This is a genomic window from Microbacterium murale (genome assembly GCF_014635185.1).
In the GTDB taxonomy this organism is placed as follows: Bacteria; Actinomycetota; Actinomycetes; order Actinomycetales; family Microbacteriaceae; genus Microbacterium; species Microbacterium murale.
Window position 1 is genome coordinate 512,552 of sequence record NZ_BMCM01000002.1, and the last position, 114,481, is coordinate 627,032.

Annotated in this window: 106 protein-coding genes (2 of these 106 cut by a window edge); 56 read left to right on the forward strand and 50 right to left on the reverse strand. The window is 66.0% G+C overall.

The window, feature by feature from the left end; genetic code table 11:
- The 22 genes from IEV67_RS08805 to csrA form a co-directional block, all read left to right on the forward strand.
- Positions 1-10, forward strand: partial view of a flagellar basal body rod protein FlgC gene (locus tag IEV67_RS08805; protein ID WP_188436191.1) — the end only. It extends 383 nt beyond the left edge of the window; only the last 10 of its 393 coding nucleotides appear in the window; the start codon falls outside the window, past its left edge; the stop codon is at positions 8-10.
- Positions 10-315, forward strand: coding sequence for a flagellar hook-basal body complex protein FliE (gene fliE, locus IEV67_RS08810; protein WP_188436192.1), 306 nt, complete (start codon positions 10-12; stop codon positions 313-315). Before IEV67_RS08805 ends, fliE begins: the two co-directional genes overlap by 1 nt.
- Positions 315-1,946 carry a flagellar basal-body MS-ring/collar protein FliF gene (gene fliF / locus IEV67_RS08815; protein ID WP_188436193.1) on the forward strand — a complete coding sequence of 544 codons (1,632 nt, stop codon included), beginning with the start codon at positions 315-317 and terminating at the stop codon, positions 1,944-1,946. The genes fliE and fliF overlap by 1 nt, the downstream gene beginning before the upstream one ends.
- Positions 1,943-2,947: a flagellar motor switch protein FliG gene (gene fliG / locus IEV67_RS08820; RefSeq protein WP_188436194.1), complete on the forward strand. Its 1,005-nt coding sequence runs from the start codon at positions 1,943-1,945 to the stop codon at positions 2,945-2,947. The genes fliF and fliG overlap by 4 nt, the downstream gene beginning before the upstream one ends.
- Positions 2,937-3,542, forward strand: a complete 606-nt coding sequence (locus tag IEV67_RS08825; protein WP_188436195.1) for a FliH/SctL family protein — start codon at positions 2,937-2,939, stop codon at positions 3,540-3,542. Before fliG ends, IEV67_RS08825 begins: the two co-directional genes overlap by 11 nt.
- Positions 3,539-4,834, forward strand: coding sequence for a FliI/YscN family ATPase (locus IEV67_RS08830; RefSeq protein ID WP_188436196.1), 1,296 nt, complete (start codon positions 3,539-3,541; stop codon positions 4,832-4,834). Before IEV67_RS08825 ends, IEV67_RS08830 begins: the two co-directional genes overlap by 4 nt.
- On the forward strand, positions 4,831-5,253 hold the full coding sequence (locus tag IEV67_RS08835) for a flagellar FliJ family protein (RefSeq protein WP_188436197.1): 423 nt from the start codon (positions 4,831-4,833) through the stop codon (positions 5,251-5,253). Before IEV67_RS08830 ends, IEV67_RS08835 begins: the two co-directional genes overlap by 4 nt.
- 2 nt (positions 5,254-5,255) lie before the next feature.
- Complete coding sequence (locus IEV67_RS08840) at positions 5,256-6,581, forward strand: flagellar hook-length control protein FliK (RefSeq protein ID WP_229702975.1); 1,326 nt, start codon at positions 5,256-5,258, stop codon at positions 6,579-6,581.
- Positions 6,582-6,596: 15 nt separating this feature from the next.
- Positions 6,597-7,034, forward strand: coding sequence for a flagellar hook assembly protein FlgD (locus tag IEV67_RS08845; RefSeq protein WP_188436199.1), 438 nt, complete (start codon positions 6,597-6,599; stop codon positions 7,032-7,034).
- Positions 7,035-7,067: 33 nt separating this feature from the next.
- Positions 7,068-8,228 (forward strand): flagellar hook protein FlgE, encoded by a 1,161-nt coding sequence (locus IEV67_RS08850; protein ID WP_188436200.1) that lies wholly within the window; start codon positions 7,068-7,070, stop codon positions 8,226-8,228.
- Positions 8,229-8,354: 126 nt separating this feature from the next.
- Complete coding sequence (locus IEV67_RS08855; protein ID WP_188436201.1) at positions 8,355-8,618, forward strand: flagellar FlbD family protein; 264 nt, start codon at positions 8,355-8,357, stop codon at positions 8,616-8,618.
- On the forward strand, positions 8,618-9,424 hold the full coding sequence (locus IEV67_RS08860; protein WP_188436202.1) for a motility protein A: 807 nt from the start codon (positions 8,618-8,620) through the stop codon (positions 9,422-9,424). Before IEV67_RS08855 ends, IEV67_RS08860 begins: the two co-directional genes overlap by 1 nt.
- Positions 9,421-10,239, forward strand: a complete 819-nt coding sequence (locus IEV67_RS08865; RefSeq protein WP_188436203.1) for an OmpA/MotB family protein — start codon at positions 9,421-9,423, stop codon at positions 10,237-10,239. The genes IEV67_RS08860 and IEV67_RS08865 overlap by 4 nt, the downstream gene beginning before the upstream one ends.
- Before the next feature lie 47 nt (positions 10,240-10,286).
- Positions 10,287-11,228 carry a flagellar motor switch protein FliM gene (locus tag IEV67_RS08870; RefSeq protein ID WP_188436204.1) on the forward strand — a complete coding sequence of 314 codons (942 nt, stop codon included), beginning with the start codon at positions 10,287-10,289 and terminating at the stop codon, positions 11,226-11,228.
- Positions 11,225-11,884, forward strand: a complete 660-nt coding sequence (gene fliN, locus IEV67_RS08875) for a flagellar motor switch protein FliN (protein ID WP_188436205.1) — start codon at positions 11,225-11,227, stop codon at positions 11,882-11,884. Before IEV67_RS08870 ends, fliN begins: the two co-directional genes overlap by 4 nt.
- A gap of 50 nt (positions 11,885-11,934) precedes the next feature.
- Positions 11,935-12,435 carry a flagellar biosynthetic protein FliO gene (locus IEV67_RS08880; RefSeq protein ID WP_188436206.1) on the forward strand — a complete coding sequence of 167 codons (501 nt, stop codon included), beginning with the start codon at positions 11,935-11,937 and terminating at the stop codon, positions 12,433-12,435.
- Entirely contained in the window at positions 12,375-13,115 is a 741-nt protein-coding gene (fliP, locus tag IEV67_RS08885) for a flagellar type III secretion system pore protein FliP (RefSeq protein WP_505712049.1), read from the forward strand. The genes IEV67_RS08880 and fliP overlap by 61 nt, the downstream gene beginning before the upstream one ends.
- Positions 13,112-13,387 carry a flagellar biosynthesis protein FliQ gene (gene fliQ, locus IEV67_RS08890; protein WP_188436208.1) on the forward strand — a complete coding sequence of 92 codons (276 nt, stop codon included), beginning with the start codon at positions 13,112-13,114 and terminating at the stop codon, positions 13,385-13,387. The genes fliP and fliQ overlap by 4 nt, the downstream gene beginning before the upstream one ends.
- A gap of 1 nt (position 13,388) precedes the next feature.
- Positions 13,389-14,147, forward strand: a complete 759-nt coding sequence (locus IEV67_RS08895) for a flagellar biosynthetic protein FliR (protein ID WP_188436209.1) — start codon at positions 13,389-13,391, stop codon at positions 14,145-14,147.
- Positions 14,144-15,235: an EscU/YscU/HrcU family type III secretion system export apparatus switch protein gene (locus tag IEV67_RS08900; protein WP_188436353.1), complete on the forward strand. Its 1,092-nt coding sequence runs from the start codon at positions 14,144-14,146 to the stop codon at positions 15,233-15,235. Before IEV67_RS08895 ends, IEV67_RS08900 begins: the two co-directional genes overlap by 4 nt.
- The gene (locus IEV67_RS08905) at positions 15,232-17,301 is read left to right on the forward strand and encodes a flagellar biosynthesis protein FlhA (RefSeq protein WP_188436210.1); all 2,070 of its coding nucleotides are present in this window, start codon (positions 15,232-15,234) and stop codon (positions 17,299-17,301) included. Before IEV67_RS08900 ends, IEV67_RS08905 begins: the two co-directional genes overlap by 4 nt.
- Before the next feature lie 9 nt (positions 17,302-17,310).
- Positions 17,311-17,592: a carbon storage regulator CsrA gene (gene csrA / locus IEV67_RS19085; RefSeq protein ID WP_188436211.1), complete on the forward strand. Its 282-nt coding sequence runs from the start codon at positions 17,311-17,313 to the stop codon at positions 17,590-17,592.
- 225 nt (positions 17,593-17,817) lie between these two features.
- On the opposite strand, the gene tsaE is transcribed toward csrA, so the two are convergent.
- Genes tsaE through IEV67_RS08925 form a run of 3 tightly spaced genes read right to left on the reverse strand, consistent with a single transcriptional unit; the run spans position 17,818 to position 19,786 of the window.
- Complete coding sequence (tsaE, locus tag IEV67_RS08915) at positions 17,818-18,318, reverse strand: tRNA (adenosine(37)-N6)-threonylcarbamoyltransferase complex ATPase subunit type 1 TsaE (protein ID WP_188436212.1); 501 nt, start codon at positions 18,316-18,318, stop codon at positions 17,818-17,820.
- Positions 18,315-19,388 (reverse strand): alanine racemase, encoded by a 1,074-nt coding sequence (alr, locus tag IEV67_RS08920; protein WP_188436354.1) that lies wholly within the window; start codon positions 19,386-19,388, stop codon positions 18,315-18,317. The genes tsaE and alr overlap by 4 nt, the downstream gene beginning before the upstream one ends.
- A gap of 38 nt (positions 19,389-19,426) precedes the next feature.
- On the reverse strand, positions 19,427-19,786 hold the full coding sequence (locus IEV67_RS08925) for a holo-ACP synthase (RefSeq protein ID WP_188436213.1): 360 nt from the start codon (positions 19,784-19,786) through the stop codon (positions 19,427-19,429).
- Positions 19,787-19,994: 208 nt separating this feature from the next.
- On the opposite strand from IEV67_RS08925, the gene IEV67_RS08930 reads away from it, so the two are divergent.
- Positions 19,995-20,825 carry an endonuclease domain-containing protein gene (locus IEV67_RS08930; RefSeq protein ID WP_188436214.1) on the forward strand — a complete coding sequence of 277 codons (831 nt, stop codon included), beginning with the start codon at positions 19,995-19,997 and terminating at the stop codon, positions 20,823-20,825.
- Between the two features lie 158 nt (positions 20,826-20,983).
- Here IEV67_RS08930 and glmS read toward each other — a convergent pair whose 3' ends face one another.
- The 4 genes from glmS to IEV67_RS08950 all read right to left on the reverse strand — a co-directional run bounded on the left by glmS (position 20,984) and on the right by IEV67_RS08950 (position 26,460).
- A complete protein-coding gene (gene glmS, locus IEV67_RS08935) occupies positions 20,984-22,825 on the reverse strand; it encodes a glutamine--fructose-6-phosphate transaminase (isomerizing) (RefSeq protein ID WP_188436215.1) in 1,842 nt (613 codons plus the stop codon).
- Between the two features lie 231 nt (positions 22,826-23,056).
- Positions 23,057-24,241 (reverse strand): L-2-hydroxyglutarate dehydrogenase, encoded by a 1,185-nt coding sequence (gene lhgD, locus IEV67_RS08940; protein WP_188436216.1) that lies wholly within the window; start codon positions 24,239-24,241, stop codon positions 23,057-23,059.
- Between the two features lie 169 nt (positions 24,242-24,410).
- Positions 24,411-25,355 carry a type I pantothenate kinase gene (coaA, locus tag IEV67_RS08945; protein WP_188436217.1) on the reverse strand — a complete coding sequence of 315 codons (945 nt, stop codon included), beginning with the start codon at positions 25,353-25,355 and terminating at the stop codon, positions 24,411-24,413.
- A 49-nt stretch (positions 25,356-25,404) separates the two neighbouring features.
- On the reverse strand, positions 25,405-26,460 hold the full coding sequence (locus IEV67_RS08950; protein ID WP_188436218.1) for a hypothetical protein: 1,056 nt from the start codon (positions 26,458-26,460) through the stop codon (positions 25,405-25,407).
- 103 nt (positions 26,461-26,563) lie between these two features.
- Between IEV67_RS08950 and IEV67_RS08955 the strand changes: the two genes are divergently transcribed.
- Positions 26,564-27,505, forward strand: coding sequence for a Ppx/GppA phosphatase family protein (locus IEV67_RS08955; protein WP_188436219.1), 942 nt, complete (start codon positions 26,564-26,566; stop codon positions 27,503-27,505).
- Here the strand turns inward: IEV67_RS08955 and IEV67_RS08960 are convergent, their stop codons facing one another.
- Positions 27,506-27,850, reverse strand: coding sequence for a type II toxin-antitoxin system PemK/MazF family toxin (locus IEV67_RS08960; RefSeq protein ID WP_033104994.1), 345 nt, complete (start codon positions 27,848-27,850; stop codon positions 27,506-27,508). It abuts the gene before it with no gap.
- Positions 27,847-28,092, reverse strand: a complete 246-nt coding sequence (locus tag IEV67_RS08965; RefSeq protein WP_188436220.1) for a CopG family transcriptional regulator — start codon at positions 28,090-28,092, stop codon at positions 27,847-27,849. The genes IEV67_RS08960 and IEV67_RS08965 overlap by 4 nt, the downstream gene beginning before the upstream one ends.
- Before the next feature lie 101 nt (positions 28,093-28,193).
- Between IEV67_RS08965 and IEV67_RS08970 the strand changes: the two genes are divergently transcribed.
- The 11 genes from IEV67_RS08970 (at position 28,194) to IEV67_RS09020 (ending at position 39,085) form a co-directional block, all read left to right on the forward strand.
- Entirely contained in the window at positions 28,194-29,876 is a 1,683-nt protein-coding gene (locus IEV67_RS08970) for a sensor histidine kinase (RefSeq protein WP_188436221.1), read from the forward strand.
- Positions 29,873-30,997 (forward strand): hypothetical protein, encoded by a 1,125-nt coding sequence (locus IEV67_RS08975; RefSeq protein WP_188436222.1) that lies wholly within the window; start codon positions 29,873-29,875, stop codon positions 30,995-30,997. The genes IEV67_RS08970 and IEV67_RS08975 overlap by 4 nt, the downstream gene beginning before the upstream one ends.
- 74 nt (positions 30,998-31,071) lie before the next feature.
- Positions 31,072-31,959: a response regulator transcription factor gene (locus tag IEV67_RS08980; protein WP_188436223.1), complete on the forward strand. Its 888-nt coding sequence runs from the start codon at positions 31,072-31,074 to the stop codon at positions 31,957-31,959.
- A gap of 407 nt (positions 31,960-32,366) precedes the next feature.
- Entirely contained in the window at positions 32,367-32,930 is a 564-nt protein-coding gene (locus IEV67_RS08985) for a hypothetical protein (protein WP_188436224.1), read from the forward strand.
- 46 nt (positions 32,931-32,976) lie between these two features.
- Positions 32,977-33,501, forward strand: a complete 525-nt coding sequence (locus IEV67_RS08990; protein ID WP_052166712.1) for a signal peptidase I — start codon at positions 32,977-32,979, stop codon at positions 33,499-33,501.
- A complete protein-coding gene (locus IEV67_RS08995) occupies positions 33,498-34,028 on the forward strand; it encodes a hypothetical protein (RefSeq protein ID WP_188436225.1) in 531 nt (176 codons plus the stop codon). Before IEV67_RS08990 ends, IEV67_RS08995 begins: the two co-directional genes overlap by 4 nt.
- A complete protein-coding gene (locus IEV67_RS09000; RefSeq protein ID WP_188436226.1) occupies positions 34,028-34,411 on the forward strand; it encodes a response regulator transcription factor in 384 nt (127 codons plus the stop codon). Before IEV67_RS08995 ends, IEV67_RS09000 begins: the two co-directional genes overlap by 1 nt.
- Positions 34,412-34,465: 54 nt before the next feature.
- Positions 34,466-34,930 carry a VanZ family protein gene (locus tag IEV67_RS09005; RefSeq protein WP_188436227.1) on the forward strand — a complete coding sequence of 155 codons (465 nt, stop codon included), beginning with the start codon at positions 34,466-34,468 and terminating at the stop codon, positions 34,928-34,930.
- Positions 34,927-35,706, forward strand: coding sequence for an arsenate reductase/protein-tyrosine-phosphatase family protein (locus tag IEV67_RS09010; RefSeq protein ID WP_188436228.1), 780 nt, complete (start codon positions 34,927-34,929; stop codon positions 35,704-35,706). Before IEV67_RS09005 ends, IEV67_RS09010 begins: the two co-directional genes overlap by 4 nt.
- Positions 35,707-35,773: 67 nt before the next feature.
- Complete coding sequence (locus tag IEV67_RS09015; protein ID WP_188436229.1) at positions 35,774-37,561, forward strand: DUF4012 domain-containing protein; 1,788 nt, start codon at positions 35,774-35,776, stop codon at positions 37,559-37,561.
- A 303-nt stretch (positions 37,562-37,864) separates the two neighbouring features.
- Positions 37,865-39,085 (forward strand): glycosyltransferase family 4 protein, encoded by a 1,221-nt coding sequence (locus IEV67_RS09020; protein ID WP_188436230.1) that lies wholly within the window; start codon positions 37,865-37,867, stop codon positions 39,083-39,085.
- Positions 39,086-40,743: 1,658 nt separating this feature from the next.
- On the opposite strand, the gene IEV67_RS09025 is transcribed toward IEV67_RS09020, so the two are convergent.
- The 12 genes from IEV67_RS09025 to IEV67_RS09075 all read right to left on the reverse strand — a co-directional run bounded on the left by IEV67_RS09025 (position 40,744) and on the right by IEV67_RS09075 (position 54,518).
- Positions 40,744-41,622 carry a lipopolysaccharide biosynthesis protein gene (locus IEV67_RS09025; protein WP_188436231.1) on the reverse strand — a complete coding sequence of 293 codons (879 nt, stop codon included), beginning with the start codon at positions 41,620-41,622 and terminating at the stop codon, positions 40,744-40,746.
- A 435-nt stretch (positions 41,623-42,057) separates the two neighbouring features.
- Positions 42,058-43,191: a non-hydrolyzing UDP-N-acetylglucosamine 2-epimerase gene (gene wecB / locus IEV67_RS09030; protein WP_188436232.1), complete on the reverse strand. Its 1,134-nt coding sequence runs from the start codon at positions 43,189-43,191 to the stop codon at positions 42,058-42,060.
- A gap of 1 nt (position 43,192) precedes the next feature.
- Entirely contained in the window at positions 43,193-44,272 is a 1,080-nt protein-coding gene (locus IEV67_RS09035; RefSeq protein ID WP_229702930.1) for a polysaccharide biosynthesis C-terminal domain-containing protein, read from the reverse strand.
- 11 nt (positions 44,273-44,283) lie between these two features.
- Positions 44,284-45,330, reverse strand: a complete 1,047-nt coding sequence (locus IEV67_RS09040) for a polysaccharide biosynthesis protein (protein WP_188436234.1) — start codon at positions 45,328-45,330, stop codon at positions 44,284-44,286.
- Positions 45,331-45,390: 60 nt separating this feature from the next.
- Complete coding sequence (locus IEV67_RS09045; protein ID WP_188436235.1) at positions 45,391-46,614, reverse strand: glycosyltransferase family 4 protein; 1,224 nt, start codon at positions 46,612-46,614, stop codon at positions 45,391-45,393.
- Complete coding sequence (locus tag IEV67_RS09050) at positions 46,611-47,273, reverse strand: sugar transferase (RefSeq protein WP_188436236.1); 663 nt, start codon at positions 47,271-47,273, stop codon at positions 46,611-46,613. The genes IEV67_RS09045 and IEV67_RS09050 overlap by 4 nt, the downstream gene beginning before the upstream one ends.
- A 22-nt stretch (positions 47,274-47,295) precedes the next feature.
- Entirely contained in the window at positions 47,296-48,507 is a 1,212-nt protein-coding gene (locus tag IEV67_RS09055; protein ID WP_268238582.1) for a polysaccharide pyruvyl transferase family protein, read from the reverse strand.
- A complete protein-coding gene (locus IEV67_RS18975; protein WP_229702932.1) occupies positions 48,504-49,199 on the reverse strand; it encodes an HAD family hydrolase in 696 nt (231 codons plus the stop codon). Before IEV67_RS18975 ends, IEV67_RS09055 begins: the two co-directional genes overlap by 4 nt.
- Entirely contained in the window at positions 49,192-50,190 is a 999-nt protein-coding gene (locus IEV67_RS09060) for an ATP-grasp domain-containing protein (RefSeq protein ID WP_373284461.1), read from the reverse strand. The genes IEV67_RS18975 and IEV67_RS09060 overlap by 8 nt, the downstream gene beginning before the upstream one ends.
- Complete coding sequence (locus IEV67_RS09065) at positions 50,187-51,320, reverse strand: DegT/DnrJ/EryC1/StrS family aminotransferase (RefSeq protein WP_188436239.1); 1,134 nt, start codon at positions 51,318-51,320, stop codon at positions 50,187-50,189. The genes IEV67_RS09060 and IEV67_RS09065 overlap by 4 nt, the downstream gene beginning before the upstream one ends.
- A complete protein-coding gene (locus IEV67_RS09070) occupies positions 51,317-53,107 on the reverse strand; it encodes a polysaccharide biosynthesis protein (RefSeq protein WP_188436240.1) in 1,791 nt (596 codons plus the stop codon). The genes IEV67_RS09065 and IEV67_RS09070 overlap by 4 nt, the downstream gene beginning before the upstream one ends.
- Positions 53,108-53,348: 241 nt before the next feature.
- On the reverse strand, positions 53,349-54,518 hold the full coding sequence (locus IEV67_RS09075; protein WP_188436361.1) for a hypothetical protein: 1,170 nt from the start codon (positions 54,516-54,518) through the stop codon (positions 53,349-53,351).
- Positions 54,519-54,620: 102 nt separating this feature from the next.
- On the opposite strand from IEV67_RS09075, the gene IEV67_RS09080 reads away from it, so the two are divergent.
- Together IEV67_RS09080 and IEV67_RS09085 are read left to right on the forward strand one after the other, a co-directional pair.
- On the forward strand, positions 54,621-55,976 hold the full coding sequence (locus tag IEV67_RS09080) for a tyrosine-protein kinase domain-containing protein (protein ID WP_188436241.1): 1,356 nt from the start codon (positions 54,621-54,623) through the stop codon (positions 55,974-55,976).
- Between the two features lie 116 nt (positions 55,977-56,092).
- A complete protein-coding gene (locus IEV67_RS09085; RefSeq protein ID WP_188436242.1) occupies positions 56,093-57,538 on the forward strand; it encodes a tyrosine-protein kinase domain-containing protein in 1,446 nt (481 codons plus the stop codon).
- 99 nt (positions 57,539-57,637) lie between these two features.
- On the opposite strand, the gene IEV67_RS09090 is transcribed toward IEV67_RS09085, so the two are convergent.
- The gene (locus tag IEV67_RS09090; RefSeq protein WP_188436243.1) at positions 57,638-58,924 is read right to left on the reverse strand and encodes a type II toxin-antitoxin system HipA family toxin; all 1,287 of its coding nucleotides are present in this window, start codon (positions 58,922-58,924) and stop codon (positions 57,638-57,640) included.
- Entirely contained in the window at positions 58,921-59,217 is a 297-nt protein-coding gene (locus IEV67_RS09095; RefSeq protein WP_033105015.1) for a helix-turn-helix domain-containing protein, read from the reverse strand. Before IEV67_RS09095 ends, IEV67_RS09090 begins: the two co-directional genes overlap by 4 nt.
- A gap of 334 nt (positions 59,218-59,551) precedes the next feature.
- Here IEV67_RS09095 and IEV67_RS09100 point away from each other — a divergent pair, with 334 nt between their 5' ends.
- Together IEV67_RS09100 and IEV67_RS09105 are read left to right on the forward strand one after the other, a co-directional pair.
- Positions 59,552-61,015 (forward strand): outer membrane protein assembly factor BamB family protein, encoded by a 1,464-nt coding sequence (locus IEV67_RS09100; RefSeq protein WP_188436244.1) that lies wholly within the window; start codon positions 59,552-59,554, stop codon positions 61,013-61,015.
- A gap of 74 nt (positions 61,016-61,089) precedes the next feature.
- Positions 61,090-61,647 (forward strand): DUF1643 domain-containing protein, encoded by a 558-nt coding sequence (locus IEV67_RS09105; RefSeq protein WP_188436245.1) that lies wholly within the window; start codon positions 61,090-61,092, stop codon positions 61,645-61,647.
- A 197-nt stretch (positions 61,648-61,844) separates the two neighbouring features.
- Here IEV67_RS09105 and IEV67_RS09110 read toward each other — a convergent pair whose 3' ends face one another.
- Positions 61,845-62,288, reverse strand: a complete 444-nt coding sequence (locus IEV67_RS09110; protein WP_188436246.1) for a GtrA family protein — start codon at positions 62,286-62,288, stop codon at positions 61,845-61,847.
- A gap of 57 nt (positions 62,289-62,345) precedes the next feature.
- On the opposite strand from IEV67_RS09110, the gene IEV67_RS09115 reads away from it, so the two are divergent.
- Both IEV67_RS09115 and IEV67_RS09120 read left to right on the forward strand, forming a co-directional pair.
- Positions 62,346-63,128, forward strand: coding sequence for a glycosyltransferase family 2 protein (locus IEV67_RS09115; protein ID WP_188436247.1), 783 nt, complete (start codon positions 62,346-62,348; stop codon positions 63,126-63,128).
- A gap of 1 nt (position 63,129) precedes the next feature.
- On the forward strand, positions 63,130-64,572 hold the full coding sequence (locus IEV67_RS09120) for a glycosyltransferase family protein (RefSeq protein ID WP_188436248.1): 1,443 nt from the start codon (positions 63,130-63,132) through the stop codon (positions 64,570-64,572).
- A 92-nt stretch (positions 64,573-64,664) separates the two neighbouring features.
- On the opposite strand, the gene IEV67_RS09125 is transcribed toward IEV67_RS09120, so the two are convergent.
- Positions 64,665-65,180, reverse strand: coding sequence for a hypothetical protein (locus IEV67_RS09125; RefSeq protein WP_188436249.1), 516 nt, complete (start codon positions 65,178-65,180; stop codon positions 64,665-64,667).
- Between the two features lie 146 nt (positions 65,181-65,326).
- On the opposite strand from IEV67_RS09125, the gene IEV67_RS09130 reads away from it, so the two are divergent.
- From IEV67_RS09130 to IEV67_RS09155, 6 genes are all read left to right on the forward strand, one after another.
- Positions 65,327-67,198, forward strand: coding sequence for an HNH endonuclease signature motif containing protein (locus IEV67_RS09130; protein ID WP_188436250.1), 1,872 nt, complete (start codon positions 65,327-65,329; stop codon positions 67,196-67,198).
- Positions 67,199-67,569: 371 nt separating this feature from the next.
- Entirely contained in the window at positions 67,570-69,099 is a 1,530-nt protein-coding gene (locus IEV67_RS09135) for a sugar transferase (protein WP_188436251.1), read from the forward strand.
- 78 nt (positions 69,100-69,177) lie between these two features.
- Positions 69,178-69,795, forward strand: a complete 618-nt coding sequence (locus IEV67_RS09140; RefSeq protein WP_188436252.1) for a hypothetical protein — start codon at positions 69,178-69,180, stop codon at positions 69,793-69,795.
- A 2-nt stretch (positions 69,796-69,797) separates the two neighbouring features.
- Positions 69,798-71,123, forward strand: coding sequence for an MFS transporter (locus IEV67_RS09145; RefSeq protein WP_229702934.1), 1,326 nt, complete (start codon positions 69,798-69,800; stop codon positions 71,121-71,123).
- Positions 71,120-72,151, forward strand: coding sequence for a TolB-like translocation protein (locus IEV67_RS09150; protein WP_229702936.1), 1,032 nt, complete (start codon positions 71,120-71,122; stop codon positions 72,149-72,151). Before IEV67_RS09145 ends, IEV67_RS09150 begins: the two co-directional genes overlap by 4 nt.
- A 5-nt stretch (positions 72,152-72,156) precedes the next feature.
- The gene (locus IEV67_RS09155; RefSeq protein WP_188436254.1) at positions 72,157-73,014 is read left to right on the forward strand and encodes a glycosyltransferase; all 858 of its coding nucleotides are present in this window, start codon (positions 72,157-72,159) and stop codon (positions 73,012-73,014) included.
- 13 nt (positions 73,015-73,027) lie between these two features.
- Here the strand turns inward: IEV67_RS09155 and IEV67_RS09160 are convergent, their stop codons facing one another.
- Complete coding sequence (locus tag IEV67_RS09160) at positions 73,028-73,447, reverse strand: VanZ family protein (RefSeq protein ID WP_188436255.1); 420 nt, start codon at positions 73,445-73,447, stop codon at positions 73,028-73,030.
- Positions 73,448-73,593: 146 nt separating this feature from the next.
- Between IEV67_RS09160 and IEV67_RS09165 the strand changes: the two genes are divergently transcribed.
- Positions 73,594-75,198 carry a DUF4082 domain-containing protein gene (locus tag IEV67_RS09165; RefSeq protein WP_188436256.1) on the forward strand — a complete coding sequence of 535 codons (1,605 nt, stop codon included), beginning with the start codon at positions 73,594-73,596 and terminating at the stop codon, positions 75,196-75,198.
- 103 nt (positions 75,199-75,301) lie between these two features.
- Positions 75,302-76,228 (forward strand): glycosyltransferase family 2 protein, encoded by a 927-nt coding sequence (locus IEV67_RS09170; protein WP_188436257.1) that lies wholly within the window; start codon positions 75,302-75,304, stop codon positions 76,226-76,228.
- Positions 76,229-76,239: 11 nt separating this feature from the next.
- On the opposite strand, the gene IEV67_RS09175 is transcribed toward IEV67_RS09170, so the two are convergent.
- On the reverse strand, positions 76,240-77,571 hold the full coding sequence (locus tag IEV67_RS09175) for an O-antigen ligase family protein (RefSeq protein WP_188436258.1): 1,332 nt from the start codon (positions 77,569-77,571) through the stop codon (positions 76,240-76,242).
- The gene (locus IEV67_RS09180) at positions 77,568-78,434 is read right to left on the reverse strand and encodes a YveK family protein (protein ID WP_188436259.1); all 867 of its coding nucleotides are present in this window, start codon (positions 78,432-78,434) and stop codon (positions 77,568-77,570) included. The genes IEV67_RS09175 and IEV67_RS09180 overlap by 4 nt, the downstream gene beginning before the upstream one ends.
- 137 nt (positions 78,435-78,571) lie before the next feature.
- Here IEV67_RS09180 and IEV67_RS09185 point away from each other — a divergent pair, with 137 nt between their 5' ends.
- Positions 78,572-79,258, forward strand: coding sequence for a YveK family protein (locus tag IEV67_RS09185; protein ID WP_188436260.1), 687 nt, complete (start codon positions 78,572-78,574; stop codon positions 79,256-79,258).
- Positions 79,242-79,778, forward strand: coding sequence for an acyltransferase (locus IEV67_RS09190; protein ID WP_188436261.1), 537 nt, complete (start codon positions 79,242-79,244; stop codon positions 79,776-79,778). Before IEV67_RS09185 ends, IEV67_RS09190 begins: the two co-directional genes overlap by 17 nt.
- Before the next feature lie 6 nt (positions 79,779-79,784).
- On the opposite strand, the gene IEV67_RS09195 is transcribed toward IEV67_RS09190, so the two are convergent.
- The 15 genes from IEV67_RS09195 to IEV67_RS09265 form a co-directional block, all read right to left on the reverse strand.
- Positions 79,785-81,545 carry an asparagine synthase-related protein gene (locus IEV67_RS09195; RefSeq protein ID WP_188436262.1) on the reverse strand — a complete coding sequence of 587 codons (1,761 nt, stop codon included), beginning with the start codon at positions 81,543-81,545 and terminating at the stop codon, positions 79,785-79,787.
- Positions 81,546-81,550: 5 nt separating this feature from the next.
- Positions 81,551-81,808 carry an acyl carrier protein gene (locus IEV67_RS09200; RefSeq protein ID WP_188436263.1) on the reverse strand — a complete coding sequence of 86 codons (258 nt, stop codon included), beginning with the start codon at positions 81,806-81,808 and terminating at the stop codon, positions 81,551-81,553.
- 22 nt (positions 81,809-81,830) lie between these two features.
- Positions 81,831-83,057 carry a pyridoxal-dependent decarboxylase, exosortase A system-associated gene (locus tag IEV67_RS09205; RefSeq protein WP_188436264.1) on the reverse strand — a complete coding sequence of 409 codons (1,227 nt, stop codon included), beginning with the start codon at positions 83,055-83,057 and terminating at the stop codon, positions 81,831-81,833.
- Positions 83,054-84,616 (reverse strand): acyl-CoA ligase (AMP-forming), exosortase A system-associated, encoded by a 1,563-nt coding sequence (locus IEV67_RS09210; RefSeq protein ID WP_188436265.1) that lies wholly within the window; start codon positions 84,614-84,616, stop codon positions 83,054-83,056. The genes IEV67_RS09205 and IEV67_RS09210 overlap by 4 nt, the downstream gene beginning before the upstream one ends.
- Positions 84,613-85,932 carry a glycosyltransferase family 4 protein gene (locus IEV67_RS09215; protein ID WP_188436266.1) on the reverse strand — a complete coding sequence of 440 codons (1,320 nt, stop codon included), beginning with the start codon at positions 85,930-85,932 and terminating at the stop codon, positions 84,613-84,615. The genes IEV67_RS09210 and IEV67_RS09215 overlap by 4 nt, the downstream gene beginning before the upstream one ends.
- Complete coding sequence (locus IEV67_RS09220; RefSeq protein ID WP_229702937.1) at positions 85,929-87,131, reverse strand: rhamnosyltransferase WsaF family glycosyltransferase; 1,203 nt, start codon at positions 87,129-87,131, stop codon at positions 85,929-85,931. Before IEV67_RS09220 ends, IEV67_RS09215 begins: the two co-directional genes overlap by 4 nt.
- 5 nt (positions 87,132-87,136) lie before the next feature.
- Positions 87,137-88,564, reverse strand: coding sequence for a glycosyltransferase (locus IEV67_RS09225; RefSeq protein ID WP_188436268.1), 1,428 nt, complete (start codon positions 88,562-88,564; stop codon positions 87,137-87,139).
- Positions 88,561-90,087 carry a lipopolysaccharide biosynthesis protein gene (locus IEV67_RS09230; RefSeq protein WP_229702939.1) on the reverse strand — a complete coding sequence of 509 codons (1,527 nt, stop codon included), beginning with the start codon at positions 90,085-90,087 and terminating at the stop codon, positions 88,561-88,563. Before IEV67_RS09230 ends, IEV67_RS09225 begins: the two co-directional genes overlap by 4 nt.
- On the reverse strand, positions 90,084-91,313 hold the full coding sequence (locus tag IEV67_RS09235; protein ID WP_188436269.1) for a glycosyltransferase: 1,230 nt from the start codon (positions 91,311-91,313) through the stop codon (positions 90,084-90,086). The genes IEV67_RS09230 and IEV67_RS09235 overlap by 4 nt, the downstream gene beginning before the upstream one ends.
- Positions 91,310-92,419, reverse strand: a complete 1,110-nt coding sequence (locus IEV67_RS09240) for a DegT/DnrJ/EryC1/StrS family aminotransferase (protein ID WP_188436270.1) — start codon at positions 92,417-92,419, stop codon at positions 91,310-91,312. The genes IEV67_RS09235 and IEV67_RS09240 overlap by 4 nt, the downstream gene beginning before the upstream one ends.
- A complete protein-coding gene (locus IEV67_RS09245; protein ID WP_188436271.1) occupies positions 92,416-93,048 on the reverse strand; it encodes a NeuD/PglB/VioB family sugar acetyltransferase in 633 nt (210 codons plus the stop codon). The genes IEV67_RS09240 and IEV67_RS09245 overlap by 4 nt, the downstream gene beginning before the upstream one ends.
- Entirely contained in the window at positions 93,045-94,190 is a 1,146-nt protein-coding gene (locus IEV67_RS09250; protein ID WP_229702941.1) for a DegT/DnrJ/EryC1/StrS family aminotransferase, read from the reverse strand. The genes IEV67_RS09245 and IEV67_RS09250 overlap by 4 nt, the downstream gene beginning before the upstream one ends.
- Positions 94,187-95,182 (reverse strand): NAD-dependent epimerase/dehydratase family protein, encoded by a 996-nt coding sequence (locus IEV67_RS09255; protein ID WP_188436272.1) that lies wholly within the window; start codon positions 95,180-95,182, stop codon positions 94,187-94,189. The genes IEV67_RS09250 and IEV67_RS09255 overlap by 4 nt, the downstream gene beginning before the upstream one ends.
- Positions 95,179-96,243: a Gfo/Idh/MocA family protein gene (locus IEV67_RS09260; protein WP_188436273.1), complete on the reverse strand. Its 1,065-nt coding sequence runs from the start codon at positions 96,241-96,243 to the stop codon at positions 95,179-95,181. Before IEV67_RS09260 ends, IEV67_RS09255 begins: the two co-directional genes overlap by 4 nt.
- Positions 96,244-96,313: 70 nt before the next feature.
- Positions 96,314-101,896, reverse strand: a complete 5,583-nt coding sequence (locus IEV67_RS09265) for a DUF4082 domain-containing protein (protein ID WP_229702944.1) — start codon at positions 101,894-101,896, stop codon at positions 96,314-96,316.
- 335 nt (positions 101,897-102,231) lie between these two features.
- On the opposite strand from IEV67_RS09265, the gene IEV67_RS09270 reads away from it, so the two are divergent.
- Positions 102,232-103,542: a UDP-glucose dehydrogenase family protein gene (locus IEV67_RS09270; RefSeq protein WP_188436275.1), complete on the forward strand. Its 1,311-nt coding sequence runs from the start codon at positions 102,232-102,234 to the stop codon at positions 103,540-103,542.
- On the forward strand, positions 103,512-104,135 hold the full coding sequence (locus IEV67_RS09275; protein WP_188436276.1) for an acyltransferase: 624 nt from the start codon (positions 103,512-103,514) through the stop codon (positions 104,133-104,135). The genes IEV67_RS09270 and IEV67_RS09275 overlap by 31 nt, the downstream gene beginning before the upstream one ends.
- 152 nt (positions 104,136-104,287) lie before the next feature.
- Here IEV67_RS09275 and glmM read toward each other — a convergent pair whose 3' ends face one another.
- From glmM to rplM, 3 genes are read right to left on the reverse strand one after another with little or no spacing between them, the layout of a single operon-like run.
- Positions 104,288-105,646 carry a phosphoglucosamine mutase gene (gene glmM / locus IEV67_RS09280; RefSeq protein ID WP_188436277.1) on the reverse strand — a complete coding sequence of 453 codons (1,359 nt, stop codon included), beginning with the start codon at positions 105,644-105,646 and terminating at the stop codon, positions 104,288-104,290.
- 14 nt (positions 105,647-105,660) lie between these two features.
- A complete protein-coding gene (rpsI, locus tag IEV67_RS09285) occupies positions 105,661-106,158 on the reverse strand; it encodes a 30S ribosomal protein S9 (RefSeq protein WP_188436278.1) in 498 nt (165 codons plus the stop codon).
- 29 nt (positions 106,159-106,187) lie between these two features.
- Positions 106,188-106,634 carry a 50S ribosomal protein L13 gene (gene rplM / locus IEV67_RS09290; RefSeq protein ID WP_188436279.1) on the reverse strand — a complete coding sequence of 149 codons (447 nt, stop codon included), beginning with the start codon at positions 106,632-106,634 and terminating at the stop codon, positions 106,188-106,190.
- A gap of 469 nt (positions 106,635-107,103) precedes the next feature.
- Here rplM and IEV67_RS09295 point away from each other — a divergent pair, with 469 nt between their 5' ends.
- A complete protein-coding gene (locus IEV67_RS09295) occupies positions 107,104-108,102 on the forward strand; it encodes a putative endonuclease domain-containing protein (protein ID WP_188436280.1) in 999 nt (332 codons plus the stop codon).
- 99 nt (positions 108,103-108,201) lie between these two features.
- On the opposite strand, the gene IEV67_RS09300 is transcribed toward IEV67_RS09295, so the two are convergent.
- Positions 108,202-110,079, reverse strand: coding sequence for an acyltransferase family protein (locus IEV67_RS09300; protein ID WP_188436281.1), 1,878 nt, complete (start codon positions 110,077-110,079; stop codon positions 108,202-108,204).
- Between the two features lie 53 nt (positions 110,080-110,132).
- Between IEV67_RS09300 and truA the strand changes: the two genes are divergently transcribed.
- Both truA and IEV67_RS09310 read left to right on the forward strand, forming a co-directional pair.
- Positions 110,133-110,984, forward strand: coding sequence for a tRNA pseudouridine(38-40) synthase TruA (gene truA, locus IEV67_RS09305; RefSeq protein WP_188436282.1), 852 nt, complete (start codon positions 110,133-110,135; stop codon positions 110,982-110,984).
- Positions 110,985-111,027: 43 nt separating this feature from the next.
- Positions 111,028-111,696, forward strand: coding sequence for an endonuclease/exonuclease/phosphatase family protein (locus IEV67_RS09310; RefSeq protein WP_188436283.1), 669 nt, complete (start codon positions 111,028-111,030; stop codon positions 111,694-111,696).
- Between the two features lie 187 nt (positions 111,697-111,883).
- Here IEV67_RS09310 and IEV67_RS09315 read toward each other — a convergent pair whose 3' ends face one another.
- The 3 genes in view from IEV67_RS09315 to IEV67_RS09325 are tightly spaced (at most 3 nt apart) and all read right to left on the reverse strand, a layout consistent with a single transcriptional unit that may run on beyond the window.
- Positions 111,884-112,561: a methionine ABC transporter permease gene (locus IEV67_RS09315; protein ID WP_188436284.1), complete on the reverse strand. Its 678-nt coding sequence runs from the start codon at positions 112,559-112,561 to the stop codon at positions 111,884-111,886.
- Entirely contained in the window at positions 112,558-113,622 is a 1,065-nt protein-coding gene (locus IEV67_RS09320; protein ID WP_188436285.1) for a methionine ABC transporter ATP-binding protein, read from the reverse strand. The genes IEV67_RS09315 and IEV67_RS09320 overlap by 4 nt, the downstream gene beginning before the upstream one ends.
- Before the next feature lie 3 nt (positions 113,623-113,625).
- Positions 113,626-114,481: the 3' portion of a MetQ/NlpA family ABC transporter substrate-binding protein gene (locus IEV67_RS09325; RefSeq protein WP_229702948.1), read on the reverse strand. Its footprint extends 65 nt past the window's final position; the window shows 856 of its 921 coding nt (coding positions 66-921); its start codon lies beyond the right edge, outside the window; the stop codon is at positions 113,626-113,628.

Consider the following 114,481-nt stretch of genomic DNA (forward strand, 5'->3'; position numbering starts at 1 on the left):
ACGCAACTGATGGCATCCATCCCCGGCATCGAGGGCATCTCCTCGGCCCTCTCGCTCCCCTCCACCTCGGTGGCGCAGCCGGCCGCCGGCGACGATTCGGCCTTCGCGACGAGCGTCACGGGCGCGATCGACGAACTGCGTGCCCTGCAGTCCGAATCCGACACGCTCAAAGTCGCGGCCGTCACAGGCGACCTCGACGACATCCACTCGGCCATGATCGCGTCATCGCGCGCCGCCGTCACGCTTGAACTCGTCGCCGCGGTGCGCAACAAGGGCGTCGATGCATTCAACGAGATCATGAGGATGCAAGCCTGATGCCCCAAGCCGTCACGAACGTGTTTCAGCGGATCGGGCGCGCGATCGCGGGCTTCTCGCTCGCGCAGCGCACGATCGCGATCATCGGCGTCGCCGTGCTGGCGCTGGGTATCTTCGCGCTGTCCAGCTGGCTCGCCCGCCCGACTCTCACTCCGCTGTTCTCGGGCCTGAGCGCCTCCGACGCGAACGCGGTCGTCGAGCAGCTGCGTTCGGCCTCGGTGCCGTACGAGCTCGGCGGCGGCGGCTCGACCGTGCTCGTTCCGGAAGAAGACGTCTACGATCAGCGGCTCGCAGCAGCGGCAGCCGGACTGCCCACCTCGAGCTCTGGCGGCTACTCGCTGCTGGACGACATGGGCGTCACCACCTCGGAGTTCCAGCAGTCCGTCACCTACAAGCGCGCGATCGAGGGCGAACTGGCGGCGACGATCTCGGCGCTCGACGGCGTGAGCGCGGCATCCGTTCAGCTCGCCATCCCCGAGGAGAGCGTGTTCGTCTCGGAGACGATCGATCCGACCGCGTCCGTGTTCATCGAGACCGGCGACAGCACCACGCTCTCGACCAAGCAGGTCGAGGCGATCGTGCATCTGACCTCGGCCGCCGTCAGCGGCATGAAACCCGAGAACGTCGCAGTGGTCGATCAGACCGGGCAGACGCTGTCGGCCGTCGGCATCGGGTCGACCGGCGGCGTCGACCAGCAGGCAGGCGACTACGAGGCGCGGGTGACGCAAAGCGTCCAGCAGATGCTCGACACCGTGCTCGGAGTCGGCAACGCGACCGTCACGGTCGTCGCCGACATCGACCGATCCGCGAACGAGCGTCTCGAGGAGACCTACACCCCCGCCGAGGGCACCCCGCCGCTGACCGAGCAGATTCGCAGCGAGACTCAGAACGGCACGTCGAGTGAGGCCGGCGTTCTCGGCCCAGACAACATCGCCGTGCCGAGCGAGGCCGCGGACGGCACCTCGGAGTCGACCGATGAGACCCGCACCAACGCGGTCAACAAGGCGACCCAGACCACGAGCACCCCGGCCGGGACGCTCCGGCGCCAGTCGGTGTCGGTCGCCGTGGATCTCGGCGCCGCTGCCGACATGAGCGCGGAGAAGCTGAACGATCTCGTCTCGGCCGCCGCCGGCATCGACCCGGAGCGCGGCGACACGCTCAGCGTCGAGATGGTGGTCTTCAGCGAGACTTCCGCAGAGGCCGCCCAGGCGGCTCTGCAGGCGGCCAAGGATGCCGAGAGCACCGCGCAGCAGGCCGCGCTGCTCAACACGATCGTCATCGCCGCAGCGATCGGGCTGCCCCTGCTCGCGCTCGTGCTCGCGCTGATCATCCGCGCGCGGCGTCGCTCCAGTGCCGCCGCCGAGTTCGATCAGCTGTTCGGGGAGCGCCCTCCCGCTCTGCCGTCGCTCTCGACCACCGCGCCGACCGCCTTGCTCGAATCTCCGACTGTGCCCCTGTCCATCGCGGAGCCCGAGCCGCAGCTGCCGCCTGCTGAACTCGAGATCGAGTCCGAACCCGCGCAGGTGAGCCTGGAGCGGCGCAGGTCGGAGCTCGATGCGCTCACCCGTCAGGACCCCAAGCGCACAGCTGAGCTGCTGCGCACCCTGATCGACGACAGGCAACCGGTGTGAATGCCCTGAACGACCGCCAGACGGCGGCAGTGGTACTGATGAACCTCGACCGCACGCACGCGATCGAGGTGATGAAGCACCTCACGGAATCCGAGGCGGAGGCCGTGGCATCCGAGATCATCGGCCTGCATAACCTCGATGCCGAGACGACCGCGAAGGCGCTCGGACAGTTCCATCGGATCGCGACCGGCCACCTGCCGCCCGCTCGCGGCGGTCGCGACATCGCCGCCGGCCTGCTGGAGGCGTCGTTCGGCGCCGAGCGCGCGGCCGCGGTCCTCGGTCGTGTGACCTCGACGATGGCGAACTCATCGTTCGACTTCCTCCTCGCGGCCGATCCGTCGCAGCTCGCGACCCTTCTGGACGGCGAGCTGCCGCAGACGGTCGCGCTGGTGCTCGCGCATCTGCCCACCGACCAGGCTGCGGCCGTGCTCGCCGTGCTGCCCGACCCCGCACGCACCGATGTGGCGCATGCGATCGCGACGATGGGCACCGCGACGCAGGAGGCGATCTCGATCGTCGCCGACACGCTGAAGACCCGCACCGGAATGCTCGCGACCCGCGAGGCGCCTGAGACGCTGGGCGGTGTCGAGCCGCTCGTGGAGATCATCAACCGCTCCGACGCGACCATCGAGAAGGCACTGCTGGCGAGCATCGAAGACCGAGACAGCGCTCTCGCCGAAGACATCCGCTCGCGGATGTTCACGTTCGCCGACATCGTCAAGCTCGAAGACCGTGATGCGCAGAGCGTGCTGCGCGGAATCGGTCTGCGTTCGCTCGCGCTCGCCCTCAAGGGAGCGAATCAGGCGATCGCCGACGTCATCCGTCGCAATGTCTCCGAACGCAATCGCGAGAACCTCGAGGAGGAGGCTCGCGCCATCGGACCGGTGCGCATGTCGCAGGTCGAAGAGGCGCGTGCAGAGATCGTGCGCACGATCCGCGCCCTCGAGGCCGCCGGCGACATCACGGTGCAGCGCGCCGACGAGGACGAGTATGTCTATTGACGCGTTCTCGCCGGCGGTGTTCCCGCGCCTGCACGGTTCGGGCATGAACGCCGAGCGGGAGCGTGCGCGCTTACGCGGCTACGCCGATGGGCACGCCGAGGGATTCAGGGCAGGATCCGCCGTAGCGGCCCTCGCTCACGAGCAGGCCCTGGCGGAGCGCGTCGCCCGCGACGCCGAGGACGCCCGCACCCTGGAGCGCGCGGTCGCCGTGCTGCACGCCGCCGCCCGCTCATTGAGCGACCGGGAGCGCTCGCTGACGGCGCCGACGCGGACGCAGGTCCTCGAACGCGCCGTCGAGCTCGCCGAGATCATCCTCGCGGGCGAGCTGGCGGATGCTGAAGCCTCTGCCTCTGCATCCATCCGCCGTGCCGTCTCGGCGGTCGAGTCCGAGCAGGTGCGCGAACTGCGCCTGAATCCCGACGATCTGCGCACGCTGGAGCGCCTGGGCGCCCTGCCAACAGGATTCGTCCTCACCGGTGACGAGACGCTCTCCAGAGGCGACGCCGTCGCCATGCTCGAGAGCGGGCACATCGATGCCCGCGTCGGGGCCGCGCTCGAGCGCGCCCGCCGTGCCGTGACGGAGCACCCGGTATGAGCACCTGGGACGCGGTGCGCACCGCCGTACTGCCGGAGCGGGTCGGCGAGGTCTCCCAGCTGCGCGGACTCAGCGTGCACGTGCGGGGGCTCGACGGCGCGATCGGAGATATGCTCACGCTCGGCGCCGGTGTGGATGCCGAGGTCGTCGCCAGCGGCGACGATGGCCTGCGGTGCATGCCGCTGGCTTCGATATCCGGCCTCACGGTGGGTGCGGCGGTTCGGGCCAGAGGAGGCGCGCTGCGGGTGCCGACCGGCCGAGGGCTGCTCGGCCGCGTGCTCGACGGTCTCGGCCGCCCGATCGACGGCAAGGGCCCGGTCATCGGCCCGCAGGTGGGCCTCGCTCACGATCCGCCGTCCATCATGGGACGCGACCGCATCGATGCCCCGCTTCCGCTCGGCGTGCGTGCGCTCGACACGCTCGCCAGCGTCGGACGCGGCCAGCGCGTCGGGCTGTTCGCAGGATCCGGCGTCGGCAAGTCATCACTGCTGTCGATGGTCGCTCGCGGCACCGAGGCGGAGGTCACGGTGATCGCCCTCGTCGGCGAGCGCGGGCGCGAGGTGCGCGAGTTCATCGAGGACGACCTCGGAGAAGAGGGCCTGGCCCGCTCGGTGGTGATCGTTTCGACCTCCGATCAGCCGGCGATGGCGCGCATCCGCGCCGCGTTCACCGCCACCCGCATCGCCGAGGCGTTCCGCGACGAGGGCGCGCACGCGATCCTCATGATGGATTCACTGACCCGGGTGGCGATGGCGCAGCGCGAGATCGGGCTCTCTGCAGGCGAACCGCCGGCGACCCGCGGCTATCCGCCGTCGACGTTCTCGATGCTCGCGGGGCTGCTGGAGCGCGCGGGCACCGACCGTGGCGGCTCGGTGACGGGTATCTACACGGTGCTCGTCGACGGTGACGATCACAATGAGCCGATCGCGGATGCGGTGCGCTCGATCCTGGACGGCCACATCGTGCTCGATCGCGCCCTCGCGCTCTCCGGCCATCATCCGGCGATCGACGTTCTCGCATCCGTGTCGCGTGTGGCCGGAAAGGTCACATCGTCGCAGCAGCGCACCACCGCGACGACTCTGCGCGCCGTGCTCGCCGCACGACGACGCGCCAACGACCTGATCGACATCGGCGCGTACCAGTCCGGTGCGGATGCGAAGATCGACGCCGCCATCGCGAACGAGCGGGCCATCTCCGCGTTCCTCACCCAGTCGCTCGACGAGACGAGTCCGATCGAGGAGTCCTGGCGTCGCCTCGACGAACTCGTCTCGGCATTCGGAGGTATCTCATGACCCGGGACTTCTCACTCGCTGGTCTGCTGCGCGTGCGCGAGATTCAGGAACGTGCGGCCGCGCAGCGGCTGTCACGAGCGGTGATCGATGCGCGTCACACCGAAGCGCGTGACCGGCGCCTGCGCACGGCACTCGCCGGCGAGGGGACGGAAGCTGTCGACGTGCGCTCGCTCGCCGCGCTCGCTGCTGCGCGAGGAGCGGGTCGAAGCCTGCTGGCGGACCTCTCCTCACTCGACGCGATTCAGCAGGAAGAGCTCGCGCAGGCGCGTTCGGAGCATGCAGACGCACGCTGCGCGATGCGCGGACTCGATCGCCTCGCCGACGCTCACGCCGTGCGCGAGCGCACCGAAGAGCTGCGCTCAGAGCAGGCAGAACTCGACGAGATCGCATCCAGAGCAAGGGCGGAGGGCGAGAGGTGAGCATGGTGGGTGTGGCCGGCGGGTTCATCGCGAACGCACCGCGCGGCGCACTGTCGTCGAGTGCGGGCTCGCCCTCCAGCGCTGGTGCGATCGCCTTCGCGGATGCTGTCGCCACGATCCCGACCGCGGAGGAGAGCACGACCGGCTCTGACGCGATGCCCGCGGTCGGCGACCCTCTCGTCGACAGCGCACCGGTCGCGACCCTGCCCGTTGCGAACCAGCCCGTTACGAACCAGCCCGTTACGCCCCTGCCCGTCGGGGGTCTGCCGGTCGGGACTGTGCCGCTCGGAACTCTGCCGCGGGACGCGCTGCCCGGGGATGCTCATACCGGGGACGTGCTTCCTGCGGATGCCGTTCCTGTGGATGGGCTTCCAGTGGGCGGACTTCCTGCGGATGCTGTTCCCGGGGATGCACCGTCTGCAGACGATCCGTCCCCCGACACCCTGCCTGCCGACACCCTGCGTGCCGATGCGCTTCCTGCCGGCGTGCCGACCGCTACTCCGCCAGTGTCTCCCCCAGCATCCACTCTCCGGCCTGATGGCGCGGCACGAACCGCGCCAGCGGCATCCGCTTCTCCGCTCACCGCCGACAACTTGACCGCCAGCACCGCAACCCCCGCCTCCACAACGCCTGGCACCGCAACCCCCACCACCGCGACCCCCAGCACCGCGACACCCGACGCTCCCGGCCCGGCCGCGAGCGTCGCGCCGCCATCCGTCAGCCCGCAGCCGGCGGAAGCAGACCAGGCGACGTCGCCCGAGATCGCGCCGGCGCCCGCAGGTCCGGCGCCACTCGCACCGGCATCGACCTCTTCCGCCGCCCCAGCGGCCGCTGTCGCCGCCGCTCGTCCCCCGCTGCTGCCGCAGATCGCCGCACCGGTGATGTCGCTGGCTCAGGCCGCCGACGGCGAACACCACATGACTCTCACCGTGTCGCCGGAGAATCTCGGGCCGGTCACCGTCCGCGCGCATATCGCCGGAGGCAGCATCCGAATCGAACTCCAGGCACCGAACGACATCGGCCGAGACGTACTGCGCGCGATCCTGGTCGATCTTCGACGCGACCTCGCTGCCGCGGCGCCGCACGCGACGCTCGCCGTCTCGACGCATGATGGTGCCTCCGCCGGTCAGCAGCAGGGCCAGAACGGCAGCGGCCAGCAGAGCACGGGCGCTCAGGGCGCCTCGGCCGGCCACGGCGGTTCGTCCCAGGCCGACAAGGGGCAGACACGCGACGGCACCGCACCCTCCGCCTCCGCGCCCACGCCGCAGGCCGACCCCGCCCCCATCACCTTCACGACGCCGCACGGCGGCATCGACGTCTACGCCTGATCGAGAGGAACCCCCATGACCACCGTCGACGCGATCAACGCGGCCTCGACCGTCCCCACGAGCGGTCTGCAGACCGGCACGACGACACCGGCGACCGAGCGCAAGCAGACGCTGGATTCCGAGGTCTTCCTGAAGCTGTTGGTGACGCAGCTCACCAACCAGGATCCGAGCTCGCCGATGAACACCAACGAGATGATCTCGCAGACCACCGAGCTCGCGTCGATGGAGCAGCTCACGGCCCTCGCCACGACGACGACCGAGAACTTCGCTCTCAGCATGCGACAGACCGCCGCCGCCCTCATCGGGCAGGAGGCGCAGTACACAGACGCCAAGGGTGTCGAGAAATCCGGCATCGTCACCGCCGTCTCATTCGCCGGCGGCGTTCCCCTCGTCACGATCGGCGACACCGCCGTTCCGCTCGACTCCGTCTCCGGACTCAAGCTCATCCCCTGACCCTCAGACCCACCCCTTCAGAAAGGCACCATCATGCTTCGTTCCCTGTTCGCCGGCATCTCGGGTCTGCGCTCGCACCAGACCATGCTCGACGTCACCGGCAACAACATCGCCAACGTCAACACCACCGGCTTCAAGGCGTCCGCCGTGCAGTTCCAGGACTCCCTCTCGCAACTGCTGCAGAACTCGATGATGCCGCAGCAGGGCGCAGGCGGTCAGAACCCCGCCCAGGTCGGTCTCGGCGTGCAGGTCGCCGGCATCAGCACCAACTTCGCCGCCGGCGCTCCGCAGCCCACCGGCGTTCCCACCGACCTCATGATCGTCGGAGACGGCTTCTTCGTCGTGCAGTCCGGTGGTGAGACGCTGTACACCCGCAACGGCGGCTTCTCGTTCGACGCCAGCGGCAAGCTCGTGTCCGCAGACGGCGCACAGGTGCAGGGCTGGACGGCGCAGAACGGCGCGATCGTGCCCGGCCAGGGCGTCGGCAGCATCACCCTCCCGGTCGGAGCCCTGAGCCCCGCCACGGCGACGACGAGCGCGGCCGTCACCGGCAACCTCCCCTCCGAGGCGGCCGTCGGAGACGTGCTCGTGCGTGACGTGCAGGTGTATGACGCCACAGGCGCAGAGAGCTCGCTGCGACTGACGTTCACGCGCACAGCCACCGGCTGGGGCGTCACGGACGGCGCCGGCGCGAACACGTCGCTCGCCTTCGCCGACGGCGTGCAGACCGGAGCCGGATCGCTGGTGTCCGGCGGCATCACCGTCGACCTGTCGAAGGTCACCGGCTTCGCCGACGTCAGCGACATCGCGATCACAGAGCAGAACGGCAAGGCGGCCGGCACGCTCAGTTCCTACGCGCTGACGAACGACGGCAGCCTCGTCGGCACGTTCAGCAACGGCGAGACCGAGGTGCTCGCCCGCCTCGCGCTGGCCGGCTTCGTGAACCCCGGCGGCCTCGAGAAGGCCGGCTCGTCGCAGTTCCGGCCGAGCGGCAACTCCGGTCAGGCGACGATCGGCTTCGCCGGTTCCGACGGATTGGGCGGCATCATCAGCGGCGCGCTCGAGATGTCGAACGTCGACCTCTCGCAGGAGTTCACCAACCTCATCGTGGCGCAGCGCGGATTCCAGGCGAATGCGCGCATCATCACCACGAGCGACGAGGTGCTTCAGGAGCTGACGAACCTGAAGCGCTGATCGTGTGTCGCCGGTCGTCGAGCTAACGCGCGGCGACCGGTGACCGACAGTGACCCACGACGGCCCAGGACGGGCTGTCGAGTTCTCGCACCTCGGTGTGAGGACAGAACTTCCAGGATGGAGCCCATGATCGTCGTCACGCGCCTGAACCGTTCCCGGTTCGCGCTGAACCCTGACCTGATCGAGCGGATCCAAGCCTCGCCCGACACCACGATCATGATGGTCGATGCCGCGACCTTCGTCGTCACCGAGACGATGGACGAAGTGATCGAGAAGATCATCCATTACCGCGCCAGCGTGCTGGCCGCTGCCTCGAACTGGATCTATCCCACCCCTTCCTCCCCCGAGACGCCACCTGAGACGTCGCCCGAGACGGAGGCGGTGCTCTGATGGATCCGTCACTCATCATCGGGCTCGTCCTCGCCTTCGGCGCACTGCTGGCCATGATCGGCATCGAGGGCGCCTCTGTCACGGCTCTCCTGCTGCCGGCGCCCATGATCCTCGTCTTCGGCGGAACCATCGCCGTGGGAATCGCGACGGGAACCATCCGCGACTTCGTGCACGCGATCAAGTCCCTGCCGCGCGCGTTCCGCGGTGATCGCCGAACCGCTGCCAGCATGATCGACCAGATCGTCGGCTACGCCGACACGGCACGCTCCCAGGGCCTCCTCGCCCTCGAGCAGGCACTGGTCGACGAGAAGGATCCGTTCCTGCGCCAGTCGCTGCAGAGCATCGCCGACGGTGTGGACGCCGAAGACCTGCGCACGCTGATGGAGGATGAGATCACCTCTGCGGCGGCGCGCAACCGCACGGCATCCAAGTTCTACATGACCCTCGGCGGATTCGCGCCGACGGTCGGCATCGTCGGCACCGTCGTCTCGCTGACGCACGTGCTCGAGAACCTCAACAAGCCAGACGAGCTGGGGCACATGATCGCCGCCGCGTTCGTCGCGACGCTGTGGGGCCTGCTGTCGGCGAACTTCATCTGGCTCCCGATCGGTGGCCGGCTCCAGCGGCTGGGTGAGTTGGAGGTCGAGCGGATGACCCTGGTCATGGAGGGCATGCTGGCCGTTCAGGCAGGGTCGCCGCCGCAGTTCGTGGGCGAGCGCCTCCGAGCACTCGTCGCGCAGCCGCAGACGAAATCCAACCGCAGGGGTGCGGACCGAGGGGCAGCGGATCCGGCACCGACGCCATGAGCGTCCGGGCGCGGCGACAGGTGCCGCACGAAGAGCACAGCGGGCCAGACGAGCGCTGGATGGCGTCGTACCTCGACATGATCACGGTGCTCATGTGCCTGTTCATCGTGCTGTTCGCGATGTCCACCGTCGATCAGCAGAAGTTCGCGGCCCTCAGCGCATCGCTTGCCACCGGATTCGGACAGGACCCCACGGAGTTCGCCGACGTGGCCGAGGGCGTGGTCGTCCCCCCGGAGTTCATCGATGAGAAGGGCGAACCCGCCGACCCCGACCTGAACGCCGCCGTCGTCGAGTTCGAAGAGCTCTCCGCGCTGCGCGACAAGCTGCGCGACGTGCTCGCCCAGAACGACCTGGAAGCCGACGTCACCTTCACCATCGACGACCGTGGTCTCACGATCGGCCTCGTCAGCGCCGAGACCTTCTTCGAGACCAACAGCACCAACCTCAGCGGCAAGGCCGTCTCGGTGCTCGACGCGCTCGGCACCGTGCTGGTCACCGTCCCGAACGACATCTCGGTCGAAGGTCACGCCGATCACCGCGTCGCCGTCGCCCCGTTCGCGACGAACTGGGAGCTGTCATCCGGCCGCTCGACGCAGGTGCTCCGGCATCTCGTCGAGTCCGGCGGCCTCCCACCCGACCACGTGAAATCCGTCGGCTACGCCGACACCCGACCGATCGCGGACGGGTCCAGCGCCGACGCTCTGGCGAAGAATCGACGAGTCGACATCGTCGTCCTCTCTCAGGTGAAAGAGGAGGTGCGCTCGCTCATCCCGTCGGTCCAGTCTTCGGCGGGAGGCTCCAAGCCGAGACCCTGACGACTCGTCTCCTAACGCGCAAGCGTCGCCGCCCGATAGTGGGGTTCGTGGTGATCGACGACAGCGCGCGATCCGGCGTGTCAGCGGAAACGGCTTCCGGTGCGCCATCGGCGACCATCGAGATCGAGGCCTACGACTTCGGCAGATCGGCGACGCTGTCGCGCGAGCACGCCCGCGCATTGGAGCTCGCGTTCGAGACGTTCTCGCGCCAGTGGGCGGCTGACCTCTCAGCCAAGATCCGCGTGCGTGCCACCGTCACCGTCGAAAACGTGGCCATGCAGGCGTACGGCGAGTACGCCCAGTCGCTGCCCACCACGACGACCCTGGTCGTGTGCGCCTTTCCCGACTCCGCCGAACGGATGATCGTGCAGTTCCCGTCATCGGCGGCGACCGCGTGGATCGTGCAGATGGTCGGCGGGCGGGCGACCGGCGCGAATGAGGAACGCACGTTCACCCCGATCGAGCAGGCGCTGGTCGGCTCGCTGATGACAGATGCCATCGCTCTGCTCACCGGCACCATGGGCGGGCTGCTTCCGCAGAGGATCACGATCGCCGGCATCCAGTACAGCTCGCAGTTCGCGCAGGTGGCGGCCGCGAACGAGCCGGTCATCGTCGCGCAGCTCTCCATGCGGCTCGGCGGACGCACCGTGCCCACGAGCATCATGCTTCCGGCATCCATCCTCTCCGGGATCACCAGCCGCGTCTCCGAGGCCGACCGATCCGCCACACCTGGGCTCGTCCGTCGTCAGGTCGAGCAGTCGCCGGTGGAGCTGTCTCTGCGGCTCGCGTCGCGCAGCGTGGTCCCTCGCGACGTGCTCGGGCTGTCCGTCGGCGACATCCTGCCGCTGCCGCACGCGGCCGATCGTCCGCTGCTCCTCCTCGTCGGCGAGCAGCAGGTGGCCACGGCCGCCGTCGGCACCGCCGGCGCACGCCTCGCCTGCGTCGTGACCTCGACCGTCCCTGATCCCGCCCCTGAGGAGTCCGCGTGACCAGCACCACCGCCTACGAATCCGCCGTCGCCGCTGCCTTCGCGGCCCGACTGCCGACCGCGGCCCCCACCACCGTGCGCCCCTCGCAGGCTTCTGGAGACACCGGTGACGCCGTCGTCGTCAACTATGTCGGCGAGGCGAGCGCGGAACTCGCCGTGCAGATCCTCGATCCTTCGGTGCTCATCGACGGCGTGCCGAACGCATCGCTCGCCGACCGGCTGCACGACGCTCTGGAGGCATCCGCGAGCGCCCTCGGCCCCGGCGCCATCGGCGACTCGCGCATCGGCGACGCATCGCCGATCTTCTCGCACCCGTCGACGCAGCTGTTCGATCTTCAGGACGAGACCGACCGCACGATCGGACGTCTGGCGGTGCGCATCACCCGCAGTCCTCAGAGCGCCGCGACGTCGTCCAGGCGGCTGCACCGCATCGCGGGTGTGGAGATGGAGCTCACGGTCGAGATCGGCCGCACCCGCATGGCGGTGCGCGACGTGCTCGACCTGGAACCCGGTCGTGTCGTCGAGCTCGACCGCTCGGCCGGCGCACCCGCCGACGTGAAGCTCAACGGACGCATCATCGCGCACGGCGAAGTCGTCGTCGTCGATCAGGACTACGCGGTGCGCATCACCCGGATTCTCGAGAACGTCGAGGCCTGATCCTGGACGAGCTGCTCATAGCGCTGCGCGTCGCCCTCTCGCTGGCGGCGGTGCTCGGGCTGCTCTGGTACCTGCAGCGGCGCTTCTCGCGCACCTCGACGCGTCGACGCGAGGCCGAGACGATCACTGTTCTGGGGCGGCAGGGCCTCGGCGCGAAAGCGCAGCTCGTCATGGTGCAGACCGCCGATGCCCGCTACGTGCTCGGCGTCACCGAGCACGGCGTGAGCGTCGTGGATCGCCTGCCGGTCGCCGCCGAGGAAGGCACGGATGCCGTCGGCATCGCCGACTCGGGCGGCAGTGTGTCGCGGCATCCGATCATCGAAGGCTCCTCGAAGCCCGCCGTCTCGGGCGTCGAGGCGTTCGACAGCATCCTGGCCGGTGAGGCGTCGGCGTCGGCGTCGTCGCAGACGTCGCGGTCGTCGCGGTCGTCGGCTGATCACGACTCGGGGGCGCGCCTGCGCGTGCGCCATCGCAACGATCCGCTTCGGGGATCCATCATCTCCCCCGAGACGTGGCGGCAGACCGCCGAGGCCATCCGGCGCTCCCGATGAGCGTGCTGCCTCTGCTCACGGTCGACATCAACGGCGTCGACGGCTCACCATCCGGATCGATCCTCACGCTGCTGGGCATCACCCTGCTGTCCGTCGCACCCGCGCTGCTGCTGATGATGACGTCGTTCACGAAGATCTTCGTCGTGCTGGCGATGACCCGCAACGCGCTCTCGCTGCCCAGCATCCCGCCGAACCAGGTTCTGGCAGGTCTCGCCCTGTTCCTGTCGCTGTTCATCATGTGGCCGGTGCTCGGCGAGATCAACACCGTCGCAGTGCAGCCGTACATCGACGGCTCGCTCACGTTCACGCAGGCGTTCGATGTCGGACAGGCTCCACTGCAGGAATGGATGCTGGGGTACACCCGCGAAGAGGACCTCGCGCTGATGTCGCGGATGGCCGGCCAGGACAATCCGGCGGATGCGCAGAGCGTTCCGCTGTACACGCTGATCCCCGCGTTCATGATCTCCGAGCTGCGCGCGGCGTTCATCATCGGCTTCGTGATCTTCGTGCCGTTCCTCGTGATCGACATCGTCGTGGCCGCGGCGCTGATGTCGATGGGCATGATGATGCTGCCGCCGGTGATGATCTCGCTGCCGTTCAAGATCCTGCTGTTCATCCTCGTCGACGGGTGGGGTCTGATAATCCGAGCCCTCCTGGAGAGTTACGGAGGAGTCGGATGACCCCCGAAGCGGTACTCGACATCGGCACGCAGGGGCTGATCATCGCCGCCAAGCTCGCCGCCCCCCTGCTCATCACCGCGCTGGTCGTCGGCTTCGCCATCTCGCTGCTGCAGTCGATCACCCAGGTGCAGGAGGTGACGCTGTCGTTCGTGCCGAAGATCGTCGCAGTCGGCATCGCGCTGCTGATCGCGGGCAACTGGATGATCGCGGAGATGATCGCATTCACGAACGACATGTTCGAGCGCATTCCGATGCTGCTGAGCGGCGGATGACATGTTCATCCCGATCGACTTCGCCTGGCTGGAGGCGACCATGCTCGCCGCCGTGCGCATCACGGCATTCATCGTGATCGCCCCGCCGTTCTCCTACGGCGCGATTCCGATGCGCATCAAGGCGATGCTGGCGATCGGCCTCTCCCTCGCCATGGGCGGCGCGGTCGCACCCGGCTACGAGAACCTCGCGACCGGCGCCTTCTTCGGCGCTCTGACCGTGCAGGTGCTCACGGGTGCGCTGCTGGGATTCCTGGTCATGGTGTGCTTCTCCGCGTTGCAGGCGGCGGGAAACCTGATCGACGTGTTCGGCGGCTTCCAGCTCGCGCAGGCCTTCGATCCGTTCTCGCTGGTCAACGGCGCGCAGTTCACGAGGCTGTTCCATCTGTCGGCCCTGGCGCTGCTCTTCTCGTCCGGCGGGTACCAGATCATCCTCGCCGGGCTCGCACGCAGCTTCGATGCGGTGCCGGTGGACGGCGTCTTCGAGGTATCAGGGCCGGCGCAGCTTCTCGTCGACGGCGTCTCGCAGATGGTGCTCGCAGCCGTGCAGATCGCGGGCCCGCTGGTGCTCGTGCTGTTCCTCGCAGACGTCGGACTCGGGCTGATCACCCGTGTCGCGCCGGCGCTCAACGCGTTCGCGATGGGCTTCCCGGTGAAGATCCTGCTCACGCTGCTGCTCGCCGGCGTGGTGTTCATCGCGCTGCCGGGCCTCGTCGATGCGCTGACGTCAGAGGCGCTGCGGATGATTCGCGGAGTGCACTGATGAGCAACGACAGCGGCGAGCGCAGCGAGAAGGCCACCGACAAGCACCTCCGGGAGGCGAGGCAGAAGGGTCGGATCTCCCGCAGCCAGGACCTCACGGCATGGCTCGGCATCGGCGCGGCCGCCATCGCCTTGCCCTCGGCAATCGGGCTGGGGGCGTCGGCGGGCACCGAGCAGCTGATCTCGCTGACCTCGATCGTGCACGCTCCCTCACCGGCCGCCGCGCTGGGGGCGCTCGGGCTCGGGCTCGGCTCGGTGCTTCCGACACTCGGGGTGATGCTCGCCGTCGTCGCAATCGTCACTCTGCTGGGCGCTGCGGCGCAGGGCGGCGTGCATGTCCGTCGCTTCACCGGACGGTTCGAGCAGTTCAACATCGTGTCCGGCGTCAAGCGCGTGTTCGGGATGCAGGCTCTCTGGGAGGGCGCGAAGGCCCTGCTGAAGACCGCCGCGATCGGCATCGCGCTGTGGATCGTCATCGCGGGACTCATGCCGGTGCTGTCGGCCAGCGGTGCGCACTCGCTCACCCGACTGCTCGGCACCGCGAGCGAGGGCGGCGCCGCGCTGCTGCAGACCGCGATCGCCGTCGGGCTCGCGCTGGCGGCGATCGACGTGTTCGTCGTGATGCGCCGCAACACCAAGCACACGCGCATGACCAAGCGCGAGGTGCGCGACGAGAACAAGAACAGCGAGGGCGACCCGCTCATCCGTCAGCAGCGTCGTTCACGCCAGCTCGCGATCAGCCGCAACCGCATGATCGCCGCGGTAGCCGGATCCGACGTCGTGCTCGTCAACCCGACCCATGTGGCCATCGCCCTGCGCTACGAGGTGGGCCGGTCTGCGCCGAAGGTCGTCGCGAAGGGCACCGGTGTGATCGCCGACCGCATCCGCGAGCGGGCGACGGCGGCCGGCGTCCCGATGGTGCGCGAGGTGCTGCTCGCCCGAGCCCTGTTCGCCGCGTGCGATCTCGGGCAGGAGATCCCTGCCGACCTGTACACCTCGGTGGCACGCGTGCTCGTGTTCGTCGACAGTCTGCGAAAGCGCGGTGCCGCCCGCGGCATCCATTCCCTTCCCCATCGGAGGACCGTATGAATCAACTGGTGAACAAGCTCGCCGTGCCGGTCGGCGTGGTCGGCATCATCATGCTGCTGGTCGTGCCGATCCCGCCGTTCCTGCTCGACACGCTGATCATCCTGAACATCATGTTCGCGCTCGTGATCCTGCTCACATCGATGTTCGTGCGCAAACCCCTCGACTTCTCGGTGTTCCCGTCGCTGCTGCTGGTGGCGACGCTGTTCCGGCTCGGGCTGAACGTCGCGTCGACGCGGCTCGTGCTCGGCGAGGCGTACGCGGGACAGGTGATCGAGGCGTTCGGGGCCATCGCCGTCGGCGGATCGCTCATCATCGGCGCCGTGGTGTTCCTGATCCTCGTCGTCATCCAGTTCGTCGTGGTCACCAAGGGCGCCGAGCGCGTCGCCGAGGTCGGTGCGCGCTTCACTCTGGACGCCATGCCCGGCAAGCAGATGGCGATCGACGCCGACCTGAACGCGGGGCTCATCACCGATGTGCAGGCGCGCGAACGCCGCGCGGAGGTCGCCGCGGAGGCCGACTTCTACGGTGCGATGGACGGTGCCTCGAAGTTCGTCAAGGGCGACGCGATCGCCGGCCTCGTCATCATCATCATCAACCTCGTCGGCGGCATCGCGATCGGGCTCGTCCAGCACGGCATGGACGTCGAGGAAGCCGTGAGCACCTACAGCCTCCTGACGATCGGCGACGGCCTCGTCACCCAGATCCCCGCGTTGCTGATGGCGGTGTCGACGGGCATGATCGTGACCCGATCGAACGCCGAGACGGAGATGGGTCAGGCGGCGACGGCGCAGCTCGGCCAGTCCCGCAACGCGCTCATCATCGCCGGATGCGCGGCGATCGTGATGGCGCTGATCCCCGGGATGCCGATTCTGCCGTTCGTGACGATCGGAGCTCTGCTGCTGCTGGCCGCCCAGCGTGCCAAAGCCACCGAGGCCCGGGCTGATGCCGCCGCTGCGGCTTCGGCGAGCGCGGCCGGCGCTCCCTCTGCCGATCAGCCGGAGGAGCTGATCGAGAAGATGCGTGTGCATGCCCTCGAGATCCAGCTCGCTGCGAACATCGTCGACCTGGTGACTGGTGGTCCGGACGACCTGCTCGCCAGGGTCAAGGCGCTGCGTCGGCGCATCGCACTCGATCTGGGACTCGTGGTGCCGCCGGTGCGCACCCGCGACAGCATCGAGTTGCCGCTGTCGACCTACGCCATCCGCATCGCCGGCGTCGAGACGGGGCGCGGCACGGCCCCGCCAGGATCAGTGCTCGCCCTGGGGCAGGGACTGGATGCTCTGCCCGGTGCCGCCGCGGTCGACCCGGTGTTCGGTCTGGAGGGCAAGTGGATCCCGATGGAGATGCGCCACAGCGCGGAGTTCGCCGGTGCGACGGTCATCGACCGCGCCAGCGTGATCATCACGCACCTGTCGAGCGTGATCCAGTCCAACGCCGCGCGTCTGCTCAGCCGTGAGGATGTGCGCCAGCTCACCGATGCGCTCAAGCAGGTCTCTCCTGCCGCGGTCGAGGAGCTCACGCCGGCGCTGCTGTCGCTCGCCGAAGTGCAGCGGGTGCTGCAGGGGCTGCTCTCCGAGCGTGTGCCGATCAACGACCTCAGCCGCATCTACGAGGCGCTGGCGCTGCGCGCCAAGGTGTCCAGCGACCCGGAAGGACTGATCGAGGCGGCGCGCACGGCGCTCGGTCCTGCGATCGCCGCGCGATTCGCGGATGCCGGCACTCTGCGCGTCATCATGATCAATCCGCTGCTGGAGCAGTCGATGCTCGAGAGCCTGCGCCCCGGCGACGACGGTACGCAGATCGTCTTCGACCCGCAGCGGCTGGAGGCCGTGATCGGCTCGGTGAAACAGGCGGCAGCCGGCGTGACCGAAGGTGAGCCTGTGCTGGTGTGCGCTCCGACGCTGCGCGCCGCAGTCCGGCGCCTGGTGTCGGCGCAGACGGACGGGCTTCCGGTACTCTCGTACAACGAGGCGACGGCGGCGGCGCTGACGATCGAGACGGTCGGGGTCGTTCGCGACAGCCCGGCGATTCAACCGGCGGTCGGTTCAGTGCCGTCACCCCAGTAGGCTGATCTGATGCTGGTGTTGACGAGGCGGATCGGTGAGAGCATACGCATCGACGGCGAGATCGAGGTCACGCTGCTCGACATCAAGGGCGACAGCGTGCGCATCGGCGTGAACGCGCCGCGCGAGACGCGGATCCAGCGCTCCGAGATCGTGGATGCCGTCGTCGCAGAGAACGTCTCAGCCGCAGCCGACTCCGGCGCGGAAGCGGAACGGGCGATCTTCGACGCGCTCGCGCGCCGCCGCTCGTCCGGGACCACCGAGCCGCAGGAGCCGTGGCCGCAGGAGTCGTAGCCTCACGGGGAAACCACCCACTCCGAGGTGTCGCAAATGGCCGCCTAGCCGCGCCCGAAGCGACACAACGCACCACCTCCCGGCGCGGCCGATGCCCACACCCATCCCCAGGTGTCGCAAAAGGCCGCCTCCGCGCGCCCGAAGCGACACAACGCACCACCTCCCGGCTCCGCTCCCCGCGGGGCGTTGAGCGAGCGGAGCGAGACGAAACGCGTTGAGCGAGCGTCAGCGAGTCGAAACGTCCCCCGAGGTGATGCGCTCGATCGTCACGACGCGAGGGGCGTCAGCATCCAGATCCTCGTCGGCCACATCATCTCCGGCGATGCCGACGGGCCGCTCGAGCTCGATGTCCCACCAGGCATCCGCTATCGACGAGGCCATCTCGCGCCCCCACTCGATCACGACCACAGACCGTGCGAAGTCGATGTCGAGGTCGTCCAGCTCGGCGGCCGATCCCAGCCGGTACGCGTCGACATGCACGAGCGGCGCGCGGCCGACAAGCGACGGATGCGTGCGTGCGATCACGAACGTCGGACTCTGCACCGGGCCGCGCACGCCCAGCCCCGACGCGAGGCCGCGGGTGAACGTCGTCTTCCCCGCGCCGAGCGGTCCGGTCAGCACGAGCAAGTCGCCCGGCTGCAGCTGCTCGCCGATGACGAGGCCGAGGTGCTCCATGGCATCCGATGTCGCGATCTCGCGGCGTCCGAGAAAGGCCGGATCGATCATGCGCCCCGCCGGGGTACGCGGTTGCCGATGCGCGTGACGATCTCGTAGTTGATGGTGCTCGCGGCGTTCGCCCACTCCGTCGCGGAGGGCGCACCGAGCGTCGGATCGCCGAACACCACGGCTTCGTCGCCGACCGCCACATGGGCGTCGCCGACGTCGACGACGAACTGGTCCATCGCGACGCGTCCGGCCACGGTGAATCTGCGGCCGTTGATCATGACGGGGCCGCGACCGGATGCCTGGCGCGGGATGCCGTCGGCATAACCGAGCGGAATCAGGGCCAGCGTCGTGTCGTGGTTCGTGCGGTGGTCGTAGCCGTATGAGACACCGGCGCCGGCCGGCACGCGGCGCACGGCGGCGACGGCTGCGCGCAGGGTCATCGCCGGACGCAGCCCGAGGTCGGCGGACGAGCGGTCGTCGAACGGCGAGAGCCCGTAGAGGCCGATTCCGATGCGCACGGCATCCAGTCGCGTCTCGGGGTGGTCGATCGCCGCGGCTGTGGCGGCGATGTGCCGGATCTCGGGGCGGATGCCGGCGGATGCTGCGGCAGCGGTGCCCGCATCGAACCTGGCGAGCGCTTCGAGGTCGTCGGCGCGCGACGCGTTGGAGAGGTGGCTGAAGAGGCCGATGATGCGGAGGCGTCCGATCCTCTCGAGACGGGCGGCTTCGGCGAAGACACGGTTCCAGTCGCTGGGCGCGACGCCGTTGCGGGAGAGCCCGGTCTCGAGCTTCAGGTGCACGCCGACGGGTCCGTTGCTGCCTGCCGCAGCTCCCGCCGCCTCGAGCTGGTCGAAGGACGAGATGCCGACCTCGATGCCGTTCGCGGCTGCCGTCTCGAAGCGCTCTCCCGGCTCGTGCAGCCAGGCGATGATCGGGGCGTTGATGCCCTGTCGGCGCAGGTCGATGGCCTCGGCGATCTCGGCGACGCCGAGCCTGGTCGCACCGCCGGAGAGCGCGGCGACGGCCGCCGATGCGGCCCCGTGTCCGTAGGCGTTGGCCTTGACGACGGCGATGACGTCGACCCCCGTCAGGCGCCGGAAGTGCCGGGTGTTGTCGGCGATCGCGGCCATCTCGACGGTGGCTTCACGGAACGGGACGGCATGTGCGGTCACAGCGGCTCTCCCTCAGCGACGACGAAGGCAGTGGCGAGGCCCGCATCGTGCGACATGGTCAGGTGGAGTTTCAGGATGCCCTTGCCCGTGACCGCGTCGGCCGTGGTGCCGGTGAGCAGGAAATGCGGGCGGCCGGATGGCTCTGAGGCGATCTCGATCTCGGTCCAGTGCACGCCGTCCGACCCGCCCAGCGCCTTGATCAGCGCCTCTTTCGCGGCGTAGCGCGCAGCGAGCGACGGGAGCCTCAGCGTGCGCTCGGACGGAGCGAAGAGTCGCTCCATGAGCCGCGGCGTTCGGGACATGGTGCGCTCGAACCGCGGGATGTCGACGAGGTCGATGCCGGTCCCGATGATCACCGCTCCAGCCTACCGGCCGGGTCACCCCATCCCCGGGTACGGATGCATGCCCAAAACCACGGATGCCGGGTCATCCCACCGATCCCGGCATATATCCGTAGATTCTGACCTGCAGACGTACCCGAGGACTCGTTCTGCACAGGCGCGAGTCGTGCCCAGCGCCTGGGGACGACTCTCCTCGGCTCGGACCCACCACCAGAATCGGAGGATGTTTCAGCCCGCAGACCTCCTCGAGCGCTTCGGCGGCATCGCACGCGGCACCTTTCTGCAACGCTTCCAATGCACCCGCAAACAACTGGCCGAACACACGAACAACGGCAGCATCATCCGCGTGCGCCCCGGCGTCTTCGCGGTTCCGTGGCTCGATCCGCGTGTGGTCGCGGCAGCCGCGCACGGCGGCGAACTCACATGCGCGGCCGCACTCCGCGCGCACGGTGTCTGGATGCTCCCGAATCCGGACGCCGAGATCCACGTGTGGCTGGGAGGCAGCGGCCGCCGGCATCCGCATGAGCCCTGCGAGTGCATCACCCACTATTCGGCCGGCCGCGCAGGCCTCGGTATCGCCTCAGCAGTCACCGCACTGATCCATGCATTCCGCTGTCTCAGCCGCGAAGCATTCTTCGCCGCATACGAATCAGCGTGGAACCAGCGCCTGATCTCAGCATCCGATCGCGCACGCATCCGCCACGAATTGCCGAAGTCTGTCGAGTGGCTGCTCGACCTCGCACGATCTGACGCCCAGAGCGGACTGGAGTCGCTGCTCCGTCTCCGACTGCATCTGCTGGGCATCCGACTCGACTGCCAAGTCGTCATAGACGGCGTCGGCCGCGTCGATTTCGTCATCGGCGGACGGATCATCCTCGAGGCGGATGGCAAAGACAACCACACCGGAGACAAGCGTCATGCCGACCTGATGCGGGATGCCGCGGCATCCACCCTCGGCTACGAGACCCTGCGATTCGACTACGCGATGATCGTGCACCACTGGGACGTCGTCGTCGCCGCCATCCTGCCGGCGCTCGCCCGCGCCCGGGCATGAGTCGTCCCGGCGGCACGTCGATCAACGGGCGGAGCGGCCGGGTACGGATGCATGCCCAAAACCACGGATGCCGGGGCATCCCCCGTATCTCGGCATACATCCGTGCATCTCGACCTACAAGTGTGCCGAGGCAGCCGAGACTGCAGCAGCGCCGGCCCCTACTCGACGGTGACGGACTTCGCGAGGTTGCGCGGCTGGTCCACGTCCAGGCCCTTGGCGGTGGCCAGGGCCATCGCGAAGATCTGCAGCGGCACGACGGCGAGCACCGGCTCGAACATGGGCCCGGCGAGCGGGATGTGGATGACCTCGTCGGCGAACGGGAGCACGGCGGCATCGCCCTCTTCGGCGATCACGATGACACGGGCACCGCGGGCGCGGATCTCCTGGATGTTCGAGACGACCTTGGAGTGGATCAGCGCGGAGTGGCGCGGCGACGGCACGATGACGAACACCGGTTGACCGGGCTCGATCAGGGCGATCGGGCCGTGCTTGAGCTCACCGGCGGCGAAGCCTTCGGCGTGGATGTACGAGATCTCCTTGAGCTTGAGCGCACCCTCGAGGGCGATCGGGTATCCGACGTGACGGCCGAGGAAGAGCACAGAGCGGGTGTCGGCCATCCAGCCGGCGAGCTGCGCGACGTGGTCGTTCTCCTTCTCGAGGACGCTGGCGATCTTGTCGGGCAGGTCGGCGAGCTCCGCAACCGCCGAATCGTCGGTCAGCGTCTGGCGCACGCGCCCCATGTGCAGACCGAGCAGCAGCAGCGCGGTGATCTGCGCCGAGAACGCCTTGGTCGATGCGACGGCGACCTCGGGGCCCGCGTGGGTGTAGACGACGGCATCCGACTCGCGAGGGATCGTTGCGCCCTGCGTGTTGCAGATCGACAGGGTGCGCGCACCGCGCTCGCGGGCGTACTTGACGGCCATGAGCGTGTCCATGGTCTCGCCGGACTGGCTGATCGAGATGACGAGCGTGTCGTCGCCGATCACCGGGTCGCGGTAGCGGAACTCGTGCGCGAGTTCGACGTCGGTCGCGACGCGGGCCCACTGCTCGATCGCGTATTTTCCGACGAGGGCTGCATAGGATGCTGTGCCGCAGGCCGTGATGATCACACGGTTGATGCCGATGAAGAGCTCGTCGAGCCCGTCGAGTTCGGGGATGACGACCTGTCCGTCGTGCACGCGGCCGAGGATCGTGTTCGCGACGGCCTGGGGCTGCTCGGCGACCTCCTTGGCCATGAAGGATGACCATCCGCCCTTCTCGGCGGCGGCGGCATCCCACGACACGTCGAACGGCTCTGCCTCGACCGGCGAACCGGAGAAGTCGGTGACGGTGACCTCGGAAGGCGTGATCGAGACGATCTGGTCCTGGCCGATCGCGAGCGCCTTGCGGGTGTGCTCGACGAAGGCTGCGACGTCGGATCCGAGGAAGTTCTCGCCCTCGCCGAGTCCGATCACGAGCGGAGAGTTGCGGCGAGCGCCGACGACCAGACCCGGGTGGTCCTCGTGCATCGCGAGCAGCGTGAACGCGCCCTCGAGGCGGTTGACGACGTTCTGGAACGCGTCCTGCAGGTTGCCGCTCTTGGCGTATTCGCGGCCGAGCAGGGCGGCGGCGACCTCGGTGTCGGTCTCGCTGCGGAACTCGACACCGGAAGCGAGCAGCTCTTCGCGCAGGGCCGAGAAGTTCTCGATGATGCCGTTGTGGATCACGGCGAGCTTGTCGTCATCGGCGAGATGCGGGTGCGCGTTGACGTCGGTCGGACCGCCGTGCGTCGCCCACCGGGTGTGACCGATGCCGGTCGTGCCGTCGCCGAGCGGCGCGTCGGCGAGCGAGTCGCGCAACATGCTGAGCTTGCCGGCCTTCTTGCGCATCCCGAGGTCGCCATTGCCATCGATGACCGCGATACCGGCGGAGTCATAGCCGCGATACTCCAGTCGGGCGAGGCCGGCGATAAGGATGTCCTGGCTGGGGCGCGGGCCCACGTATCCGACGATTCCACACATGGTCTCAAGAATAAGCGCCAAGTTTTGCGAGTCGTCCGAACGAACTTCGGATGCCGTCGCGTGCCCTCCGGAGGTGTCGCTTGCTGCCGCCTGAACCGCCGAGAAGCGGCACAACCAACCACCTCCCGCGAGTGCGACTCCGCGTCATCCCCCGGAGGTGTCGCTTGCTGCCGCCTGAACCGCCGAGAAGCGGCACAACCAACCACCTCCCGCGAGTGCGCACCAACCTCTCTACAACAGCGCGAGCAAGTGGTCGGCGATCGCCATCGAGCTGGTGGCCGCGGGCGACGGTGCGTTGCGCACGAGCGTCACGGCATCCACCTGATCGATGGCGAAGTCGTCGAGCAGCTCGCCCGCCCTCCCCCATGCCTGGGCTCGCACGCCTGCCGCATCCGTTCGGCGCAGGTCCGACATGCGCAACTCGGGGATGAAGCGCTGCGCCTTGCGGAAGTACCGCGGCTTCAGGATCGACGCGCTGACCTCGTCGATCCCCATCCGCCAATGCTGCCGGGCCAGCGGCAGCGCACCGGGCCATCGCAGCGATTCCCAGGTGTCCTTGACCGACAGACGCCGCCAGCTGTAGCCCTCACGGGCGAGCGCGGGAACGGCATTCGGGCCGACATGCACGTCGTCGTAGACGCCACGGGTGAAGTGCACGCCGAGGAACGGAAACCGCGGATCCGGCACCGGATAGATCATGCCGCGTACCAGCCCGGTGCGCTCGGGTCGCAGCGCCCAGTACTCGCCGCGGAACGGCAGGATCTTCGGCGAAGGATCCGCGCCGACGAATCGCGCGACGACGTCGGAGTGCAGCCCAGCGCAGACGACGAGGCGGTCGAACACGTGATCGGAGACGGCGGTGCGCACGCTCACGCGGCCACGTTCGGCGACGATCTCGGTCACCTCATGACCGAGAAGGATGCTGCCGCCCGCTGCGCGCACGTCCTGTGCCATGGCCTCGGTGATCGAGGTGTAGTCCACCACTGCCGTGTGTGGCGAGTGCACCGCGGCGACGCCGCTCGCATGCGGCTCGAGCTCTGCGATACGCGCGGGTGCATCGATGCGTTCCAGGTCGGGTACGCCGTTCGCGCGCGATCGCCGTTCGATCTCATCCAGGGCGCCGAGTTCGCTCGGGTCGACGGCGACAACGAGCTTGCCGACCTCGCGGTACGGCAGGCGCTTCTCCTCGCAGAACTCGCGCAGCTGTTCGCGCCCCACAGCGCAGAGCGTGGCTTTCAGCGACCCCGGTGCGTAGTACAGCCCGGCGTGTACGACACCAGAGTTGTGCCCGGTCTGATGCGCGGCGAGCCGCGCCTCCTTCTCGAGCACGGTGACCTCGTCGCCGCGCCTGCTGAGAGCGCGCGCGAGCGCCACGCCCACGATTCCGCCCCCGATGACCCCAGTTCGATTCCCCATGCGGTGAGCATACCGATGCGGATGCTGCGCCGTGAGCTGGTGCGGCCCGGCGGTGGCACCCGGAGGTGGTCCGAACGGCCGCATCAGGCGCCGCCACACGACACGAAGCGACACCTCCCCCGCCAGCCCGCGGCGACACCACACCGGCTCACACTCCACCGGGCGCGCCTCAGAGCTTGCGCAGCAACACGCTCTCGACGTTGTGGTCGGCTCCCTTGTTCAGCACCAGGCTCGCGCGGTGCCGGGTGGGCATCACGTTCTCGACGAGGTTCGGCATGTTGATGTCGTTCCAGTAGCCGAGGGCTGTGGTGACGGCCTCTTCATCGGTGAGGTGCGCAAACACGTTGAAGTATGACGACGGGTTGCTGAACGCGCCCTTGCGCAGTGCGAGGAACCGGTCGACGTACCACTTCTCGATGTAGGAGCTGTCGGCATCGACGAAGACCGAGAAGTCGAACAGGTCGCTCACGGCGACGTCGTTGGGCGCGGGCGGGGGCTGCAGCACGTTCAGCCCCTCGACGATCACGACATCCGGGCGCCGGACGACCACGTGCGCATCCGGGACGATGTCGTACCGCATGTGCGAGTAGAACGGAGCGCGCACCTCGGCCGCCCCCGACTTCACCTCGGTGAGGAACGACAGCAGTGCCCGGCGATCGTACGACTCGGGGAAGCCCTTGCGCTCCATGAGTCCGCGGCGCTCGAGCTCTGCGTTCGGGTAGAGGAATCCGTCTGTGGTGACGAGTTCGACCCGCGGCGTGCCCGGCCAGCGGCTCATCAGCTCGCGCAGCAAGCGGGCGATCGTCGACTTGCCGACGGCGACGGATCCTGCCACGCCGACCACGAATGGCGTCGTGGTGTCGGACTCCTGCAGGAACGAGCTGGTCGCCGCTCCGAGCTGCTTGGTCGCGGTCGCATAGAGACTGAGCAGGCGGCTCAGCGGCATGTAGACCTCGCGCACCTCATCCAGGCTCAGCCGATCGCCCAGGCCGCGGATCTCGACGACCTCGGTCTCGCTCAACGGCTGATCCAGGCCCGATGCCAACCGCGCCCATTCCGCACGCCCGATCTCTCGATACGGCGACAGGGGCAGCGTGGGGTCGGCGGTGGTCACGCGTTACATCGTATCGAAGCGGATGCTACGGCTCGCCCGCACCGGCCGTTCACTGAATCGAGCGTTGCTCTGCAGCTTTCATCGCCTGTCGATGTCGCCGGTCTCGGGGCCCTCTTCCGAGCAGACGAACGGATGCCGTCGGCACCAGTGCTCCCCGCCACCGCCGCTGCGGCTTCGCCTGCATCGACAGCCGCCCCTCGGCATCCGCCGTGATCACTCCGCTGGCGACGACCGCATCTCCGACACTGAGCAGCCGAGTGCGGATGTAGATCAACCCGAGGCGCTTCGCATGTTCGGCGAGGGTCCTGTCGGCGAAGCGCAGGCTCTCGATCGTCGCGCGCACACCGATCCGTCCTGACATCTCCACACCGGCTGGGCGCACGTACACGTAGGTGTTCCCGACGAGAACGTAGAACGCGGATGCCGCTGAATCGAAGTTCGTGCTCTCTTTGCGCTGTCGGAACGTCTGCACCCAGTTGTCCTTGACCTCGTGCGTGGCCTCGTCCCACTTGCCGACGTTCTCCTCCCACACGTCCTCACTGGTGCCGTCCGCGCTCCACGACACGCACGCGCCGCCGTACAGCGGGTCACGCTGCAGCGGCTCTCCCGGCGCCGCGACGATCTCACCCGCGAAGCTGCGCGGCCCAGGTACCGTGAAGTCGCGCCGCTGCACCGCGGTCTCGACACGCCAACGGCGGTGACTCCAGACGAGCCAGGCCCACCAGACGACGGTGCCGACGAACCAGATCGCTGCCACCCACAGCGCGAACTGCGACGGTTCCACGACGCGGACGCGGAACAGATTGACGATCCACAGCGCGAACGTCGCCCACATACCGAAAGACGCGAGCAGCGTGAGAACGCCGGCGGAGAGTCCGATCCAGGCCGGACGAAGCGCGTCCATCTCGCTGCGCCACGGTATCGAGAGCACGAAGACGCCGATGCCCGCGATGATCGCGACGATCAGCGGCAGATTGACGGTGAAATCGCCCCAGTCCGTGACGGCGGTCCACGCCAACGCGCTTCGCACGTCCTCGGCGGTGATCACCAGCACCACTGCCCCGATGAGCCCCAGAAGAATCGTCATCCCGATGAGTACGGGCATCGCTTCGCTCCCCAGCATCGATTGCGGATCCACCCCAGCGTCGATCCTGACGCCATCATGGCACCGCAACGGCGAGAAGACCACACACCGGTACTCTTCTTGCGTGCGCCTCGGAATCCTCGACATCGGTTCGAACACCGTCCACCTCCTCGCCGCGGATGCCCGACCAGGTGGCCGCCCGCTGGCGACGACGAGCGATCGCACGGTGGTGCGCCTGATGCGCTATCTCACGCCCGAGGGCGCGATCAGTGAAGAGGGCGTACAGGCGCTGGAAGCCGCGGTCACCAGGGCCCGCGAGATCGCCGTCACCGAACGCGTCGAGACCCTGCTGGCGACCGCGACCAGTGCCGTGCGCGAGGCGCTCAACGGCGAAGAGGTCATCGCCCGCATCGAGGCCGCTCTCGGCCAGCCGCTGCAGGTGCTCACCGGCGTGGAAGAGGCGGGGCTGACCTTCCTCGCCGTGCGGCGCTGGTTCGGATGGGATGCCGGACGCATCCTGCTGCTCGACATCGGCGGCGGGTCGTTCGAGTTCGCGGCCGGTGGCGACGAGGTGCCGGAGGTCGCGGCATCCGTTCCCCTCGGCGCCGGGCGCATGACCGTCCAGTTCCTGCCCGAGGACCCGCCGGGTGAGGATGCTGTCGAGCAGCTGCGTGCGCACGCCGCCGAACTGCTCGCGCCCGTGGCCGAGAATCTCAACGCCCTCCCCGCCCCGGATCACATGGTGGGCTCGTCGAAGGCGATCCGCTCCCTCGCGAACCTCGCAGGGCGAGAGGTGTCGGGTCTCGGCTTCGACCGCACGGTGCTCTCGCGTTCGTCATTGAAGGCATGGATCCCGCGGCTCGCCCGCATTCCGGCGATCGCTCGCCAGGAGCTGCCGGGGATCACACCGGACCGCACGTTCCAGATCGTCGCGGCCGCCGTCGTGCTGCACACCGCGATGAAGATGCTCGACATCGACGAACTCGAAGTGTCGCCGTGGGCGCTACGCGAGGGCGTGCTGCTGCGCTACACGGAGTCACTCAGCTGGGGCGGCGTCGGGATCTGATCAGATCCCTAAGACCAATCGAATCCCGTCGGTGATCTTCGAGAGCACGTAGGTCGGGACGTGTCCGACCGGATACGGTTCAACGTATTCGCGGCTGACCGGACCGATCTGTGAAACCACGGCGACGGAGTCTCGCCCGAGCCCGGATGCATCGATCGGAACGAGCACGTTGCCTGGAAAAGCCTCGAGCGCGATGTTCGACGTGAGTGGAACCACGAGCACAGTCGCGATATCTGATGCGAGGAGCCAGTCTTCTTGCAGAACGACAGCCGGCCGACGCTTGGCGGGCTCCGATCCCCGCGGTGAACCGAAATCAACCCAGACGACGTCGCCGTGCGAGATCACCAGCTCGTGCCTTCACCCACGATGTGTTCCGATTCGCGGAGGAACGGGGTGTCCGCAGAGGGTTGGCCGACTCGGGTGATGACCGAGTTCGCCAGCGCAGTCAATTCCGCTTCCCCTTCCAGCTCTTCTGCGAGACGTCGCCCGGCAAGACGATAGAACTCCGACCGGTTCATGCCGTGCCGGGCGGCCACGCGTTCGAATCGTTCGAAGTCGCCGTTCGGTATCGAGATCGCAGTCTTCATGATTAAAGTATAACTCGTTATACCGAACGGGCAAGGGTTGCGCGGCGTCGACGGAGGAGAGTGTCCAGGAGCCGACCCGCCGCACAGATACACTGACGCTCATGTGGAGGGATGGCGCAGCGCGCGCGACGGCGCCACCCGCGGCCGACCCCACGCACTTCGCCGGCGACCGGCGTTCGCGCTCGATCTGGCAGTGGCAGCTCATCCTCGGCTTCACCGTCGTGATGATCGCGCTCGGTGTGGCCCTGCTCACTCCCACGATGTTCACGGTCTGGGCGTTCGGTCTGGGCCTGATCTTCATCATCGCGATAACGATCGCCACCTTGGCCGTGCCGTGGCATCGGGTCGGCCCTGCCGGCGTGCTGGTCGTGCCGTTACTCGACATTCTCGCGGTCGGCCTGCTCGGCTACGGCAGCAGTCCGGCGATCGTCTTCCTCTGGGTGCTGCTGGTCGCGTGGATCGCGTCGTACTACTCCCCCGTCATCCTCATCTCCACGCTCTGCCTGATCGGATCGATCACGCTGGGAGGGCTCTTCCTCCGGGGCCTCACGGTCGACACCATCATCAACGCCGTCATCCTCATGGTCACTCTCGGCTTCGTCGGGGTCATCATGATGGTCGGCTCCGTGCGCAACCGCTCGACCCGACGGCTGCTGAGCGCACAGTCCGCTCGCCTCGCTCACGCCCTTCATCGCGTCACCGAGCAGAAGGCCCGCACTCGACGACTGATGGACTCGCTCGACGTCGGCGTCGCACGGGCAGGAAAGGGCGGACTGATCGAGATCTCGAACAACGCCTTTCACACGCTGTACGCCCTCGACGAATCAGCGCAGTTCCACCCGACGCTGGCCGTGGAGTATCACGAGCGCCGTGGAACGCCGGTGCCCCTCGCGCAGACGACGATCTCCCGCGCCATGCGAGGCGAGCTGTTCGAGGACGAGGTCGTGTGGCTGTTCGGGATCGATGGCGAATGGCGGGCCCTGAGTGCGTCCACCAGGGTGATGGGTGACGGCCAGGTCGCCAACGACGGCGTGCTGCTGATCGTGCGCGACGTGACCGAGTCGATCGACCCGCACGCCGATGCCTCTGCCAGGCGCCGCACCATGTCACATGAACTGCGCAATCCTCTCACCGCGATCCTCGGGCACATCGATCTGCTCATGGAGCGCGACGACATCACCGAGGCTGCGCACCGGCAGCTCGGCGTCGTCGAGCGTGCGGGCTCGCGGATGCAGCGCCTGATCGATGACGCACTCGTGAAGCCAGGCGAACGCGCCGACGAGACCGACGTGCACTTCGACCTCGCCGACATCGCACGGGCGTCGGTCGAGGGCTTCGCCCCGGTCGCGGATGCCGGCGGCATCGCCCTGGACGTCGATCTGGAGCAGTACCTCCCCCTGTGCGCAGACGCCTTCCGGTTGCGTCAGGTCGTCGACAACGTGATCAGCAATGCGATCAAGTACGTCCAGCGCGGCGGGAAGGTCAGTGTGCGCGGTCACTGCCCCGCCCCGGGCGAAGTCGCCCTCACCGTCACCGACACCGGCATCGGCATCGGCGACGACGACCTCCCCCGCATCTTCGAGCCCGACTTCCGCACCGACGTCGCCCGTGAGCAGGGAATCCCCGGCACTGGCCTCGGACTCGGCATCTCGCGCGACATCGTCCTCGCGCAGGGTGGCCGCATCGATGTGAAGAGCGATCTCGGTCAGGGCACCGAAGTCAGCATCGTCCTCCCCTCGTCTCGCGAGTCCCGCGAGTCGTCTCCGGAACGGAGCCCCGCATGATCAACTCCTCCCTGGTGATGCCCGTCATCGCCGTGGCGACGGTCGCCACCGTCATCTTCATCGCGCTGGGCTTCCTGCCGAGGCCCTCGCGCGCCACGGCGATCTGGTCCGCGGGCTTCGCGATCGCGATGGTCGGCGCGTACGTCTGGCTCGCCCACGAGATGCTCGATTCCGAGCCGCTGCGTGCGCTCGGGTCTGCGCTGGTCATCGCGCCGATGCCGCTGATGTGGTCGGGCCTGCGTGCGTATCGAGGCCTCGAACGTCAGTTCGTGGTGCTGTCCGCGACTTTCGTCGTGGTCATGCCGCTCTTCCTCGTCGCCACCATGTACTTCGGCGTATACGGGATCGGTTTCCGGGTGCTCTTCTCGTCGACAGCGGTGTTCGCGGTGCTCATGCTCGTGGAGCTCGTGCGCCTGGGGCCCCACCTGCGCGACGAAGCGCTTCCGCTCATGGCCGTCTCGGCGGCGTTCCTGGTGTTCGCCCTCATCACGATCATCAATGGGGTACTGGTTGCCAATGGCACCATCGGCGGCGCCGACAGCCTGCAGTTCCTGCGCACGCTCAACATGATCGGCATCACGGTCTACATCACCTGCAACCTCGTCACCTGTCTGCTGCTCACCACGCGCGCCGGCGACACGACGCTCTCGCCGCGCAACACCTTCGACAGCACGGTGCGCAACCGGCTCAATCGCGCCGAGGCCGCCTCCGACCCGTGGTGGTCGCTTCTCGACATCCGCCTGGATGACCCAGACGACATCCGCTCAGCATCCAGCAGCGCCGGGTTCAACTCCATCAGCGAGCGATTCGGTCGCGATGTCGACGCGGCGCTGCCCGCGGATGCTGACATCGAGCAGCTCAGCGCGACCCGGTTCATCGCGCTCGTGCCGCGCGCGCAGGGCGGCGTGCGCGAGGTGGTGACGGATCTGCTCGAGCGGGTGTCGACGATCGATGACCGCCAGCCGGTACCGATCCGGATGTCGGCGAGCGTCGGCTGGACGCAGGTTCCGGTGGCCGGCTACGACCTCGACGACCTGCTGGCATCCGCCTCCGCCGCGGCCGAGATCGCGCAGAGGGCGGGCGGCAACCGGTGGGAGCGGGTTCGCGAGACGACTCCATGACGCACCGGATCCATGCCCTGTAACATGACCGTGGAAGTCCCTGATTCCTGACGTTGAGTGAAAGAACTGCACAGATGCATGACGCCGCGCAGACGCAGAAGACTGCGGTGATCGTCGAAGACGATCAGGATGTGCGTGATCTTCTGGTTCGGGTGCTCCAAGCGGCAGGGTTCGCGACGGTCGCGGTCGACAACGGCATCGATGGAGTGAACGCCGTGCTCACGCATCAGCCGTTGATCACGACGCTCGATGTGAACATGCCGGGCATCGACGGGTTCGAGGCCGCGCGCCGCATCCGCACCCAGAGCGACACGTACATCATCATGCTCAGCGCCCTCGATGAAGAGGCCGACGTCGTGCTCGGCCTCAGTGCCGGCGCAGACGAGTACCTGAACAAGCCGTTCCGGCCGCGTGAGCTGCGGGCGCGGATCGAGGCGCTGCTGCGTCGTCCGCGCACTGGCACGGTGCCTGCCGTGCCCGCGTCATCGACTGCGGCGGCGCCGCAGGTGGCGGCCTCCGCCGCGCCGACGACCATGGGCATCGCCGATTCTCCGACGTCGACTCCGCCGTCGGATATGACCGTCCTCGAGTCGGCGCATCCGGGCGGGCCGCTCCCCGCCGGCGACGACAGCGCGTGGGTCGTGCACCGCGACCTGCGCCTGGACCCTGAGACCAGGATCGCGCTCATCGAAGACCGCGTGGTCGAGTTGACCCGCACCGAGTTCGATCTGCTGCACGCGCTGATGGAGTCGAAGCGCCGGGTGCGCAGCAAAGTCGAGCTCACACTTGTGCTGCGCGGCGAGTCGTACCTCACAACCGACTTCGTGGGCGAGGCTGACAAGCGCGCCATCGAAGCGCACATGACGAACCTGCGGCGCAAGCTGGGCGATGCTCCTACGCAGCCTCGCTACATCGAGACCGTACGCGGAGTCGGCTACCGTCTCACGTCTGAACGCGCCTGAGTTCGAGTTGTCTTCGCCGCGTGCGCGGCGGAAGCGCCGGCACGGGGCATCCGATCCTGCGCATGCGCTTCCCCAAGCGCATGCGCAGGTCTCGACCCCAGATGCCTCCCCCTCCTTCGCTCCCCACAGCGAAGGCTGTTGAACTCTGTCTTCATCGGATGCAGTGTGAGCGGGTCTGCGCTCCGACAATGCGATCCTGACTCCCCGACCTTGACCTAGCCACAAGGCCACCACAAGATTCCCCAAAGGTCCATGGAGTGTTAGCCATTTGTCCTACGCATTACTATGACTTTTGGTCGGCCAAGATGCATTGACCCGCGCATTCCGGCATGACCCTTCATTCAACCTTTAGACGGCACGATGGGCTACTTGGGTGCACGTTGAGGCAGGTTCCATAGCTTCAGAACATGACATCGAGCCACATTGAAACCGTCCCTTCGCAGGAGCGCCGCAACAAGCGCCGCCCGTTCATCGCCTTCGGCCTCGCGGTACTCGCCATCGGCGGTATCGGCGCCGCAGCGACGAGCGCCGCGTGGACCGACAACGGCTGGTTCAGCGCCTCCGCCAGCGCCGCCACCTTCGATCTGCAGGTGTCGCTCGATGGAAAGACCTGGTCTCAGGGTGCCGCGAAGACGGTTGACGGCGTCACGACCATCGACGTCAAGGTCCCGTCGACCGCGTACGCCAACCTGCTGCCCGGTCAGAAGCGCGACGTGAACCTCTGGGTGCGCAACGACAGCTCCGTCGCTGCCAATCTCACCAAGACGGTCGGCTTCGCCGAAGGCTCGACGTTCGCGGCGAACCCATCCGCCACGCTCTCCGGCCTCGCCGAGACGCTCGCACCGACGGGCCAGACCGGCTCGGACGACCAGTTCCTGCTGTCGCTCACGACCCCTGCCGATTGGACTTCGGCGAACGTCGGCAAGTCCGGCACCGTGGTCGTGACGCTGACCGCCACCGCGACTTCCTGATCACTAGCCACTAAGACACGAGACACCGAGACACGAGGGAACCATAATGCAGGCACTGCGTCGCGTCGCCATGGCTGCGTTGTGGACCCTCGCGGCGATCGGCGTCGCGTGCGGCGTGGTCTGGGCGCTGACGTCGCTCGGGTTCATCAAGCCGCTGGTCGTGATCTCCGGCTCGATGGAGCCCGGGATCATGACCGGAGACCTGATCATCGACACTCGCGTGCCGGCATCCGATCTGGTCGTCGGCGACGTCATCAGCCTGCCGAGCGAGCTGACCGAAGATCTGGTCACGCACCGCATCGCGGCGATCGAGCCGGCCGTCGACGGCGGATACACGATCACCATGAAGGGCGACAACAACGACTACACCGACGCGCTCGACTACGCGGTGTCGGGTGAGGTCTGGCAGCCGTCGCTCCAGTTCTCCGGCTGGGGCACCGTGCTCATGCGCCTGACCACGCCCGCTGTGGCGGTGCCACTGATGGTGGGTCTTCTCGGACTGCTGGGGCTCACCATGCTGACGCCTCCCGCTGCCAGACCTCGTCCGGCGCCGAAGGTCGCACGGGCATGAAGAACAAGCGCTTCGTCGCGCTCGCGATCGCGCTTCTGATCGGCGGTGGCTTGGGGGCGGCCGCTGCCGATCAGGGACTCGAGCGCACCTCCGCATCGTGGACCGATCAGGGACAGGTGGCTGCGGCGGTGACGGCAGGCACCTGGACGACCACCACGGCGAGTACCTGCGTCGCCTACGGCGACAACCGGGTCCAGCTCGCCGGATGCAGCGTCGTCGGCACTTCGTACTACTTCGGGTGGGTCGATTCCGGAAAGCACTATCGGAACTACTACCTGAACTTCGACGTTCCCAGCGGAACCCGCTGGGTCAGCTTCGACGTCGATCTGAGCACATTGCAGGGGAATGAGACGACGTGGTCCTGGACCTCGTCGAAGGTGCTCTCCGGCGCGCAGTTCACGTCGCGTGACGGCTGGAACTGCAGCCAATTGCCACGTGCGCGCGGCACAGGACTCGAGTGGCAGACGCACTCGATCTACTTCAAGGTCGTGGAGAACGATCCCAGCGCGTCCGCGATGTGCTCCTGATGGACGCGGCGTCATCACAGATGATCGCTGTCGTCATCGACGATGATGCCGCCGAGCACTCATCGGTGATCGAGGTGCTCGCACGAGCCGGGCTCGCCGTGCATTCCGTCTCCCCTGCCACGGCGGTCGAGTCCGTTCGCCGGTACTCACCTGTCGTCACCGTGCTGGGCATCGACATCCCCGACGCCGACGGTTTCGAGATCGCGCGGCGCATCCGCGCGGACAGCGCAACGTATCTGATCGTGCTCAGCACGAGATCCGCGCAGAGCGACGTGATTCTGGGATACCAGTCCGGGGCGGATTGTTACATGACCAAGCCGCTGCGCCCGCTCGAGCTCCGCGCCAGGGTCGAGGCGATGCTGCGTCGCGCGCGCCGGTCGTAGGCGGGCTCCGTCGTGCTCAGGCTCGCTCAAGGAGCGTCTCGTAAGCTGTCGCTCATGCCGTCGTCCCGCGTTCCGCCCATCGCGATCTTCGCGCGCGTGATGCTCGTGCCGTATGCCCTGGCGCTGGCCCTGATCGTCTGGTTGCCTGCGACCGCAGCATCCAAGGTGACCGGCATCGTCTTCCGCTTCGCGCGTTACGTGAGCGAGCACTCGACCATCTCTCTCGCCACCAGCTACACGGTGTTCGAATTCCTCGCGAACATCGCGCTGTTCGTGCCCCTCGGCCTGCTGTTGGTCGCCGCGTGGCCCCGGTCGAACGCCTGGGTGGTATTGCTGTTGGGCTATTCGGCGAGCGCGACGATCGAACTGGTGCAGACGTTGCTGCCCAGCCGGTACCCGACTCTGTCGGATGTCATCGCGAACACCATCGGCACCGCGATCGGGTGCCTCGCCGTTCGCCTGTTCGTGCAGCGGCATCCTGCTCCGAGGACCGTGCGAGCCTCTACGGTGGAAGCATGATCTTTCCCTCCTCTGACTCGCCGCCTCCGGGCGTCAGCCGTCGCGAATGGCGTCGGCGGATCGCGAGCGAGACGCCGCAGGATGCACCGGTACAGGCGCGCCCGGTGCCGGCGGACCCGCAGTCGAGCCGGTTGCAAGCCGACCAGGCGCCGGACGTGCAGGATGCTGCGCAGCCGAGCCCCCCGCATGCGCTGACGATCCTCACCGTGTGCACCGGCAACATCTGCCGCTCGCCCATGGCAGAAGTGCTGCTGCGTGCCCGGCTCGAGCCGCTCGGTGTGCGCGTGCACAGCGCCGGCACGCACGCGCTGGTCGATCACGAGATGACCGCGCCCGCGCAGGCGCTCGCCGTCAAGTCGGGGGCAAAGCCGGCGGATGCTACAGCTCACGCCGCCCGTTATCTGGTGGAGCCCTACCTGCTGGATGCCGACCTGGTGCTCGCCATGGCGCGCGAGCATCGCTCGTATGCCGTCAAGATGGTGCCGAGCCGCATGCGGCGCACGTTCACGGTCAGGGAATTCGCACGGCTCGCGTCAACGCTCAGCACTGAGGCCGCGCGCGCCGCGGCCGACGCCGCCGGGACCGACCCGAAAGCGCGGCTCGCCGCCGTTCTGCAGGCGGTCAGCGCCCAGCGCGGCCTCATGCCCGCTACTCCCGAAGACGACGACGTGATCGACCCCTACCGCCGCTCGCAGGAGACGTACGCGAAGTCGGCCGCGCAGCTGATCCCCGCGCTGGATGAGGTCGAGCGGGTCGTGCGAGCGGCTCTGGGGTGAGCAACGCACTATAGAGGCGCAGCGGCTCACGGCATCTCCACGGCGTCCGCCTCCTACGATGGAGATCATGACGACGAGAGCCGAGCTGCGTGCTGAGAAGACGCGCCGACCCCTGCTGCGTAGCTTCCGTTTCTGGATTCCCGTCGGGATTCTGTTGCTGCTGTTGGTGCTCGCCGTCGCGGGTGGCGTCGTCGGGAAACGCCTCTACGACCAGGCGATGGACGTACGCGGACACCTTGTGAATGCCGTCGCTGAGGTCAAAGAGGTGCAGCGTGCCATCACTGCGGGCGACTTAGAGTCTGCATCGACCGCCTCCGACCGGCTGACGGCTCAGACCGAGGCTGCTGTTGCGGGAAGCAGCGGACGCCTTTGGACGTTCGCCTCCTCGACTCCGTTTATCGGAGGTAATCTGACTGCAGTTCGACAAATCGCAGTAACTACAAACCAGTTGGCTTCCGATGTCGTTGCCCCCGCGAGCACCATCAGCCTTGAAGCCTTTCGTCCTCAGGAGGGGCGAATCAACCTGGAAGCGATCACTGGCATCGCCGCCCTCATCGATCAGATCGAGACCGGGATTGATGATGCTGTGGTCTCGCTCGAGAGGATCGATCGAGGAGGCCTTGTCGATCAAGTATCTAGCGGCATAGACCAGTTGGACGGAGCATTGGCCGAGGTCCAGCCGATGATCCAACCGGTACGCGACATCGTAGAGGTCTTGCCAAATGCGCTCGGCGCGGATGGGCCACGGAACTATCTGCTGATGTTCCAGGGAAACTCTGAAGCACGCAGTCTCGGCGGCAATGCCGCTATTTTCATCGTGCTCCGCGCCGAGAACGGCGGTTTGTCTATTGTCGATGAGATCGCCAGCCAGCAGTTCCACAACGCACCCTCGACCCCGGTGACCGAGCTAGACCCCGAGGCCGTCAATATATTTGGCGACAAGATCGGTCGCTACACTGCGGACTTCACAATGGTTCCGGACTTCCCCGAAGCCGTTCGCATTCTCAGCGCGTGGTGGGAACGTGAGGGGTTCACACCGTTCGATGCCGTGTTGTCGTTCGACCCTGTCGCGCTCTCTTATCTACTCTCAGCCACAGGGCCGGTTCAGCTGCCAACTGGAGACACGCTGAGCTCGGACAACGCTGTCAGTTTGCTGCTGAACGAGGCGTACTTCAGGTACTCGGATCCAATCGAACAGAACGTATTCTTCGGCGCTGCAGCGAGCGGTGTCTTCAACGCTGTGACGAGCGGCACATTCGACCCCGTGAAGTTCGTTGCCGCGCTCACGCGCGCCGCGGATGAAGGACGGTTGCTCTACTGGACCACGAACGCACGAGAAACCGAGTTAGTCCAGGGTTCCCGTATGGAAGGAGTCCTGCCTGCAGACAACAAAGGCCAGACAGCGCTCGGTGTGTACGTGAACGACAACACCGGCTCCAAAATGAGCTACTACCTGGATCTAAGCATTGATGCGTGTCGCGCCGAAGACAGCGTGACCGCTGAAGCAACGTTGTCGTCCAACATCACAGCCGAACAAGCGGCCGCGCTTCCCCGATATATCAGCGGACCTTACTTCACACCCGGCGACATCAGTACCTACGTTGTGCTTTATGGTCCTGTCGGAACCTCGGTGACGGACGTCACGATCGACGGCGCACCCGCGCACATTCTCGCGTCGGGCTCCCACCTCGGGCGGCCCGTCGTGAAGGTAGAGATCGCCAACAACCTCGTCAGTTCACACACTCTTTCGCTCACCTATAGCGGCCTCAGCTCTAACGATGGGCCACTTACAGTATGGAACACCCCCTTAACGCGGCCAACAAACACCGAGATCAGCCAATCATGCGACGAGTAGGTTCGATCATCTCCGGCCCCTCCAAGTCCGGAATGCTTGGATCTGACGGTCCCGGCGTCTGAGATCTTTAGTTCGGTCCGCTGAGAAGACACCGATCCACAGTTCGGCACCGGCACCGCTGATCCAGTTCGTCAGTCGTGCTGATGGATTCCATGAGCCGCAGAGAGCCAGCGCTACCTCGCAGTGCGGGCTTCAACCAACACGATAGGATTCAGACATCGCTGAAGTGAATCCGGATCACGAGTTGGTGCGGCCTGGTCAGTACATCGCCGTCGCTCAGCGAATCGACCAGGAGGGCAAGCCATGCGATTGTTATTGGTGACCGGCGGGTTCGCCGGCCCCAACCGCCAGCCCTGGCTGATGGACGATCTCGCTGAAGCACTTGTTAACGCGGGACACAGCGTGGACGTCATCGTCGGAGACCCCAAGACGCCGCGCCCCCGAGGCGAGCAGCCTGCCGAAGATCCGCGCATCACATTGTTCAGTGTCGGGCCTTCACGCCCCACGCGTGGCGGGCTTTCACGATTGTTCGGCCATTTCCGTGTAGGTCTTGGCCTGCACACGCACGCGTACTCCTGGGTCGCGCGCCGCCAATACGACCTATGCGTTTTTGCCTCGCCCGCGTCGTTCAGCTGGGGCTTTCCTCGCCGCGTCCGAAAAGCGGGCGTGGTACGCCGAAGCGTATTATTCTTGTGGGATTTCTTTCCGATCCACCAGCTCGAGATCGGGCGGATTAACCTTCCGTGGCTCGGAAGCGTGATGAAAGTCATCGAGCGACGATCCATCGATGCCGCAGACGTCGTCGCCCTCATGAGCCCAGCAAATCGACGATTTTTCTTTTCATACCATCGAGGCGCCAAGAATGCAACGATCGAGGTGCCGCCGTGGGCCTCCTCGAAGCAACTGACAACACGGCCACTACCCGGGCCGCCGCTCAGAGTCATCTTCGGCGGGCAGATAGCCAAAGGACGTGGCATAGACACCCTCGTCGACGCGGCGCTGCTCCTACAAAGTCAGAGTTCGAGTGTGCAGATTCTCGTCGCCGGCGAGGGCCCCGAACGACGTGTACTGGAAGAGAGAGCCGCTGGCCTTGGATTGAGCAACATCGAGTTCCTCGGTGCGCTCCCGCGAGAGGAGTATCGAGACCTTGCTCGAAGCGCCCATGTCGGACTCGCAATCACAGTACCCGGCATCAGCCCGCCCTCGTTCCCATCCAAGATCGTCGAATATTGCAGTCTCGGCATTCCGGTTCTAGTTTGTGTCGAAGCTTCATCCGATGCTGGAGAGTTCGTGATTCAGAATGGGGCTGGCCTGTCTGTTCCGGCCGGTGATCCCGAGGCACTCGCAATCGCCATTCGCAAACTTGAGAGGTCCCTCCACACTGGCGAACTCAAGAAGATGTCAGTTGCAGCGCACGACGTTTTCAACGCCCGCCTAAGCGTGGAGCGAGTCGTGGAACATTTGGATCGAATTGCCCGAGACACCCTTTCCTCTCCACAGATAGAGGCGGATATTGAGCCGTAGCAACACCCCCACAACAATGCGAATCTATGCTCCACTTTTCGTAGCACTTTCATGGTGGACTTTATGCGTCACATTATTTGTATTACCGTGGCCTATACCGTATTACCGCACGAACCTTCTGCTTGTGCTCACCATGATGGGATTTTGCGCCCTTTTTCTCTTTATAGGTTACGTGTGGAGCACGCCTCGATCAACCGTATCGACCCCACTTCCTGAGAAATATCCCAAGGTGATCCTCATTGGAGTTGCCGCTTCAGTGCTGCTTATGTTCCCCGCGATTTCCGCCTACTCAGGCTACTCTCTCACGGACGTTAGCTCTGCACTCGCGGACCAAGGGGCCGCTTTCGAGCAAAGCAGTCAGCGCATCCTCGAAGGAACTGATTCACGCACCGGCTTGCTTTTGGTTCAGTCGCTCCTCGCACCACTTACACTCGTCGCATTGCCGCTGGCAGCGCTCTACTGGTTCGAACGGCGGCGCGGGCTAGTCGTTTTCCTCATTGCCCTCGCAGTTCCCGTTGTAACTAGCATCATGGTTGGACGCGATCAGCAATTGGGATGGGCTCTAATCGTCGTTGGCGCAGCATGGGTAATCTCCCGGTATCGACGTGATATCGGGATCAGGTGGCGCGACATGATCGTACTCGTAGGGAGCGCCGTCATCTTTGCGCTTTTGTTTGCTATGCGTAAGGCAAGTCGCGGGCTTGAGGGAGCCTTTTGCCCTCCTGGGGCAGTGGAATGTTTAGGCATGCGTGAAGAACGCACATTGTTCGACGCTGCGTTCCAATCCATGGCTTCATACATGTCACAGGGCATGGAGGGCCTCGGCCGAGCTTTCGAGACCGAATGGGCATTCGGCGGCGGGCTCGCGCACTCACCAGCTGTGAATGACTTGCTCGCGCGACTGTTCGGTTTCCAGGAGGCACCGTCGGTGTCAGCCCAGCTAGGTGAGGTTGGCTGGTCCGCCACCTGGTACTGGAGCACGGCGATAACTAGCTTCGCGAACGACATTCCCTGGATCCTGATCCCATTTCTCTTCATCCTACAAGGATTGGTTCTTGGGAGTTCTTGGGTGTCGTCGTTGAGGGACGGCGATTTCCTTTCTGTAGGCGTCTTTGTCCTCACATGGCTGGGAGTTTTGTACACACCACAGAACCTTCAACTCGCTGCGAGCGGACCAACCTACATCGGGTACGTAGTGCTATTGCTCGCATACATTTTTCGCGCAGGCCTACGGCAACTCGATAGAGCGCCCAGGGGAGCACGGCGTGCGCCCCGCGCACCTGGCCGGTCCGCCGTTCTACCAAACTAACCGAAACCGATTTCCGGGCGTAACGCAACCCTGACCACTCCCTCAGCAACTGCAGCGTATGACCCGCTGCCCTATTTCCGCAGGATAGCTCCACTCCCTTGCACGCGACCCAGGAGCTGATTCGCGCTACGGCTGTCGTTGTTGGGCGACGGCGTTTCTTTCTGCGGTGGTCGCGTTCAGGATTGCCCTCATGGACCTTGCAGAATCGTCGATTTCAGCTCAGCGCTCTGGACGCATGGCCGACCAAACTGGATTCGATCATGGGATGTGCCGCAAACAGTTGAGTTATCGTTCGTAATGGTGCGCCCGACTGGAGAATGACCGCGAAGAATCGATCGCCCTCCGGTGCCTACCTGCGCCCGGGAGCAATCCGGGCGTAAGACTCGATTCCGCTCCGCCGCTGCAGGGCGATCGCTGCAGTAATCGAGTAGACGACGCTCGCTGTGGCTCCGAGCCAGGCTGTGCCGACCGCACCCGTCTGCGCCCCAATCCACATCCCGAGCGTTGACCACATGACCAGACCTGACAAGGTTAGAAGCAAGGCCGTGCCCTCCAACCCGCATAGCAGCATGAGCTGATTCACCTGTCCAAGCAGCATCACTAGGAATACGCCGATGCTCAAGATCACCATGATCGGCGTTGCCGCCGCAAATTCCACCCCGAAGAGCAAAGTCATGATTGGTGTCGCAAACGCTACCAGGACGAGCAGCGGAACCACGGTTATCGCACCGACTAGAAAGGCGGAGCGGCCCGCGAGGGCGTTCAGGCCTTTAACGTCATCGGCGTAGTAGCGGCGCGCAAACTCGGGCGCGAGGTACGAGATCTGAATGGTCGGAAGCAGAGCGACTATGTTCGCAAGCCGCAATCCTACGGAGTAGTACGAAACCTGACTCAGATCCGCCGTCACCGACAGGACGAACACTGGAGCCCAGACCATGCCGTATGCGAGCGTGGAGGTACCCATCATCGACGCCAGTCGTCTACGGTGCGTCCGGAAGAACTCCGCCGCCGGCACGGAGGAACCATCTTGGTCGATGAGCTTTCGTCTCGACATCGTGACCGCAAGCGGCAAAGACCAGGCCGCTGTCGCCCATGCTCCGATCGTCATAGCGCCCAGCGCACCGTTCAGCGTAATGCCCCCGGGAAGGATGGAGCCGGCACCGGCAATCACGACCGTGGCGATCAGCGGGAGCGAGCCGAGCTCAGCGAATACTCCCGAAGCAAGCATGCCTAGTCCCCGCAGGACAGTTCCTGATAGAACCGAGATGGCCTGTGCCGCGATGCATGTTGCAACAAGCACACCGACCCCAGCGCTCACATGCTCACCGACTAGGAAGTGAATGACTGCAGCGCCCAGTATGAATGCCCCAATTCCCCCGACCATAGACAGGACGAATAGCCGGGCGATATCGGTGCGCGCTGTTCTGGTATCTCCGCCCAACAAGCGAAGCGCTAGATTGTCGGTGCCGAGTCTTCCGACTGTCGCTAGCAGAGCCACGATCGTATAGACGAGAAAGAACGCTCCGGCGAGTTCCGGCCCGAGAAATCTCGCCCCGCTAATGGAGAGAAGGAACGTTGCGAGTAGTGAGACCCCTCGCGCACCTATTGTTCTTGTCGCCCCCGCTGGCACCCTACCGGGGCTGGCCGAACTCGTACCCGGCATCTATGCGGTTCTGATCGAATTGCGCGCATGATGCGTGATCGCGTTGGAGCGGATGAACCCCAAGGCACGATGCGACGTATCGTCAACTGCGTACTCCGCAGGAAGTGGGTACCGAGAGCACTCCCCGATTCGGTCAAGCGTGATTCGAACAGCATCCAGGACAGCATCAGGTTCAATTCCCGCTGTGATGATCGACCCCATGTCCAAGGCCTCCGGGCGTTCGATCGCGTCGCGGAGGGTAACCGCAGGGAACTGCAGAATCGACGACTCTTCACTGATCGTTCCGCTGTCAGAGAGGACCAGCTTCGCATCCTGCTGTAGTCGAATGTAGTCGTTGAATCCGAACGGAGGGTGGAATACGATACCTTCCTTCGAATCGCCATCGAGTTCCTCAAGACGTTTCCGCGTGCGCGGGTGCGTGGATACGAGAATCGGAACTCCGTACGCTGCGCGTAACGCCTGAAGCGACGCAACAGCGCTACGAAGCCTGTCGATGTTGTCGACATTCTCTTCACGGTGAAGGCTGACCAGAAAGTATTGACCCGGCTCGAGATGCTGACGCTCGAGCACATCGCTTGCGGCGATCTGCTGAGAGTTCTGCTCAAGCACCTCTCGCATGGGCGAGCCAGTAAGCAGGATGCGCGAAGGATGAATACCCTCCGCCAGCAGGTTTCGCCGAGCATGTTCTGTGTAGACCAGGTTATAGTCCGATACGTGATCGACCAGCCGACGGTTTGTCTCTTCTGGAACATTTTCATCGAACGATCTATTCCCGGCCTCCATGTGGAAGACGGGCACTTTGAGGCGCTTCGCGATGACCGCGGAGATGCAACTATTGGTGTCGCCCAATACGACAAATGCGTCCGGTGACTCCTTAAGAAGAACGGCCTCGGTCTTTGCGAGGATGCTCCCGAGGGCGGTTCCTAATGAAGAGGTGTCGGCCTCTAGGAAATGGTCCGGGCGGCGCAAACCGAGGTCTTCGAAGAAGACCTCATTCAGTTCGTAGTCGTAGTTCTGACCAGTGTGCACCAGCACATGGTCCGTGTGTCGATCGAGCAACTTTATCGTCGCGGCCAGCCGGATGATCTCTGGTCGAGTTCCCACGACCGTTAGTACCTTGAGTCGTTTCGTCATTTCACACTGCCTCTGCGATAGTGTCGGGCTTCTCTGGATCAAATATTTCATTAGCCCAGAAAGAGGTGTACAGGGTGTCAGTCCCCGTGTTCTGAATCTTGTGCGACCATCCAGTCGGCATGTCAACAGCCCGGGGTTCGTCGCCCCGCACAGCGAACTCGACGACACGGTCTGTGAACATTTTGCGTAAGGAGATCGTCGCCTGCCCGGAAAGCACGGTGAACCTTTCGATCTTACGCCGATGGTAGTGGTCGCCTCTGCTGACGCCGGGCACAGTAGTCGAGAACGATGATTGGCCGGCTCCGCCATGGGAGCGGATGATTTCGAAGAAAGATCCTCGGGCATCCGCATGCCGCGTCAACGTGATCGGGGTCCGCGTGTCGAATGTATATGACCGATAGGTATTGAAAAGGTCTCGCTGGTACGTATCAGAGACATCCGGGATCTCATCCTGCGCGTACGCGCGCGCGATGCCTTCCAGTCTGCTCAGCAGCCCAGACACCGTGTCACGAACTTCGAGCGAAGGCTGCATCGTCAACGGAATGCCCCCCGAAAGTAGGTCCGCGGCGTTCTGGGCATGCAGAAGTTTCAGCTCTTTGTCCTGCACGACCGCGGGGCGCTCACCCGCCGCGAGCATGTGGCAGAACGTCGCGGTCACGGCGTTATAGAACGGACGACCATGCTCACCGAACAGGTTCGGTAGCACGACATCCTCGAACGTCGCACCGACCGCATCAGCGGCACTCCGCACGATCTCCGACGCCCGTAGCTTCGCTTCGCCGTATACCGAACCGTTGATGCTTTGGGTGGAGTTCGCGTAAGAGACTATTGAGGGCGGCTCATCCGCGCGTCTCAACGCTTCAGCGAATTGGGTGGCAAAAAGGACGTTCCCGTCACGCACCTCGTCGTCACTCGCGCGGTTGACCCCGGCTAGATGGACCGCGCGCGCCGAGCCGCTGACTGCTTGTCTAGCGCTGTCGAGATCGTACTCCTGTCCAACGGCGACGGTTGATGCGTCGACACCTTGCTCGCGAAGCGCCAGTCGCGTGTGCCAACCAAGAAAGCCGCGTGCACCGGTCATCGCTACGCGTGTCATGCGGATGCTGTCTCCCAGTCGATTCCGGCCTGGCCGAGTTCTGCTCGCATCTCGGGGAGCGTGAGAAGTAGCTTCTCAACCTCCGAGACACTCATACGGTCAACAGTGTGCGAGTCATAGTCGTCGAACCGGTTCTGCGTGACGTCGCCCTCATCCACATAAACGCTGTAGTTCAGATCTCGGTTGTCAGCAACGATTCGGAAGTATTCATCCATATCTTGCGCACGGGATAGCTCCTCACGCGTTGCGAGTGCCTCGGACAGTTTCTCCGCGTGGCGAGTTCCAATGACCTCAATCTTTGCCTTCGCCTTGAACAAGTTAATAACCGCCTGCGCCAGGTCGCCGATCGTGCACGACTGCGCCTTGCGTACAAAGAGGTCGCCCTGCTGCGCATTCTGGAACGCGAACTCCACCAGGTCGACCGAATTCGCGAGCGACATCATGAAACGAGTCATCTCTGGATTAGTGATGGTCAGGTTCTTGCCCGCTTTTAACTGACGCACGAAGAGCGGGAGGACCGAGCCTCGCGAGTACATCACGTTCCCATATCGCACGCAGGAAACGGTGGTCGAAGCATTCGGGTTATTCAGCCCATGGGACTGCGCGACCTTCTCCATCAGCGCCTTCGACATTCCCATCGCATTGACCGGATACACCGCTTTGTCGGTGCTCAGACAAACGACGGATTTGACTCCATTGTGGTCGGATGCCCTGACGACGTTCTCACTACCCGTCACGTTGGTTCGCACCGCTTCCATCGGGAAGAATTCGCACGACGGAACCTGCTTCAACGCAGCGGCGTGAAACACATAATCGACGTCACGAGTGGCACGCTCGACGCTGTCGTAGTCACGAACATCACCGACATAGAAGCGCAATCGAGGATCACCGATGTCATGCCTCATGAGATCTTGCTTGGCCTCGTCCCTACTAAGGATGCGTATCTCCGCCACGTCCCGCTGCAGCAGTTTCGAGGTGACGGTATGGCCGAAGGAACCTGTTCCTCCGGTGACCAGAATCTTCTTACCTGCGTACGACGTCATGTTCCTCTTCTTCCATAGTCGCGGCGGCCGCCCGGCCCACGCTTGCCATTCGTTTGCCGTTCATCGCGACTCCACGGATCTTTTGATCGCAGCCAAGATCGTTTCGATCGACGTCACCGCGCGTTCCTTAGTCAAGTTCGCGTTGTAGAAATCCCGAGCGCGTTCGCGGAACGCTTCTCTCTCGTCGGATGTCGTCGCATAAGCCAGACGGAAGGCGTCCGCGAGTGAGTCGACATTCTCCGGCTCAGCGACGATGCCGAGCCGATTCTCGACGACCAGGTGCGACACATCTCCCGCTACGGTCGTGATGACCGGAAGCTGATGGGCAAGCCCGGCCTGGAATTTCGACGGGATCGTACCGGCGAAGATGTCCAGCTTCTTGAGCGAGACGATCTGGAAATCGGCTTGCGCATAGACACCCATGATGTCGTCAGGATGCACCTTCCCGAGGAACTCCACCCTCTCTTGCAACCCAAGTTCGTTGGTGAGTTCCTTCAAACGAGCCTCCAGCACGCCAGCCCCCGCGATGAGAAGTCGGAAGTCCTTGAGATCGCCCAGACGAGCTGCTGCTTTGAGCACGGTCTCCAGATCCTGCAGCGCACCGAGGTTGCCCGCGTACAGCAGCGCGAGTCCCGGCCTGTTCCTCTGGGGCGCTGAAGTGGCGCGCTTGGAGTCTCGCGCCCAGTTGTAGACAAGGTGCACGCGATCGGCGGATGCGCCCCGATCCACGAAAAGCTTCTGTGCACTTGGCGCGATCGCGACCACTGCTGCAGCCGACGCGTAGACCTTACGAAGCCAACGAGTTATGGCACGGTCCGCGAATTTTCTGACGGGCCCTGGAAGGAAGCCCGACCCGGTCACTGACTCCGGCCAGATGTCCTGCACGTGATAGAGGTACGGGATACCGAACTTCTTAAACCAGAGATATGCGACGTGAGCGGCGGTGGCCGGAGTGCCATGAACATAGATGACGTCAGCATCCTTCACGAACGACGCGGCAAACCGAGCGGACGATGGGAAGCTCAAGTAGTTCGCTATCCTGCCGATGGCGTTGCTGGAGTGACTTGCGAAGATCGGCACTCGCCGCACGCGCACGGCACCGCGCGACTCGACATGCCTCAATTGCTGACGGTATTCAGGAGGAACTTTACCGGTGTCGTAGTGCGGAAACGCTGTGAGTACTCGAACGGAGTGCCCTCGGCGCGCAAGTTCTTGCGAAAGTTCGTCTGCGATTCGCCCTGGTTTGTCCGGCGGGAAGTACTGCGAGACGATGGCGATCTTCATTCGCCGTCCTTCTTCTCGCCGATGTGCCGCCGAAGGTCACCGTTATGCGCGCTCAACTTATCGTGCTTCTCGAAACGAAGACCGGCCCCGGATACGACAACATTGAAGGTCTTGGCCATGATCTTCACGTCGAGACCGAGACTCACATTACGAACATACGCCAGGTCCATCGCGATCTTCTGATCCCAAGTCAGGGAATTACGGCCCTTCACCTGCGCAAGCCCGGTCATGCCCGGCCGCACATCCATCCGCTTTCGCTGTCCCTCGTCGTAGCGCTCAACCTGGTACTGCAATGCCGGCCTGGGGCCGACGAGCGACATATGTCCGAGGAAGACGTTGAAGAGTTGCGGCAGTTCGTCGATGCTCGTGCGCCGCAGAATTGCGCCGATGCGCGTCACGCGCTGATCGTTGGTTAGCTCGTTGCCCTCTGCGTCGTAGCTGTCCTCGAACGTGAGCATGCTGCGGAACTTGATGATGCGAAATGTCCGCCCGTGGAGGCCGGGGCGATCCTGGAAGAAGAACGCCGGACCTCGCGACGTCACCTTTACCAGAACTGCGCTGACCAGCACCAGAGGTGACAGCAGGATTATGGCGATCGCGCTTCCGAAGAGGTCGAGAAGCCTCTTGCCGAAACGAGCGTAGAAACGCGATTCGGCCATCCGAGATGAAGACGTACCCATATCAGCTGTCTCCCTTGAGATATGTCTCGCGGGCAGCGCGCAACTTCGCGCCCGTACGAGGGAATGCGGCGGAATGATTGTCACGCTGACGTCGCGTGATCCCCTCGAAGTCGTCGACGACGGCGTTCAGCCCTTCGACATAGTCCATGAAGAAGTAGTCCCGCAGATCGTGCCGCTGTCCCTCCAGGACGCCCTCGAGCGCGCCCACGTTCTTGCCGTAGTAGTACTGCTTGTCTCCCAGGACATCCTTGAGCACACTAACGAACGGCGTCCCCACGGAGAGCGCGAGGATCACAGCGTGGTACCGGCTGGAAATGACCAGTTCCGCGTTACGAACGAGCCCGACGGCGTCTTCGATCGGCAGGTAGCCGCGATCGGTGATGTCGAACATCTCGACGCCGTCAAGACGCTCCGCGAGGAGTTGCCCCTGATCAACGCCGCCGTGGCCAAGATTGAACGGGACGAAGACGATCCGAAGCCCATGATCATCCGCCATCCGCTGCGCGAACCGCTCAAAATGTGAGAAGTTGTCCGCGATGAAATCGGTCGGGAGGTAAGTCTCGATCAAGACATATCTGTCTGCCTGCAGCTCCCGCTTCGGCGCGAGCCGTTCGTCGATGAAGAGCAGATCATCCGGCAGAGTATGGATTCGATCTGGGTGGACGCCTGCCTGGTTCAACCAGTGCGGCGAAAGAATCGTGTCTCTCGCACCGAAGCTAGCATTTGGCAGCGACCCGAAGAAACTCGCAAAGAACTCCGTGTCGCCGCGAAAGGGCCCGTAACCGTTCGCGGTGAAGACGACCGGAATGTTCATCGTCGCGGCGACGAGTGCCGGTGCGATGATCTGAACCAATCGCTCGATACGGTGGGGCTGGGTCCACAGCGAGTTGAAGTAGCCGCCGCCATTGACGTACAGCGTGTCCATGTCTGCCACCGCCGCAGTCACTTCGTCGATGTTCTCGATCTCACGAAGGATCTCCATCGGAGTCAGATACCGAGTATCCCGCCCCTCTGAGAACGCGCCGACCCGCAATCTGACCTCAACGAGCCGCACCTGGCGATTCTCGAAATAGTCGTCGCAGATCTTCTCGACGAACGCCTTGTCGTAGACGAAGATCGTGGTGTCGTGCGCGTCGAGGGTGTAAACGTTGTTGACGAGCATCGCGTAGTCGCCGAAATTGACATCCGAGTACGGGCCTGTGAATCCGATCACTGCGGCAATCTTCCTTTCACACGACGGGCCTGATCGCCCACCGCATCTTTCATGGGGAACGTCGAGATCGTCTCGTCGACGACGACCGTGTCGTCGACGGCGAAATGCAATCCGAGCGGCCGACGAACGCGGACAGTTCGCCAACCCAACTGATGAGGCGCGTTGAAGTCTTTCGTCGGGTTGTCGCCGAAATAGACGAATTCAATCTCTCGTCCGGCGAATTTCGATTCGATGAGACGGAACGCGTTCTCGCTGGGTTTCGTCCATCCCGGGCCATGTTCGCCGGTCACGACGATGTTGTCGAGGACATCGTCGAGGTTCAGAGCCCGAAGTTTCCGCCGTTGTCCCTCTGCAAATCCATCTGTGACCACACCGGTTCCGACGGCGTCATCAGGGAGATTCCGCAAGTAGTACAGGGCATCGGGCTGGAGCGCGATCGCGGGGTCATGGTTGCGGTACTCCTCGATGAAAACTCGAGTCGCTTCTGGAGGGAGCGAGAAGTGCGCCGCCACGAGGTCGAAGGTGTTGCCGCGAGTGCCGTGCTCGAACAGTGACCATGCATGTTCGCCGACGCCATCAACCCCAAAGTGGGATCGAGAAACGTCTCCGATGTGCATGAACCCGCTGCGTACGTAGTCTCGCTCGAGGTAGAGCGTGTCATCGAGATCGAAGACATAGACCCGATCAACCATCGATGCTCCGCACGTCGAATCCCGACACGATGACCTCGGTGTCGTAGCGCAGAAGCAGCGTGCCCGCGTCCCAGTCCAACTCCTCGACTTGCTCACCTCGTCCATCTCTGAGGAGTGCGTCGAAGAAGTTGGCGCCCGCCAGATGGGCGAGAGGGTAGCCGCCACCGAATCGTGGATTGATCTCGATGATGTTGATCTCACCAGTCTTCGGTTCGTAAAACACCTGCACGTTGAGTGCGCCGTACGCACCAGGCAACTGACTCGCGACGCTACGCGCCACATCGATCACAGCGGGATAATCGACGGTGACTCCCTTGGAAACCTCGCCTCCGCGTACCTCAATGCGCCGGCGCGGAACGATGGCGAGCACACGCCCATCTCGCCCGACCGCGAAGTCGACGGTCACTTCGAATCCCGGGGCCTTTGACTGCACGATGTAGCTCTCATCGAGGCCGTCGATGTCCAGCATGTCGACCGAGTCCGCGATCACCACGCCGATGCCGGAAGAGCCCGAGCGCGGTTTGGCGACCACAGGCCCTTGAAGGCTCCCCTCCGGCAGGTCGGTCACCTCGAAGGTGTCGACGGTGGGGAGGCCCCGTTCCCTCAGCCATCTGTACAGGGACCATTTGTCCCAGCCCAATCGGGTCACCTCGGGAGTCGACACCCAGACGTCAATCCCGTGCTCTGTAAAGGTGTCCCGATGATTCGCGTATACCTCGATCTCGGGGTCGATCGTCGGAATGATCACGCCGACATCGTGCCTGACGGCGATCTCCAAAGTCCGCGAGATGAATTCGGGATCTCTGACAGGCGGAACCTGCTCGAACTCATCTGCCAATCGTCCTGCCGCTGAAAGCAGCGACACGTCTGTCGCGACCACTCGGGAATGCTCATCGCGCAACGGCTGCTGCTGCAGGAGCTTTACCAACGATCCCCGACGCCCAGCACTCGACAGCAGCCAGGCTGACCTATCGTTGTCCACTCTCGTCACCGCGCCGTCAGGAAGCCGCGAATTGTCGTGAGCACACGCGCCCGGTGTTCACCGCTCAACGCCGAACCGCTCGGTAACGTCAGCCCACGCTCGAAAAGCGACTCCGACGTGCCGTCGATCTCCCCCCGGAATGACTCGAACACAGGCTGTTTGTGCATCGGCTTCCACAAGGGTCGGCTCTCGATGTTCGACTCAGAGAGAACCGCGGTCAGGTCGCGCGGCGCCCAGCCCGCGGTCGACTCGTCGATGATGATCGACGTCAGCCACACGTTATCGGCCTCGTCGCCCTCGGCGCCGAACACCTCGACTCCGTCGATGTCGGCGAAGAGCTGCTTATAGAACTCACGCATTTCCCGACGCTTCGCGATCATCTCGTCGAGACGCGACAATTGCGCTCGCCCGAGCGCTGCCAGCAGATTGCTCATGCGGTAGTTGTACCCGACGTCGGTGTGCTCGTAGTGAACGACAGGTTGCCGGGCCTGAGTAGCCAAATAACGCACGTGCTTCGCAAACAATTCGTCGTCCGTGAGCAGCATGCCCCCGCCAGACGTCGTCATGATCTTGTTGCCGTTGAACGAGACGACCGATGCGCGGCCGAAACTGCCCGCGGCCCTGCCTGAGTGCGTGGCTCCCAGAGATTCCGCGGCATCAGAAAGCACCGGCACGTCGAACTCGTCGGCGATCGCGAGAATCGACGTGTAGTCGACGGCTTTACCGAGCAGGTCGACGGGGACGATTGCGGCAACGGTCTCGTTCGCCGCACGCAACGAGACAAGCGCGTCGCGCAGGAGTTCGGGATTCATGTTGCCGGTCGCAGAATCGGCATCAATAAAATACGGCTCGGCGCCGGTATACACGATCGCGTTCGCTGTCGCAGCGAAAGTCATGGTCGACGTGACCACGATATCGCCAGGCTTGACGCCCAACGTCAACAAGCCGAGGTGCAGTGCTGCCGTACCAGAGCTCAATGCGACGCCGTATGCCACACCGACGCGGTCGGCGAGTTCACGCTCGAACGCGTCAACGTCCGGTCCGAGCGGAGCGATCCACCCCGAGCGCATCGCCCCGACCACGGCATCCTCCTCGAGCTGCCCCACATCGGGGGAAGACATGTAGATGCGTTCACTCATTTTGGGCTCTCCGTGTTGCTCAGACGCAAAGGCTGGATGATGGCCGTGTCGTTGTTTCGGGGTTCCGACACCATTCGTGCCTCCCAGCCCGCCTTATCAAGGCGCTCCGGCGAGATCGGATCGGCGGTCGTGTGGGAAACCTTAGGGTGGAACGGACGCTCGAGATCTTCGCGGTTACCGACGAGTACCTCGTGCAGCTTTTCCCCGTGCCGCAGCCCGGTGAACACGATCTCGATGTTCTTGCCCGACATCGCGATCATGCGTTTGGCCACCTCAAGGATCGATACCGGCTCACCCATGTCGAGAATCAGCACCTCCCCGGTTCGCCCAATACCGCCGGCCTGGATCACGAGTTGGCATGCCTCAGGAATCGTCATGAAATAGCGAGTGACGTCAGGGTGCGTGACAGTCAGCGGTCCGCCGGCCTCGATCAGCGCCTTGAACGTCGGAAGCATTGAACCGCGGCTGCCGATCACGTTACCGAAGCGTACCGAGAGGTAGCGCATACCGGTCTGCTCCCCCGCCCAGGCCGTGAGCTTCTCAGCAACACGCTTCGAGTGCCCCAGCACGCTCGTCGGGTTCGCAGCCTTGTCGGTCGAGATGTTCACGAATGTGTCCACCCCAACAGACCGCGCAGCCTGCAGCACGTTGAGTGTGCCGAGCACGTTGGTCTTCCACGCTTCGTCTGGGTACTGCTCGAGCATGGGCAGGTGCTTCAGCGCTGCGGCGTGAAACACGACCTCCGGGCGGCGAGAAGCGAAGATCTCGTTGAGTGTCTCGCCCTCGCGGATGTCGGCGAGCACAACGTCTTTGGTGTCGAGAAGACCGTGACCAGAGGTGCCCAACTGTGCGAGCTGGAGGCCCGTCTCATCACGGTCGAGCATGATCAGTTCACTAGGGCCGTACTTCGCGAGTTGCCGGCACAACTCGGAGCCGATCGAGCCACCGGCACCGGTGATGAGCACTCGACGGCCGGTAACGTAGCCGGCGATGAGTTCGACGTTCGTGTCGACGGGGTGGCGACCGATCAGGTCTTCGATGCTGATGTCGCGCACGTCAGCTGCCGATTCCTCGCCGCTCACCAGGTTGGAAAGAGTGGGAGTCACCGAGACAGTCAGGCCAGCAGATGCGGCGGCGTCGGTGAGGCGGCGAAGAAGGGAGCTGTCGGCACGGCCGATCGCGATGACAGCTGTAGTCGCACCGGTGCGCTCGGCCGCTGCGGCGATCTGGCTGGTGCGGCCGATCACCGGCACACCGCGCAGTCTCAAGTTTTTCTTCGCCGGGTCGTCGTCGAGAATGCCGACGGCGCGGATCGGCGACGTGGGGTCTGTGGTGATGTTGTGCAGCAGCGTGTCGCCCAGGTAACCGGCACCGATTATCAGTGCGGGCTCCGCGGCATCGCCGGGCTTACGGTTACGTTCGATCAAGAGGCGGGCAAGATAACGCACGCCGAACATCAGCAGCAGCACGAAGGGGAAAGCGAGTATGACAGTACCGCGCGGGATGTTGACGATCGGCCCGACTGTCATGACGATGATGGCCAAGACGAAAGCCTGCGCGGTGACAGCAAGCCCAAGAGTACGCACTTCTTCGAACGAGCCGTATGTGAACCGGCCCCGGTAGAACGCGAGGAAGTAACCGACGACAACCTGCAGTCCGGCGGCGATGAGCGCAAGCACCAACGTCGCGATCCAGCCGCGCACCGACGGTTCGAACTCGAACCGCAAGACAACCGCGGCCAAGATGCCGACGATCCACGCCAGACTGTCGACGATGGCTGCGGCCATACGTCGCCGACGTTGCGCGACAGACACGATCGTGATCGATCCGGTATCTGTTCGCACGCCGCCGCTGTCTGCTGAATTCACCCTTATTGCCCCCCACCAAATACAGCACCCCTGCTGCGCGTCAGCCGGGCTCCTCGAGTCCATTCAGCTGATTGCTAATTCCTTTACATCGTGACACACAACTGTGCATCGACCGTGCACTGCTTCTCTGCATTACCCACATCAGATTTGTACGCGCCGATCAGCCTTCGAACAGGCCGCCGCCGTCATTCGGTTCCGTACCAGGGTCAGTTCCTGGGTCAACTCCCGGGTCGGTTCCGGGGTCCGTCCCAGGATCTGTCGTGCCGGGATCGGTTTCCCCTGGATCCGGCGTCGGCGTCACCGGTTGCTGATTGTTCTGCGACTGTTCACGCTCTTGTTCCTCAATCACTCGCACGCGCAGGTCTTCTTCGCGGAGAGCGAGCACGGCGTCGCGGAAGGTCTTGAGCACCGACGTGGCTGAAGTGCCCGTCAGAGGAGTCGCCGCTACCGCGGCGGCGGCAGTGGTGACGGCATCCCTGAACTCCTGACCCGCGACCGGAAACGCGTCGTTCTGAGTCGTCGCATACGCGGTGAGGCTGCCGGCGAAAGCCGCGAGCTGACCCGTGTACGCGGTGTTCAGCGCTTCGATCGCGGTACGAGCCGTGCGCAGTTCGTCGGAAGCTTCATCCACGATGGTCGATGCTTCTTGCACCTTGTTGATCGCATCCGCCACACTCGTGAGCGAATCTTCATCAACGGCGCCGCGTTCGTACGACGCGGGCACGGGCGGAACAGTCGCCTGATCGAGCGCTGTTCGATAGGCGTCGACCGCCTGAACCGCCGCAGCGAGAGCAGCGGGATCAGCCGTCTCTACGTGATCGGCGGTCGCAGCCAGTTCCGCGAGTGCGGCGCGGACGAGCTCAGAATCCTTGAGTCCCGTCGCAATGCTCTCTTCGAGTCGCGCCGTCGACGCGGCGAGAGAATTCTCCGCACCCGCCAGCGACGCTTCGTCTGCGGCCAGCACCTCGACCGCGTCGGATGCCGGATCAGCACTCGCGACCTGCACTCCGGTGAACACGGCCGTCGCTGCGACCACGACGACGGCTACTGCCCCGACGATCGTGTTGACCCAGTCGATGCGTCGGTGACCGCGGTGCTTCTTGGGCTTCTTGTTCTTCTGAGAAGAGACGAAGATGACCGACGGCGAGCTGTTCACGACGGCCGAGTCGACCAGATTGACGAGCCTGACGGCGTCCGCTCCTTCGGCATGCGGACGAGATTCTTCGCGGGGGCGCCCCACGAGCGCCTCGAGCAGCGGGTCTGTCCGCGGCGAATCGCCCACGGCGCGCGCGGGCAGATCGAGATCGGGCATCTCGTTGCTCGAAGACATAGAACCCACCGTTCTGGAGGCGCGCCAAGGGCGGCCGTGTATTGGACTACTCTCTGTAAGGATACCCGGCGGCCGCCGACGACATTCGAAGACTGGAGAGCGATGACCGCGCAGGACTATGTGCGTCTTCTGCGACGCAACCTCGTCCTGATCATCTCGCTGACCCTGATCGGCCTCAGCATCGGCGTGCTGATCGCACTCACGACGCCCGCCCGGTACACGACGTCGACACGCCTGCTCGTGTCGGCACAGGCCGGCGACACGGCGACACCCGCCGAACTCAACCTCGCGCGCGGATACGCCCAGCAGGCCGTCACCAGTTATGTCGACATCATCCCGAGTTCACTCGTGCTGCAGCCCGTCATCGACGACCTCGGCCTCGATTCCACCGTCGCACAGTTGTCATCCAAGGTCAGCGCAACGGCATCCACGACGAGCACCGCGATCACCCTCACCGTCGCCGACCACAATCCGGCTCAGGCCGCACGCCTCGCGAACGCGATCGGCGACAGCTTCACCACCGTCGTCGCAGAGCAGCTCGAACGCCCGGTCGACGCGCGGCCCAGCCTTGTGCGCATCGACACGCTCGAAGCCGCCTCAGTGCCGATCTCGCCCGCCGCGCCGAACATTCCGCTCACGGTGTCACTCGGCGCGTTGCTCGGGCTCGCCGCCGGCATCGGCATCGGCGTGCTGCGCTCGGTGCTCGACAACCGGGTTCGCACGATCGAGGATGTCGAACGTGCGGTATCCGCACCGATGCTGGGTGGCATCGCTCTCGACCCTGAAGCGAAGAAGCGGCCTCTGGTGGTGGCCGCCGATGCGCGCGATCCCCGCGCAGAGGCTTTCCGCTCGCTGCGCACGAACGTGAAGTTCCTCGACCTCGGCGAAGGGTCGATGGCGTTGACCGTCACCAGCGCCGGCCCTGGCGAGGGAAAGTCGACCACGACCGCCAACCTGGCCATCACCTTCGCCGAGTCGGGCGCTCGCGTCGCGCTCATCGACGCCGACCTGCGGCTGCCGCGCATCGCCGACTACTTCTCGATCGAGGGAGGCGTCGGATTGACCGAGGTGCTCATCGGGCGCGCTACAGCAAGCGAAACCCTGCAGCACTGGGGGCGCGGTGCGCTGTTCATCCTGCCGGCCGGCACCATTCCACCGAACCCAGCAGAGCTGCTCGGCTCGAGCGCGATGACCGCGCTGCTCAACGACCTGAAGGCGGCCTTCGACATCATCCTCATCGACTCGCCCCCGGTGGGCCTGGTGACGGATGCTGCGGTGCTGGCCCGTCAGACCCAGGGAGCGATCCTCGTCACGGCATCCGGAAAGACCCGCGCAGGTCGACTCTCTGACGCTGAGTCGACCATCGAGAAGGTCGGAGCGAAGGTTCTCGGAACCGTCGTGACGATGCTGCCGACCAGGGGTGCCGACCGAACGGCCTACGGCGTGTACGGCGGCTGACGCGCGCGTGACATGACGCGTTGGCCATGTGGGCCGCCGTTGCGCGGCAAATGCCTGTGGAACAATGACTGAAGCTTTCGTAAGACACTGACAACCAACCCAAGGGGACCAGACGCGTGGATCTTCGCGACTACATACGCATCCTGCACAAGAACTGGATCATCATTCTGGTGCTGCTGCTCGTCGGCCTTGCCGGTGGTGCCGCGTATGCCTTCACTCAGGCCCCGAAGTACGTGGCCTCCACGCAGCTCTACGTGTCGGTGCGCACCGAAGGCGCCGCGACCGGCGACCTCGTGCAGGGCACGACCTTCGCGCGTCAGATGGTCACCAGTTACGTCGACGTGATCGGCACGGCCCTCGTGCTCGACCCGGTGATCGAAGAACTCGACCTCGACACATCGGCATCCGCGCTCGCGGCACGCATCACGGCGACCACCGCGCTCAACACGGTGCTGATCGACATCACCGTCACCGACACCGACCCCGCGCTCGCCGCCAAGATCGCCGATGCGACCGCGACGAGCTTCGCGTCAGTGGTGCAGAACGACCTCGAGCGTCCTGACACCGAGGGCGGGGCCAGCCCCGTGCAGATCACCATCACCGACCCGGCGGCCGAGCCGACCACGCCGACGAGCCCAAACATACCGCTGCTCATCGTGCTGGGCGGGCTGCTCGGCCTCGCCGCGGGCATTGCCGTCGCGGTGCTGCGCAGCGTGCTCGACACGCGCATCCACGCACTGCATGATCTCGAACTCATCACCGACAAGCCGATGCTCGGCGGCATCGCCTACGATCCCGACGCGCAGAAGCGCCCGCTGATCGTGCACGCCGACCCGCGCAGCCCCCGCGCCGAGTCGTTCCGTTCGCTGCGCACGAACCTGCAGTTCCTCGACATCGATTCCGGCTCACGCACCTTCGTCATCTCGAGCGCCGGACCGGGCGAGGGCAAGTCGACCACGACCGCGAACCTCGCCATCGCCCTGGCCGAGACCGGTGCACGCGTCGCGCTGATCGACGGTGACCTTCGGCTCCCCCGCGTCGCGGATTACATGGGCATCGAGGGCGGCGTCGGTCTCACCAGTGTGCTCATCGGCCAGGTCGGCGTCTCGGATGCGCTGCAGAAGTGGGGCGCGAACGAACTCTATGTGCTTCCCAGTGGCCCGGTGCCGCCGAACCCGAGCGAGATGCTGGGATCCGCAGCCATGGATCGCCTGCTCACGCCGCTGGAGGAGTACTTCGACTACATCCTCATCGACGCTCCCCCGCTGCTGCTCGTCACCGACGCCGCAGTCATCGGCAAGAAGACGCGTGGTGTCATCCTCACCGCGGCATCCGGCAAGACTCGCAAGCCCGAGCTCTCCGGCGCGATCCGCACACTCGAGACCGCAGGCGTCAACCTGCTCGGCATCGTCGTGACGATGCTGCCGACCAAGGGTCCAGACAGCTACGGCTACGGCTCGTACACCTACGGGTCGACGAGCGAGCACGATCAGGATCCGGTGCAGCTCACGCAGGCCGAGGCTAAGCCGCGGGTGCGCGCGCGGGTGAAGACCAAGGGGTAGTTCGGCGTTTCGGGGCCGCCGGCATCCCGGCATCCGTTCGGCGCTCCGCAACCCGCTTCCCATATCGGTCGAGATGGACGTCGCGCAGTTCGGGGAGATTCAGAGTTCCCGCACGCGTTCACGGTTCTGGCCCTCGAACGCATGAGCCATCGCGCCAAGGCCTTCAGAGGTGAGACCGTAGCCCGCCCCCACTTCACGCCAGCGTGACGTGGCGCGCTCGACCTCGCGAAGGAGTTCGATGCCCTGCGCGCGCGTGAGCCGGAATGCGTCGGCCGCATCGAAAAGGTTGCGGATGTCGCGGCGTGCAGGATCATCCACGTCCGAGATCGGTGTGGATTCCACTGCTCCGTGCCGGTAGAACGGATTGATATCGAAGGCCGGGGAGAGCTGCCAGCCTGACTTGGACCGGAGCATCCCATGGTTTCGCATGTGGTCGTCGACGTTGTTGATCAACAGCGACACGGCGGCGCGGCGAAACAGTTCAGCGGTGTCCCCGGCGATGCTGCTCTCTCGGCCCACAGCCTCGGCGAGATCGACATAGGTGCGTAGCTCGCCGGGGCTCTTGTCCAGCAGACTGTCCGCACTGAGGTAGCCGATGCGCTGTCCGGCGCCGGATGTTTCGTGTATTCGATCGAACCTGTCCAGCACCAGCACCGAACGATCTCCGACGCGGATCAACTCGAAGGTGGGCACCGTGATGCCGGCGTCCCTTGACAGGTGCAGCGCCGTGGCTTCCCAGGCCATCGCGTCCCCGAAGTCCGCGTCTCGCGGAAGCTTTGCCAACGCGATTGATCCATCCTCCCTGAGCACGTTCGTCTTCGGCCTCGCGCCTCCCGCCGAGGTGCCGGCAGCCAGCAGTTCTGCGGTGTCGTCCGAAATCTCCTCTCCGTGTTCGAACGCCTGTGCGGCGGCGATGAGCGTGTCCAGCTCCATCAGCGTGGGCGTACGACTGAGAGGTGCCGCGGCAACATGTCCAGCATCAGCGTCTTCGATCAGGCGGTAGCGCAGAGCGCCTTGCCGAGTGGCATCGGGCACTGCGGCGAGGATCTCGACCTCACTCGCACGGGAGGGGACCGCACCCGCCCGCTGTGCACGCCGCCGTCGGGAGGCATCGATCAATCGGCGCCCCCACAGATCCGGCTGGCTGTCGGCGAGGCCTGCGAGCATCGCTCTGCTGCCCGAAGGAGAGAAGGTCCCCGGTGTGAGCGGAAGCGACGGTGCGAGCGGATAAGCGCTGGGCGAGACGAGGTAGTTGGGTGCGTATGAGAACGAAACGGTGCCCGCCCGGCCCCCGCCACGACCGCGGCCGCGCCCGCCGATGTCTTCGATCGTGCCGGCCGGCACGACGCTTCCGCTCGGCAGCTGCACATCGACCCAGAGCTTCATAGCCTCACCCGCTCGGGAAGTCCGTCCTCGAGCAGAGCACGGCCGCGTACGGATGTGGAGGGGTCGGTGGCATCAAGCACCCCACGCTCCAGGCCCAGCACTTCGAGCACGGCGAAGAGGTTCTCGAAGCGGACACTGCCTTCACCGTTCTCGATATTGCGCAGTGTGCCGCGAGTGATGCCGGCGCGCTGCGCAACGATCTCGGTGGTCAGACGTTGTGCTTTGCGCCACACGCGGAGGTTCTCTCCGAGTTCCCGCATGCGCCGCGCGCGCTCCGGTCCTGATTGAGCCATGAAAACACTCCCCTCAACACTTAGTGGTTGCTGCAGTGACCGCAATAGCTGTTAGTGAGCAGTATAGCTGTCGTTACCGCGTACTTGCCACGATCCACGAGAGCGTGCCCAGCATCGCTCGATCACGGCCCGCAGGCTCTCAAACCCAGGAGGCCGGCACGAGCGAAGCGCGATTGCTCGAAGCTTCGTGCTGCGCCGCCGATTAGGCACCTCCGCGCGTCTTACGCCAATCTGAGATCATCGCGTCGATGTCGCTGGGCCAGTACGCGCAATTCGTCTAGTTTGCACCGGAACCGCCGCAGTCGGTACCGGCCTGTTTCCCCGAGGAGATCGAATGTCACGCAGGTCCCGTTTGCGCGCGATGAGCATCGTCAGCTTCTCCGTCGTCGTGCTGACGATCACCGGATGCACTCCCGAGACACCACCGCTTGACCTCTCGGAGAAGGTCGAGCCAGCGTGGTCGGTGAATCTCGACGCGGTCTCAAGTTCTCCTACCGTCGTCGACAACACAGTGCTCGTGTACGAGATGCGCGGTAACAACGTGTTCACACTCGCCAGCTACTCGGCCAAGGACGGATCAGAGCTCTGGTCACACGAGGCCAGCACCGGCAACGTCACTCAGAGCGCGTACCTCGCGCCAACTGTCGTCGAGACGGCAGACGGCACACCACTCATCGGAATGATCACTCCGCCCGTGGAGAACGATGATCGCTGGGAACACACACTTCAGCTGCTGGACCCTGGCACCGGAGACCTGGTCGCTGAATCACCCAAGCTCTGGGCCTCAGGTCGGCTGTACTCCTGTGACGGTGCGCTCTGCGTTGGCTCATGGGACTACGAGACCGAGTCGAGCATCACCGCGCGGCTCGCACTCGACGACGGGTTCGAGAGCAGCAAGGACCTGGACGCGAGGTTCTTCGACGACATCCCCTCACGCTCGCTGGACGACGACTTGCACATTTCTATCGCAGCAGACGGTAAGCCGCTCGAGTTCATCGTGACCGATGGCGACGAGATCCTGTCCAGGACACCGGCAGAGGAGATCCTCCCCGACTACGAAGGTGCCGCTATGGACCTTCTCGGAAGCGGCAGGCTCACGGCGGATGGTGATGTCATCGTCGCGAACGTGTCACCGCAGTCTCGTCAGGACACCGAGGAGGCATTCGCCAGCGTGGATGACATCGTCACTGTCGGCTTCGAGCGCGCCACCGGTGAGATGCTGTGGAAGCGCGACGGCTATATCTTCTGCGCGATCGCTGGCAGCGTGTTCTGCACCGGGGAAGACGCCGGGTACCGGGTTGAGGAGGGTGCGGGAAACGATGCGTGGGCTTTCGAGACCGGCGGCGCTGGCGAACTCGTCCGGCTTGATCCCCTGACCGGCGACGAAGAGTGGAGTTATAAGTCCGATGATCTGGCCCTGGACAGCTCGGCCAGCGGCATTCACCCGAAGGGCACTTTTGTGTTCAACGACGCGGGTGTTTCGACGATGATCTCTCTGGATACGGGCGAGACTGAGCCGCTGAAGAATGGTGATTTCCTGGCGTGCTCAGAGGAAAAGACGTTCCTCGCCCCGGAACGCTCGATCCCTGAGCGCGGACTGGTGCTCTATGACAACGCAGGCGTGACTATCGGCTGCGGTCCCAGCGGTGAGATCACGGACCCGGCCGAGTTCACCACCGGAGTCGTGACGAGCGGAGCACAGGCATGGCTGCCACGCGGCACCGCCCGCGAGGACTCCGACCAGTTCTACGCTCTTCAGACGAAGGATCAGCTCGTGGGTTACGACCTCTCGAAGTAACACTGTCCGAGCCGGCCGGTAGCCTGACGCGAGGAGCGATCACGCTGGTCGCGGGACGGCACACGGTGGCACCGGTGGAGATCCAAGAGTCCGTAGACGGCATCGTCGAGAGCGAGCGCGAGTGGCTCTACGAGCACGCGGCCGACGGCTCAGCGCGTTTCGTGCTGGGAGAAGCCGGGCAGAACCCGCTCGTGTGCGTCGGGATCAACCCGAGCACAGCTGTCCCCAACGCGCCGGACCCGACGATCAAGCGGGTGCGCAGGTTCGCCGCCGACAACGGCTATGACGGCTGGACGATGCTCAACGTCTACCCGCAGATCGCGACGGACCCGAAGGACATCGATCGCGAGCACCGCGCGCACCTGAAAGCCGAGAACGAGCAGCACATCACCAGACTCGTCAGCGACCGGCCCGTCACGCTGCTGGCGGCATGGGGCGGACTCGTCACGTCACGGCCGTACTTGCCGGCCTTGCTGCGGGACATCCTCGAGATCACGACAGCAGCCGGCTGCGACTGGGTGTCGCTCGGAGCGCCGACCAAGTACGGCCATCCGCGGCATCCACTGTACGTGCGCGGGGACACTCTGTTGCAGTCGTTTGACACAGGCGAGTACCTTCGCGCGTCGTTCTGAGCTTCGGCCAGAAAGACCTTGACGATCTCGGCGACCTGGCTGCACAGCGCATGGCGCTGACTCTGCTGCTTTCGTTGCGGGACGGCAACGTCGTGAGTGAGCCTCTGAGCGAGCGTGCGGAACAGCTGATCTCTCCGACTGCATGAAGGTGTACTTCGAGCCGGTCGGAGGACAGAAGCCGCGCGTTGTCCGCCCGCTCAGCTGGTGGGAGCGCCCCGGAAGACCACCTTGTGGTACAGCACGAAGCGGATCAGCACCACGATCACGATGCTGATGAGGTTCACGATGTTGAGTGCCAGCGCGCCCGTCGCGTGCCCGACGATGGCCTCCAGCGCCACGACGCCCAGCCACACGAGGACTGCCCCCAACAAGGTGCAGACACCGTTCGTGACGAGGAAGAGCACCAGCTCTGAGACGCGGCCGCGGCGGGCGCGGTGCCGGAACGTCCACTCGCGGTTGCCGATGTAGGCGTTGATCAACGCGACGAGCGAGGCGACGACTTTGGAGAGTACCGGGTCCCAGCCCCAGACGAACACGAGCAGGTTGAACACCGCGATCTCGATGATCGTGCTGAGTGCACCGACGACGAGGAAGCGACTTCCCACGCCGGCGAGGCGGCGCAGTCGGGCAGGGATCTTCACTCGACTAGGCTACTTCGTGCGCGTACTCTCGCCGCACACGCCCGCCGAGGAACCTCTTTGACCTTCTCTCATCTCGCCATCGTCATGCCGGCCTACAACGAAGCCGAAGGCATCCGAGGCTTCATCGACGAGATCCGCGACCACGTCTCTCCGCTCGCCGCACGCGTCACGTTCGTCATCGCCGACGACCGCTCGACAGACGACACCGCCCACGTCTTCGACGACGTGGCAGACGTCGACGTGCAGACACAGCCCGCCAACCGCGGCCACGGCCCCACGGCGCTGGCCGCATATCGCGCGGGCCTCGCATCCGACCCCGATCTGCTCGTGCACGTCGACGGGGACGGACAGTTCCTCGGCGCCGACTTCGTGCGCCTCATCACCGCGGCAGAGTCCACCGGCGCCGATGTCGTACACGGCGTGCGCGACGGACGCACCGACCCCTGGTACCGCAAGGTGCTCACCGGGGCTGTCGGGCTACTGATCGCCGCAGCATCCGGCCGTCGCATTCCCGACGTCAACACTCCCCTGCGCGCCTACCGTCCGTCTGCTCTGCAGGCTCAGGTGGATGCCGTGCCCGCCGACGCGAGCGTGCCGCACGTGCACTTCTCGCTCGCCGAGGCACGCGGCGGCTTCACCGTTCGCTATGTGCGCGTGGCCAGCATCCCGCGCCGCGGCGAATCGACGAGTGGCACCATGTGGGGCCGCGCCGCTAACCTGCGCCTGCCGCCCAAGCGTCTGCGCCAGTTCGCGATCGCCGCGCTGCAGGAGGTGTGGACGCTGTCGCTGCGTCCGTCGGCACCGCTGCGCAGCATCCGCCGACCCGGGTCTTCCTCCTGAGATGATCAGGGCGCGTTCCATCGTCTTCTGGGTGCTGGCCGCGGCGCTGCTGGTCGGGCACGTGCTCGTCGCGTGGCAGAGCCTGACGGTCTGGCGGTTCTGGGAAGACGAGGCGTTCAACCTCACCGTGCCGCGCAACCTGCTCGCCGGTCTCGGCTACGCGAGCGACGGTGCGCTCTCGGGGTCGACGATCACCCTGTTCGATGCGCGTATCTCGACCGGTCCCGCCGTGCTGCTGCCCGTCGCCGCTGTGCTCGCGACCGGCATCGACCCGGTCATCGGCGCGCGGCTGGTGCCGCTCGCGTACTGGGTGCTGCTGCTTGCAGGCCTGTGGATGATCGGACGCCGTATCGGTGGACGCTGGGCCGCCCTCGTCGCCGTCGCCGTGCCGCTCGCGTTCACCACATCGGCCACGGTCTCGCCGATTCAGGGTCCGGCTGATCTGCTCGGCGAGATCCCCGCCGCGGCGCTGCTCGTGTGGGCGCTCGTCGTGCTGCCGAGGCGCGCATGGCTCGCGGGGCTGCTGGTCGGACTCGCCGTGCAGGCGAAACTCATCGCACTGCTCGCGCTGCCCGCGTTCGCCGTGGCACTGTTCCTGCTCGCTCCGGGGACGGGGCGCGCGCGCGTTCTCGCGTTCTTGCGACGGTCGTGGGTGCCGGTGGTGTTCCTGGCCCTGCCGACGTTCCTGTTCGAACTCGCGGCCCTGATCACGTTCGGCTTCAGCGGATTCGTCGACCACCTGCGTGCGCTGCTCGGATTCGTGCGCAGCGGCGGCCAGCCCGGCGAGCCGACGACCGTGGTGCAGAAGATCACGACACTCGCGGAGTCGTGGTCGGTGCCGGTGTGGGTCGCGCTCGTCGTCGCGGTGGTGTCGGTGGTGCTGATCGTCGGCGGGCTGTGGGTTTCGCGGGGGTCTGTTTCTTCTGACGTTCTCGTCTACCTTGGCGCCGCCGCGGTCGGCGCTCTCGCGTTCGTCGGCTGGTGGGCGACCGCGTCGCACCTGCCGCTGTGGGTGCGGCATCCGGCCCCCGGCGTGTTCGCGTTCTTCCCGATCCTCGCCGCCGGTGCGGTGTGGGGTGCCCAGCGGATGCTGCGCCGGCCTGCGCTGCGTATCGTCTCGGTGGTCGCGGTGGGAGTCGTGATTTTGGGGCTCGGCGCGGGGGCTGTCGTGCACTCGGTCGCTGCGACACAGCCGCCGTGGCTCACGCTCGAGACGCAGCGCGCGGCCGTCGCACCGCTTCAGGAATGGGTCGAGGAGAACGACGTCGCATGGCTCGCGGCCGAGCCCTGGGGCGCCGCGGTCGCTCCGGTCGTGATGACCGGCGCGCACGTCGGACTGTTCGACGCCGCCGCAATGGCGGACGTGCCGCGCCTCACTGGGGCGGAATGCGCTACCGAGGTGCTCGCGGACGGTGGGCTGTTCCGGATCTGCGCTGCGCCCTAGGGAAACTCTGCGCTGTGCCGTAGGGGGCGTGGCATCGCAGCATCCGCTCGCTGAACGTCTGACGGGCTCGCTGAGCTCGTCGTCGAAGCTGTTCAGCCTCCCGTGAAGGCGTTCGTGATGACCGTGAACCCCGCCGCATCGCAGGCGTCGAAGAGCACGGCTGCGGCGACGTACCACTCCTCGGAGCCGATGTCGGTGGGATTCAGATCCTGAACCGCGGGAAAGTCCTGTTTGAGCGTGGCGAGCGCTTCGGCCACCGGGCCCTCGTCAGCCAACGGGATGTTGCCGAGAAAACGGGAAGCGAGGCTGTACCAGGCGTTCCTCTCCTTCTGACCCATGCGGTCCTGGTGGAGGGCGGTATCCGCGTTGAGCAGGATCGTCTGGATGTCGGCAAACCCTGAGCAAGTGGCCTCGTCGTCCGCGGCCGTCGTCTCGGCGGTCGGCGGGGTGGCTGTCGGGGTGGCGGTCTCCATCGCCTCGATGGTGTTCGACGCTTCATCGTCCGGCCCGGCGATCGCTGTGCACCCGGTGGCGCCCACGAGGAGCAGCGCCGCGCCGATCGCAATCGCAGCGTGTCGAGCGGTGGACCGAGTTCGGAGCGACGTCATATGCCGGAGCCTAGCGGGCCGCCCGGCTCTGGACAGGCTGAAGGACGTCGGTACGCAGCATCCGCTCGCCGAGTCTGTCGTAGGCGGGTTCTCCACAGATTTACGAAGCTATGTTCGAATGTCTGCAGTGTCTGTCACTATGAAGTATGGCCATTTTCAGCGAGTTGCGCGACACCCTCGAGGGGTTGGAATCGCGCATGGGTGACGTCGATATCGACGTCTTGCTGACGGCCATGCGCGGGCTCGACGACGACGCGGTCGTCGCTGCGCTCGCCGGTGCGGCGGCGGTTGCGAACTGCGCCGAGCGGATGCTGACGGTGGGCGCCGGAGTGGTCGCAGAGCGGTCGCGGCGCGAGGCCGGGCATTCCGGGTTGGCGGCGACGCGCGGGCACCGCAATGCGGTTTCGCTGGTGCAGTCGATCGTCGGCGGCACGCGTACAGATGCGGCGCGCGCCGTGCGGTTGGGCGAGACGTTGATCGAGGGTGCGGATGCTGCGGGTGCGGCCTTCCGGGTTGGTTCAGGCGAAAGCGGCTCGGGCAATGACGACGGGGCGGGCGGAGATGGCGCCGAGTCCGGCTGGGGTGGCGACAGCGGTGGCTGGGGCGACGGAGCGGGCCGCAGGGCGTCGGATGCCGAGGGGCCGAGCACCTCGTCGGATGCCGATGGCACGGGAGCCTGGGACGGCAACACCGGTGCGGGACCGACCTCATGGGATGCCGATGGACCGCACGCTGGGACATCCGGGGCTGATGGCGGTGTCGGTGCAGGTACGGAGGCCGGCGCCGCGGCCGGCGCGGGTACGTCGCCGCACGATCACGACGTGCAGATGCCTTGGCACGAGCCGTTGCGACAGGCATTGTTCGAGGGCAAGATCACGCCGGCGCAGCACGATGCGATTTTCCGGGGAATGGGCCAGCCTCCCGCCCGCGACGGCGCCGACCACCCGACGGACGCGATGATCGAGGTATGGTCGCTCGCCGCGGCGCAGCTCGTGGCAGAGGCCGCTGACATGGCCGTCGAAGAGCTCGCGCGTCGCGCGCGACAGGTGCGCGACACTCTCGACCCGCAAGGCGTGCAGGAACGCTTCGAGCGCTCGTACGCGGCGCGATCATGGCGCTCGTGGCGCAACGCCGAAGGACAGCACCACACGCACATCATCTCCGATGACGAGACGGCCGCGTGGCTCGACTCGATCCGCGATGCGGCGATGCGCCCCCGCCGGGGCGGACCGAGGTTCATGACCGATGAGGAACGCGCAGCCGCGAGCGCGCTCGTGGACGATCCGCGCACGAACGACCAGATCGCCTACGACCTGTTCGCAGACATCCTGCGCGCCGGGGCACTCGCCAACGCGGCGGACGTGTACGGCGCCCGCCAGCCGGGGATCAGAATCGTCACTATCGACGGAGCCGTCGGCGTGCGAGACGCGTTCGGACGGATGCTCGCCAACGGACACCTCGAAGATCGCGGCGATGCGCTTCCCGGAAGCGTGGTCGACCGGAACCTGTGCACGGTCGGCAGCCGGAGCGTCATCGTGGACAGCTGCGGCAATCCGCTCGATGTCGGCCGCGAACAGCGACTCTTCACCGCGAAACAGCGCGTCGCGCTGGCCGTTCGCGACGGCGGATGCATGTTCCCGGAATGTCGCGTCCCGGCGTCCTATTGCGAGGCGCATCACTGCGACCATTGGCATGAAGATCTGGGGCTCACCGATATCGACCGCGGCATTCTGCTCTGCCGACATCACCACATGCTGCTGCACAACAACGGGTGGAAGATCACGCGTGAAGGACTCGGCAGGTTCATGCTCCATCCGCCCGGTCGACGCGGCGGCGGGAGTAGTGGCAGGGGCGGTGCTGGCGGTGGCGGCGCTGGCGGCGACGGTGCCGCTCGGGAGCCGATCCCCCTCACCAGCCGATCGGCGATCCGGTGGGCATGGGATCCACCACCGGAGTGGCCGCATTGGAGAAGCATGCCCGTCGACGGCGTCGACGTGCGAACGGCTCGATCGGCGTAGATGACGCGGCACCGCAGCGGCGTTACCAGCACGTGAGAAGTCGCGTTGGTGCGGCAAAGCTCGAGCGGAATCGTCCTCACTGCGGCCGGGCGCCGCTCCGCCGGCAAGCGATTTCGTGGGAACACCGCTTTATGGCTTTCCTTCGGGCGCGGGTTCCGCTAGTGTGACGAGCATCTGAACTGCAAGACCGTGAATGTCGCTGGGAATCGGCACTCACAACGTGATCTGGGGTCATGTCGTCATGCAGCATCGTGAACACCTGCGATGACAGATAACCCGTGCGTGTGGGACGTGCGGGCTGGGGATATAACTGGGGAAATAATGTCGCACTGGGGATTTTTGCGTACATTCACGGCTGAGGGCCGCCGGACATGACGTCCGTCGACGACGCCCTGAGTCTGACACGCGAGGAATCAGTCGCTATAGCGACCACGATTCCGCGCGTCCGGGTCGAGAAGATCACGGCTTCGATGCCGCGTATCTCGGCGACGCTGGAGCACCGTCTGCAATGGGAACGGTCGCACCGCGTCCGCCTCGGCGTAACGGATGCAGCCGTGATCGCGATCGCCACGGGCGTCGCTGCGGTATTCCAGCTGCAACAGGGTGAACCGCCCGTGAATGTCGCGACGCGATGTGTGCTGCTGGCGGCGGTGTGGTTCGCCACGCTGCTCGCCATGCGCACGAGCGTCACGGCGCTCTTCGGTTCGAGTTTCGCCGAGTACCGAGGCATTGCGCATGCCTCCGGCCTCGCCATCGGAATGATGGCGTTCGCCGCAGTGGTGCTCGACTGGGACTCGATGCGGATCACCGTGCTCATCACCCTCCCCATGGGCCTGCTCGGCCTTCTGATGAGTCGGTGGTCGTGGCGGCGCTGGTTGAGCAACCAGCGCCGCCATGGCCGATTCACCTCACGAACCCTTGTCGTCGGCAATCGCGATGAGGTCGAGTACGTAGCGCGTGCGCTGCACGCGGCCGGAGCCGGTGGCTACCAGGTCGTCGGCGCCACTCTGCTCGACGGCAATGCGCGCGAACTGACACTCGACCAAGCCACCGTGCCCGTGCTCGGAAATCTCCATTCGGTCGCTCAGGTCGCGGTCGAGCTCAGCGCCGACACGATCGTCGTCGCCGGCCGCCCAGAACGCGATCCCGACTTCGTCAAGCGTCTCGGATGGGAGCTCGAGGGAACAGCCGCAGAGCTGGTGCTCTCCAACCGCCTCGCCGATGTCGCCGGGCCCCGGCTCTCTTTCATCCCGGTCGACGGCCTGCCGCTGATCAAGGTGCAGATCCCGACCTATGAAGGCGCCAAGCACCTGCTCAAGCGCGCACTCGACATCGTCGTGTCGGGCATCGCCCTGATCCCGATCATCGTGATGACTCCGGTGATGGCGTTGCTGATCAAGCTCGATTCTCCCGGCTCCGTGTTCTTCTTCCAAGAACGCGTGGGCCGGGATGGGAAGCCGTTCCAGATCGTCAAGTTCCGCACGATGCACACGGATGCCGAGCAGAAGCTCGCCGCTCTCAAATCACAGCACGACGGCGCTGGGCTCCTGTTCAAGCTCAAGGACGATCCGCGTGTCACGCGCGTCGGCAAGGTACTGCGCAAACTCTCGTTCGACGAACTGCCGCAGTTCTGGAACGTGCTTCTGGGCGACATGAGCGTCGTCGGCCCACGGCCGCCGCTGCCCAGCGAAGTCAGCGACTACGACGGCACAGTATCGCGCCGGCTGTACATCAAGCCGGGGATCACCGGTCTCTGGCAGGTGTCCGGCCGCAGCGACCTGAGCTGGGACGAGAGCATCCGTCTCGACCTTCGCTACGTCGAGAACTGGTCGGTGATGACCGACCTGCAGATCATGTGGCGCACGGCCAAAGTGATGTTCGCCTCGAAAGGGGCCTACTGACAGTCGGCGCGCGATCCGGCGCGGCTCGTTCGCACCGGCGGTTAAGAACCGCATCAGTACCCAGGGGAGGTGGTATCGATGTCAGGAAACACACAGGGCTCGGCACTCACGACGGCGATGAAGGTCACGATCGCGGTGGTGGGTGTGCTCGTCGTCGCGGGGGTCGTCATCATCGCGGCGTTGACGGGCGTCTGGCAACCGGAAGGAGAGGCGCAGCCGTCGCCGACAGCGAGCGCGCCGCCGACGGCCGGGCCGTTGCCAGGGGCGACGCCGACCGCCGGGTCGGAGGTGCTGCCGCCGCCGACCACGGATCCCGGCGCCGGCCTTCCGCCACTCAAGCGGTCGATGCCGCTCGTGACGGCGCCACTGCCCGAGGCCGGATCTCGAAGCGGCGGACTCATGCCCGACCTGCCGACCAGTATCGTCGAGCCGCTACCGGACTCGAGCATCATCTCGAGTTCGATCGCCACCGAGGACACCGTCATGCAGCTCAGCCTGGTGGGATCCGTTGCCGCGACGCCGGATGAGATCCGCGCGCACTATCGCTCGCTGTGGGCCTCGCTCGGTCTGCGCGAGGAACCCGGCGACGACGCGACCATCGCATTCACCGGTCCCTTCGAAACACTGTCGTTGACGATCGACGTCACCGGCACGGGCAACCGGTACGCGATCTTCGGCGTGTTCAGGACGGAGTGAGCGTGTACATCTCCTTCTCGAACAAACCCAAACCGGATGCCGGGTCGGCCGCCGAGGCGACTGCGCGTCCGCCTGGTGCGCGTGCGGTGTCATCGACGGTGGTGACGCTCGGCGTCGTGTCGATGCTCACCGACATCTCCTCAGAATCGATCACCGCCATCCTGCCCCTCTACGTGACCGGATTCCTCGGACTCTCGACCATCGCGTTCGGTTTCCTCGATGGTTTCTACCAGGGCATCAGTGCGCTCGTGCGTATCGCAGGCGGCTACACCTCCGATCGCCTCGACCAGCCCAAGTGGGTCGCGTTCACCGGATATGCGCTGGCCGCCGTTGCGCGCGTCGGCCTGCTGTTCGCCTCCGGGTTCACCATGCTGACCGCTGTGATCTCGGCCGACCGCATCGGCAAGGGCATCCGCACGGCACCGAGAGACGCGGTGATCACGGCGTCGTCGCGACCGGACAACCTCGGCGCGGCATTCGGCGTGCACCGCACTCTCGACAACATCGGCGCGGCGGTCGGTCCGCTGCTGGCGTTCTTCATCCTGCTGCTGATCCCGGACGGCTACGGAACGATCTTCGTCGCCTCCCTCGCGTTCGCCGTGATCGGTGTGACGATCCTCGGACTGTTCGTGCCGAACGTGCGCACCCGACCGGTCGAGGCGAAGACGCGCACCGTTCGCGCCCCGCGCCCCAAGTTCGACTGGAGCGTCATCACGTCCGGCCCGATGCGTCGAGTGCTCGCCGCGGCCGGCATCCTCGGATTGCTGACCATCGGCGACGGGTTCATCTACCTGGTGCTGCAGGCGCGCAGCGATTTCGCTGCGCAGTGGTTCCCGCTGCTGTATGTCGGCACGAACGTCGCCTTCCTCGCTCTCGCCATTCCGCTGGGGCGCCTGGCAGACCGGGTGGGCCGCGCTCGCGTGTTCGTGTACGGGCATGTCGCCCTGCTCGGAACGTATCTCGCCGCGGCCTTTCCGATCGCGGATGCCGCGGCCACAGTGGTCTGTCTCATCCTGCTCGGCGCGTTCTACGCGTCCACGGACGGCGTGCTCGCGGCTCTCGCCGCGCAGTTGACCACCCCCGAGACGCGCGGCACCGGGATCGCAGCGGCGCAGACGGTGGTCGCGCTCAGCCGGTTCATCTCTGCAGCAGGTTTCGGCATCCTCTGGTATCTCGTCGGCCGAGAGACATCGATGTTCATCGTGGCCGGGATGCTGGTCGTCGCCGTCCCGCTCATCGCCGTGCTGCTGCGACCGCTGCTCGTCACGCCGCGTCCAGACGCGGCATCCGGTCAGCCGGCGCTCGACGACTCGGAGACGAGCAGATGACTCCTCGAGTGAAGTGGCTTGTGATCTCCCTCGTGTCCGTGATCGCCATCGGCGCCACCGTCGGGGTCGGCGCCTACGCCTGGGCGCAGTATCAGCAACGGCAGAACTCGCCGTCGGCGGTGGACACATCCACCGGGGCGAGCATGCCCGACGGCGACCGCATCCTGTTCCGGAACATGGCATCGGGGCAGGGCTACGGTCATGTCGCCGGTGTGACGCTAACGGAGCCCGACGGCCCACGTACTGTGCTCGACATCGCCTGCGACCGCGTGGCGGCATCTCTCACCGCGATCTCATGTCTGCGCTCCGAGCGAGGCATCGCGCCGAGCTACAACGCCCGACTCTACGATGCGGCTGGACAGACCCAGGAGCTCGAGTGGCCCTTGCCAGGAGTGCCGAGTCGTACCCGGTTCTCGCCCGACGGTTCACTTGTCGCGACGACATCGTTCGTCACCGGGCACGCGTACGCGTCGATCGGATTCTCCACCGAAACGGTGATCCATCGCATCTCCGACGGCGAGAGTCTGGGGAGCCTCGAAGAATGGTCGCTGATCATCGACGGCGAGCCGAGTGCCCCCGTCGACCGCAATTACTGGGGCATCACGTTCGTCGATGACACGACGTTCTACGCCACCGTCGGCATGACTACGATCGGGCAGACCTACCTCGTCAAGGGCGACATCGCGACGCGCACGATGACGTCGGTGCTCGAGTCCGTCGAATGCCCGTCGCTCTCGCCGGACGGTGAGCGGATCGCATTCAAGCGTGTCACGAGTGGCGCCGGTCCCACCGTGCACTGGACTCCCGCGATCTACGACATCGCGTCGGGAACGGTGACGGTGCTGGACATCGAATCGCGCAACATCGATGACCAGATCGCGTGGCTCGATGACGACACGCTGCTGTACGGAGCACCGAACGACACCCCGGGCGACTCGGATATCTGGGCGCTGGCCGCCGACGGCGCCAGCGAGCCGCGGCTGCTGATCAGGCATGCCTGGTCACCCGCCGTGATCAAGGAGGGATGAAGGACATGACCAGTGTGATCATCGCCGCGCACAATGAGGAATCCGTCATCGAACGATGCCTCGCCGCGGTCAGCCACGGCGGAATGCCGGTGCACGTGATCGTGAGCGCGAACGGCTGCACGGATGCCACCGCCGAGCTCGCCCGAGCGCGGCACGCACTCGTCGTCGACAGGAGGACGGCCGGCAAGCCAGGGGCGCTCAACGCGGCGGAACGGCTCGCGGAGACGTTCCCGCGGGTGTACCTCGATGCCGACATCCTCACCCCGCCGGGCGGAATCGCCACGCTCGTCACGGCGCTGAACGAGCACGCGGGCGTTCTGGCTGCGGTGCCTCGCCGTCGCATCAACACCTCGGGGCGCCCTTGGGCTGTGCGGGCGTACTTCCAGATCAATCAGCGCCTGCCGGTGTTCCGCTCCGGGCTGTTCGGTCGCGGGCTGATCGTCGTGTCCGAGCTCGGACGGGCCCGCTTCGGGGAGTTCCCCGAGTTGGTCGCCGATGACCTCTTCCTCGATGCGCAGTTCTCCGCCGCGGAGAAACTCGAGGTCGCCGACGTCGAGGTCGTCGTCGAAGCGCCGTGGACGACCGTCGATCTGATGAACCGGCTCGTACGGGTGCGTCGAGGCAACGCCGAGATGCGCCGCGCCGCGGCCGATCAGGGCATCGACGCCGTCGTGCGGCCGTCTGATCGCTGGTCGTGGCTCCGCGATGTCGTGATGCAACAGCCTCGGCTCGCCCCGGACGCGCTCGCCTACGTGGCCATCACGATGCTGGCGGGCTATCGCGCCCGGCGCGCTCCGCACGGTGGCTGGGGTCGGGACGAGAGCACCAGGATGCTGTCGGAGACGGGGAGCACTGCGCCATGACGTTCCGCCGGCTTCAGGGGCGCCGCTTCCTGCGACGCAGCACGATGAGCCATGCGAGAAATGCCCCGAGGGCGGCACCGAGAACGTTCGCCACGATGTCTCTCAGGCTGGGCTGGCGCGACGGGATGACGAACTGCGCAAGTTCTGCACACGCCGAGAACACGAAGGCGAGCACGACTCCTCGCCACGAATGCTGGAACAGCAGGGTCAGAAGAAATCCAAGCGGCGCGAACATCAGGACGTTCGTGGCGAACTCGATCCAACCGGTGCCGAAACCGCCGATGCCGAGCTCATTGCGGAGCCAATCGCCGATCGCCGTCACTATGGCGGAGTATGACACCGGTAGCACGAGGACCGCGACGACGATCAGGAGGTAGACCACCAGACCGATGATCACCCAGGTCCGGGTCCGCCGATGGCTGGCGTTCTCCATCCTCAGCATCCCTCCGTTGATCGCCTCAGACGCGACGACGGGGTCTCGCTCTCGTGGGTGCCCAAGAGCCTAGTAGGAACATCCAGCAGATTCATGTACCCTCGACGGCGGGAGGGGAACCCCGATTAGACTGATACAGGATTGTGATGTTCAGCAACGAAACTCATCCCTACATACGCAACCGATTCCTGCGCAACCGACTTCGCATCATTCTCACGGTCGCTCTCGTCGCCATTCTCGCCGTTGCGGGAATCGTGGTCGGAAACAGCGCCCAGGCAACGACCACAGGCATCTTCGCCGATGATCTCAAACCCGGGGTGGCGTCTGACTCCGACCGGGTCGGAGTCGAGCTGGGAATCAGATTCACTCCGGAGAAGTCCGGCAGCGTCACAGACCTCCAGTATTACCAGGGCCGCAACGCCGTCGGCGTCACTTCAGCCACCCTGTGGTCTTCGAGGGGCACGGTACTCGCAGAGGTGAGCTTCCCCGAGTCCCGAACTCCGGGATGGCGCACGATCGCTCTCGACTCGCCCGTCCAGCTGACGGCCGGTCGTACATACGTGGCGTCTTACTTCGCGCCGAAGGGCGGCTACCCCAGCATTTCGCGCGATCTGACCACGACTGAATCGACAAACGGCTTCACCCTGCGCCGCAATGCCGGGGTCTACAACTACGGACGCTCCACTGAGTTCCCGAGGTCGACGTATCAGGGCAGCAACTACCTCGTCGACGTCGTCTTCGCCCCGTCGCGCTCCGTCGATGCGCCGAAGCCCCCGGCCACGGCACCTTCCAAGCCGACGACCGCACCGAAGCCTCCAGTGACTTCGACGCCGACCACCGCACCGAAACCGCCGGTGACCTCGACGCCGACCGCCGCACCGAAGCCGCCAGTGACCTCGACGCCGACGCCGACCACCGCACCGAAGCCGCCGACGACACCCACGACACCGGTCTCGGGTGGCACCGTCGTCCTTGACCGGAGCTTCCCGAACGCCGCTACGACCGGTGTCCCCGCGGGCACTGCGCTCAGCCCGTACACCGGGCCGTGCACGATCCAGACACCGAACGTCGTGATCGACGCGAAGCAGATCAACTGCCAGCTTCGCATCCTCGCCCAGAACGTCAAGATCACGAACTCCGAGATCAACGGCAGCATCTGGACGCACCCCACCGACGGCTCGGGCTCCTTCACCGTCTCGGACAGCAACATCAATGTCGGCGCCGACTCGGAGGGCACCGGCATCGGCGACGCGAACTTCACCGCGCAGCGCGTGGAGGTGACCGGCGGTAACCGATCGATCAACTGCTTCAGCAACTGCACGGTCGAAGGTTCATACGTGCATTCTCAGTACCGCGACCCCTCAGGTGACGCGCATGAGTCGGGAATCCGAATGGGCTCGAACAGCGTGATCCGCGGCAACACGATCAGCTGCGCAGAGGCCGATGGGTCTGCGAGCGCGGGCTGCTCTGCCGCGCTGACTGGTTACGGCGACTTCGCGACTGTCGAGAAGAACACGATCGACGGCAACCTGTTCGTCGGCGGCTCCGGTGGATACTGCGTCTACGGCGGATCATCGACCGGTAAGCCGTACTCATCGGGCGTGAACAACATCAAGTTCACGAACAATGTGTGGCAGCGGGGCGAGTCCGGCGTCTGCGGCTACTACGGCGCGATCGTGTCCTTCGACGACAATGCGCCGGGAAACGTCTGGAGCAACAATGTCTTCGATGACGGCAAGCCCGTAGGCTGATCGAAACGCACGTCGAACACGTGAGACGCACGAGGATTCAGACGAATCCCCGTGCGTCTCACGGTTCGCACGTGCAATCCGACACGAGGGATCAGGTATCAGCATGAGTCTCCCCCGCATCGCCCTGTGTGTTGTCACGTACCACAGCGCGCCTCTCATCGAAGATCTGGTCGCCTCGATCCCCCAGGGCGCTGAGGGCACCGAGTGGACGCTCGTCTTCGCCGACAATGCGTCCACGGACCACACGATCTCCGAGATAAATCGGTGCGCGCCGGACGCGATCCTCGTCGAGACGGGGGCCAATCTCGGATACTCCGCGGGCGTCAACGCGGCCGTGGCTGCGGCCGGAGAGCAGGACGCCTACCTCATACTCAATGCAGACGTCCGGCTCACCCCTGGCTGTGTGGCCACGCTGTACGACACCCTCGGGGGCGGAGTGGGGATCGCCGTGCCGAGGCTCATCGACGGCCACGGAGCCCTGATATGGTCGCTCCGACGCGAGCAGACCCTGCTGCGAGCCTGGTGCGATGCCCTCATCGGCGCCGAGCGCGCAGGTCGCATCGGCACCCTCGGCGAAGTCGTCACCGATACCGCACTCTACGATTCCCCTCAGATCGCTGAATGGGCGGAAGGCTCCACCCAGCTGGTGAGCGCCGAGTGCTGGACCGCGTGCGGCACCTGGGACGAGTCGTATTTCCTGTACTCCGAAGAGACGGAGTACGACCTCAGGGTGCGCAAGCACGGATTCGTGGTGCGCTACGAGCCCGCCGCGGTCGCACAGCACCTCAAGGGCGGATCGGCAGAGTCACCGCGGCAGTGGTCGCTTCTGGTGATGAACAAGGCCATGCTCTACGCCCGCAGACACGGACCCTTCGCGTCGGTGTCGCTGTGGCTTGCGCTCGTCGTGCGCGAGGCGAGCCGCGCGGCCCTGGGCAAGCACACGAGCCGAGCCGCCCTCGGCGACCTGCTTCGCCCGCGCCGCTGGCGCGAACGCCGCGGACCCCAGTGGCTCGCCGGAGTGAGACTCTGATCGGTTCGCTCTCACCAGAGCGGATGATAATCCCGGCTGAGACGAGCGACCGCGCCGGCCATTCCCAATAGGAGGAACAGCGTTCCCATCGTCATCGGGAACGCGAACGCGTCGAAGAACGCCATCGATACGAACCCTGCCACGAGGGCGCCACTCATCGCAGCCGTCAGATCGCGCGTGCGCATCGTCTCGCCTCCGAGCGTCGTCTTCGCAACTCTGTTCATCTCAGAGAGGGCAACCCATCCGAGTGCGACGAGAGCTATGGTTCCGAGGACGCCGACGCTGACCAGCTGCACGAGGTACTGGTTGTCGAAGATGCGGTACTTCGGAAGGAAGGTGCCGAACCCGCGCCCGAAAAGTGGATGCTCAGCCACGAACGCCCATGCGAAGTCGAAGCTGTCGGTTCGTGACGTGATGCTGGGATCGTTCTCGGGATTGTCGAAAAGCGCCACGATGAAGCGCAGCAGCCGGGGGTACACGAGCGAGACGATCACGAGCCCCGCGAGCGCCAGGCCCAGCATCCAGCGCCGCAGAACCGGACTCCATGCGAAGACGCATACGAGGACTCCGACGATCGCGCACAGATACGCGGACCTTGAACCCGAGATGCCGATGACAGCCGCGATGGCAAGCGCGGGCCACCATCTCAGCACCGCTGAGCGAGCCGTGTGGTACAGCCCCACGTGCAGGGCGAGAGGGAGAATCATCGCCACGATCGCGCCGTACTCGATCGGATGCGTGGCAGTGCCGTTCGGTCGCACGAAACCGTTGCGATAGACGAGCTCCGAGCTGGAGACTTCGGTCAGCCCGGGGAAACTGATGAGATTCGTGATCGACATGGACGTGACCACCTGCGCCAGCCCGAGGGCGGCCAGCAGTCCTCCCGCGACGACGACCCGCCAGACCAGATCGTCGAATCGCCGACGCGTGCGCACGCCGTCGATCGTCAGCAGCATGGTGCCGGCCCACGACAGGAGTGCCAGGATCGCCACGTCTGCCGGACTCACCTCGTCCGCGTTGATCGGCCGGGACATCGCGAGCGCGTAGGAGATGCCGGACACGAATATCAGGGCACCCAGCGCCCAGCGCAGAGGGTAGAAGCGCAGTTCTGCGACGGAATGCCGCCGGATGATGAGCAGCGCCACCCAGAAGACCAGGCTGACCAGCCCCATCAGCATCGACGGCGCACCTGCGCTGCCGAGCGGCCCCACCACGAAACGCGACGGAACCGCGAGCAGAACGACGAGGTACAGCGTCAGCCACGTGACGACATCACCCGATCGCGCACGAGGCTGCGGTCCATCGCGGGTGGCGGACGCCCCCTGATAGACGATCGCGCTCATGACCTGGCGTTGTTGTGGCCTGCGGCAGAGCGGGGACCAGAGGGCGCGGAAGCAGGCTTGCGAACACTCGTCGCAGGAGCGCCCTTCCTGGGAGCACGAAGGGCATCGACCGGCTCGTCGTCGAGATCCGGGAGCGGCGCAGATCCTGGCTGCTCCGTCGCGGCACCGGCGGCGGCGGACGACGCAGCAGAACTCGCACTCCCCTTCGGGTGCCCGCTCTTGCCGCTGGGTTCGAACATGCCCCGTCGGCGTCGCCGCCGGACGAGAATCACGTCGAGCGTGAGTGTGATCGCGATCGTGAGCCCGAGGCCCACGCCGATGACGATGACGATGATCCTTATGAGGGATTGGAAGTCCGGCTTCGCCTCGGTGTCGCTGGCCAGCAGCATGGAGCGGACGGCATCACCCTCCTGCACTCCGACGTCCGTCTGCAGGCTGGTGAGCCGCTCCGAGACGCTGGTCGTGACGTAGGTGAGTGTGCGCAACGCCTGCTCGGCGCTGCGGTCCTTGACGTCGACGGCGATGATTCCGCCCCTCGTGGAGTCGTCGATGTTCACCTCGACCTCAGCGAACTCCGAGACCGATTCCAGTTCCTCCTCGAATGCCGTGCTCGAGTACGTCGCGACGACGACGCGTGCCGTCAGATCGAGTCCGGCCAGCTCCAGGAACGGGTTGGCCCCGCCCTCCTCTTCCGTCGCGGTCGGGTCGTGCACCGGGGGAAGCAACAGCACCAGGCCTCGTGCGGTGTATTCCGGTGGAGTCGCCTGATAGACCTGCCACCCCGCCCCCAGCGTCACCAGAACACCGATGACGACGACCAGCCAACGCCTCCCGAGCGCTCCGAATATCTCCCGGATCCCCACTATCCATCCCCCTGCCGGGCCCATCCGCCTGATTCGGCGGGCACGAGCACCGTTCGGTGAGTGCAGGGCCCCACACGATACTATTCTTTTGGCGGTCACAACGGTATAACACAGCCCTACGAGCGGTGGACGAAGAGATGACACTGGCGGATCTGATGCGTGCGCTCTTGCGCCGCTGGTACGTGGTGCTCCTCGTCATGGGGATCTCATTCGGCCTCGCGTACACGGCCACCCGCACGGAGCCCGTCTATCACGCACGTACCGAGGTGGTGCTGCTCGCTCCCGCGAGCGCACGTTATCCGAACGAGCTGGTCACGACTTCCGAGTCGCTCATCCTGACTGCCGGTATTCTCGCCGAGCAGATCAACGGCACCGAGCAGCGACTGAAGTTCGGCAGCGCGCTGGTCAACCCGGTCGGCTCTCCCGGAATCGGGGAGGACACCTGGATCCAACTGCTCGACACGGGCAACCAATGGGTGCCGGCATTCGAACAGCAGGTGCTCGTCGTCGACGCGACCGGCGCGACGCCCGAACGGGTGTCGGAGCGCATCGTCTCGGCGACGGACCTCATCAGAACAGAGCTCGCCGCACTGGAACGGGATCAGGGCGTCGAGGGGCTGAACAGCATCGGCATCCGCTCGTCTCCTGAAACTCCGCGGATCGATGAGATCGATGGCAGCGGTATGCGAGCCGCGGGCATGACCCTGATCCTGGGCATGCTGGCAACGATCGGCGTGGTGACGATACTCGAAGTACGTCGCTCTACTCGAGCCGAGGCTTCCTCCCGATCATCGAATGGAATCGCTCATGAACTTCGCTCGTAAGCTCGGCGTCATTCTGCGTCGCCACCTGTTCAACATGTGGATCAACGGGTTCGTCTCCTCCGTCCTCGTTCCCGATCGGGCGCGCTGGATGCTCCTGCGTGCGTCGGGGATCCCCGTGGAGCGCTCCGTGATCGACGCGCGGGGCTTCATCGGCAGCCGAACAGTCACGATCGGGAAGGGAAGCTCCCTCAACTACGGTGTCTTCCTTGACGGCTCCGCTCAGGTCAGCATCGGCCGGGGCGTCTCGATCGGAATGAATGCGCTCGTGCTCACCGGCTCCCACGAGCTCGGCAGCCCCGACAAGCGCGCCGGTGAACTCAACAGCGCGCCGGTCACGATCGAAGACGGCGCGTGGATCGGTGCCAACGCCGTCATCCTCCCCGGAGTGACCGTCGGACGCGGTGCGGTCGTGGGCACGGGTGCGATCGTCATGAAGGACGTCGCGGAGGGCAGCGTCGTGATGGGCAATCCCGCCAGGGTCGTGCGCCGCATCGACGAACCCGACGCGGCGCGCGCCTAGCGGACCTCACACGAGCGGCACCGACGCCACGATGACGTTCGCGAGGAATCCGACCGTGCTCGGCCGAGGCTGGACGGCGCCGCGCACGACACCGTCGAGCCATTCCTGGTCGACGTAGCCCGTCGCCGCCAACGGCTCGAGGATCTCGGGGTGCCGGCGCCAGTGCTCCACGATCTTCCCGGCGAGCACCACGACGCCGGCAGGAGCCCGGTTCGCACCGCGCACGCGCTGGAGCGCCTTGCTCGCCAACTTGCGCGCAAGCAGCCCCTTGTTGGCAACGCCTTGCCAGCGCGTCGGATGCGCGTACGCGGATGGCGCGAGTCGCCCTTCCAGGGGAATCGCGGCGAGCTGCGGATCCAACTCCAGCAGCAGCGACGACAGGTACCTGTGAGCCCCTTTGTCCTGCGGGCTGAGCCGCTGCGCAAGGGTGATGAACTGCTCGTCGAGCATCGGATTGATCACCACACGCTGATAGGCGACCGCCGTGTCGGTCGCCCCCGCCCAGCGCTGCATCCGATGCCGAAGATAGAGGGAATCGGTGGCGTGAAGCCATTCCGATCCGCCCGACTGCAACGCCGCGAGCACTTCCGCATCGGCGGCATCCCGCGCCCAGGCGGAGAAGTCGTCGACCAGCACGCCCGGCTCGATCGACTCGTTGGCGAACAACCGCCATGCGGCCAGGCGCGACGCCTCCCGCGCGGTCACCGGTCGTTCCTGGTCGCTGCCCATGTAGTAGAACCCGCGGGCGACTTCGCCGCCGAGTCCGGAAATGCGCACGCCCTGCTCGAAGCTGCGCTCGTCCCAGCCGAGCACGGCGAGGGTCACCGGATCCGCCATGCCGTCAAGGCGTATCGCCGCCGCGCGGCACGCTTCCCACGCCTCAGTAGGCGGCACATCGCCCAGGTCTGCCGCCTCGTAGACCTCGTGCCTGATGCCGAAGCGGGCGGCAAGCTTCGAGGCGATCTGCACGTCGCCGCTCTCAGCGCTCCCCAACGTCATCGCCCGCAGGCCGCGACGACGCGCCGGCGGGATCGCGGCGAGAAGCAACCGCGAATCCAAGCCGCCCGTCAGCTGCAGCACCGCATCTGGCTCATCGTCAAGGACTCCGGCCAACGAGCGGCGCAGCAGCGCCGCCGCATCGGAGACCGCGTCGACGAGGGTGACCGCTGAGGCATCAGCGGGCGATGCAGGCGCCACACTCACGCCACCGGCATCCAGACGTGCGCTCGCACCCGGTGTCAGCTTGTGGACGCCGTCATGCAGGGTGCGCTGACCGAGCTGCCAGCCCACCAGCGACTGCACGGCCAGCGCGGTCTCATCCAGTGCCGCATGCTGCGCCCAGCCGACAAGCAGCGCCGACGTCGCCAGCACTCCGTCTGCACCAGCACGTTCATCGGTGTGGAACAGCTGCCGGAACCCCATCGAGTCGGCGACCATCGTGACGCCGTCGTCATCACCCGTCACTGCGGCGAACGGCGGCAACAGCGACGTGAGCGCGCGCGGATCGACGCGCATGCCTTCCGCAACATGTTCCGGCGTCACACGCCCCACCGTGTCCCGCGCGACACGCGAGAGCACCATGGTGTGAGGATGTCCCTGCGCCGCGCCCAGCCCCCACGACGTCAGCGTCGACGCACCATGGCGCGACTCCGTGACGCCCGACGGAGCCTCGGGCGCCGCCGCGGGCGCTGCGTCGGGCGCTGCTGCGGGCGCTGCGAAGCCGCCTCTCCCGGCGATGAAGCCAGGAAGTGCGGCATCGTCATACATCTGGATCAGACCGCCGAGATCTTCGAGTCGACGAACTCGGTCAGCGATCCGACGGTCTCGAACAGTTCGGCGCCGAACTCGTCGTCATCGATCGTGATGTCGAATCGATCTTCCAGCGCACCGACAAGCGACACGACACCGAAGGAGTCGAGTTCGGGAAGAGAGCCGAACAACGCTGTGGTGGCGTTGAGTTCGTCGGGGCTCTGTGAGAGTTCGAGGGCGTCGATCAGAACGGAACGGACCGCGTCGATGGTGTCAGACATGTGTAGTGCTCCTTGCGTTGGATCAGACGAGCACTTCGGCAGGTGCCGGGTGCCCGAGGAATGCGGTGGGGCTTGCAGTGAGGCCATAAGCCCCCTGCTGGAAGATCACGATCAGATCGTCGATGACGGCTGGAGGCAGCGTGATGTCGTCGCCGAGAAGATCCAGAGGGGTGCAGAGGCAGCCGACGACACTCACGCCATCGTCAGCGGTCTCCGCGACACGGTTTCCGACCGCGAGCGGGTAGTTGCGTCGAATCGCCTGGCCGAAGTTGCCCGAGGCGGCGAGCTGGTGATGCATCCCGCCGTCCACCACGAGAAACGTCTTTCCGCGTGAGGTCTTCCGATCGACGACCTGCGTGACGTAGACACCGCATTCGCCGACGAGGTAGCGCCCGAGCTCGATCACCGGACTCGCGTGCGGGAATCGCGGAGCGATCACATCGTCGACGAGGGCATGCAGATTCTCTGCGACAGCGTCCAGGTCGAGGGGCTGATCCTTCTCGGTGTACGGGATGCCGAACCCCCCGCCCAAGTTGAGATACCGCAGCTCGCCGGGCAGATGCTCCGCAAGCTCGCTCGTCAGGTCGACGGTGCGCCGCTGCGCCTCAGCGATGATCTCCGCGTTGAGGTTCTGGGATCCGGCGAAGACATGAAACCCCAGAACGTCGACGCCCATCTTCGATGCGGCCTGGAGAACCTGTGGCACTTGCTCCGCATCGATTCCGAACTGCTGCGGGCCACCGCCCATCCGCATGCCGGAGCCCTTCACCGCGAAATCGGGGTTCACCCGTATCGCGATCGTCGGGGTCAGCCCGAGGCTCCTGCCTGCTGCCTCGACACGGGCGAGCTCGGTCGTCGATTCGATCTCCACGATGATGCCGGCCGCGACGGCCTGCCTGATCTCTGCCGCGATCTTCCCCGGGCCCGCGAAACTCACTCGATCAGGGCGGATGCCGGTGTCGAGGGCCGTGTGCATCTCCATCGCGGATGCCACGTCGATCCGATCGACTTTGCCGGCCAGATGCTGAACGATCGCCGGCATCGGGTTCGCCTTCATCGCGAAGCTCAACTCGACCTTCGACGGCAGAGCAGCACGAAGCTGCGCCACCCGCGCGTCGAGAAGAACTCGGTCGTAAGCGAAGAAAGGCGTCGATCCGATCCTCGCGGCGAGGCGGCTCAGCGGCATCCCCCCGACACGGAGTTCGCCGTCGATGGTCCCGAATCGGGCGACGTGTTCATGCGGTCTCATGCGTTCACCTCATGCGTGATCAGATTGCGGTCGAATTTACCGTTCGGCGAGCGCGGCAGGTCGCTTCTGATCTGAATCAGAGCGGGCACCATGTACATCGGCAACCGCTGACGCAGCGCGGTCATGAGCGCACCCGGCTCGAGCGGGTCAGCGCTCGGCGTCACCACGAGGACGATGCGCTGCCCGAGATCGGCGTCCTCGACGCCGATCGCCACGGCATCACGGGCGAGGCCGGTGCTGTACGCCGCCTCCTCGATCTCCGTAGGGCTCACCCGATAGCCGGAGGTCTTGATCATGTCGTCCTTGCGTCCGACGAAGTAGAGAAACCCTTCCTCATCGGCGACGACGGTGTCACCCGACCACACGGCCATCTCGGGGGTGCGCCACTGCTGACCTGGCCGAGTGATCGGGCGGTACCGCTCGGCTGTGCGCTCCGGATCGTTCCAGTAGCCCAGCGCCACGAGTGCGCCCCGGTGGACGAGTTCGCCCTCCTCCCCCGGCTCGCACTCGCTCCCGTCCGGGCGCAGCACCAGGATCTCGGCGTTCGGGATCGCTCTGCCGATCGAGTCCGGTCGGCGGTCCACCTCCGCGGGATCGAGATAGGTCGAACGGAACGCCTCGGTCAGTCCGTACATCAAGTAGGGCGCGGCATCCGGGAAGATCTCGCGCAGACGATCGAGCGCCGGTCGCGGCATCCGCCCGCCGGTGTTGGCGAAGTACCTGAGAGCATGAGCAGCCTCTTCTGGCCAGGGCACGGCCAGAAGCTGAAGCCACAGCGGAGGGACGCAGGTGAGCCCGGTGACGCGATGGCGCGCACACAGCTTGACGACCTCCTTCGGAAGCAGATAGTTCATCAGCACGCAGTGCGCCCCGACCGCGAACGCGGTGGTGACCTGGCTGAGGCCCGCATCGAAGCTCAGCGGCAGCACGCTGAGGATCACGTCCTCGGCCGTGTTGTGCAGATACGTGCTGACGCTCTCGGCACCGACGAGGAGGTTCCGGTGGCTGAGCACGACGCCCTTCGGCCTGCCGGTGCTGCCGGACGTGTACAGGATCGCAGCCGGATCGACGTCGATCACCTCGGTCGTCAACGGCTGGCCGCCCGCGCGCTGCCCGTCGTCCCACTGATGCAGGCGGATGCCCTCGGGGGTGATCGCGGGCGGCGAGCCCACGATGACGACGTCGGCGACCGCCGTTGCCGACAGGGTCTCGAGCAGCTGGCTCAGCCGATCAGCAGAGGTCACGAGCACACGTGCACCGCTGTCGGCGAGGATGTGCCCCACCTGAGTGGGCTTGAGCGCATGATTGATCGGGACGAAGAGTCCCCCGGCTGCCGATGTCGCGAAGATGGCGAAGACGGTTTCCAGACGCTTCTCGAGGTAGATGGCGACTCGATCGCCGCCGTCGAGCCCCAACCCGTTCAACTGGGCCGCCGCCGACTGGGTCGCTGTCCACACCGCGTCGTACGAGACGGTCTCGTCCTTGTACGTCAGCGCTGGGGCGTCCGGAGTCGTCGATGCCGCCTCGGAGAGCAGATGATGAAACGCCGTGCGGATCATGGCGCCCGCCGCTCGGCCAGGAAGCGTGCGAACTCGGCCGGATCGTCGAGTGGCACGTAGCGGCGGTCCTGCGCGTCGTGATCGCTCGGAGTTGACGGCGGCACCGCCGGCCCTTCCTGCGAGAACCCGGTGACATCGTCGAAGACCGAGACGTAGGCCTCTGCTTGCGGCCGCCAATCCAGCTCGGTCGAGACGCGCTCACGCGCCCGGATGCCCAGCTCTGTGCGCCGTGCGGGGTCATCGATGAGCGCTTCCACCTCATCGGCGAATGCCGCGATGTCGCCGGACGGCACGTACTGCACGGCGTCCGCACCCGAGATCCGGGTCTCGGCGAGGTCGAATGAGACCGCGGGCAGTCCGTACGACATGTACTCCATGGTCTTGTTCATCGTGGACAGGTCGTTGAGGGGCGTCTTGAGGTCGGGCGACAATCCGATGTCGGCTCGACTCAGGTGCTCGGCGATCTCCACACGATCGACACGTCCGGTGAATGTGACGTGATCGTCGAGTCCGAGACTCGTCGACTGTCGCTTGAGATCCTCGAGGCAGTCGCCGAAGCCCAGTAGCGTCGCTGTGACGTTGCTGCGCCCGCGCTTGTGCACCAGTTCGTCCATGACCAGGAGCGCCTGGTCGACCCCGTCCTGCGGCCCCATGATGCCGAGGTAGACGAGAGCGATCTCGTCAGGGCGTCGTGGATTCGACGGGTAGATCGGCCTCATCTGCTGCGTGTCGGGCCCGCTGCGCACGACCGTGACGTGTCCGGGACGGCGATCACCGCGGCGGACCGCCACTGCCTTGTACGACTCATTCGTCGACATGATGCGATCCGCGCTGCGGAACGTGCGGCGCTCCAACCACCGCAGCCCGCCGTACTCCAGCCGCTTGAGGATTCCGCTCGGCTTCCCGAACCGGGAGATGAAGAGCTCCGGATTGAGATCGTGGTGGTCGAAGATGAAGCGCACCCCGCGGATGCGCCACAACTTCGCGAGGAGCCAGTAGGTGTCCGGCGGATTGCACGCCTGGATGACCTCGAAGGGCCGACGCCGCCACACCTTCAACGAGAGCCACGCCGTGCGCACCCAGCTGTAGGCGAACTCCCACACGAACCCGAGAAGACCCTCCGCCTCCGGCGCCGGCGTGTATTTGAAGATCTCGACGCCGTCGATCGTCTGCCGTGCAGGGTCGCCGGGCCCCTTCGGACAGATGACGCTGACGCGGTATCCACGCTGGATGAGCGCCTGGCACTCGAGCCACACCCGTCGATCCAGCGGAACCGGGAGGTTCTGGACGATGATCAGTACATGCGGGGATCTCATGAGCCGTAGACCTCTTCCTCGATGATGCGTAAGACGGCGTCTTTCGTCGGTTCCCAGGAGCGTCCCACGACTGATGAAGCCGCCGCGTGCGCGCGTTCGTCAAGATCAGGCGCAGACACTGCCTGGCTGAGAGCCTCGGCGAGCGCCGCGGCCGTCGGATCGGCCCAGCGGACCGATGGGCTCGGCAGTACGCGGCGCGCGAGGTCGATGTCGTTGATGATGGGGATGTTCCCCGCGACGAGCATCTCCTCCGCGACGAGCGTGATGTTCGTGAACGACATCGCCAGGCCCGCGATCGTGCGTCCGTAGAGGTCGTTCAGCTCAGTCGCGGTGAGACGTCCGTGGAACGTGATCGGGAAGTCCAGATCGCGCGGCGCATCGCCGTACACATGGATCTCCTGCTCGGGGTGACGCTCATGGAACAGCCGGAGAGCGATGATGGCCAGTGGATAGCCACGGCGCGGGTGACCTGGGTGACAGTAGAAGACGATTCCGCTGCGCACGGTGCCAGCCGGCGGCAGGGCATAGGCGACCGAATCGCACCCGAACGGCACGACATCGTTCGTCAGCCCGGTCTCCTCCTGGATCATGCCGTCAAGCATCTCGCCGAGGACCACCCGACGAAACGGCAGCCGGTACGTCATCGCGGCGAACTCGTGCTCAGCGCCGTGACCGTAGAAGAACGGCTCGTAGTCCTGGATGAAGTAGAGGCGTCGCACCGCCTGCGTGCAGTAGCGGACGATCAGATGAGCAGACTCCCATCCGGATGCCACGATCGCGTCGATGCCATCCGCACCCTTGGTGATGTCACGGACCTCGGCACGGATGTGCGGCCAATGACGACGGATGACGGCGGTCGTGGCGGCGACGTCGAGCCCGTGCTTGTCATAGAGGAACAGCACGCATCTGTGCCCTCGGCTCTCCAGGGCCTGCACCATGCGAAACAGCGTGGTGTGACCACCGGAACCGGGCGCGGGTGGCGTCGACACCCAGCCGACGGTGATCGGCACTTCCCGCGCGGGCCTCGAGCTCGGCACCGGCAGCGCGGAGGGGACGTCGACGAGAAGGTCCTCGAATGCCAGGTTGAAGAGGAGCTCCGCCGCGCCGGTCCTGAAGTACGCGCGCTGGGCGATGCGCTGCGCGATGCCCGCGACACCGACATCGCGTGCGCGTCTCGCTTTCGCGAGGACCCCATTCATCCGACTCATGCTCGATCCCCCTCGACTCGATCAGCCCCGACAGCCGCGTGATCGCGTACCGACGCTGCCGCATGCCGAAGAATATCGGCGTGCCCTGCAATCATGGCGTCCATCAGCGCCCGCGTGGGCGCGGGTGACGGACGGATGCCGGCGCGCACCCGGTCGGCCACCTCGTCGATCGCCGCGCCGAGCTCGGCTGCGTTCGGCTGGCGCTGACTACGCCGGCGCGCACTGGCTACTGCCGCATCCGATACGCCGCCCGCAGAACCACTCGGATTCGCGACCAGCACGGACCCCGCCTCTGCACCCACCAGCTCCCTCGCTCCGCCGAAATCGGCGAGGACGAGCGGAAGTCCCACGGCTGCGGCTTCCGTGGCCGCGACCGGCCAGCCTTCGAAGAACGAGTCGAGGACGAACGCGTCTGCGGCCGCCAGGAGCGTGCGCGCATCGGATGAGGACAACAGGGTGACCCGCGATGCGGATGCGCTGCTTCGACGGATGGCGTCCGCTCGACGAACCTCGGACCAGTCCGATGGGTCACCGGCGACGACGAGACGAACCCGGGGGTCTTTCACATGCGAGAGGAACGACGATACGAGACCGGCCACGTTCTTCTGCGAATCGTAGCGGGCAAGACAGACGAAGACGATGTCGTCCTCGAGGTCTGCCCGGAGCACTTCGCCCAGTGCGTGTCGCGCCGCACGGCGTTCTTCCTGCGGCGGAGCCTCTTCTGGTGGCGCGGCATTGGCGACTACGTGGATACGTCCGGCCAATGCCGGCGATACGTGCCGCACGTGGAATTCTCGGACGAGCTCGCTGACGGAGACTGCGGCGGCGGCGGCGCTCAGGATCCGAGCGAATCGGTTCCATCGGGCGCGTGAATAGTGGATCTCGGTGTTGTGCAGGACCGGCACCAGGGGAATCCTCGAGGCCACCGCTGCACTCTCCAGATACTCGGGCGCGCCGTGCAACGCGACCACGTCGGGTGCGATCGTCTGCAGAGTCGGCGCCGCCGTGGACATGTCGACCACGACGACCTCGATTCCGAGGGAACGAAGACGAGCGGCGCGGACACCGTCATCGGTGCACAGCACCACGACGCGGATGCCGGACGAAGGAAGCGCGCCGGCCAGCGTTTCGACGACGGATCCGATTCCGCCGATGTCCATCGCTCCGGTGAGCAGCGCGCACGTCAGTGCCTCACCGCCTGCCGGCATCGTCGAGGGCAGCGTCCCCACCGGTCGGCTCACCGCGGCCGGGAGCTTGGGCAGCGTCCGCTGGAACATCCTCCTGGTGAGCCGATGAACGTATCCGTAACGGAAATGCGGGGGGATCAGATCGGTGAGCGTCACCACGAGCCCGAAGACGAGCGCTTCGCAGCGCGCCGATGTCCGCCCAGTGCCACCCGTGCGCCCCGGGACTCGCGGACTCATCGTGCAGCTCCGAGCCGTGCGAGCAGCGGTACTCGAGCGCCGAACCGCGTGCCGGCAAGCAGCGACGCGGCATCCGAGATGGCGCGACGCGCAAACAAGAAGCTGAGCCCGAGATGGACGACGCCGATGATCGTCGCCACGATGACGAGCGCCAGGATCCCGGGCAGCTGCGCCGTGAGGACCATACCGCCCCAGCCCGCGGCACCCGCCCCCACGACGATGATCACGAGCGACAGGAACGGACGTGTCACCGCGCTCACCCGCATCTTCAGTGCGCGTGCGACGAGGAACCACCGGACGACGGTCGCCACCACTGCGACGGCAAGGAACCCCCAGGCGATCGCGACGAGTCCGCCGCGCGCGACCAGCAGAGTCGTGCCGAATGTCACCGCGTCGGTGATGAAGGCATACACGAACCACGTCCCCGGTCTGCCCAGCCCGTAGAAGAGACCATGATCGAGCCACGCCGCGACAGACAGCGTGCCCGCGATCGCGAGCACCTGCGCGACGGGCACGCTTTTCCCCCACCCGTCACCGAAGACGATCGGCACCATCAGTGGAGCGGTGATCGCCACCACCGTCAATGGCAACGACAGCAGCAGGTAGACGAGCCGCAGCGAACGCAGATAGGCGTTCTGCAGACGGGTCACCTCTTCGCGGATCCGCGCGAACGCCACGTTCGTGACGGGAACGATCGCACTTCCGGTGAGGTCCTGAACGATCTGCACGAGTCGCTGGGCGATGTTCATGAATCCGAGTGCGGCCGCGCCGAGCATCGCTGATGTGACGGCGGCCTCGCCCCACGCCCGGAGCATCGCGATGAACTCGACGCCGAGCACCTGCCCGCCGAACTTCGACATGCGCGTGAAGTCCGCGCGTACGAACGTCCACCGCGGCCTCCACCTGGCCGTGACCCAGATGAGGATCGCGGACACGACGGCCGCGGTCAGCGTCTGGGCGACGAGCGCCCAGACCCCGAAACCGGTGAAGGCCAGTACGAGGGCGGCGGCCTGTGCGATCACTGCCGCGGTAGCGCCCTGCGCCGCGATCGCGGCGAACCGCATCTCGCGTCGCATGATGGCGGTGGGGACCGATCCGATCGCGGTGACGATCACCCAGAGGGAGAGCGCCTGCAAGACCGGCACGACCGTATCGTTCCCGAAGATCGGCCCCATGATCGGCGCGATCGCCCAGAGCAGCCCGCACAGCAGGATCCCCGCGCCCATCGAGAACCAGAACGCCGTGCTCAGCATCCGCTCGGTCGTCTTTTCCACCTGCACGATGTACGCCGCGAATCCGAGGTCAGCGAGCAGATAGAAGAAGGGCAGCACTGTGGATGCCGCGGCGAGTGTGCCGAAGTCCTCCGGCGAAAGCAGCCGCGTCAGAATCGCGATCGTCACGAAGCTGAAGATGCGGATGACCCACTTCTGCGCGGTGAGCCAGATCACGCCCCCTGCGGCGCGACGCCCGACCTCGGCCGTGGGCTCGACGGTGTTCGGATTCGGATCCACGGATGCGCTCACGGGGATACCTCATCTGCGGCACGAGCACCCACGCCGACCTTGCGGGCGATCTTCTGGGACAGCATGGAGACTTCCGACGGGAGGTCTCCGATCCACCCGCGGAGCCCGTACGAGATGGCGGCCTCACGATAGAAGTCGGCCAGCTCGCTCGCCATCTTCGCCAGCCCGAAGCGCTCGATCGCGAATCTGCGGCCGAACTCGCCCAGCTCCTCGCGCCTGCGCTGATCGCTGAGGAGGTCGTCGATGAAGCCGGACAGGAGTTCCACGGGATGCTCGACCTCGTCGTCACTCCAATAGCTGTACCGTGCCAGGGCTTCAGCCGTCGACTCGTCGAAGAGCTCTGCTCTGCCTCCCTCACCGTGAGCGATGAGCGGCGTACCGAAGGCGAGCGTTCGTGCTGCCGACCCTCCCATGCCGATCATGATGTCAGCGGCGGCGTAGGCCGGGCGCGGATTCGCCATCGGGCCGACGAATCGCACCGCCGCGCGCCCCACCGCATCGTTCACTCTTTCACCGGCGGCGTGAAGCTGGCGGGCGTTGTCGCCGGTGCCGACGATGACGAGAGTGGCCTTGGTGGCGAGCCCGCGCATCGCCTCGATCGCGATGCCGATGGGCACTGATTTCATGCTCAGGTCGAGCCGACTGACGATCACCAGGAGCGGACCATCGAGTTCATGCTCCACGCGGAATGCCGCACCGGCTTCCGGATCCGGTCGGTCGAGCTCCGTGTCGACGGGCGGGCTGATCAATCGAGTCAGACCCGGCCGGTCATGCAGGTCATCCAGCTGATAGCCGGTGCCGACGATCATCGGCATACGACGCTTGATCTTCGGGGAGACCTCCATCTCCCACACCGTCTGCGCCCACGGGCGGCGGCCGAAGCGCGAGAAGTTCCAGTACGTCGGCCGTGCTCCCCCGCCCCAGGAGCCGTACACGTGAACGAGTTCGGCGTCGTGCGCCTTTGCCAGAGCGGCGAGTTGACGCCCTCGCGCGAGCATCGACGATGCCGGGTCGTAGACCACGACCTCGATTCCACGCTCCTCGGCGATGTCGAGAAGCGACGGTCCCTTCGGAAGCGCATCCGCGGAGCCGACCAGGATCGAGTGGATGCCGTGCTGCTCGACCTCGACGGCGAGGTCGACGGCATTGATCTGCGTGCCGCCGAGCTCCAGGCTGTTCAGATGGACGAGGACCCGGGCCGCGTCTCGCCTGCGGTTCGTGCTCATCTCGGTTCGACGCTTTCACGCAACGCACCGGACACGGCGGCCTGCTGGTCGGCGGTCAGGTGCGGGAACATCGGCAGCGACAGGATGCTGTCGGCCGCCGCCTCTGCCACCGGGAACTGACCCCGGCGGTATCCGAGGCCCTGGTAGGCCGCGGTCAGGTGCACCGGTGTCGGATAGTGGATGCCGACGCCGATGCCCGCTTCGCCGAGTTCCGCCATCACGCGGTCGCGCTCTTCGACACGGACGACGTACAGGTGCCACACGTCGTCGTTCCCCGGCCGAACAGCCGGGGTGCGGATGCCGTCGACGCCGTCGAACAGCTCTGCGTATCGTGCGGCGGCCGCGCGACGCGCGGCGTTCCAGGCGTCCAGCCGGCGCAGCTTCGCACGCAGCACGGTGGCCTGCACAGCATCCAGTCGTGCGTTCATGCCGATCCGGTCATGCACGTATTTGACGCTGCTGCCGTGCCCGCCGAGGTTCCTGACGATGTCGGCGATCGCCGGGTCATCCGTCATCACCGCGCCGGCGTCGCCGGCGGCACCCAGATTCTTGCCCGGGTAGAAGCTCGTCGCGGCGACGCGGCCCAGCGCGCCGGCACGCCCGGCCGGGCCGGAAGCGCCCTGCGACTGCGCGGCATCCTCGATGATGACGAGGTCGTGCTTCTGCGCGATCGGCGTGATGTGCTCCATCGGCGCCATCTGACCGAACAGGTGAACGGGCGCGATCGCGCGGGTCCGCTCGGTGATGGCGGCCTCGATCGCGCTCGGGTCGATCAGGAGGTGATCGTCGTCCACGTCGACGAACACCGGCACCGCGCCGAGCCGCGATGCCGCCTCGGCGGTCGCGATGAATGTGTTGGCGGGCATGATGATCTCGTCGCCCGGCTGCACACCGACCGCGCGGTAGGCGAGCTCAAGGGCATCTGTGCCGTTGGAGACTCCGATGACATGCTCGACGCCGATGTACGCGGCGTACTCGCGTTCGAATGCCGCGACCTCAGGGCCGCCCACGAACGCAGCCGCCTCCAGTTGCGACTTCCACCCCTGAAGGATCTCGTCGGCGACCTCCGCCTGCTGTGCCGCAAGGTCGAGGAATGGCACGTTCATGAATCCGCTCCCAGCTGTCGTGCCGGCACGCCGGCCCAGATCTCTTGATCAGGCACGTCCACCAGCACAACGCTGCCCATCCCGACCGTGGCGCCTGCGCCGACGGCCACGCCCTGCTTCACAGAGGCGTTCATTCCGACGTAGGCGGCTTCGCCGATCCGTGCGGAACCGCCGATGGCCGCTCCTGCCGCGAGAGTCGCGAAGTCGTCGATCACGTCGTCGTGCGTGATCGTGCAGTTCGGCATGACGACGACATGACTGCCGAGCGTGGCGTCCGCCGTGATGACGGTGCCGTCCAGCACGATGCTTCCGGCGCCGATGTCGCTCGTCGAGCCGATCCGAGCGGTGCGCGCGGCGAAGATCGCGAACCGGTCTGCGCCGACACCGAGCCGGCGAAGCCGCTGGACCACCTGGCGACGAATCGTGCTCGGCCCGATGCAGACGAGCAGCTGCTCGTCGCGATCGACAGCCGAGTCGATGCTTCCGCGCACGGGCACTCCACTGATCTCCGTGCCGTGCAGCGCGGTGTCGTCGTCCAGAATGCCCGTGACCCCGACCATTCCCGCAGCCAGCACTTCCCTGGCCAGTCCACTCGCCCCGATCAGCAGAACCCCCTCCGCCTCGGTCATGCGGATGCACCGCCTGGCTGTTTCAGCACCGCGATGACCCGTTCCTGGTCTTCCTCAGTCAGGCTGTGGAACACCGGCAGGATCAGTGTGCGATCGGTGAGCCGTTCAGTGACGGGCAACCCGGCCGTCGGAGCGATCTCCCGATAGGGCGCCTGCCGGTGCGCGGCCATGATGCCGCGCCGCGCAGAGATGTCGGAGTTCGCCAGAGCCACCAACAGCCCGTCGCGGTCGGTCGGATACTCCTCGAGCACCTCGACCCAGAACGACTGGAAGTTGCTCGTGCCGTACACCGGATCCGTGACTGCACGCAGCCCGGGGATCCCCGTGATCGCCTCCTGGTATCGCGCCGCGATCTCGCGGCGACGCGCGACGATCGCCGGAAGCCGCGTGAGCTGGACGAGACCGACGGCGGCCTGCAGGTCGGTCATGCGGTAGTTGAACCCGATCTCGCTGTACTCCTCGGCCGGGGGCAGCACCGACGCATGTCGATCTGCCGCGGAGACGCTCATGGCGTGCTCGCGCAGATGCTTGGCGCGCACCGCCCAGTCCTCACGTGCCGTCGTGATCATGCCGCCCTCACCGGTGGTGAGGAGCTTGCGCGGATGGAATGACCACGTCGCGATGTCCGCCCCGGCGCCGACCGGACGGCCCTTGTAGGTCGAGCCGGCGCCGCATGCGGCATCCTCCACCACGATGATGCCGAGAGGATCGGTGACGAGGCGGATGTCGTCGATGTCGACCGGCACGCCGCCCTGATCGACCACGATCACGGCCTTGGTGGCGAGTGTCAACGCGGCGGCGATGGTGTCGCCCGTGACGTTTCCGGTGACGGCATCCACTTCCGCGAAGTGGGGTGTCGCCCCGACGTACCGCACAGCATTGGTCGTCGCGATGAACGAGAACGACGGGATCACGACGTCATCGCCCGGACCTATCCCCGCCACGACGAGGGCGAGGTGCAACGCCGTCGTGCAGCTCGTGGTGGCCACGCCGTACGGCGCTCCCATCGCGCTCGCGAACTCCTGCTCGAAGCGCGCGACGCGCGGCCCCTGCGCCACCCAGCCGCTCGCGATGGCTTCGGCGACAGCATCCGCTTCCTCCTGGCCCAGCCAGGGCACCATGACGTTGATGCGGTCGCTCATCGCGCGTCCACTGCCCGACCCGCGGCGATCTCGTCACGCAGCGGCGTCCACCATTCGACGAGCTGCGCGAGTCCGTCTTCCAGGTCGATCGTCGGCTCCCATCCGAGATCTCGCTTCGCTGCCGTGATGTCGGCCAGACGACGTGCCACGCCGTTCACGGCGCGCTCCGGGCCGTGCTCGACATCGAGGTCGGAGCCCATGACGCGCAGAAGCGATTCGGCGAGTTCGAGCAGGCTCGACTCCGCGCCGCTGGCGATGTTGTAGGTGCCTTCGACGATGTCGCTCTGCGCGGCGAGCACGTTGGCACGGGCGATATCGGGCACGCAGACGAAGTCCATGGTCTGCTGTCCGTCACCGAAGATCAGCGGCGGCTTGCCGTCGACGATGCGCTCCATCCAGCGCACCAGCACCTCGGTGTACGCGCCGTGTGCATCCATGCGCGGGCCGTACACGTTGAAGTAGCGAAGCAGCACGTAGTCCAGTCCCTGCATAGCGCGGAAGCTGCGGATGAGTCCCTCGTTGAAGGTCTTGGCGGCACCGTAGATCGTGTCGTTGTTCTCGTGGTGATGACGTTCGGTGGTCGGGAACTCCTCGGCCATGCCGTACACCGATGCGCTGGACGCCGCGACGAGCTTCTTCACCCGATGCTTCGCGGCTGCCTCGACGACATTGAACGTGCCGTCGACCAGCACCTCGAGTGCGAGGCGCGGCTCCTCGGCGCACTGCGTGATGCGGATCGCCGCCTGGTGGAACACGATGTCCTTGTCGGCGACGAGCTCGTCGACGAGCTTGGCATCGCGGATGTCGCCGTCGACGAGTTCGACGCGGCCGGTCGCGAGGGCATCGTCGAGGTTCGCACGACGTCCGCGCACCAGGTTGTCGATCACGTCGACGTGTGCGGCGCCGGCGTCGAGGAGCTGGTCGACGATGGTCGAGCCGATCGTGCCTGCGCCCCCTGTGACGAGAATGCGGGAACCTTCGATCGCAGTCATGCTGCGCTCCTTACCGGGATGTCGAGAATCATGGGTGCCGGAGCGCCGCCGGCGGCAAGGCTGCGACGAGCTGCGTCGAGCACGGAGAGCACCCGCAGGCCGGCCTCTCCGTCTGTGCGAGCCGGACGCTGCTCCCTGATCGCCGCAGCGAACTCGGAGACCACGTTGCCGAGAGCTTCGCGCTCCGGCAGGGCGGGAGACCAGGTGTCACCGAGGCGGTATGAGATGTTGGCGTCACGCGAGACGGTCGATGCCGACTTCGTGACGGAGGCGAGGTCGACTCCACGGTCGTAGACGCTGATCCGCTGCTGCGGGTTGAGGTCGTCCCAGACCAGGGTGCGCTTCGTGCCGCCGATCACCATCTGACGGATCTTCGTCGGACTCAGCCAATTCACGTGGATGTGCGCCATCGCTCCACCGGCCAGCGGCATCGCGAGGTAACCCACGCAGGCCTTGCCCGTGCGCAGCGGGTCGGCGCCGTGCGCGGACACCGACGTCGTGTCGAGCCCGTCGGGCAGAACGAAGTCGATGATCGACAGGTCGTGCGGGGCCAGATCCCAGAACACATCGACATCGGGCTGGATCAGGCCGAGGTTGATGCGCACGCTGTCGACGAAGAGGATGTCGCCGAGCGCCCCCTCGGCGATCAGTTCGCGGATCTTGAGCACTGCCGGTGTGTAGCAGTACGTGTGATCTGCCATGAGGACGAGCCCCTGCTCGTCCGCACGCGCGACCATGTCCTCGCCGCGATGCCGCTCATCGGCGAGGGGCTTCTCGACCATCACGTGCTTGCCGGCCTCGAGCGCGGCGAGCGTGATCGGGTGGTGCGTGCGGGCCGGCGTGGCGATGGCGATGGCGTCGATCGATGGATCGGCGAGAACCTCGTCGAGGCTCGACGTCACGGGCACACCCCCGACGCCGTCCGCGACCCCCTGTGCGCGCTCGATATCGAGATCGCAGATCGTGGCCAGATTCCACTCGGCGCTCGCGCGGAAGTTCCGTGCGAGATTGGGTCCCCAGTACCCTGCGCCGATCACGGCGACATTCAGTCGTTCCGTCATGATTCCCCTCACTTCTCCCCAGATACGTGACATCACGGTCAATGCGTCATTCGGTCATTCGGTCATTCGGTCATTCGACGGGATCGAACAGCACGTCGACCCAGTAGTTGTTGGTTGATGGATTGCTCGGGAACTCGCGGGAGTAGACCCATGAGCTGCCGCTCGCCGGAATCGTGAAGTGCCCCACGACCGTGTCTGCTGCGAGCGTCCCCAGATCGACCGCGTATCTGCCTGTCGTGCTGTACAGGCCGACGCGATACTCGACGCCGGGTTCCAGCGCGATCGGTGCGGTGAACGTGGCGGTCTGCCAGTTGTCAGCGGTCTCCCCGGTGAACTCGACCTCGGCGAGTTTCGTTCCGTCGGCATTCCAGAGGTATCCGGTGTGCTGTCCGATGTTCGCGGTGCCCTTGTAGAACCGGACGCCGGTCACCTCGCCGGCGACGTCGACGGAGAAGCGCGTTGCGACCTGCACTCCGTCCGGGTCGTCCCACCATGGGTTCTGCGGCGTCGCGTCGCCGAAGATCGAGGTCACGTCGACGACCGGCGGGGCCGCCGCCGTCATGAAACTCCAGGTCGGATCGGCGATGGTCGTCGGGGCGTCAGCGGCGACGGTCGCGGTATAGGTGCTCGACCAGGAGAGCGGCTCCGCGGGAGTGAACGTCACCGTTCGTGTCGCCGCGTCGTACCCGGATGCACCCGCGACGGTCGCCGTTCCTGCGAACAGCGACAGCGTGGCCGACGGCACATCCGTCGCAAGAACAGCGCTCACCGTGATCGTCGGTGCGACATCGCTCTGATCCACGACGGGTGTCTTCGCCGAGATGACGACGTCGGCCGCCGGCTCCGGAGTCGGGACGACGGTCGGCGTCGGCGTCGGTGTCGGTGTCGGTGTCGGGTCGGGCGTCGGCGTCGGCGTCGGCGTCGGGTCGGGCGTCGGCGTCGGCGTCGGCGTCGGCGTCGGCGTCGCATCCGGTGTGCCCGACCCGAACACGATCTCCGGATCGACGAAGTACGCCGACGAGTTCCACGTACGCGTCGGGAACCCGCCTTCCGCCCCATACCTGAACCGACCGTTCGAACCGCCAGGGGCCGTGATCGATCCGCTGGTCACGTCGGACGCGAAGTACTGCGAGGTGATCGCGTAGCCCCCGTTCGGAGCCAGGTAGGACACCACGTACGTGGTGTCCGGCGACACCTGCACCGGCACCGACAGTGCTGCGCGCTGCCAGCCTGATGCCGTCTCGCCGGAGAAGCTGACGGTGGCGAGCGGGGTGCCGTCGGCGTCCCACAGGGTGCCGATGTGCGCGCCGGTGTTCTCGGCGCCCTTGTAGAAGCGGATCGCCGTCACATGGCCGATACGCGACACCGTGAACGCCGTGCCGACTTCGACGGCATCCGAGTCAGCGGCGGACGCGCTGGTCGGTGTCTCGTCGCCGAAGATCGTCTCCCTCGTTCCGGGGACCTCCGGCTCGCGAGTGGTGAACTCCCACTGATCAAGCTGTTGGCCGTCGATCAGCACTGTCGCGGTGTAGGTCCTGGCTGCCGTGAGCTCTGTCGTGGGCGTGAACGTGATCGTCTTCGTCGCGACGTCGTACACGCTCGCACCTGCCACCGCGGCTCCACCTGCCGCCAGTGCGATGGTGGGCGCGGAAGCATCCTTCGTCAACGTGGCCGTCACCTCGGCGGAGAGCGAGGCAGCTGTCCCGGTCGGACTCTTCGCCTCGATGGCAACCGCAGGCTCGGCCTGCGTGCCCGCGCTGAAATCAACATCCACGAAGTAGTTCGACGCACCGAAGGTCGACGTCGGCATCGTCCCGCCGGTGCCGTAGCGGAAGGTGCCGTTCACGTCGGCATCCGCCGTCAGCGGACCGCTGGTCTTCGCGACGGAGAAGTAGTTCGCGGTGGTGCCGTAGCGCCCCTGCGGCGAGAGGTACGACACGGTGTACGTCTGACCGGCCGAGATCGTCACGGGGTTCGATAGCATGGCGCGCTGCCATCCGGACGCGGTCTCGTTCTGGAAGACCACGCTGGCGAGCGCCTGTCCGGTCGAAGACCACAGCGTGCCCGTGTGGGTCGCCGTGTCTCCGACCGTCTTGAAGAAGCGCAGAGCGGTGACGTGACCATCGACGGCACTGTGGAACGACATCCCCAGTTCGACCGACGCCGCGTCGTTCACAGAGACGGAGGGCGATTCAGCGCCGAAGAAGTCGTACTCGCTGACCGATGGGTCCCGTTCGACCGAGAAAGCCCAGCTCCGCTCAGCGCCGTTCCCGGATGCGCCGCTGACGTCGCTCAGTCCCACCGAGATCTCCGCGGCGTACGCGAACGGTGCTGACGGTGCGAAGGTGGCCGTTCGGGCATCCGCAGACATGCTGACGACTCCGGCGACCGCCGTGCCGTTCGCCGTGACCGCAAACGTCGGCGTCGAAGTCAGAGCCTCGCTGAACGTGGCGGAGATCGTACTGTCGCGGTCGACTCCGGTCGCCCCCGCAGGAGGAGTCGACGACGTCATGACCGGACCGATCACCGTGGTTTCGAAGACGATGTCGACGAAGTAGCTCGTCGCGGTGGTGCGCGCCGGCGCGCCGCCTGCATAGGTGAATACGCCGCCGTCGGCCGGCACCGTGATCGGGCCGCGCGCGTACGCATCGGCGAACGCCGACGGTGTCACGGCGTAGCGTCCGTTCGGCGCAGCGTACGACACCGTGTACTCGGTACCGGGCTGCAGGGTGATGGGTGTGGCGAATGCGGCACTCTGCCATCCCGAGCCCGTCTCGTCACTGAAGGTGACTTCTCCGAGCTTCTCGCCCGTCGACGTCCACAGGGCACCGATGTGCGTGCCGCCGTTGCCTGCTCCCTTGTAGAAGCGGACGGCTGTGACGACGCCGGGCTCCGAGACGGTGAAGCGCGTGCCCAGAGTCACCGCATCCGAGTCCGTGTCGGCAGAGATCAGCGGTCGGTCGAGGTCGGTGTAGATCGAGCACGGGCACTGCCCCTCGGGCAGGACCGGTGCGGCGGTCGTGAACGTCCAGGCGCCGCCCAGATCAAGCGTCGCCCCCGCGGGTGGTGTGACATCGATGGCGACCGTATACGTCGAGGATGCCTCGAACGGAGCGGCCGGCGCGAAGCGCACCGTGCGCGTCGCCGCATCATAGGAACCCGTACCGGCGACGGGGTCGCCCGCGGCGTCGCTCACCGTGAGCGCGGCCGACACGACATCGGTGGTGAGGACGGCGGTCACGTCCGTGTCCGTCGGCACGCTCGAACTGCCCGGTGCCGGTTCGCGTGCGGCGATGCGCACCGTCGGCTTGAGGACGGAATCGAAGACCACATCGACGTAGTAGTTCGAGTTGCCGTACGTCCGCGTGGGGAACGCTCCGGGCTCGCCATAGACCCCTGGACTGGCGCTGCCCACTCCGGAGGTGACGACCACGGGTGTCGATGCACGGTCAAGATAGGGCCAGTAGTCGTCGACGTAGGCGTACCCGCCCTGCGGAGCCGTGTACGAGACGACGTACTCCCCACCAGTGGTGACCGGCACCTGGTCGTCGAATACTGCGGACTGCCATCCCGTGGCCGTCTCGTCGGTGAACGTCACGCTGGCGAGACGCTCGCCGGCCGCGGACCAGAGTGTTCCGGTATGCGTCCCGATGTTGCCGGCGCCCTTGTAGAAGCGCACCCCGGAGACGTAGCCGTCTGCCGCGGCGGTGAAGCGCAGTCCCAGCTCCACGGCCTGCGTGTCAGTCGCTGACGGGGTGGAGGGGACTTCCTCGCCGAACGCGGAGTACGGACCGGCCACGGCGACGCCACGAGTGGTGCCCGCAGCCGAGTAGTTCGCACTGTCGTCGATCGCTCGCGCGATGATCGTCGCCTGGCCCGCACCCTGCTGAATGTAGGAGTAGGTCCAGTTCGTCGTGCCCTGCGCCGGATGCCAGGAGTCGCCACCATCGGTGGACACCTCCACACCGGCGACAGCACCTCCGACGTCCGCCGCCGTTCCGCTGGCGGTCACCGTGGTGCCGTGGGCGATCTGCTGCCCCTCGGTCGGCGTCACGATCGCGGCCGTGGGCGCTGCCTGGTCCGTACTCTTCGACGCCGGCGTCAGCCCGGGCATGAGCGTGCTCGGTTGGGCATCCATGTCGGCGAGCAGGTTGACCTCGGCCTGTTGCATTCGAGGGTCGGCATCCGGCCGGTCACCGTCATGCGTGCTGTCGAGTCCCCAGCCCCACTGGACGCTGGCCGATGAGAAGACCAGCGCTCCGCTGGGCGCACGGTACAGCGTGACATGGTGCTCCGTCGTCCCAGCCGTGACCGTGTTGCCGTAGTCGCGGAGGTACTGAGGTGTGTCGCCGACCATGGTCGACAATCGGATGAGGCCTTCCGGCCGGAACCCGTTGTCGATGTCCTCATTCGACTCGTATCCGACCGTCTGATCTCCCAGAGGCTCGGACTGTCCGGCAGGAATCGCGTCAAGGCCGGTATCGCGCCACAGGCGCATCTTGCCTTCGTCGGCCGTCACCGTGACCGCATGCCAGACATCGTTGACCATGTACATGGTTCCCGTGAGCGCGTTCTCCGGCAGGTGCCCGCCCTGTGAGGCGTCGGCGAATCGTGGGTCGCGCCACGTCCCGGTCCACTCCGGCGAGGACGCATCGATCTTGGCGCCGCCCGGATTGGCGGAGTTTCCCCAGGTCTCCTTGTACGAGACGAGCGTGCGGTACGGCGTCGCGGTTCCGTCTGCGGACGAGCTCTCATAGCGGGTGCGCCAGTATCCCTCGTTGCCCGTGAGGAACTGCATGTTGACCCCGGCGTCTCGCGCCGCTTCCATGTTCGCGCGCTGCGCGCCCGACCAGTACTCGTCGTGTCCGACCGAGAGGAACACGTTGTGGTTCAGCAGCTCGCCACCGCGACGGTCTGTGTCCAGTCCCGCGATATAGCTCATGTCGTAGCCGTTGCGTTCCAGGAAACGCACGGTGGCGTATTCGCTGGAGAAGTAGAAGTCGCGACCTTCCATGTGCCCACGGGTGGCGAACGGCCGGTTGTAGCTGATCTTGTACGCGCGCCCGTTGGCTGCGCCCTGGTAGAAGTCGGAGCCACCGTACGTGTTGTACGCGTGCCACGTCGGATCCGATGTCTGGAACACGATGTCCGAGTGGTTGCCGTCATTGCGCACGATGAAGGTGATGTGGCTCGAGCCGCCGCTGTCGGTGCGGGTCAGCTTTGCGACGTAGACGCCGGACACGGCATCCGCCGGCACATCCCACGAGGCCGAGACCGCCCATGTGCCGCAGTCGTAGAGCTCGGTCGTGATGTCCGAGATGCACTCGTCCTGTACCTGGGGCAGCGCCGCAGAAGGTGTGACCGAATCGATGAACCGGGCCCCGAGGCCCTGGTACCAGCCGGTGCGATAGACGTCGATCGTGTAGTCGGCAGCATCCGTGTCGACCTTGAAGTCGATGCGCGCGCCGACGTTGACCGAGATGTCAGTCGCGAAACCCTGGATGCTGGGATCGCCCGCTCCTGAGATGTCCCAGATCTCCGGGTCAGTGCCCGGTTTCGAGTTCTCGCAGACGATCGGATTGATGTCGACACCGCAAGTGCTGCCCGCCGCGACGGCCGCAACGGGCGCGTCTATGGCGATCAACGTGCCCACGATGATTGCGAGCGCGGCGATCGATGACAGCGCACGCCGACCAAGTCGGCGAGCGCAGAAGCGCGTTTCCCCAGATGCGTGCATTCCCCAGTTTCCCCAGTCAGGACGCGTCGTCGACCCCTACCGACGAACGTGCCCAGCTTCAAGACCCATACTTCTCACCGAATGCGTGCACCGGCTGAACAGTCGAGTCTCCCCGCTCGGGAGTATAGCCCCGAAAGCATGCGCACGTCACTACCTGATTTGTGCGGACTTGCATCCGCACCCGCTGTTGATGCGCGCGCCACTCAGATGCGCCATGATGGGCCTATCTTCACTGGGGGAGGAACTAACCGATGAGAATCTCTGTTATCGGCTGTGGGTATCTGGGTGCCGTCCACGCCGCCGCGATGGCATCGATCGGCCACGAGGTGGTCGGAATCGACGTCGATCCGCGAAAGATCGAAGCGCTGGGGCGGGGTGAGGCGCCGATCTACGAACCCGGATTGCCCGAGCTTCTGCGCAGCGGAGTGGAATCCGGCGCGCTGCGCTTCTCGACCGACATCGCCGAATCCGCCGGCAGCGCCGTGCACTTCGTCACCGTCGGCACCCCGCAGCTGCCTGGCTCGGATGCCGCAGACATGCGGTTCGTGCGCGCGGCGTTCACAGAGCTTGCGCCGCACCTGCGCGAAGGCGACGTCGTCGCCGGCAAATCGACCGTTCCCGTCGGCACCGCCACGGAGCTCGAGGAGATCGTGCAGACGGCGGGCGCGACGCTCGCATGGAACCCGGAGTTCCTCCGAGAGGGATGGGCTGTGCAGGACACCCTCGACCCTGACCGCATCGTGGTCGGCGTGCGGAGCGGTCCTGAAGGCGAGCGGGCAGCGGGAGTGCTGCGCGAGGCGTACTGGAAGGCTCTCGAGAAGGACACGCCCTTCATCATCACCGACTTCGCCACGGCGGAACTCGTGAAGGTCTCCGCGAACGCCTTCCTCGCGACGAAGATCTCTTTCATCAACGCCATGGCCGAGATCGCCGAGGCGACCGGCGCCGACGTCACACAACTGGCCGATGCACTCGGCCACGATGTGCGCATCGGCCGACGGTTCCTCGGCGCCGGCATCGGGTTCGGTGGTGGCTGCCTGCCGAAGGACATCCGCGCGTTCGCCGCACGCGCCGAGGAACTCGGACTGCGGGACTCGGTCGGGTTCCTCCGCGAGGTCGACGCGATCAATCTCCGCAGGAGAGAGCGCGCGGTGCAACTCGTGCTCGAAGAGACACGCGGAGCGATTGTCGGCACGCGAGTGGCGGTGCTCGGAGCCGCCTTCAAACCGCACAGCGACGACGTCCGCGACTCGCCGGCACTCGATGTCGCTGTCCGACTGCACGGACTCGGTGCACGTGTCGTCGTCACAGACCCTCAGGCGGTCCCCAACGCGCGTGCGCTGCATCCGCAGCTCACCTACGCGACGTCGCGGGATGAGGCCCTCCGTGACGCCGACGTGATAGTGATCGTCACCGAATGGGATGAGTACCGCAGGCAGATGTCTCCCGACGATGTCGCCGCACTCACCGATGGCCGCATCATCGTCGACGGGCGCAATTGTCTCGACGCGGAGCTGTGGCGCGCCGCCGGATGGCGGTATCGCGGAATGGGAAGACCGTGAGCGCGGACGTCTTCGTCGCCGCCACCGCTGACGTCGATGCGGGCGCCGTCATCGGCGATGACACCCGCGTCTGGCATCTCGCGCAGGTGCGGGAGGGCGCGCGGATCGGCACGGGATGCAACATCGGTCGTGGCGCATACATCGGGCCGGATGTCGTCCTCGGCGACAACTGCAAGATCCAGAACTACGCGCTCGTCTACGAGCCCGCACGCCTCGCCGATGGGGTGTTCATCGGGCCGGCGGCCGTGCTCACCAATGATGAGTTCCCGCGAGCGGTGAATCCGGACGGAACGGCGAAGTCGGCAGATGACTGGCATGCGGTCGGGGTGACCATCGAAGAAGGGGCATCCATCGGCGGCCGCGCCGTGTGCATCGCGCCAGTGACGATCGGCGCATGGGCGCTCGTGGCTGCCGGGGCCGTCGTCACGAAGGACGTGCCAGCGCACGCCCTCGTCGTCGGCGTTCCGGCGCGCCGCGTCGGCTGGGTCGGCCGCGCCGGAAGACCGCTCGTTCGCGACGGCGAAGCGTGGGTGTGCCCCGAGACGGGCGAACGCTACCGCGAGGAGGACGGGGCGCTGCGCACGGTGGCCTGATGCCGCACTGAGACGCGCCCATCGCAACGGGAGGTGGCCCGAACGGCCGCATCGACCGCGCTGAAGCGACACGACGCGACACCCGCGGGAGTGAGGCGCGACACCCGCGGCGCGACGCGGGCGGCGACCGAAGCCGCCCCCATCGCCGGGCGTCAGAGCGCGAGGCGCTCCTTCACCACATCCGCAAGGCGCTGTGCGTAGGACTGTGCGGATTCAGCATCCGCCGCCTCGACCATCACGCGAACGAGCTGCTCCGTGCCGGACTTGCGCAGCAGCACGCGTCCGGTGTCACCGAGTTCCGCCTCGACAGCGGCGACAGCATCCTGCACGCCCTCGTCGTCGGCGCAGCGATCCTTGTCGACGTCGCGCACGTTGATGAGCACCTGCGGGAAGACCGTCATGACCGACGCGAGCTCCGCGAGCGTCTTCTTCTGGCGCGCCATCTCGGCGACCAGGTGCAGGCCCGACAGCACGCCGTCGCCGGTCGTCGCGAACTCACTCATGATCACGTGGCCGGACTGCTCGCCTCCCAGGGCGTAGCCGCCGGCGTTCATGTCTTCGAGCACGTAGCGGTCGCCGACAGCGGTCTGGCGCACGGTGATGCCGTTGTCCTTCATCGCCTTGTGCAGTCCGAGGTTGCTCATGACCGTCGCGACGAGCGTGTTGTCGGTGAGGTGTCCGCGGTCCTTCATCGCCACCGCGAGGATGGCCATGATCTGGTCGCCATCGACGATGTTGCCGTCGGCGTCCACTGCGAGGCAGCGGTCCGCATCGCCGTCGTGGGCGATACCGACGTCGGCGCCGAGACGCACGACGGCCTCAGCGAGCTTGTCGAGATGCGTCGAGCCCACGCCGTCGTTGATGTTGGTGCCGTCGGGCTCTGCCCCCATGACGGTCACGTTCGCGCCGGCGTCGTTGAACGTCTCGGGCGAGACACCGGATGCTGCGCCATGCGCGCAGTCGAGAACGACGTGGATGCCGTCGAGCCGGTGCGGCAGCGAACCCAGCAGGTGCAGTGCGTAGCGGTCCTCCGCATCGGAGAACCGCTCGATGCGTCCGACGGACCCGCCGGTGGGCAGAAGCTTCTCCCCCGCCATCGCGGCTTCGATGCGCTGCTCGACCTCATCGGGGAGCTTCACACCGCCGCGGGCGAAGATCTTGATCCCGTTGTCTGGTGCCGGGTTGTGCGACGCGGACACCATGACGCCGAAGTCGGCATCGTGGTCGGCGACGAGGAACGCCAGGGCCGGAGTGGGGATAACGCCGGCGTCGAGGACGTCGACACCGGATGCTGCGAGGCCGGCAGACACTGCGGCCACGAGGAATTCACCGGAGATGCGCGGGTCGCGGGCGACGACTGCTGACAGTCGCTTGCCCTCGGCCTTGCGCGCCTCAGCGGTGCGGCCCTGGCCCAGGACGACAGCTGTCGCCTGGGCCAGGGTGAGCGCGAGGTCGGCGGTGAGGATGCCGTTGGCAAGTCCTCGCACGCCGTCCGTGCCGAAAAGCGGCATCGGGGCTCTCGTGCTTAACGCTTCGAGTACTGAGGCGCCTTGCGGGCCTTCTTGAGACCAGCCTTCTTGCGCTCGATGACGCGAGCGTCACGACGGAGGAAGCCGGCCTTCTTGAGGATCGCGCGGTTGTTCTCCTCATCGATGCCGTTCAGCGAACGGGCGATGCCGAGACGCAGTGCGCCGGCCTGACCGGAGTCGCCGCCACCGGAGATGCGCGCGATGACGTCGTACGCACCCGTGAGGTTCAGCACCGTGAACGGGTCGGTGATCAGCTGCTGGTGCAGCTTGTTCGGGAAGTAGTCCTCGAGCGTACGGCCGTTGACCGTGATGACACCCGAGCCGGGAACCAGACGCACGCGGGCGATGGCCTGCTTGCGACGGCCGACGGCTGCGCCGGGAACGTTGAGAACGGGGCGGGGAGCCGCAGCCTCGGTCTCGACGGTCTCCGGGCTGGAGGTCGAGTAGCTCTGAGGGGTTTCGGCGGTTTCGGTGGTGTCCTGAGTATCAGCCACGAGATTGTCCTTAGTAGTCTTAGCGGCGCTCACTGGGCGACCTGGTCGAGGGTGTACGTCGTGGGCTGCTGAGCGGCGTGCGGGTGCTCGGCACCGACGTACACCTTGAGCTTGGTCAGCTGCTGACGACCGAGGCTGTTCTTGGGGAGCATGCCGCGGACGGCCTTCTCGACAGCGCGGATCGGGTTCTTCGCCAGGAGCTCCTCGTAGGAGACCTTGGTGAGACCGCCCGGGTAGCCCGAGTGGCGGTAGGCCATCTTCTTCTGGAGCTTCTGACCCGTCATCGCGACCTTGTCGGCGTTGATGATGATGACGAAGTCACCCGAGTCGAGGTGGTTGGCGAAGGTGGCCTTGTGCTTGCCGCGCAGGAGCGCTGCGGCGTGCGAGGCGAGGCGACCGAGAACGACGTCGTTGGCGTCGATGACGACCCAGTCACGCTGGATCTGCCCGGCCTTCGGGGTGTATGTGCGCGTCACAATAGTGCTGCTTTCTTGTTCGAACGGAGGAGTTCGTGAATCCCACTCCGGGGTGGTTCTTCGCTATTGCTCGGAACACGCCAGTGGAGGGCTCACGTTCGCGGCACTCTGCAGTCGAGTACCAAAGGGATAGCCTACGGCAATTTCCCCGGAAGTGGGAATCGGGGCGGGGTGGCGGGAGGGGCTGCAGCGGCAGGTGTCGCTTCGTGCCGCACGGCCCCCGGCGAAGCGACACATACGACCACCTCCCCGTCGGATGCCGTTCCCACACCCCGCGCAGGTGTCGCTTCGTGCCGCACGGCACCCTGCGAAGCGACACATGCGACCACCTCCCCCGCCGGCGAGACTCGGCTGGACGAGTCTCGTCGAACGCTGCTCTCGTCCTGCACATCCGCTGCGGCATCCGCCTTGTCCACGAGACGTGGGTTTCAGCATCCGCGGTGTCGTCGCTCTGGGGCAACCTGTGCGCATGCCTCCCACGCCGAACCCGCTTCCCGACTCGCTCGGCGGTCAGTTCTCGGTCCGCGACGCGGAGCGCCAGGGCGCGACCCGGCGTCGCATGCGGGCGAAAGACCTGACCATCCCGTTCCGGGGCACGCGCCGCACGGCGGAGTTCATCACGCAGCGTTCCATCGAGGCATCCCGCGACGATGCGGCGTACGCACACTTCCGGCGGGCACGGAAGGAACACGCGGACGACGCTCGCGTGTACAGCGAGATCATGCCACCAGGCAGCTTCTACTGCGCGGCCACTGCGGCGATCGTCGGGTATGCCCTTCCCTTGAAGACTCCCACTGCATTGGCTGTCGCGGTCTTCGCACCGCAGCGTGCTCCGCGCGCGAAAGGTGTCAAAGGTCGCAAGGTCGCTCCCCACCTCGTCACCATCACCGAAATCGACGGGCTTCGTATGACGACGCCGACGAGCACCTGGGCGATGCTCGCACGCGACTTGACGTTGCGCGAACTCGTTGAGATCGGAGATGCCATCGTGCAGGTGCCTCGTGATGACTTCGGCCGACAGCATCCGGAGCTCTCCCACGGCACGATCGCGGATCTCGCCGCTGAGGTGTCCTGCGGACCGCGACCGCCGTCGACGGGCAAACTGCGCGAAGCGCTGGAACTGATCTGCGTCGGCAGCTCCTCCGTGCTTGAGACCGACTTCCGATTGGACGCCGCCTCGGCAGGGCTTCCCGAACCGGTGCTCGACATGGAGATTCGCGACGACCGACGACGATTGCTGGGAATATCGGAACTCGTCTACCCGCAGTATCGGATCGTCGTCGAGATCGAGGGCGACCACCACCGAACTTCGCGTAAGCAATGGAACCGCGACCTCGACAAGTACAACGACTATGCCGAGGCCGGGTGGGAAGTCGTTCGACTGACGTCGCTGCACGTCAACGGAAGCCGCCGAGATGGGGTCGGTCGAGTGGCCGCCGCACTCCGCCGCCGAGGCTGGAACGGTTGAAACATGGCATGGTCGCAGCAGGTGGTCGCTTGTGCCGCGTCGCGCGTGCCAGAGCGGCATGTAGCGCCACCTGCCGCGCCGGCTCGGACGGGTGCGGGCCTACTCGGGGAACGGCACCCGCGGGGCGCGGCCGGTTGGCGCGCGCTCGAAGTCCTTCTCGGCCCGGACGCGGTCCTTCTCCACGCGCTCCAGCGCGGTCTCCACAGAATCGGCGAACACGTCTCCCCCGGCCTCGCCCGGGTGGATGTCGTCGCCTGCGAGCAGCTCGGTGTGGGGCGCGATGGCGCCCGACCAGTCCGCGACCCACACCGAGCGGTGACTGTCGGCGAAGGCGTCGAGATCGGCATTGACACCGGGGATCCAGTCGCGCGGTGCGTGCGCGTTGACGAGGATCAGGTTGCGGTCCTTCCCCGCCGCCTGCGACATCTGCTCGAGCACGCCCCAATCCACCGGACCGTTGGTGCCGAGCGCCACGACCACGTTCTCGCGCAGTTCGCCCTTCGAAGCCAGGTCGTTGAGGATGTCGGGCCCAGCCCAGATCGAGCGCGAGACCGCGGCATCGACCGTGATCCCGGGGAACTGCTCATACAGCGACGGCGCGGATGCGAGCATCACCGAGTCTCCGACGGCCGTGATCTCGGTGCCAGCAGGGATGTCGATCTGCTCCGGATCGTCATCGGATGCCTCGGGCGCCGCCTTCGCAGCATCCTTCATGGCCTGCTCCCCCGCTGCGACCGCCGCCTCGGCCGACGTCGCCTCTGGGGCGGTCACGATCGCCGCCGCCGTTCCGCCCACGGCGACGGCTCCGACCACCAGCGCAGTCACACCGGCCAGGCGCGCCGTCGGACGACCCGCGACACGCGACCACAGTGCGCGTCCCGCGCGCCGGAACCCGTACCGACGCAGCGGCTGCTCCACGAACCTGTACGACAGCGCCGCAGCCCCGACCGAGACGACGAGCGCCACCGCACCGATCGCCGCGGGAACCCCGGCCTCCGGCCCTGTCCCCTGCGTGCCGACCAGAGCCAGCACGAGCACCGGCCAATGCCACAGGTAGATGCCGTACGACCGCTCACCGATCCAGCGCAGCGGCGCGACATCGAGACCGCGTCCGAGCCACGAGCCGGGCCAGGTTCCGGCGAAGATCGTGAGCGCCGTCCCGAGAGACGCGAGCACGAGCACACCGGTGATGGAAGCATCCTCCGGCGACAGTGCGGCGACCAGTACAGCACCCAGTCCGACGAGTCCGGCGAGCAGCGATCCGACCTGCGCACCGCGCCGCAGCATCCATGCCCTTTCCGGCATGTTCACGGTGGCGAGCGCGAGAGCGATCCCGAGCAGCAGCCCGAACGCGTGCGAATCGGTGCCGAAGTACGCCCGCGTGACGTCGCCTTCGGCGACCAGCATCGCCATCCACCACACCGACCCACCCGCAGCGACGAACATGAGCGCCGCGCGCGTCCACCGCCCCGGAACAAGCAGCACGAGAGGAAGCAACAGTGGCCACAGCACGTAGAACTGCTCTTCGACGGCCAGCGACCAGACGTTGCGGAACAGCTCGGGCGCCGTCGCCGTGAAGTAGTCGCTGCCTCCGGCGACTGCGAGCCAGTTGTAACTGAAGGTGGCAGCACCGAGCACCTGCCTTCCGATGCCGACGAGCACGTCGCCACCCAGCATCCACGCCGCCGTCGCACACACCGTGATCACCACGGCCAACGCCGGCAGCAGCCGGCGCGCGCGCCGCCGCCAGAAATCGATCAGCCGACGCGGCGATCCGAGCCGTCCGAGGCGCGATGGACGCAGCAGGAGCGACGTGATCAGGAAACCGCTGATCACGAAGAAGACATCGACGCCGACGAACCCCGACCGCACCGGCGATGACGGAAAGAGGTGATACGCCAGCACGAGGATGACCGCCACCGCACGCAGACCGTCCAGTCCCGCGAAACGTCGAGGAGCAGAGTGAAGGAGCGTCATGATGAGGAGGCGTTTCGGCTCGCGGCCGAAGGTTCCAGTCTAAGCTGGCCATCGTGCGAATACGGCTTGACATCGCCTATGACGGCACCCAGTTCCGCGGGTGGGCGAAGCAACCCCGGTTGCGCACGGTGCAGGGCACGCTCGAGGCGGCACTCGCACGCATCATCGGCTCCGAGGTGCAGTTCGTCGTCGCGGGGCGAACGGATGCCGGCGTGCATGCCGCCGACCAGGTCGCACACGTCGACCTCGATGACGAGCAATGGTCGCGCATCCTCACCCGGCACGGACGCAGTTCGCACGACCCCGCCGGCTCGATCGCCGGACGCATCCGCGGAGTGCTCGGCGCCTACTCGGACGTCACCGTGCGTCGCTCGTCGATCGCGCCAGAGGGGTTCGACGCCCGCTTCTCCGCCGTCTGGCGTCGGTACCGCTACCGGCTCGCCGATGAGGTCGCCGGCTACGATCCGGCCAGGCGCCTCGACACCACCAGCATCCGCGGTGAGCTCGACGTTCGGGCGATGGATACTGCCGCACAGACCCTGATCGGCCTGCATGACTTCGCCGCCTACTGCAAACCCCGCGAGGGGGCGACGACGATCCGCACGCTCCTCGATTACCGGTGGCATCGCGACGCCGACGGGGTGCTGATCGCCGAGGTGAAGGCCGACGCGTTCTGCCACAGCATGGTGCGCGCGCTGGTCGGAGCGTGCGTGGCCGTCGGAGAGCAGCGCCTCGACGTCAGCGACCTCGTCGTGCTGCGCGATGCGCTCGAGCGCACGAGCGAGTTCAAGGTGCTCGCGGCACGCGGTCTCACGCTGACCGAGGTCGGCTACCCCGCCGACGACCTGCTCGCCGTGCGGGCCGAGCAGACTCGGGCACGGCGAGACAGCGAGAACTCAGGCTGATTCGACACCTCGATCACAGGCGAACGCAGTAGCGTTGGCAGAGATGAAGGTGATCTCTTATAACCTGCGCAAGCATCGTGCTGCCACCGAGCTCAAGGAGCTCGTCACAGAGCACGACCCCGATGTCCTGTGCCTGCAGGAGTGCGACGTCGAAGCGCTTCCCGACGAGATCGCGGGACTCGCGCTGGCGGATGCCACGCAGGGCAATCGCCTCGGACTGGCGCTCTATTACCGGATGAACACCTTCCGCCTGCTGGAGATGCGCACGTTCGGGCTGAAGAAGTCGCTGCACGATCGAGTGCTGAAGCCCGCCCATGAACGCGTCCTGGGCGCTCGGTTGCAGGACATCGACATCGGTCGTGAGCTGATCGTGGCATCCTTCCACGCCGCGCCGCTCACCGCGCTGAACTCTCTGCGACGCAACCAGATCCGCGCGGCGCTCACCGAGCTCGAGTCGATGGGACGCGGAGTTCCTGTGCTCATGGTCGGCGACTACAACTACCCCGTGTTCAAGGAGAACCTCGGCCAGACCGTCCGCGACCACGGCTACACCCTGACGCTCAGCGATGACCGCACGTACACCCGCTACCGCGTGTTCAAGGGGCACTACGACTTCGCGACGTCGAACGGGTTCACGATCGACAGCATCCAGACCCTGCCGCAGCGTTCGAGCGATCATCGCCCGATCCTGATCACGGCCGCCGTCGACTGACGCCGGGGTGGCACGCCGCCGCATACCGTGCGCCTCGCGCGAGGTGTCACTAAGTGCCGCATCCAACGCCACCAAGCGGCACAAAGCGCCACCTCCGGCAAGGCTCCCCGCGCGAGGTGTCACTAAGTGCCGCATCCAACGCCACGAAGCGACACAAGGCGCCACCTCGCACCCCAGGACGACCCGCCTACCGCCGCAGCACCCGCTGCGCGAGCCAGTTGCCGAAGATCTGACCCACCTGCACGATCACGATGATGATCGCGACCGTGACCCAGGTCGCCTGCTGATCGAACTGGTTGTAGCCGTAGATGATCGCGAAGTTTCCGAGTCCGCCGCCGCCGATGTAGCCGGCCATGGCCGACATGTCGACCACCGCGATGAACATGAACGTGTAGCCGAGGATCAGCGGCGCCAGCGCCTCGGGGATCACCACGCCGAACAGGATCGACAGCCGCTTCGCACCGATCGCGAGCGCAGCCTCGACGACTCCAGGGTCGACCGCGACGAGGTTCTGCTCGACCACGCGCCCGATCACGACCGCGGCCATGATCGTCATCGGCACGATCGCCGCCTCGGTGCCGAGCGTGGTGCCTGCGACGAGCTTGGTCACGGGCCCGACCGCGGTGAGGAAGATGATGAACGGAATCGGTCGGATGACGTTGATCACCAGGTTCATCACGTTGAAGACGATCCGGTTGCCGAACAGGTTCCCCGGCCGTGTGGCATAGAGCACCGCACCGATCAGCAGTCCGGCGATGCCGCCGATCACGAGCGTGACGGCGACCATGTAGATGGTCTCCTGGATCGACTGCAGCAGCACCGGCGTCAGCGAATCCCAGTTGGCGAGCGGATGGATGCCGGTCATGAGACGCCCTCCGATCCGGATGCCTGAACCGTGGCGCTCGAACCGCGCAGCACCGACACCTTCGTGCGCACCGCCAATTCCCCGACCGCTTCGGCGACAGCATCCGCCCCCGCCTGCAGACGGTACGTGAGGGTGCCGAGCTGGCGACCGCGGATGTCGGTGACCCCGCCGAAGACGACCGCGCGACGCACGCCGTGCTTCTCGAACACCTCGTCGATGTCCTCGCTGGTGAACTCGTTGACGTCGACGCTCACGAGCGTCCCGCCGCCGACGAGCAGAGAATCCAGTGTGTCGCCCGCCGGCACGCCCTGCGTGACGGCGGCGACGAAGCGCTCGGTGAGCGCCGCACGCGGATGCGCGAACACGCGGTACGTGTCGCCGCTGTCGACCACGCGGCCGCCGTCCATCACGACGACCTGATCGCACAGCTCGTGCACGACCGAGATCTGGTGGGTGATGACGACGATCGTGATGCCGAGGCGGCGGTTGATCTCCTTCAGCAACGCGAGCACCTCGCCGGTGGTCTGCGGGTCGAGCGCGCTGGTGGCCTCATCCGCGAGCAGCAGCTCCGGGTTCGCGGCGATCGCGCGGGCGATGCCGACGCGCTGCTTCTGTCCGCCCGAGAGTGCGCGCGGATACCGGCCGGCCTTGTCGCCGATCCCGACGAAATCGAGCAGTTCCGCGACGCGAGGCGCGATGTCCGCACGCTTCCAGCCGGCAACCTTCAACGGGTACGCGACGTTGCCGCGGACCGTGCGCGAATTGAAGAGGTTGAACTGCTGGAAGATCATGCCGATGCGTGCGCGCAGGCCCCGCAGCTCGGTCTCCGACGCTTTTCCGACGTCGACGCCGAGTACGTTCACGCTGCCGCCAGTGGGCTTCTCCAGCCCGTTGATCAGCCGGACGAGCGTGGACTTTCCCGCCCCGGAGTAGCCGATGACACCGACGATCGAGCCGCGCTCGACCTCGAGGTCGACCTCTTCCAGAGCATCGACGACGGGCCCCCGCCGCGTTCCGGGGAACGCTTTGGAGACCCGATCGAACGAGATGATTCCGGTCACTGCTTACTTCGCGGCCTTGAGCTTGTCTTCGAGGCCGGTGAGCTCCTTCTGCAGGTCAGCGGCGGTCCAGTCGGCCTTGAACTGCAGGTTGCCCTGGTTCAGCTCGGTGACGGCCTCTTCGACCTCGGGCGAGTGGTACGCCTCGATGAGCTTCTCCCAGCGCGGGTCGTCCTTGTTCTCGTCCTTCACGACGAAGGCGTTGATGTACGGCGCGAGCTCGGGGTTGTCGAGGTCTTCCTTGAAGATGATCAGGTCGTCGCCGAGCCCGCCCTTCTGGGCCTGGGTGTTGTTGACGATCGCTGCCTGCGCGCTGCCGTCCTTGAGCGCGGTGACCGTCTGGTTCGTGTCGACCGGAAGGAGCTCGACCTTGCTGGAGGTGATGTCGGCCTCGGTCGAGAAGGCGTTGCCGCCGTCCTCGAGCTCGAGCAGCCCGGCACGCTGCAGGTTCAGCAGGGCGCGGGCGAGGTTCGTCGGGTTGTTCGGCAGCGCGACGGTCGCACCATCCGGGAGGTCGGCGACGTCGGTGTACTCCTCGGAGTACAGCGCCAGGGGGTACACGGCGGTCGCGCCGACCGGAACGAGCGTGCCGCCGCTGTTGACGTTGAAGTCGGAGAGGAAGATGAGGTGCTGGAACAGGTTCACGTCGAGTTCGCCGTCCTGCACACCCTGGTTCAGCTGCACACCATCGGTGATGGTGCGCACCTCGAGCTCGATGCCCTCATCGGCCAGCTTGTCCTTGAGGATCGTCCAGTGCGCTTCGGTGCCGTCGTCCGCCCCGAGCACGATCTTCGTCTCGTCGGCGGCGGCGTCACCACCGGCGGTGTCTGTGCCACCCGCGCACGCTGCCATCGACAGGGTC

Bases quoted from the DNA above. Each gene is read 5' to 3' on its own strand.
- fliE (WP_188436192.1), top strand. From the start codon at position 10: ATGGCATCCATCCCCGGCATCGAGGGCATCTCCTCGGCCCTCTCGCTC.
- fliF (WP_188436193.1), top strand. From the start codon at position 315: ATGCCCCAAGCCGTCACGAACGTGTTTCAGCGGATCGGGCGCGCGATC.
- IEV67_RS08825 (WP_188436195.1), top strand. From the start codon at position 2,937: ATGTCTATTGACGCGTTCTCGCCGGCGGTGTTCCCGCGCCTGCACGGT.
- IEV67_RS08830 (WP_188436196.1), top strand. From the start codon at position 3,539: ATGAGCACCTGGGACGCGGTGCGCACCGCCGTACTGCCGGAGCGGGTC.
- IEV67_RS08835 (WP_188436197.1), top strand. From the start codon at position 4,831: ATGACCCGGGACTTCTCACTCGCTGGTCTGCTGCGCGTGCGCGAGATT.
- IEV67_RS08840 (WP_229702975.1), top strand. From the start codon at position 5,256: ATGGTGGGTGTGGCCGGCGGGTTCATCGCGAACGCACCGCGCGGCGCA.
- IEV67_RS08845 (WP_188436199.1), top strand. From the start codon at position 6,597: ATGACCACCGTCGACGCGATCAACGCGGCCTCGACCGTCCCCACGAGC.
- IEV67_RS08850 (WP_188436200.1), top strand. From the start codon at position 7,068: ATGCTTCGTTCCCTGTTCGCCGGCATCTCGGGTCTGCGCTCGCACCAG.
- IEV67_RS08855 (WP_188436201.1), top strand. From the start codon at position 8,355: ATGATCGTCGTCACGCGCCTGAACCGTTCCCGGTTCGCGCTGAACCCT.
- IEV67_RS08860 (WP_188436202.1), top strand. From the start codon at position 8,618: ATGGATCCGTCACTCATCATCGGGCTCGTCCTCGCCTTCGGCGCACTG.
- IEV67_RS08865 (WP_188436203.1), top strand. From the start codon at position 9,421: ATGAGCGTCCGGGCGCGGCGACAGGTGCCGCACGAAGAGCACAGCGGG.
- fliQ (WP_188436208.1), top strand. From the start codon at position 13,112: ATGACCCCCGAAGCGGTACTCGACATCGGCACGCAGGGGCTGATCATC.
- IEV67_RS08895 (WP_188436209.1), top strand. From the start codon at position 13,389: ATGTTCATCCCGATCGACTTCGCCTGGCTGGAGGCGACCATGCTCGCC.
- IEV67_RS08905 (WP_188436210.1), top strand. From the start codon at position 15,232: ATGAATCAACTGGTGAACAAGCTCGCCGTGCCGGTCGGCGTGGTCGGC.
- csrA (WP_188436211.1), top strand. From the start codon at position 17,311: ATGCTGGTGTTGACGAGGCGGATCGGTGAGAGCATACGCATCGACGGC.
- tsaE (WP_188436212.1), bottom strand. From the start codon at position 18,318: ATGATCGATCCGGCCTTTCTCGGACGCCGCGAGATCGCGACATCGGAT.
- alr (WP_188436354.1), bottom strand. From the start codon at position 19,388: ATGGCCGCGATCGCCGACAACACCCGGCACTTCCGGCGCCTGACGGGG.
- IEV67_RS08930 (WP_188436214.1), top strand. From the start codon at position 19,995: ATGTTTCAGCCCGCAGACCTCCTCGAGCGCTTCGGCGGCATCGCACGC.
- glmS (WP_188436215.1), bottom strand. From the start codon at position 22,825: ATGTGTGGAATCGTCGGATACGTGGGCCCGCGCCCCAGCCAGGACATC.
- lhgD (WP_188436216.1), bottom strand. From the start codon at position 24,241: ATGGGGAATCGAACTGGGGTCATCGGGGGCGGAATCGTGGGCGTGGCG.
- IEV67_RS08950 (WP_188436218.1), bottom strand. From the start codon at position 26,460: ATGCCCGTACTCATCGGGATGACGATTCTTCTGGGGCTCATCGGGGCA.
- IEV67_RS08965 (WP_188436220.1), bottom strand. From the start codon at position 28,092: ATGAAGACTGCGATCTCGATACCGAACGGCGACTTCGAACGATTCGAA.
- IEV67_RS08970 (WP_188436221.1), top strand. From the start codon at position 28,194: ATGTGGAGGGATGGCGCAGCGCGCGCGACGGCGCCACCCGCGGCCGAC.
- IEV67_RS08975 (WP_188436222.1), top strand. From the start codon at position 29,873: ATGATCAACTCCTCCCTGGTGATGCCCGTCATCGCCGTGGCGACGGTC.
- IEV67_RS08980 (WP_188436223.1), top strand. From the start codon at position 31,072: ATGCATGACGCCGCGCAGACGCAGAAGACTGCGGTGATCGTCGAAGAC.
- IEV67_RS08985 (WP_188436224.1), top strand. From the start codon at position 32,367: ATGACATCGAGCCACATTGAAACCGTCCCTTCGCAGGAGCGCCGCAAC.
- IEV67_RS08990 (WP_052166712.1), top strand. From the start codon at position 32,977: ATGCAGGCACTGCGTCGCGTCGCCATGGCTGCGTTGTGGACCCTCGCG.
- IEV67_RS08995 (WP_188436225.1), top strand. From the start codon at position 33,498: ATGAAGAACAAGCGCTTCGTCGCGCTCGCGATCGCGCTTCTGATCGGC.
- IEV67_RS09000 (WP_188436226.1), top strand. From the start codon at position 34,028: ATGGACGCGGCGTCATCACAGATGATCGCTGTCGTCATCGACGATGAT.
- IEV67_RS09005 (WP_188436227.1), top strand. From the start codon at position 34,466: ATGCCGTCGTCCCGCGTTCCGCCCATCGCGATCTTCGCGCGCGTGATG.
- IEV67_RS09010 (WP_188436228.1), top strand. From the start codon at position 34,927: ATGATCTTTCCCTCCTCTGACTCGCCGCCTCCGGGCGTCAGCCGTCGC.
- IEV67_RS09015 (WP_188436229.1), top strand. From the start codon at position 35,774: ATGACGACGAGAGCCGAGCTGCGTGCTGAGAAGACGCGCCGACCCCTG.
- IEV67_RS09020 (WP_188436230.1), top strand. From the start codon at position 37,865: ATGCGATTGTTATTGGTGACCGGCGGGTTCGCCGGCCCCAACCGCCAG.
- IEV67_RS09025 (WP_188436231.1), bottom strand. From the start codon at position 41,622: ATGCTTGCTTCGGGAGTATTCGCTGAGCTCGGCTCGCTCCCGCTGATC.
- wecB (WP_188436232.1), bottom strand. From the start codon at position 43,191: ATGACGAAACGACTCAAGGTACTAACGGTCGTGGGAACTCGACCAGAG.
- IEV67_RS09035 (WP_229702930.1), bottom strand. From the start codon at position 44,272: ATGACCGGTGCACGCGGCTTTCTTGGTTGGCACACGCGACTGGCGCTT.
- IEV67_RS09040 (WP_188436234.1), bottom strand. From the start codon at position 45,330: ATGACGTCGTACGCAGGTAAGAAGATTCTGGTCACCGGAGGAACAGGT.
- IEV67_RS09045 (WP_188436235.1), bottom strand. From the start codon at position 46,614: ATGAAGATCGCCATCGTCTCGCAGTACTTCCCGCCGGACAAACCAGGG.
- IEV67_RS09050 (WP_188436236.1), bottom strand. From the start codon at position 47,273: ATGGCCGAATCGCGTTTCTACGCTCGTTTCGGCAAGAGGCTTCTCGAC.
- IEV67_RS18975 (WP_229702932.1), bottom strand. From the start codon at position 49,199: ATGGTTGATCGGGTCTATGTCTTCGATCTCGATGACACGCTCTACCTC.
- IEV67_RS09065 (WP_188436239.1), bottom strand. From the start codon at position 51,320: ATGAGTGAACGCATCTACATGTCTTCCCCCGATGTGGGGCAGCTCGAG.
- IEV67_RS09070 (WP_188436240.1), bottom strand. From the start codon at position 53,107: ATGGCCGCAGCCATCGTCGACAGTCTGGCGTGGATCGTCGGCATCTTG.
- IEV67_RS09075 (WP_188436361.1), bottom strand. From the start codon at position 54,518: ATGTCTTCGAGCAACGAGATGCCCGATCTCGATCTGCCCGCGCGCGCC.
- IEV67_RS09080 (WP_188436241.1), top strand. From the start codon at position 54,621: ATGACCGCGCAGGACTATGTGCGTCTTCTGCGACGCAACCTCGTCCTG.
- IEV67_RS09090 (WP_188436243.1), bottom strand. From the start codon at position 58,924: ATGAAGCTCTGGGTCGATGTGCAGCTGCCGAGCGGAAGCGTCGTGCCG.
- IEV67_RS09095 (WP_033105015.1), bottom strand. From the start codon at position 59,217: ATGGCTCAATCAGGACCGGAGCGCGCGCGGCGCATGCGGGAACTCGGA.
- IEV67_RS09100 (WP_188436244.1), top strand. From the start codon at position 59,552: ATGTCACGCAGGTCCCGTTTGCGCGCGATGAGCATCGTCAGCTTCTCC.
- IEV67_RS09120 (WP_188436248.1), top strand. From the start codon at position 63,130: ATGATCAGGGCGCGTTCCATCGTCTTCTGGGTGCTGGCCGCGGCGCTG.
- IEV67_RS09125 (WP_188436249.1), bottom strand. From the start codon at position 65,180: ATGACGTCGCTCCGAACTCGGTCCACCGCTCGACACGCTGCGATTGCG.
- IEV67_RS09130 (WP_188436250.1), top strand. From the start codon at position 65,327: ATGGCCATTTTCAGCGAGTTGCGCGACACCCTCGAGGGGTTGGAATCG.
- IEV67_RS09135 (WP_188436251.1), top strand. From the start codon at position 67,570: ATGACGTCCGTCGACGACGCCCTGAGTCTGACACGCGAGGAATCAGTC.
- IEV67_RS09140 (WP_188436252.1), top strand. From the start codon at position 69,178: ATGTCAGGAAACACACAGGGCTCGGCACTCACGACGGCGATGAAGGTC.
- IEV67_RS09150 (WP_229702936.1), top strand. From the start codon at position 71,120: ATGACTCCTCGAGTGAAGTGGCTTGTGATCTCCCTCGTGTCCGTGATC.
- IEV67_RS09155 (WP_188436254.1), top strand. From the start codon at position 72,157: ATGACCAGTGTGATCATCGCCGCGCACAATGAGGAATCCGTCATCGAA.
- IEV67_RS09160 (WP_188436255.1), bottom strand. From the start codon at position 73,447: ATGGAGAACGCCAGCCATCGGCGGACCCGGACCTGGGTGATCATCGGT.
- IEV67_RS09165 (WP_188436256.1), top strand. From the start codon at position 73,594: ATGTTCAGCAACGAAACTCATCCCTACATACGCAACCGATTCCTGCGC.
- IEV67_RS09170 (WP_188436257.1), top strand. From the start codon at position 75,302: ATGAGTCTCCCCCGCATCGCCCTGTGTGTTGTCACGTACCACAGCGCG.
- IEV67_RS09175 (WP_188436258.1), bottom strand. From the start codon at position 77,571: ATGAGCGCGATCGTCTATCAGGGGGCGTCCGCCACCCGCGATGGACCG.
- IEV67_RS09185 (WP_188436260.1), top strand. From the start codon at position 78,572: ATGACACTGGCGGATCTGATGCGTGCGCTCTTGCGCCGCTGGTACGTG.
- IEV67_RS09190 (WP_188436261.1), top strand. From the start codon at position 79,242: ATGAACTTCGCTCGTAAGCTCGGCGTCATTCTGCGTCGCCACCTGTTC.
- IEV67_RS09195 (WP_188436262.1), bottom strand. From the start codon at position 81,545: ATGTATGACGATGCCGCACTTCCTGGCTTCATCGCCGGGAGAGGCGGC.
- IEV67_RS09200 (WP_188436263.1), bottom strand. From the start codon at position 81,808: ATGTCTGACACCATCGACGCGGTCCGTTCCGTTCTGATCGACGCCCTC.
- IEV67_RS09205 (WP_188436264.1), bottom strand. From the start codon at position 83,057: ATGAGACCGCATGAACACGTCGCCCGATTCGGGACCATCGACGGCGAA.
- IEV67_RS09210 (WP_188436265.1), bottom strand. From the start codon at position 84,616: ATGATCCGCACGGCGTTTCATCATCTGCTCTCCGAGGCGGCATCGACG.
- IEV67_RS09215 (WP_188436266.1), bottom strand. From the start codon at position 85,932: ATGAGATCCCCGCATGTACTGATCATCGTCCAGAACCTCCCGGTTCCG.
- IEV67_RS09220 (WP_229702937.1), bottom strand. From the start codon at position 87,131: ATGAATGGGGTCCTCGCGAAAGCGAGACGCGCACGCGATGTCGGTGTC.
- IEV67_RS09225 (WP_188436268.1), bottom strand. From the start codon at position 88,564: ATGAGTCCGCGAGTCCCGGGGCGCACGGGTGGCACTGGGCGGACATCG.
- IEV67_RS09235 (WP_188436269.1), bottom strand. From the start codon at position 91,313: ATGAGCACGAACCGCAGGCGAGACGCGGCCCGGGTCCTCGTCCATCTG.
- IEV67_RS09240 (WP_188436270.1), bottom strand. From the start codon at position 92,419: ATGAACGTGCCATTCCTCGACCTTGCGGCACAGCAGGCGGAGGTCGCC.
- IEV67_RS09245 (WP_188436271.1), bottom strand. From the start codon at position 93,048: ATGACCGAGGCGGAGGGGGTTCTGCTGATCGGGGCGAGTGGACTGGCC.
- IEV67_RS09250 (WP_229702941.1), bottom strand. From the start codon at position 94,190: ATGAGCGACCGCATCAACGTCATGGTGCCCTGGCTGGGCCAGGAGGAA.
- IEV67_RS09255 (WP_188436272.1), bottom strand. From the start codon at position 95,182: ATGACTGCGATCGAAGGTTCCCGCATTCTCGTCACAGGGGGCGCAGGC.
- IEV67_RS09260 (WP_188436273.1), bottom strand. From the start codon at position 96,243: ATGACGGAACGACTGAATGTCGCCGTGATCGGCGCAGGGTACTGGGGA.
- IEV67_RS09270 (WP_188436275.1), top strand. From the start codon at position 102,232: ATGAGAATCTCTGTTATCGGCTGTGGGTATCTGGGTGCCGTCCACGCC.
- IEV67_RS09275 (WP_188436276.1), top strand. From the start codon at position 103,512: ATGGCGGTATCGCGGAATGGGAAGACCGTGAGCGCGGACGTCTTCGTC.
- glmM (WP_188436277.1), bottom strand. From the start codon at position 105,646: ATGCCGCTTTTCGGCACGGACGGCGTGCGAGGACTTGCCAACGGCATC.
- IEV67_RS09295 (WP_188436280.1), top strand. From the start codon at position 107,104: ATGCCTCCCACGCCGAACCCGCTTCCCGACTCGCTCGGCGGTCAGTTC.
- IEV67_RS09300 (WP_188436281.1), bottom strand. From the start codon at position 110,079: ATGACGCTCCTTCACTCTGCTCCTCGACGTTTCGCGGGACTGGACGGT.
- IEV67_RS09310 (WP_188436283.1), top strand. From the start codon at position 111,028: ATGAAGGTGATCTCTTATAACCTGCGCAAGCATCGTGCTGCCACCGAG.
- IEV67_RS09315 (WP_188436284.1), bottom strand. From the start codon at position 112,561: ATGACCGGCATCCATCCGCTCGCCAACTGGGATTCGCTGACGCCGGTG.